Annotated in this window: 103 protein-coding genes (2 of these 103 running past the window's edge); 58 read left to right on the top strand and 45 right to left on the bottom strand. The window is 69.3% G+C overall.

Translation table 11 applies throughout. The features are described 5' to 3' along the window. From pal to ftsH, 4 genes are all read left to right on the top strand, one after another. Positions 1-468, top strand: the 3' portion of a protein-coding gene (gene pal, locus BSY19_RS23950; RefSeq protein WP_069056353.1) for a peptidoglycan-associated lipoprotein Pal. The gene continues 39 nt to the left of window position 1, outside the view; only the last 468 of its 507 coding nucleotides appear in the window; its start codon lies beyond the left edge, outside the window; the stop codon is at positions 466-468. Between the two features lie 131 nt (positions 469-599). Next, positions 600-1,526 (top strand): tol-pal system protein YbgF, encoded by a 927-nt coding sequence (ybgF, locus tag BSY19_RS23945; protein ID WP_069056352.1) that lies wholly within the window; start codon positions 600-602, stop codon positions 1,524-1,526. Further along, positions 1,523-2,578 carry a tRNA lysidine(34) synthetase TilS gene (tilS, locus tag BSY19_RS23940; protein WP_069056351.1) on the top strand — a complete coding sequence of 352 codons (1,056 nt, stop codon included), beginning with the start codon at positions 1,523-1,525 and terminating at the stop codon, positions 2,576-2,578. The genes ybgF and tilS overlap by 4 nt, the downstream gene beginning before the upstream one ends. A gap of 111 nt (positions 2,579-2,689) precedes the next feature. After that, positions 2,690-4,615 carry an ATP-dependent zinc metalloprotease FtsH gene (gene ftsH / locus BSY19_RS23935; protein ID WP_069057352.1) on the top strand — a complete coding sequence of 642 codons (1,926 nt, stop codon included), beginning with the start codon at positions 2,690-2,692 and terminating at the stop codon, positions 4,613-4,615. A gap of 94 nt (positions 4,616-4,709) precedes the next feature. On the opposite strand, the gene BSY19_RS23930 is transcribed toward ftsH, so the two are convergent. Beyond that, positions 4,710-6,383 carry a formate--tetrahydrofolate ligase gene (locus BSY19_RS23930; protein WP_069056350.1) on the bottom strand — a complete coding sequence of 558 codons (1,674 nt, stop codon included), beginning with the start codon at positions 6,381-6,383 and terminating at the stop codon, positions 4,710-4,712. Between the two features lie 264 nt (positions 6,384-6,647). Here BSY19_RS23930 and BSY19_RS23925 point away from each other — a divergent pair, with 264 nt between their 5' ends. Next, positions 6,648-8,174 (top strand): sensor histidine kinase, encoded by a 1,527-nt coding sequence (locus BSY19_RS23925; RefSeq protein ID WP_069056349.1) that lies wholly within the window; start codon positions 6,648-6,650, stop codon positions 8,172-8,174. A gap of 9 nt (positions 8,175-8,183) precedes the next feature. Here BSY19_RS23925 and BSY19_RS23920 read toward each other — a convergent pair whose 3' ends face one another. Beyond that, positions 8,184-8,867, bottom strand: a complete 684-nt coding sequence (locus BSY19_RS23920) for a glutathione S-transferase family protein (RefSeq protein ID WP_069056348.1) — start codon at positions 8,865-8,867, stop codon at positions 8,184-8,186. A 174-nt stretch (positions 8,868-9,041) separates the two neighbouring features. Between BSY19_RS23920 and BSY19_RS23915 the strand changes: the two genes are divergently transcribed. Then, entirely contained in the window at positions 9,042-9,641 is a 600-nt protein-coding gene (locus BSY19_RS23915; RefSeq protein ID WP_069056347.1) for a dioxygenase family protein, read from the top strand. A gap of 24 nt (positions 9,642-9,665) precedes the next feature. Here BSY19_RS23915 and BSY19_RS23910 read toward each other — a convergent pair whose 3' ends face one another. Continuing rightward, a complete protein-coding gene (locus tag BSY19_RS23910; protein WP_069056346.1) occupies positions 9,666-10,424 on the bottom strand; it encodes a haloacid dehalogenase type II in 759 nt (252 codons plus the stop codon). 104 nt (positions 10,425-10,528) lie between these two features. Between BSY19_RS23910 and gpmI the strand changes: the two genes are divergently transcribed. Continuing rightward, a complete protein-coding gene (gene gpmI, locus BSY19_RS23905; RefSeq protein ID WP_069056345.1) occupies positions 10,529-12,055 on the top strand; it encodes a 2,3-bisphosphoglycerate-independent phosphoglycerate mutase in 1,527 nt (508 codons plus the stop codon). Between the two features lie 71 nt (positions 12,056-12,126). Here the strand turns inward: gpmI and BSY19_RS23900 are convergent, their stop codons facing one another. The 3 genes from BSY19_RS23900 to BSY19_RS23890 all read right to left on the bottom strand — a co-directional run bounded on the left by BSY19_RS23900 (position 12,127) and on the right by BSY19_RS23890 (position 16,001). Further along, entirely contained in the window at positions 12,127-13,029 is a 903-nt protein-coding gene (locus BSY19_RS23900) for an outer membrane protein (protein WP_069056344.1), read from the bottom strand. Between the two features lie 345 nt (positions 13,030-13,374). Continuing rightward, positions 13,375-14,718, bottom strand: a complete 1,344-nt coding sequence (gene glmM, locus BSY19_RS23895; protein WP_069056343.1) for a phosphoglucosamine mutase — start codon at positions 14,716-14,718, stop codon at positions 13,375-13,377. A 245-nt stretch (positions 14,719-14,963) separates the two neighbouring features. Then, positions 14,964-16,001 carry an L-idonate 5-dehydrogenase gene (locus BSY19_RS23890; protein ID WP_069056342.1) on the bottom strand — a complete coding sequence of 346 codons (1,038 nt, stop codon included), beginning with the start codon at positions 15,999-16,001 and terminating at the stop codon, positions 14,964-14,966. Positions 16,002-16,201: 200 nt separating this feature from the next. Here BSY19_RS23890 and BSY19_RS23885 point away from each other — a divergent pair, with 200 nt between their 5' ends. Next, positions 16,202-16,969: an SDR family NAD(P)-dependent oxidoreductase gene (locus BSY19_RS23885; protein ID WP_069056341.1), complete on the top strand. Its 768-nt coding sequence runs from the start codon at positions 16,202-16,204 to the stop codon at positions 16,967-16,969. A gap of 31 nt (positions 16,970-17,000) precedes the next feature. On the opposite strand, the gene BSY19_RS23880 is transcribed toward BSY19_RS23885, so the two are convergent. The 8 genes from BSY19_RS23880 to aceB form a co-directional block, all read right to left on the bottom strand. Then, complete coding sequence (locus BSY19_RS23880) at positions 17,001-18,212, bottom strand: RNA polymerase sigma factor (RefSeq protein ID WP_236840441.1); 1,212 nt, start codon at positions 18,210-18,212, stop codon at positions 17,001-17,003. 32 nt (positions 18,213-18,244) lie between these two features. Next, positions 18,245-18,613, bottom strand: coding sequence for a YciI family protein (locus BSY19_RS23875; RefSeq protein WP_069056339.1), 369 nt, complete (start codon positions 18,611-18,613; stop codon positions 18,245-18,247). A 110-nt stretch (positions 18,614-18,723) separates the two neighbouring features. Continuing rightward, entirely contained in the window at positions 18,724-19,563 is an 840-nt protein-coding gene (gene fghA, locus BSY19_RS23870) for an S-formylglutathione hydrolase (protein WP_069056338.1), read from the bottom strand. A gap of 200 nt (positions 19,564-19,763) precedes the next feature. Further along, complete coding sequence (locus BSY19_RS23865) at positions 19,764-20,876, bottom strand: S-(hydroxymethyl)glutathione dehydrogenase/class III alcohol dehydrogenase (RefSeq protein ID WP_069056337.1); 1,113 nt, start codon at positions 20,874-20,876, stop codon at positions 19,764-19,766. A 28-nt stretch (positions 20,877-20,904) separates the two neighbouring features. After that, the gene (locus tag BSY19_RS23860) at positions 20,905-21,204 is read right to left on the bottom strand and encodes a metal-sensing transcriptional repressor (RefSeq protein ID WP_069056336.1); all 300 of its coding nucleotides are present in this window, start codon (positions 21,202-21,204) and stop codon (positions 20,905-20,907) included. A gap of 165 nt (positions 21,205-21,369) precedes the next feature. Continuing rightward, positions 21,370-22,275, bottom strand: a complete 906-nt coding sequence (locus BSY19_RS23855) for a hypothetical protein (RefSeq protein WP_069056335.1) — start codon at positions 22,273-22,275, stop codon at positions 21,370-21,372. Between the two features lie 192 nt (positions 22,276-22,467). Beyond that, entirely contained in the window at positions 22,468-23,043 is a 576-nt protein-coding gene (locus BSY19_RS23850) for an NUDIX hydrolase (RefSeq protein ID WP_069056334.1), read from the bottom strand. 149 nt (positions 23,044-23,192) lie between these two features. Continuing rightward, entirely contained in the window at positions 23,193-24,794 is a 1,602-nt protein-coding gene (aceB, locus tag BSY19_RS23845; protein ID WP_069056333.1) for a malate synthase A, read from the bottom strand. Between the two features lie 245 nt (positions 24,795-25,039). Between aceB and BSY19_RS23840 the strand changes: the two genes are divergently transcribed. Continuing rightward, a complete protein-coding gene (locus tag BSY19_RS23840; protein ID WP_069056332.1) occupies positions 25,040-26,311 on the top strand; it encodes a TadE/TadG family type IV pilus assembly protein in 1,272 nt (423 codons plus the stop codon). On the opposite strand, the gene BSY19_RS23835 is transcribed toward BSY19_RS23840, so the two are convergent. The 3 genes from BSY19_RS23835 to ygfZ all read right to left on the bottom strand — a co-directional run bounded on the left by BSY19_RS23835 (position 26,286) and on the right by ygfZ (position 28,535). Continuing rightward, complete coding sequence (locus BSY19_RS23835) at positions 26,286-26,900, bottom strand: YfbR-like 5'-deoxynucleotidase (protein WP_069056331.1); 615 nt, start codon at positions 26,898-26,900, stop codon at positions 26,286-26,288. The two genes, BSY19_RS23840 and BSY19_RS23835, sit on opposite strands and share 26 nt — an antisense overlap. 112 nt (positions 26,901-27,012) lie before the next feature. Next, positions 27,013-27,654: a DNA-3-methyladenine glycosylase I gene (locus BSY19_RS23830; protein ID WP_083247802.1), complete on the bottom strand. Its 642-nt coding sequence runs from the start codon at positions 27,652-27,654 to the stop codon at positions 27,013-27,015. Further along, complete coding sequence (ygfZ, locus tag BSY19_RS23825) at positions 27,651-28,535, bottom strand: CAF17-like 4Fe-4S cluster assembly/insertion protein YgfZ (RefSeq protein WP_069056330.1); 885 nt, start codon at positions 28,533-28,535, stop codon at positions 27,651-27,653. The genes BSY19_RS23830 and ygfZ overlap by 4 nt, the downstream gene beginning before the upstream one ends. A 118-nt stretch (positions 28,536-28,653) precedes the next feature. Here ygfZ and BSY19_RS23820 point away from each other — a divergent pair, with 118 nt between their 5' ends. Beyond that, positions 28,654-29,991, top strand: coding sequence for a dihydroorotase (locus BSY19_RS23820; protein ID WP_069056329.1), 1,338 nt, complete (start codon positions 28,654-28,656; stop codon positions 29,989-29,991). A 212-nt stretch (positions 29,992-30,203) separates the two neighbouring features. On the opposite strand, the gene BSY19_RS23815 is transcribed toward BSY19_RS23820, so the two are convergent. Continuing rightward, positions 30,204-30,713 carry a 2'-5' RNA ligase family protein gene (locus tag BSY19_RS23815; protein ID WP_069056328.1) on the bottom strand — a complete coding sequence of 170 codons (510 nt, stop codon included), beginning with the start codon at positions 30,711-30,713 and terminating at the stop codon, positions 30,204-30,206. Between the two features lie 124 nt (positions 30,714-30,837). Between BSY19_RS23815 and BSY19_RS23810 the strand changes: the two genes are divergently transcribed. The 6 genes from BSY19_RS23810 to BSY19_RS23785 all read left to right on the top strand — a co-directional run bounded on the left by BSY19_RS23810 (position 30,838) and on the right by BSY19_RS23785 (position 37,278). Next, positions 30,838-31,950: an ABC transporter ATP-binding protein gene (locus tag BSY19_RS23810; RefSeq protein WP_335622312.1), complete on the top strand. Its 1,113-nt coding sequence runs from the start codon at positions 30,838-30,840 to the stop codon at positions 31,948-31,950. A gap of 22 nt (positions 31,951-31,972) precedes the next feature. Beyond that, entirely contained in the window at positions 31,973-33,103 is a 1,131-nt protein-coding gene (locus BSY19_RS23805) for an ABC transporter substrate-binding protein (RefSeq protein WP_069056326.1), read from the top strand. A gap of 166 nt (positions 33,104-33,269) precedes the next feature. Next, the gene (locus BSY19_RS23800) at positions 33,270-34,103 is read left to right on the top strand and encodes an ABC transporter permease (protein WP_069056325.1); all 834 of its coding nucleotides are present in this window, start codon (positions 33,270-33,272) and stop codon (positions 34,101-34,103) included. Next, on the top strand, positions 34,100-34,915 hold the full coding sequence (locus BSY19_RS23795) for an ABC transporter permease (RefSeq protein ID WP_069056324.1): 816 nt from the start codon (positions 34,100-34,102) through the stop codon (positions 34,913-34,915). The genes BSY19_RS23800 and BSY19_RS23795 overlap by 4 nt, the downstream gene beginning before the upstream one ends. Positions 34,916-35,081: 166 nt before the next feature. After that, the gene (gene hydA, locus BSY19_RS23790) at positions 35,082-36,530 is read left to right on the top strand and encodes a dihydropyrimidinase (protein ID WP_069056323.1); all 1,449 of its coding nucleotides are present in this window, start codon (positions 35,082-35,084) and stop codon (positions 36,528-36,530) included. Between the two features lie 82 nt (positions 36,531-36,612). After that, a complete protein-coding gene (locus BSY19_RS23785) occupies positions 36,613-37,278 on the top strand; it encodes a GntR family transcriptional regulator (protein ID WP_069056322.1) in 666 nt (221 codons plus the stop codon). 13 nt (positions 37,279-37,291) lie between these two features. On the opposite strand, the gene BSY19_RS23780 is transcribed toward BSY19_RS23785, so the two are convergent. The 3 genes from BSY19_RS23780 to BSY19_RS23770 all read right to left on the bottom strand — a co-directional run bounded on the left by BSY19_RS23780 (position 37,292) and on the right by BSY19_RS23770 (position 40,194). Continuing rightward, positions 37,292-38,173 carry a DMT family transporter gene (locus BSY19_RS23780; protein ID WP_069056321.1) on the bottom strand — a complete coding sequence of 294 codons (882 nt, stop codon included), beginning with the start codon at positions 38,171-38,173 and terminating at the stop codon, positions 37,292-37,294. Beyond that, positions 38,166-39,209 (bottom strand): phosphotriesterase family protein, encoded by a 1,044-nt coding sequence (locus BSY19_RS23775; protein WP_069056320.1) that lies wholly within the window; start codon positions 39,207-39,209, stop codon positions 38,166-38,168. The genes BSY19_RS23780 and BSY19_RS23775 overlap by 8 nt, the downstream gene beginning before the upstream one ends. 172 nt (positions 39,210-39,381) lie before the next feature. After that, entirely contained in the window at positions 39,382-40,194 is an 813-nt protein-coding gene (locus tag BSY19_RS23770) for a transporter substrate-binding domain-containing protein (RefSeq protein WP_069056319.1), read from the bottom strand. Positions 40,195-40,342: 148 nt separating this feature from the next. On the opposite strand from BSY19_RS23770, the gene BSY19_RS23765 reads away from it, so the two are divergent. From BSY19_RS23765 to BSY19_RS23725, 9 genes are all read left to right on the top strand, one after another. Next, positions 40,343-40,630 (top strand): (2Fe-2S)-binding protein, encoded by a 288-nt coding sequence (locus tag BSY19_RS23765; protein WP_069056318.1) that lies wholly within the window; start codon positions 40,343-40,345, stop codon positions 40,628-40,630. 1 nt (position 40,631) lies between these two features. After that, the gene (locus tag BSY19_RS23760) at positions 40,632-42,059 is read left to right on the top strand and encodes an FAD/NAD(P)-dependent oxidoreductase (protein ID WP_069056317.1); all 1,428 of its coding nucleotides are present in this window, start codon (positions 40,632-40,634) and stop codon (positions 42,057-42,059) included. After that, complete coding sequence (locus BSY19_RS23755) at positions 42,056-43,225, top strand: NAD(P)/FAD-dependent oxidoreductase (RefSeq protein WP_069056316.1); 1,170 nt, start codon at positions 42,056-42,058, stop codon at positions 43,223-43,225. Before BSY19_RS23760 ends, BSY19_RS23755 begins: the two co-directional genes overlap by 4 nt. Next, the gene (locus BSY19_RS23750) at positions 43,218-44,192 is read left to right on the top strand and encodes a dihydrodipicolinate synthase family protein (protein ID WP_069056315.1); all 975 of its coding nucleotides are present in this window, start codon (positions 43,218-43,220) and stop codon (positions 44,190-44,192) included. Before BSY19_RS23755 ends, BSY19_RS23750 begins: the two co-directional genes overlap by 8 nt. 80 nt (positions 44,193-44,272) lie before the next feature. Then, positions 44,273-45,082 (top strand): transporter substrate-binding domain-containing protein, encoded by an 810-nt coding sequence (locus tag BSY19_RS23745; RefSeq protein ID WP_069056314.1) that lies wholly within the window; start codon positions 44,273-44,275, stop codon positions 45,080-45,082. A gap of 178 nt (positions 45,083-45,260) precedes the next feature. After that, positions 45,261-45,935, top strand: a complete 675-nt coding sequence (locus tag BSY19_RS23740) for an amino acid ABC transporter permease (protein ID WP_069056313.1) — start codon at positions 45,261-45,263, stop codon at positions 45,933-45,935. A 34-nt stretch (positions 45,936-45,969) separates the two neighbouring features. Continuing rightward, the gene (locus tag BSY19_RS23735) at positions 45,970-46,656 is read left to right on the top strand and encodes an amino acid ABC transporter permease (RefSeq protein ID WP_069056312.1); all 687 of its coding nucleotides are present in this window, start codon (positions 45,970-45,972) and stop codon (positions 46,654-46,656) included. Then, on the top strand, positions 46,634-47,371 hold the full coding sequence (locus BSY19_RS23730; protein WP_069056311.1) for an amino acid ABC transporter ATP-binding protein: 738 nt from the start codon (positions 46,634-46,636) through the stop codon (positions 47,369-47,371). The genes BSY19_RS23735 and BSY19_RS23730 overlap by 23 nt, the downstream gene beginning before the upstream one ends. Positions 47,372-47,384: 13 nt before the next feature. Further along, complete coding sequence (locus BSY19_RS23725) at positions 47,385-48,293, top strand: DUF6282 family protein (protein WP_069056310.1); 909 nt, start codon at positions 47,385-47,387, stop codon at positions 48,291-48,293. Positions 48,294-48,370: 77 nt separating this feature from the next. Here the strand turns inward: BSY19_RS23725 and BSY19_RS23720 are convergent, their stop codons facing one another. Beyond that, the gene (locus BSY19_RS23720) at positions 48,371-48,763 is read right to left on the bottom strand and encodes a c-type cytochrome (protein WP_069056309.1); all 393 of its coding nucleotides are present in this window, start codon (positions 48,761-48,763) and stop codon (positions 48,371-48,373) included. Between the two features lie 261 nt (positions 48,764-49,024). Between BSY19_RS23720 and dxs the strand changes: the two genes are divergently transcribed. The 8 genes from dxs to BSY19_RS28085 all read left to right on the top strand — a co-directional run bounded on the left by dxs (position 49,025) and on the right by BSY19_RS28085 (position 58,600). Further along, positions 49,025-51,007 (top strand): 1-deoxy-D-xylulose-5-phosphate synthase, encoded by a 1,983-nt coding sequence (dxs, locus tag BSY19_RS23715; RefSeq protein ID WP_083247801.1) that lies wholly within the window; start codon positions 49,025-49,027, stop codon positions 51,005-51,007. Beyond that, complete coding sequence (ispH, locus tag BSY19_RS23710; protein ID WP_069056308.1) at positions 51,004-51,969, top strand: 4-hydroxy-3-methylbut-2-enyl diphosphate reductase; 966 nt, start codon at positions 51,004-51,006, stop codon at positions 51,967-51,969. Before dxs ends, ispH begins: the two co-directional genes overlap by 4 nt. A gap of 227 nt (positions 51,970-52,196) precedes the next feature. Further along, positions 52,197-53,141 (top strand): magnesium chelatase ATPase subunit I, encoded by a 945-nt coding sequence (bchI, locus tag BSY19_RS23705; RefSeq protein ID WP_069057350.1) that lies wholly within the window; start codon positions 52,197-52,199, stop codon positions 53,139-53,141. Then, the gene (locus BSY19_RS23700) at positions 53,138-54,925 is read left to right on the top strand and encodes a magnesium chelatase subunit D (RefSeq protein ID WP_069056307.1); all 1,788 of its coding nucleotides are present in this window, start codon (positions 53,138-53,140) and stop codon (positions 54,923-54,925) included. The genes bchI and BSY19_RS23700 overlap by 4 nt, the downstream gene beginning before the upstream one ends. Continuing rightward, complete coding sequence (gene bchO / locus BSY19_RS23695) at positions 54,922-55,812, top strand: alpha/beta fold hydrolase BchO (protein ID WP_069056306.1); 891 nt, start codon at positions 54,922-54,924, stop codon at positions 55,810-55,812. The genes BSY19_RS23700 and bchO overlap by 4 nt, the downstream gene beginning before the upstream one ends. Beyond that, a complete protein-coding gene (locus BSY19_RS23690; protein WP_069056305.1) occupies positions 55,806-57,350 on the top strand; it encodes a phytoene desaturase in 1,545 nt (514 codons plus the stop codon). The genes bchO and BSY19_RS23690 overlap by 7 nt, the downstream gene beginning before the upstream one ends. Beyond that, complete coding sequence (locus tag BSY19_RS23685; protein WP_069056304.1) at positions 57,331-58,407, top strand: phytoene/squalene synthase family protein; 1,077 nt, start codon at positions 57,331-57,333, stop codon at positions 58,405-58,407. Before BSY19_RS23690 ends, BSY19_RS23685 begins: the two co-directional genes overlap by 20 nt. 16 nt (positions 58,408-58,423) lie before the next feature. Beyond that, on the top strand, positions 58,424-58,600 hold the full coding sequence (locus BSY19_RS28085) for a hypothetical protein (protein WP_171905199.1): 177 nt from the start codon (positions 58,424-58,426) through the stop codon (positions 58,598-58,600). Here BSY19_RS28085 and BSY19_RS23680 read toward each other — a convergent pair. Together BSY19_RS23680 and crtD are read right to left on the bottom strand one after the other, a co-directional pair. Continuing rightward, positions 58,578-59,327, bottom strand: coding sequence for a hydratase (locus BSY19_RS23680; protein WP_335622311.1), 750 nt, complete (start codon positions 59,325-59,327; stop codon positions 58,578-58,580). The genes BSY19_RS28085 and BSY19_RS23680 overlap by 23 nt on opposite strands. A 113-nt stretch (positions 59,328-59,440) precedes the next feature. After that, entirely contained in the window at positions 59,441-60,979 is a 1,539-nt protein-coding gene (gene crtD, locus BSY19_RS23675; RefSeq protein ID WP_069056303.1) for a 1-hydroxycarotenoid 3,4-desaturase CrtD, read from the bottom strand. 101 nt (positions 60,980-61,080) lie between these two features. Here crtD and BSY19_RS23670 point away from each other — a divergent pair, with 101 nt between their 5' ends. The 11 genes from BSY19_RS23670 (at position 61,081) to pufM (ending at position 70,991) form a co-directional block, all read left to right on the top strand. Next, positions 61,081-61,950, top strand: a complete 870-nt coding sequence (locus BSY19_RS23670) for a polyprenyl synthetase family protein (RefSeq protein ID WP_069056302.1) — start codon at positions 61,081-61,083, stop codon at positions 61,948-61,950. 35 nt (positions 61,951-61,985) lie between these two features. Beyond that, the gene (locus BSY19_RS23665) at positions 61,986-63,119 is read left to right on the top strand and encodes a methyltransferase (RefSeq protein WP_210184396.1); all 1,134 of its coding nucleotides are present in this window, start codon (positions 61,986-61,988) and stop codon (positions 63,117-63,119) included. A 108-nt stretch (positions 63,120-63,227) separates the two neighbouring features. Then, positions 63,228-64,160: a chlorophyll synthesis pathway protein BchC gene (bchC, locus tag BSY19_RS23660; protein WP_069056301.1), complete on the top strand. Its 933-nt coding sequence runs from the start codon at positions 63,228-63,230 to the stop codon at positions 64,158-64,160. A 41-nt stretch (positions 64,161-64,201) separates the two neighbouring features. Further along, positions 64,202-65,173 (top strand): chlorophyllide a reductase iron protein subunit X, encoded by a 972-nt coding sequence (locus tag BSY19_RS23655; RefSeq protein ID WP_069057347.1) that lies wholly within the window; start codon positions 64,202-64,204, stop codon positions 65,171-65,173. Positions 65,174-65,181: 8 nt separating this feature from the next. Further along, entirely contained in the window at positions 65,182-66,720 is a 1,539-nt protein-coding gene (gene bchY / locus BSY19_RS23650; protein ID WP_069056300.1) for a chlorophyllide a reductase subunit Y, read from the top strand. Further along, complete coding sequence (gene bchZ / locus BSY19_RS23645) at positions 66,720-68,171, top strand: chlorophyllide a reductase subunit Z (RefSeq protein ID WP_069056299.1); 1,452 nt, start codon at positions 66,720-66,722, stop codon at positions 68,169-68,171. Before bchY ends, bchZ begins: the two co-directional genes overlap by 1 nt. Next, positions 68,168-68,491, top strand: a complete 324-nt coding sequence (locus BSY19_RS23640; protein WP_210184395.1) for a hypothetical protein — start codon at positions 68,168-68,170, stop codon at positions 68,489-68,491. The genes bchZ and BSY19_RS23640 overlap by 4 nt, the downstream gene beginning before the upstream one ends. Positions 68,492-68,619: 128 nt before the next feature. Further along, a complete protein-coding gene (pufB, locus tag BSY19_RS23635; protein ID WP_069056297.1) occupies positions 68,620-68,763 on the top strand; it encodes a light-harvesting antenna LH1, beta subunit in 144 nt (47 codons plus the stop codon). Positions 68,764-68,791: 28 nt separating this feature from the next. Further along, a complete protein-coding gene (gene pufA, locus BSY19_RS23630; protein WP_069056296.1) occupies positions 68,792-68,953 on the top strand; it encodes a light-harvesting antenna LH1, alpha subunit in 162 nt (53 codons plus the stop codon). 125 nt (positions 68,954-69,078) lie between these two features. After that, the gene (gene pufL / locus BSY19_RS23625; RefSeq protein ID WP_069056295.1) at positions 69,079-69,903 is read left to right on the top strand and encodes a photosynthetic reaction center subunit L; all 825 of its coding nucleotides are present in this window, start codon (positions 69,079-69,081) and stop codon (positions 69,901-69,903) included. A 119-nt stretch (positions 69,904-70,022) separates the two neighbouring features. Next, complete coding sequence (gene pufM / locus BSY19_RS23620; RefSeq protein WP_069056294.1) at positions 70,023-70,991, top strand: photosynthetic reaction center subunit M; 969 nt, start codon at positions 70,023-70,025, stop codon at positions 70,989-70,991. Positions 70,992-71,200: 209 nt separating this feature from the next. Here pufM and hemA read toward each other — a convergent pair whose 3' ends face one another. The 14 genes from hemA to bchF form a co-directional block, all read right to left on the bottom strand. Continuing rightward, positions 71,201-72,412, bottom strand: a complete 1,212-nt coding sequence (hemA, locus tag BSY19_RS23615) for a 5-aminolevulinate synthase (RefSeq protein WP_069056293.1) — start codon at positions 72,410-72,412, stop codon at positions 71,201-71,203. A 29-nt stretch (positions 72,413-72,441) separates the two neighbouring features. Beyond that, entirely contained in the window at positions 72,442-73,311 is an 870-nt protein-coding gene (gene puhE / locus BSY19_RS23610) for a putative photosynthetic complex assembly protein PuhE (RefSeq protein ID WP_069056292.1), read from the bottom strand. 12 nt (positions 73,312-73,323) lie between these two features. Continuing rightward, a complete protein-coding gene (gene acsF, locus BSY19_RS23605) occupies positions 73,324-74,403 on the bottom strand; it encodes a magnesium-protoporphyrin IX monomethyl ester (oxidative) cyclase (RefSeq protein ID WP_069056291.1) in 1,080 nt (359 codons plus the stop codon). Then, entirely contained in the window at positions 74,400-74,690 is a 291-nt protein-coding gene (locus BSY19_RS23600; RefSeq protein WP_150129711.1) for a hypothetical protein, read from the bottom strand. The genes acsF and BSY19_RS23600 overlap by 4 nt, the downstream gene beginning before the upstream one ends. 26 nt (positions 74,691-74,716) lie before the next feature. Then, positions 74,717-75,190 carry a photosynthetic complex assembly protein PuhC gene (puhC, locus tag BSY19_RS23595; RefSeq protein ID WP_069056289.1) on the bottom strand — a complete coding sequence of 158 codons (474 nt, stop codon included), beginning with the start codon at positions 75,188-75,190 and terminating at the stop codon, positions 74,717-74,719. Between the two features lie 13 nt (positions 75,191-75,203). Then, entirely contained in the window at positions 75,204-75,869 is a 666-nt protein-coding gene (gene puhB, locus BSY19_RS23590) for a photosynthetic complex putative assembly protein PuhB (RefSeq protein WP_069056288.1), read from the bottom strand. Further along, the gene (puhA, locus tag BSY19_RS23585; RefSeq protein ID WP_083247799.1) at positions 75,866-76,642 is read right to left on the bottom strand and encodes a photosynthetic reaction center subunit H; all 777 of its coding nucleotides are present in this window, start codon (positions 76,640-76,642) and stop codon (positions 75,866-75,868) included. Before puhA ends, puhB begins: the two co-directional genes overlap by 4 nt. Before the next feature lie 40 nt (positions 76,643-76,682). Further along, the gene (locus tag BSY19_RS23580) at positions 76,683-78,116 is read right to left on the bottom strand and encodes a BCD family MFS transporter (protein ID WP_069056287.1); all 1,434 of its coding nucleotides are present in this window, start codon (positions 78,114-78,116) and stop codon (positions 76,683-76,685) included. Then, positions 78,113-78,814 (bottom strand): magnesium protoporphyrin IX methyltransferase, encoded by a 702-nt coding sequence (gene bchM, locus BSY19_RS23575; RefSeq protein WP_069056286.1) that lies wholly within the window; start codon positions 78,812-78,814, stop codon positions 78,113-78,115. Before bchM ends, BSY19_RS23580 begins: the two co-directional genes overlap by 4 nt. Continuing rightward, positions 78,814-79,644 (bottom strand): ferredoxin:protochlorophyllide reductase (ATP-dependent) iron-sulfur ATP-binding protein, encoded by an 831-nt coding sequence (gene bchL / locus BSY19_RS23570; protein ID WP_210171827.1) that lies wholly within the window; start codon positions 79,642-79,644, stop codon positions 78,814-78,816. Before bchL ends, bchM begins: the two co-directional genes overlap by 1 nt. 95 nt (positions 79,645-79,739) lie before the next feature. Beyond that, a complete protein-coding gene (locus tag BSY19_RS23565) occupies positions 79,740-79,949 on the bottom strand; it encodes a hypothetical protein (protein WP_069056284.1) in 210 nt (69 codons plus the stop codon). Next, positions 79,924-81,549: a ferredoxin:protochlorophyllide reductase (ATP-dependent) subunit B gene (gene bchB / locus BSY19_RS23560; protein WP_069056283.1), complete on the bottom strand. Its 1,626-nt coding sequence runs from the start codon at positions 81,547-81,549 to the stop codon at positions 79,924-79,926. Before bchB ends, BSY19_RS23565 begins: the two co-directional genes overlap by 26 nt. A gap of 2 nt (positions 81,550-81,551) precedes the next feature. Continuing rightward, positions 81,552-82,841 (bottom strand): ferredoxin:protochlorophyllide reductase (ATP-dependent) subunit N, encoded by a 1,290-nt coding sequence (locus BSY19_RS23555; protein ID WP_069056282.1) that lies wholly within the window; start codon positions 82,839-82,841, stop codon positions 81,552-81,554. After that, positions 82,838-83,356 carry a 2-vinyl bacteriochlorophyllide hydratase gene (bchF, locus tag BSY19_RS23550; protein ID WP_069056281.1) on the bottom strand — a complete coding sequence of 173 codons (519 nt, stop codon included), beginning with the start codon at positions 83,354-83,356 and terminating at the stop codon, positions 82,838-82,840. Before bchF ends, BSY19_RS23555 begins: the two co-directional genes overlap by 4 nt. A gap of 454 nt (positions 83,357-83,810) precedes the next feature. On the opposite strand from bchF, the gene BSY19_RS23545 reads away from it, so the two are divergent. The 5 genes from BSY19_RS23545 (at position 83,811) to BSY19_RS23525 (ending at position 89,239) form a co-directional block, all read left to right on the top strand. Next, the gene (locus BSY19_RS23545) at positions 83,811-84,713 is read left to right on the top strand and encodes a cobalamin B12-binding domain-containing protein (RefSeq protein WP_083247798.1); all 903 of its coding nucleotides are present in this window, start codon (positions 83,811-83,813) and stop codon (positions 84,711-84,713) included. A gap of 73 nt (positions 84,714-84,786) precedes the next feature. After that, the gene (gene ppsR / locus BSY19_RS23540; protein WP_083247797.1) at positions 84,787-86,241 is read left to right on the top strand and encodes a transcriptional regulator PpsR; all 1,455 of its coding nucleotides are present in this window, start codon (positions 84,787-84,789) and stop codon (positions 86,239-86,241) included. 174 nt (positions 86,242-86,415) lie between these two features. Next, entirely contained in the window at positions 86,416-87,753 is a 1,338-nt protein-coding gene (locus BSY19_RS23535; protein ID WP_069056279.1) for a BCD family MFS transporter, read from the top strand. 5 nt (positions 87,754-87,758) lie between these two features. Continuing rightward, a complete protein-coding gene (locus BSY19_RS23530) occupies positions 87,759-88,973 on the top strand; it encodes a geranylgeranyl diphosphate reductase (RefSeq protein WP_236840439.1) in 1,215 nt (404 codons plus the stop codon). Further along, a complete protein-coding gene (locus tag BSY19_RS23525) occupies positions 88,973-89,239 on the top strand; it encodes a hypothetical protein (RefSeq protein ID WP_069056278.1) in 267 nt (88 codons plus the stop codon). The genes BSY19_RS23530 and BSY19_RS23525 overlap by 1 nt, the downstream gene beginning before the upstream one ends. 32 nt (positions 89,240-89,271) lie before the next feature. On the opposite strand, the gene ppsR (BSY19_RS23520) is transcribed toward BSY19_RS23525, so the two are convergent. Beyond that, positions 89,272-90,738, bottom strand: coding sequence for a transcriptional regulator PpsR (gene ppsR, locus BSY19_RS23520; protein WP_083247796.1), 1,467 nt, complete (start codon positions 90,736-90,738; stop codon positions 89,272-89,274). Between the two features lie 410 nt (positions 90,739-91,148). On the opposite strand from ppsR (BSY19_RS23520), the gene BSY19_RS23515 reads away from it, so the two are divergent. The 5 genes from BSY19_RS23515 to hemC all read left to right on the top strand — a co-directional run bounded on the left by BSY19_RS23515 (position 91,149) and on the right by hemC (position 98,712). Further along, positions 91,149-91,385, top strand: a complete 237-nt coding sequence (locus BSY19_RS23515; RefSeq protein ID WP_069056277.1) for a hypothetical protein — start codon at positions 91,149-91,151, stop codon at positions 91,383-91,385. 1 nt (position 91,386) lies between these two features. Further along, positions 91,387-95,154, top strand: a complete 3,768-nt coding sequence (locus BSY19_RS23510; RefSeq protein WP_069056276.1) for a magnesium chelatase subunit H — start codon at positions 91,387-91,389, stop codon at positions 95,152-95,154. After that, on the top strand, positions 95,151-96,077 hold the full coding sequence (gene chlG, locus BSY19_RS23505; protein WP_069056275.1) for a chlorophyll synthase ChlG: 927 nt from the start codon (positions 95,151-95,153) through the stop codon (positions 96,075-96,077). Before BSY19_RS23510 ends, chlG begins: the two co-directional genes overlap by 4 nt. Before the next feature lie 21 nt (positions 96,078-96,098). Beyond that, positions 96,099-97,652: an alpha/beta fold hydrolase gene (locus BSY19_RS23500; RefSeq protein WP_069056274.1), complete on the top strand. Its 1,554-nt coding sequence runs from the start codon at positions 96,099-96,101 to the stop codon at positions 97,650-97,652. Positions 97,653-97,767: 115 nt separating this feature from the next. Continuing rightward, positions 97,768-98,712, top strand: coding sequence for a hydroxymethylbilane synthase (gene hemC, locus BSY19_RS23495; protein ID WP_069056273.1), 945 nt, complete (start codon positions 97,768-97,770; stop codon positions 98,710-98,712). A 12-nt stretch (positions 98,713-98,724) separates the two neighbouring features. Here hemC and BSY19_RS23490 read toward each other — a convergent pair whose 3' ends face one another. The 6 genes from BSY19_RS23490 to BSY19_RS23465 form a co-directional block, all read right to left on the bottom strand. Further along, positions 98,725-99,204, bottom strand: coding sequence for a TspO/MBR family protein (locus BSY19_RS23490; RefSeq protein ID WP_069056272.1), 480 nt, complete (start codon positions 99,202-99,204; stop codon positions 98,725-98,727). An 84-nt stretch (positions 99,205-99,288) separates the two neighbouring features. Next, positions 99,289-99,663: a hypothetical protein gene (locus tag BSY19_RS23485; RefSeq protein ID WP_069056271.1), complete on the bottom strand. Its 375-nt coding sequence runs from the start codon at positions 99,661-99,663 to the stop codon at positions 99,289-99,291. Positions 99,664-99,683: 20 nt separating this feature from the next. Further along, complete coding sequence (locus BSY19_RS23480; RefSeq protein ID WP_069056270.1) at positions 99,684-102,809, bottom strand: efflux RND transporter permease subunit; 3,126 nt, start codon at positions 102,807-102,809, stop codon at positions 99,684-99,686. Positions 102,810-102,821: 12 nt separating this feature from the next. Continuing rightward, positions 102,822-104,528, bottom strand: a complete 1,707-nt coding sequence (locus tag BSY19_RS23475; RefSeq protein WP_069056269.1) for an efflux RND transporter periplasmic adaptor subunit — start codon at positions 104,526-104,528, stop codon at positions 102,822-102,824. Between the two features lie 62 nt (positions 104,529-104,590). Further along, positions 104,591-105,118 (bottom strand): hypothetical protein, encoded by a 528-nt coding sequence (locus tag BSY19_RS23470; RefSeq protein ID WP_150129710.1) that lies wholly within the window; start codon positions 105,116-105,118, stop codon positions 104,591-104,593. A gap of 166 nt (positions 105,119-105,284) precedes the next feature. Then, entirely contained in the window at positions 105,285-106,448 is a 1,164-nt protein-coding gene (locus BSY19_RS23465; protein ID WP_069056267.1) for a mandelate racemase/muconate lactonizing enzyme family protein, read from the bottom strand. A 148-nt stretch (positions 106,449-106,596) separates the two neighbouring features. On the opposite strand from BSY19_RS23465, the gene BSY19_RS23460 reads away from it, so the two are divergent. The 4 genes from BSY19_RS23460 to BSY19_RS23445 all read left to right on the top strand — a co-directional run. Further along, complete coding sequence (locus tag BSY19_RS23460; protein ID WP_069056266.1) at positions 106,597-107,508, top strand: LysR family transcriptional regulator; 912 nt, start codon at positions 106,597-106,599, stop codon at positions 107,506-107,508. A 348-nt stretch (positions 107,509-107,856) separates the two neighbouring features. Continuing rightward, positions 107,857-108,795: an ABC transporter permease gene (locus BSY19_RS23455; protein ID WP_069056265.1), complete on the top strand. Its 939-nt coding sequence runs from the start codon at positions 107,857-107,859 to the stop codon at positions 108,793-108,795. Further along, on the top strand, positions 108,792-109,685 hold the full coding sequence (locus tag BSY19_RS23450; RefSeq protein ID WP_236840438.1) for an ABC transporter permease: 894 nt from the start codon (positions 108,792-108,794) through the stop codon (positions 109,683-109,685). The genes BSY19_RS23455 and BSY19_RS23450 overlap by 4 nt, the downstream gene beginning before the upstream one ends. Positions 109,686-109,768: 83 nt before the next feature. Next, positions 109,769-110,803, top strand: partial view of an ABC transporter substrate-binding protein gene (locus tag BSY19_RS23445; RefSeq protein ID WP_069056264.1) — the 5' portion only. Its footprint extends 525 nt past the window's final position; only the first 1,035 of its 1,560 coding nucleotides appear in the window; its start codon is at positions 109,769-109,771; the stop codon falls past the right edge of the window.

The following is a 110,803-nucleotide window of genomic DNA, read 5'->3' as shown; positions in this document are numbered from 1 at the left end:
TTCGCCGCCGCCATCGCCGCCTCGCTCGCGCTCGGCGCCTGCGCCAACAACAACCAGAACGCCGACGGCTTCGGCGCCGGTGGCGCGGCGACCCCGGGCAGCGCCCAGGACTTCGTCGTCAATGTCGGCGACCGCGTCTTCTTCGAGACCGACTCCACCGACCTGACCCCCACCGCCGTCGCGACGCTCGACAAGCAGTCGGCCTGGCTGCAGCGCTATCCGCGCTACACCTTCGTCGTCGAGGGCCATGCCGACGAGCGCGGCACGCGCGAATACAACTTCTCGCTGTCGGCGCGCCGCGCCCAGACCGTGCGCGACTACCTCGCCTCGCGCGGCATCCAGGGCAACCGCATGCGCATCGTCTCCTATGGCAAGGAGCGCCCGGTCGCGGTCTGCAACGACATCTCCTGCTGGTCGCAGAACCGCCGCTCGGTGACGGTGCTCGACGGCGCCGGCGGCGGCGTCTGACGCCGCGATCCTGCCGGATCGGCACACAGGCCGGCGCCTTCCCGAGAGGAACGCGCCGGCCTTTTCATATTTTGGCCGCTGTCATGGCGTGTTATACGCGTCGCATCCCCCTCAAACCCGGTCCGTTCCCGATGTCGCGAATCCATGCTCCCGCCTGGAAGCTCCGCTCCTGCCTCGCCGCCCTGGCGCTGGGGACGGCGGTCTCCTGCCTGAGCCTGCCCGCCGCGGCGCAGGACGCCGCCGATCTGGTGGTGCGGACCTCGCGGATGGAGAACCAGATCCGCCAGCTCTCCGGCCAGATCGAGCAGCTGCAGTTCGAGAACCGGCGGCTCAGCGAGCAGCTGCGCAAGTTCCAGGAGGATGTCGAGTTTCGCCTGAACGAGAGGGGTGGGGCCCGTCCCTCGGGGGCCGCCGCGCCGGGCGGAGCCGCTCCGGCCGCCGGCGCGCCGCGCCCGCAACGTCGCGGCGACGCCTTCGACCCGAGCACGCAGGTCGGCTCCGCCGGGGCGCCGCGCCCGCTCAATGGCGGGATCGGCGGCATCATCGAGGAGGACGCGACCATTGCCGGCCAGGGACCGCTCGATCTGCAGGGCGTCGGGCGCGGCGTGCCGGCCGGCGCGCTGCCGCAACCGGCGCCGCGCGGCCCCAGCGTCGCCGCTGCCAGCGGCCCGGCCACGGCCAAGGAGGCCTACGACGTCGCCTATGCCGCGATCCTGCGCAAGGAATACGAGCAGGCCGAGATGGGCTTCCGCCAGTTCCTGCAGAGCTATCCGCGCGACCGGCTCGCCATCGACGCGACCTACTGGCTGGGCGAGAGCTATCTCCAGCGCAAGCGCTACCGCGAGGCGGCCGAACAGTTCCTGAAGGTCAGCAGCGATGCGCCGAAATCGGCCAAGGCGCCCGAAAGCCTGCTGCGGCTCGGCATCGCGCTGAACGGCCTCGGCGCGCGCGACCAGGCCTGCGCGACCTATGCCAAGGTCGGCGTCGACTATCCCGCCGCGCCCAACTCCGTCCGCCAGGGCGTCGAGCGCGAGCGGCGTCGCTCGGGCTGCGCTTGAGCGCCGTCGAGCCGCTTTCCAGCGATCATCCGCCTCTCGGGGCGCGCGAGGCGAGCGAGCTGTTCGCCGACCTCGCCGCCGAGCGCAGCCTCCTCGTGGCCGTGTCCGGCGGGCCGGACTCGGTCGCGCTGCTCGCCCTGCTGGCGGACTGGTCGCGCGAGCCCGGGCGGCCACTCCTGGCGGCTGCGACCGTCGACCATGGCCTGCGCGCCGACTCCGCCGCCGAGGCCCAGGGCGTCGCCGCTCTCTGTGCGCGCCTGGGCGTCGCGCATCGCATCCTGCGTTGGGAGGGTGACAAGCCGCGCAGCCGGCTGCAGGAGCGGGCGCGCGCGGCGCGCTATGCCCTGCTCGCAGCTGAAGCGGAGAATGTCGGCGGGGCCATCCTGGTGACGGCCCATACGCTCGACGATCAGGCCGAGACGCTGCTGATGCGGATGGCGCGGGGCTCGGGACCGTCGGGCCTTGCGGGCATGCGCGGGCGGGTTGTGCGGGACGGAACGGTTCTGGCGCGGCCACTGCTGGGCGTGTCCAAGGCCCGGCTGATCGCGACCGCGCAGGCGCGCGGGCTGTCCTTCGTCGAGGATCCCAGCAATGGCGACCCCCGGTTCGCGCGGGCGCGATGGCGGGCCTTGATGCCGCTGCTGGCGGCGGAGGGGCTGGATGCCGAGCGCCTGTCGCTGCTGGCGGGGCGCCTGGCGCGGCTCGACGAGGCCGCGACCGCGCGCTGCGAGGCCGTGCTGGCGGCGGTGCTGCTGCCGGCGACGGGGGCGCCGCACCTGCGGCTGAATTTCGAGGCGCTGCTGCGGGAGCCTGACGAGATCGTGCTGCGCGTCGTGGCGGCCTCGCTCGAGAGGCTTGGAGCCGAGGCGGAGAGCCCGGTCCGGCTCGAGCGCCTCGAGGCCTGTGTCGCGGCGCTGGGCGAGGCGGCTCGGGCGGGCCGGCCGGTGACGCGCACGCTGGCTGGGGCCGTGCTGGTGCTCGCCGGCGACGGCACCCTGGCGCTGCGGCGGGAGCGCCCGCGCCGGCGCGGCATTCACCCTGCGGCAACATAGGCGAAAGGGCGCAAATGTCTTTCCCTTGGCAATGGGCTCGCCCGCACCTAGATTGATGAAGCAAACTCTCGGCCTCTTCCGGTTGGTCCGGCAGGCCTGATCGGACAGATGATGAATCCGAACTTCCGCAATTTCGCCCTCTGGGTGGTGATCTTCCTTCTGGTGCTGGCGCTCGTGACGCTGTTCCAGAGCCCGAGCCAGCGCGCCAACATCAACGAGATCCCCTACAGCCAGCTCATCAACGAGTCGGAGGCCGGGCGGATCACGAATGTCGTCGTCGCCGGCCAGGAGATCTCCGGGACTTTCTCGGATGGTCGCAGCTTCGTGACCTACGCGCCCTATGGCGATCCGGCCCTGCTGAAGACGCTGGCGCAGAAGGGCGTTCAGGTTTCGGCCCGCGCTCCCTCCGAGGGCACGCCCTGGTTCATGGCGCTGCTGGTCAATTCGCTGCCGTTCGTCATCTTTATCGGGCTGTGGATCTTCATGTCCCGCCAGATGCAGAACGGGGCCGGCCGGGCGATGGGCTTCGGCAAGTCCAAGGCCAAGCTCCTGACCGAGGCGCATGGCCGCGTCACCTTCGACGATGTCGCGGGCATCGACGAGGCCAAGGAAGACCTGACCGAGATCGTCGAGTTCCTGCGCGATCCGCAGAAGTTCCAGCGGCTGGGCGGGCGTATCCCGCGAGGCGTGCTGCTGGTCGGCCCTCCCGGCACCGGCAAGACGCTGACGGCGCGCGCCGTGGCGGGTGAAGCCAATGTGCCGTTCTTCACGATCTCCGGCTCGGACTTCGTCGAGATGTTCGTCGGCGTCGGTGCCAGCCGCGTGCGCGACATGTTCGAGCAGGCGAAGAAGAACTCGCCCTGCATTATCTTCATCGACGAAATCGACGCCGTCGGACGCCATCGCGGCGCCGGCCTCGGCGGTGGCAATGACGAGCGCGAGCAGACGCTGAACCAGCTCCTCGTCGAGATGGACGGCTTCGAGCCGAACGAGGGCGTGATCATCATCGCCGCCACCAACCGGCCCGACGTGCTCGACCCCGCGCTGCTGCGCCCGGGCCGCTTCGACCGCCAGATCGTCGTGCCGAATCCCGATGTCGCCGGCCGCGAGAAGATCCTGCGCGTCCATGTCCGCAAGGTGCCGATGGCGCCGGATGTCGACCTCAAGATTCTCGCCCGCGGCACGCCCGGCTTCTCCGGCGCGGACCTGATGAACCTCGTCAACGAGGCGGCACTGCTGGCGGCGCGCCGCGGCAAGCGCATGGTCACACATGCCGAGTTCGAGGACGCCAAGGACAAGGTCATGATGGGCGCCGAGCGCAAATCCATGGCGATGTCCGAGGAGGAGAAGAAGCTCACCGCCTATCACGAGGCCGGCCACGCCATCGTCGGCCTCTATGTCCCGGCCGGCATCCCGGTGCACAAGGCCACGATCATCCCGCGCGGCCGCGCGCTCGGCATGGTCAAGTTCCTGCCCGAGGGCGACCGCTATTCGATGAAGTACAAGGAGTTCACCTCGCAGCTCGCGGTCGCCATGGGCGGGCGCGTGGCGGAAGAGATGACCTTCGGCCGCGAGAACGTGACCTCGGGCGCCACGGGCGACATCCAGCAGGCGACCAAGATGGCCAAGGCCATGGTCACCCAGATGGGATACTCGGACGAACTCGGTATGGTCGCCTATGGCGACAACCAGGAAGAGGTGTTCCTGGGCATGTCGATGGGCCGCAGCCAGAACATCTCGGAATCGACCGCCCAGAAGATCGACGCCGAGGTGAAGAAGCTGGTCGACACCGGCTACCAGGACGCCAAGAAGATCCTCACCGACCACCACGAGCAGTTCGTGGCGGTGGCCGAGGCGCTGCTCGAGTTCGAGACGCTGACCGGTGAGGAAATCCGCGACCTGATCGCCGGCAAGCGCCCGACGCGCGATCTCGACGACACCCCGCAGCCGCCGCGCGGCTCGGCCGTCCCGAGCGCCGGCAAGGGCCGCAAGCGCGACGAGCCCGATGCCGGGCTGGAGCCGCAGCCGCAGGTCTGACCGGCCGCTTCCTTCGGCCATCCAGCAAAAAGGGCGCCTCGCGGCGCCCTTTTTCATTGTGGAGGCTGTCGCGGCCGGCGTGCCCGCTGTCGCCTCAGAACAGGCCCTCGATCCGGCCCTGGGCGTCGATGTGGATGCGCTCTGCGGCGGGCACGCGCGGCAGGCCCGGCATGGTCATGATGTCCCCGCAGATGGCGACGACGAAGCCGGCGCCGGCCGATAGCCTGACCTCGCGCACCGGGACGGTGTGGCCGCTGGGCGCGCCGCGCAGCGTGGGATCCGCCGAGAAGGAGTATTGCGTCTTGGCGACGCAGACGGGCAGGTGGCCATAGCCGTCGGCCTCGAGCTCGGCGAAGCGGGCGCGCACCTTCGCGTCGCCGGCAATGCCGGCGGCGCCGTAGATCTCGCGCGCCACGGTCTCGAGCTTCTGCCAGAGCGGCATCTCGTCGGGGTAGAGCGGGGCGAAATCGGCCTCGCCGCCCTCGGCCAGCGCCACGACCTTGTGGGCGAGTTCCTCGGTGCCGGCACCGCCTTCCGCCCAATGGCGGCAGATCACCGCCTCGACGCCGAGGTGCTCGCGGCAATGGCTCGCGATGAGCGCGTGCTCGGCCTCGGTGTCGCTGACGAAATGGTTGATCGCGACGATCGGCGGCACGCCGAACTTCCGGATGTTGCCGACATGGCGGGCGAGGTTGGCGAGCCCGGCCTGCAGCGCGCCGAGATCCTCGGTTCCGAGAGCCTCCTTGGCCGCGCCGCCATGCATCTTGAGTGCCCGCACGGTGGCGACGATCACGGCCGCGGCGGGCTTCAGCCCGGTCTTGCGGCATTTGATGTCGAAGAACTTCTCGGCGCCGAGATCGGCGCCGAAGCCGGCCTCGGTGACGGTGTAGTCCGCCAGCTTCAGCGCGGCGCGGGTGGCGATGGCGGAGTTGCAGCCATGGGCGATGTTGGCGAAGGGGCCGCCATGGACGAAGGCGGGCGTGCCCTCCAGCGTCTGCACCAGGTTCGGCATCAGCGCGTCCTTGAGCAGGACGCTCATGGCGCCGGTCGCCTTGAGGTCGGCGGCGGTGACGGGGCGCTTGTCGCGGGTGCGGCCGACGACGATCCGGCCGAGCCTGGCCTCGAGGTCGTCGAGATCGGTGGCGAGGCAGAAGATCGCCATGATCTCGGAGGCGACGGTGATGTCGAAGCCGTCCTCGCGGGGGAAGCCGTTGCTGGCGCCGCCCAGCGAGGAGACGGTCTGGCGCAGGGCGCGGTCGTTCATGTCCATCACGCGCCGCCAGGCGATGTGACGCGTGTCAAGGCCGAGTGCGTTGCCCCAGTAGACATGGTTGTCGATCATCGCCGCGAGCAGGTTGTGCGCGCTGGTGATGGCGTGGAAATCGCCGGTGAAGTGCAGGTTGATCTGCTCCATCGGCACGATCTGGGCGTGGCCGCCGCCCGCCGCGCCACCCTTGACGCCGAAGCAGGGGCCGAGCGAGGGCTCGCGCAGCGCGATCATGCAGCGCTTGCCGATGCGGCTGAGGCCGTCGCCGAGGCCCACCGTCGTCGTGGTCTTGCCCTCGCCGGCCGGGGTCGGGTTGATGGCGGTGACGAGGATGAGCTTGCCGTCCGGCTTGCCCGCGAAATCGGGGATGGCCTGCGTATCGACCTTGGCGATGAACTTGCCGTGGGGCTCGAGGGCGGCTTCGGGAATGCCGGCACGCGCGGCGATGTCCGCGATCGGCCGGAGTGTGGCCGCGCGGGCGATCTCGATGTCAGTCGGCATTCCTGCCCCTCTTCCAGGCTCTCGTCCGCCGGTTCGTCCGGTCGGAATCGTTCCGGCGACACTGCCGCGAAACCCCGCCGCCTGCCACTGCTTTCGCAGGGGGCGGGCCGTCGCTGGACGCCCATGTCATTTGACGCAGGGGCGGCACTGCGGGCCTGCTAGTTCTGCGCGCGCCATGCGGGCTTGCCGGTGCCAGCGGCGGCTGGCATCACCATGGACGGCATGGATTGGCCGCGGCCCTGCCGCTCGGCCCGGGGGAGACGGATGAACGAGCGATCCTGGCCGGTCGGCGGCGGTGAGGTCGGTGCGATGCTGCGCCGCTGGACCGGCGCGGAAACGCCGCTGGGGCCTGTCCCGGCCTGGCCGGCGCGGCTGCGCTCGGCCGTGCAGGTGGTGCTGGCGACGCCGACGCCGATGGTGATGTTCTGGGGCCCGTCCGGGCTCCTGTTCTACAACGACGCCTATGCCGTCATCGCGGGCGCAAAGCATCCCGACATCCTGGGCTGCGCGCTGCACGAGGCCTGGCCCGAGGTCCGGGAGCTTCACGACCAGGTGATGGGGACCGTGTTCGAAGGCGGCCAGCCCCTGTCCTTCCGCGACCTGCCGCTCGTGCTCCATCGCAACGGCGCCGCCGAGGATGTCTGGCTGAACGTCGACTACAGCCCGATCTTCGATGATGACGGCGGCGGGCTCGGTGTGCTCGCCGTCGTCACCGAGACGACCAAGCTGATCCAGGCGCAGCGCGAGCGCGACGCCGCCGAGCAGGCGCTGCGCCGGCGCGAGCAGGAACTCGCCCAGGTCCAGAAGATCGGAAAGGTCGGCGGGCTCGAGGTCGATCTGCGGGATGGTTTCCGCAACACGCGCTCGCCCGAATATCTGCTCGTCCACGGTCTGCCGCCGGAGGCCGCGCACGAGACCCATGAGGACTGGGTCCGGCGCATCCATCCGCAGGAGCGGGCGATGGTCGAAAGCCATTTCCGCGAGAGCGTCGCCGGCTCGGCGACCGACTACCAGATGGAGTACCGGATCATCCGACCCTCCGACGGGGCGGTGCGCTGGATCTCGGCGGTGGCGCAGATCGAGCGCGACGGGGAGGGGCGGCCGCAGCGGCTCATCGGCGCGCATATCGACGTCACCGAGCGCAAGGAGACCGAGGCGCAACTGCGCCTGCTGATGCAGGAACTGGCGCATCGCGTGAAGAACACGCTCGCCATGATCCAGGCGATCGCCTCCCAGACGCTGCGGGGCGCGACCTCGCTGGAGGCCGCCAACGAGGCCTTCACGGCGAGGCTCTCGGCCCTGGCGCGGGCGCATGATCTGCTGGTCGGCGGTGCACGGGCGCATGCGGCGATGGCCGATATCGCGGCGAGCGTCATCGGCATCCAGGGCGATCCGACGCGATTCGAGATCGGCGGGCCCGACGTCGTGCTCGGGCCGCGCGCGGCGCTGGCGCTCACCCTCGTCCTGCACGAGCTGGCGACGAATGCGGTCAAGTACGGCGCGCTGTCGAACGAGAGCGGCCGCGTCGCCTTGTCCTGGCGCATCGACGAGATCGACGGCGTGCCGCAGTTCCGCCTGCGCTGGCAGGAAAGCGGGGGGCCGCCGGTCGTGCCGCCCACGCGTCGAGGCTTCGGATCGCGTCTGATCCAGCGCACCTTCACGGCTGCCCAGGGGCGGGCGGACAGTGCCTATCTGCCCGCCGGCCTCGTCTTCACGCTGGATGCGCCGCTCGAGGCGCTGAAGGACGGGGAGGGCGAGGAGCCGGCGCGCGCCCGAGGCAGCGCCGGCTGAAGGCCCTGCTCAGGCGAGATGGGCGTTCTGCGGGAACAGGATCCTGCGGGCTTCCTCGTCGACCTCCATCTTGAAGGCGAAGGCGTCCTTCAGCGCGGTCGCGCGCTGGGCCGCGGGCCGCGCCGAGATCTCGTCGAGATGGCGCTTCACATGCGGGAACAGCTCGGCCCAGTGATCGCCGACGGCGAAGCCGAGACGCGTCGCCCAGCCCCAGACCGACATGTCGATCAGGGTGTAGCGCTCGCCCAGCATGTATCGGCCCTTGGCGAGCTGCGCGTCGATGAGGCCCCAATGGCGCTCCGCCTCGCGGGCGTAGCGGTTGATCGCATAGGGGATCTTCTCCGGCGCGAAGCGGCTGAAATGCACCGCCTGGCCGCAATAGGGGCCGATGCCGGTGGCGACGAACATGAGCCAGGACAGCATCTCGCCGCGGGCCTTGGGCGTGTCCTCGGGGAGGAACTGACCGGTCTTCTCGGCGAGATAGAGTAGAATCGCGTTGCTGTCGAAGATCGTGGCGTCGCCGTCGGTCAGCGCCGGCGTCTTGGCGTTGGGGTTGATGGCGAGGAATTCGGGCTTGAACTGGTCGCCCCGGCGGGTGTCGACCGGCACCATCTCGTAGGGGAGGCCGGCTTCCTCGAGGAAGAGCGCGATCTTCGCCGGGTTGGGCGAGGGGTGGTAGTAGAACTTGATCATGAGCGGCCTCCGGCTGTCGGGCTTCCTGCTTATCCGCCGCCGGGGGCTCCGGCCACGGCGGCGCGGTCATGGGGGATCACGTCCCTGTGAGGGGCGGCTTGTCGCAGGCGCGGCGCTCGCCACCTGTGACAGATGCGGCGCCCGCCGCGTCGGGATCAACAGAGGATCTGCCGGATGACGCCCCCGTCAAGCCTGCTCACCCGCCGGCATCTCACAGCCCGCCTCTCGGCCTTCGGCTTCGCCAGCCTGACCTTGCCGGGACTGGCGGAGGCGCAGGCGCTGCCGGCGACGCCGGCCTGCGAGGCGCCGGCCTCCGGGGCCCGGCGCCAGACGGAGGGGCCCTATTTCACGCCGTCCTCGCCGCTGAAGCGCGACCTGCGCGGCGACGGCCCTGGCGAGACGCTGGTGCTCTCCGGCTTCGTGCTGACCCGGCAATGCCAGCCGCTGCCGGGCGCGCTGGTCGATCTCTGGCACGCCGACACGCAGGGGCAATACGACAATGCCGGCTATCGCTTTCGCGGCCACCAGCTCAGCGATGCCCAGGGGCGCTACCAGTTCATCACCCGCATTCCCGGGTTCTATCCCGGCCGGACCCGGCATTTCCACGTGAAGGTGCAGGCCGGCAACCGGCCCCTGCTGACGACGCAGCTCTATTTTCCCGAGGAGCGGGCGGCCAACCAGCGCGACCGCATCTTCCATGACAGCCTGCTGATGCAGGTCACGGCGGCGGCCGGAGGGCAGATCGGCCGCTTCGACTTCGTGCTCGCCGACTGAGGCCGCCCGGCGGGGCCGACGGCGTCAGCCACCCCAGGCGTCTTGCCTCCGCGCCACGAGGGCGGCGAGATCGGTCAGGGCGGCGATGGTGACGTCGGCCTCGAAGCCGAGGCGCTCGGGGCGCAGCCGCAGCGCCTTGAACATCAGCGCCGGGCCGATCGTCGTGGCACCCGCGAGATCGCGGCGCAGCGCCTCCTCCGGGACGCGGGCGATCCGCGCGACGCGGAAACCATGCGCCCGGGCGCCGGCGATGTCGAAGCCGTTGGAGGAGACGAAGAGAATCTCGTCGCGCGCGAGGCTCAGGCGCGCCTCGACATGGGCGTAGCCGCGGGGATCGGGCTTGTAGACGCCGATCTCGTCGACGCTGATCACCGTCTCCAGGAGATCGCCGATGCCGGCCTGCGCGACGAGGCGCCCGAGCATCGCCGGGCTTCCATTCGAGAAGATGGCGAGCCGCAGCGGAGACAGCGCCTCGAGCGCCTCGCGGGCCTCGGGATAGAGCGCCAGCGCGTCATAGGCCTCCGCGACGGTCGCGACGAAGTCCGGCGTCGCGGACAGGCCGAGCGTCTCCAGCGTGTAGGTCAGCGAATCCTGCGTCACGGACCAGAAGTCGGCATAGGCGCCCATCAGGCCGCGCAGCCAGGTGTATTCGAGCTGCTTCAGCCGCCAGAGCTGGGTGATGGTCTCGCCATGGCCGGGAAAGGCGGCCTCGGTGATGCCGGCCACCGACTGCACGTCGAAGAGCGTGCCATAGGCGTCGAAGACCACGGCCCTGATCGTCATGACACCTCTCCCCGGCGGCCTTTGTCCGATCTTCTTAGCACTCGCAAAGGCGCTGCGGCGCATGGTATCCGCACAGCGGTCTTCACAGATGTTCACAGGTCGCCATGTCCGCCGCCCCCGCCAAGCGCCCCGTCATGCTGATGATCCTCGACGGCTGGGGCTGGCGCGAGGAGACCGAGAACAATGCGGTGCGCCTCGCCCGCACGCCGCATTTCGACCGGCTCTGGGCGGCCTCGCCCCATGCCTTCCTGAAGACCTCGGGGCTCGATGTCGGCTTGCCGCCCGGCCAGATGGGCAATTCCGAGGTCGGCCATCTCAATCTCGGCGCCGGCCGCGTCGTGATGCAGGACCTGCCGCGGATCAACCAGGCGATCGCGGACGGCTCGCTGGCGCAGGCGCTGGCGGCGAGCGGGCTGGTCGACGCGCTCCAGGCGAGCGGCGGGGCCTGCCACCTGCTCGGCCTCGTCTCGCCCGGCGGCGTGCATGCGCATCAGGACCATGCGGTGGCGCTGGCGCATCTGCTGGTCGAGCAGGGCATCCCGGTCAGGATCCACATCTTCACCGACGGGCGCGACACGCCGCCGCGTTCGGCTGCCGGATACATTCGCGAGTTCGCCGCCGCGCTGCCGCCGCAGGCGGTCATCGCGAGCCTGTCCGGCCGCTACTACGCCATGGACCGCGACAACCGCTGGGAGCGCGTCGAGCGCGCCTGGCGGGCGATGGTGCTGGGCGAGGGGCCGGAGTTCGTCGGGCCGGAGGCGGTCATCGCGGCGGCCCATGCCGCCGGCATCACCGACGAGTTCATCGAGCCCACCGTGATCGGCGGCTATGCCGGCATGGAAGACGGCGATGGGCTCATGAGCTTCAACTTCCGCTCCGACCGCATCCGCGAGATCCTCGATGCCGTGCTGCTGCCCGGCTTCGCCGGCTTCGCACGGTCGCGCCGGCCGATCCTGGCGAAGGCGGTCAGCATGACCTCCTACAGCGCCGAACTCGACGCGGTGATGCCGCCGCTGTTTGCGCCGCAGACGCTTGCCAACGGGCTCGGCGAAACCGTGTCGAAGGCGGGCCTCACTCAGATCCACATGGCGGAGACCGAAAAGTACCCGCACGTCACCTATTTCTTCAACGGCGGCGAGGAGACGGCGCTGGCCGGCGAGGACCGGGTGATGGTGCCCTCGCCGAAGGTCGCGACCTATGACCTCCAGCCGGAGATGTCGGCCCCCGAGCTGACAGACCGAGTCGTCGAGGCGATCGAATCGGGCCGCTACGATCTCCTGGTGCTGAACTTCGCCAATCCGGACATGGTCGGCCATACGGGCGTGCTGGCTGCTGCGATCAAGGCGGTGGAGACCGTCGATACCGGGCTCGGGCGCATCGCCGATGCAATCGCGGCCGCGGGCGGTGCGCTGCTCGTGACGGCCGACCACGGCAATTGCGAGCTGATGGTCGATCCCGAGACGGGGGCGCCGCATACCGCCCACACCACCTTCCCGGTGCCGGTGATGGCGATCGGCAGCGGCGCGGCCGCGCTCGCGGACGGGCGCCTGGCCGATGTCGCGCCGACGCTGCTGGCACTGCTCGGCCTGCCCCAGCCGGCCGAGATGACGGGCGCGTCGCTGCTGCGCTGAGCGCTACCCTCTTTCCGAACGAAAACGGCGCGGACCGGAGTCCGCGCCGTCTGGATGGAATGCCGTGCGTCTCAGTACTTGCGGACGGTCGGGGCCGGCGCGTAGGCGATCGGCTTCTCGACCGGGCCGCAGCAGTTCGGGTCGCTGAAGTTCCAGCGCATGCCGATGCGGATGTCGTGGCTGTCGATGCCCTTGAAGCGGACCGAGGAGCTCGGGTTGGCGAGCAGGCCGTTGGCGCCGCGCAGGCCGATCGTCGGACCGTCGCCCATGTTCAGGTAGCGGTAGCCGATGTCGAGCTTGAGGTTGGAGGTGACGTCGTAGGAGACGCCGGCCATCAGGGCCCAGGCGAAGTTGGTCTTGTCGGCCGAGTCGCCATAGGCATAGGAGGTGTTGGCGAAGGCCGCCCCCACCGCCTGGTTGATGCCCTGGTCGGAGAGGCCGCTGACCGAGTGGTTGGCCATGCCGATGCCGAAGCCGAGGTAAGGCGTCAGGCAGTTCCAGGTCCCGAGATCGATATAGGCGTTGGCGAGCGCGACGAAGGTCGCGACATCGGCGCGGTAGACGTTGGTCTGGTTGGTCGGGACGCCGAAATTGAAGGAGATCTGGTCGCGGCCGTTGAACGAGCCACCGCGGTATTCGCCGGTCACGTCGAAGCGCAGATAGCTGTTGAATTGATAGCCGATGCCGACGCCGGCGAAGGCGGCGAAGCCGCGATCGGGCTTGATGGTGGTGAAGGAGGTGACGCCCGCGGTCGCGATGACCGGGCCGTTGTTCAGCTTCACGTCCAGCTCGTCATAGGACTGCGAGCCGACGCCGATGTCGCCGCGGAGATAGAAGCCGCTGCTGATCGTGCCCTTGAGGCCGAGCGGCGCGTGAGGCGGCGGGGGCGGCGCGTAGGCGAGATCGGCGGCAGCGGCGGCGGACGCCCCGAGCGCCATGGCGCTGGCCAGCGCAAAAGTTTTCAGGCTGCCCATGGCAGTGTCCCTCGAGTTTGCGCGGCGCCCAATACACAGCCCACGCTTGTTACCGACGAGGGCAGGATGCCGGTAATTCCTTAAACGAGACTTAACCTTAGGAATTAACCTCAAAAAAGTCTGAAGGAGGCCCGAATACTTGCCGAGGGGTTAACGGGCGGGTGGCGTCGGCGCGCACGGCATCGGACGCGGGGGTAGCGTCACGCGCTATCCCTGCGCCCTCTCCGTCATTCTGGACGGCCGCAGGTCGGCCGGGATCCATTACAGGACGCGGCGACGCCCCATGATGGATCCCGGCCTGCGCGGCTGTGCCGCTTGTCCGGGATGACGGGTAGGCAGAGGGTACTAAGCCGCGGCCTTCGTCACGGCCTCGACGATGTCGTCGACGGCGCGCATCACGAGGGCCGCATCGTCGCCTTCGGCCATCACGCGGATCACCGGCTCGGTGCCGGAGGGGCGGATGACGAGGCGGCCGCTCTCGCCCAGCATCTGCCGCGCCGCCTCGATGGCGCTGACGACGGGTTTCTTCTCGAGCGGCTTGCCGTTGGCGTAGCGGACGTTCTTGAGGATCTGCGGCAGCGGCTCGAAGGCGTGGCAGACCTCGGAGACCGGCTTGTCCTGCCGCTTGACCGCCGCCAGCAGTTGCAGCGCCGCGACCAGGCCGTCACCGGTGGTGCCGAAATCCGACAGGATGATGTGGCCGGACTGCTCGCCGCCGAGATTGAAGCCGTGGCTGCGCATATGCTCCAGCACATAGCGGTCGCCGACCGCGGTGCGTGCGAGGCTGAGGCCCAGCCCCGCCAGATAGCGCTCGAGCCCGAGATTGGACATCACGGTGGCGACCACGCCGGGCTGCGACAGGCGGCCATCCTCCTGCCAGGTCCGTGCAATCACCGCCATGAGCTGGTCGCCATCGACGACCTGGCCGCGCTCGTCGACGATCAGCACGCGGTCGGCGTCGCCATCGAGCGCGATGCCGATATCGGCGCGCAGCTCGCGGACCTTGGCGATCAGCGCCTCGGGCGCGGTCGAGCCGACATCCTTGTTGATGTTGAAGCCGTCGGGCTCGACGCCGATGGCGATGACTTCGGCTCCCAGCTCCCAGAGCGCCTCGGGCGCGACCTTGTAGCCGGCGCCGTTGGCGCAATCGATGACGATGCGCAGGCCCTCGAGGCTCATGTTGCGCGGCAGGGTGCGCTTGGCGAATTCGATATAGCGCGCATGGGCGCTCTCGATGCGCTTGGCGCGACCCAGCGTCGGCGAGGACGACAGGCGCGGCGAGAGATCGGAATCGATCAGCGCCGAGATCTCGCTCTCGACCTCGTCGCTCAGCTTGTAGCCGTCGGGACCAAACAGCTTGATGCCGTTATCCTCATAGGCGTTGTGCGAGGCGGAGATCATCACGCCGAGATCGGCGCGCATCGAGCGCGTCAGCATGGCCACCGCCGGCGTCGGCATCGGGCCGAGCAGCATCACGTCCATGCCCACCGAGGTGAAGCCCGCGACCATCGCGTATTCGATCATGTAGCCGGAGAGGCGCGTGTCCTTGCCGATCACGACGCGGTGGCGGTGCGTGCCGCGGTGAAAGGCGAGGCCGGTCGCCTGCCCGACCTTGAGGGCGAGGTCCGGCGTGATCACGCCATTGGCGCGTCCGCGAATGCCGTCGGTGCCGAAATACTTGCGTGTCATGTCGTGTCCGTCCAACCGGGCGAGGAGCCCGCTCGGCTGCGTTTTATAGCTGGAATAGGTTTCCGCCTTCTCACGATTTGTGACGGATCGTAGACGGGAGGCCAATTTCTCAGACCTCATCCTGAGGAGCCGCGTCAGCGGCGTCTCGAGGGATGCTTCAGGAGGCTCCGGCGCAGGCTGGAACATCCTTCGAGACGCGCTCCTGCGGAGCGCTCCTCAGGATGAGGGCCGAGAGAAAGCTCACTTCACCCGAAGGCGAGCTGGACCTTCATCGCCTTCGACTTGTCGGCGGCGAGGTCGAAGGCTTCGATCGCGCGCTCGACGGGGATGGTGGCGGTCAAGAGCGGCGAGAGGTCGATGGTCTTCGAGCCGATCATCGCCACCGCCCAGTCGAACTCCTCGTGGAAGCGGAAGGAGCCGCGCAGGTCGAACTCCTTAGCGACGACGACGTTCATCGGCAGGGTGAAGTTGCCGCCGACGCCGATCTGCACGATCACGCCGCCCGAGCGCACCACGTCGAAGGCGCCGGTCAGCGCGTGCTGGTTGCCCGAGGCCTCGAACATGACGTCGAAGGCGCCCTTTTCCGCGCCGTACTCGGCCTTCAGGCGGTCTGGCTCGGCCATGACGTTGATGGCGCGGCTGGCGCCCATCTTCAGCGCCGTCGGCAGGGGGCCGTCGACCACATCGGTCGCGACGATCTCGGCCGCGCCGGCGGCCTTGGCGGCGATGATGGTGAGGATGCCGATCGGCCCCGAGCCGGTGACGAGGACGCGCTTGCCGAGCAGCGGGCCGGCCCGCTTGACGGCATGGAGGCAGACCGCGAGCGGTTCGGCGAAGGCGGCTTCAGCAGCGGTCACGTGATCGGCAACCTTCACCGCCTGGCGCTCCTCGATCACCAGCATCTCGCGGAAGCCGCCCTGGACATGGGGGAAGCGCATGGCGCTGCCGTAGAACAGCATGTCCGTGCAGTGCTGCTGCTGGCCCATCTGGCAGTAGCGGCACTGCCCGCAGGCGCGGCTGGGATTGACGGCGACGCGATCCCCGACCTTGACGCGCGTGACCTCGGCGCCGACGCATTCGATCCGGCCCGCGATCTCATGGCCGAGGATCAGCGGCTCGCGCACGCGGATCGTGCCGAAGCCGCCATGCAGGTAGTAATGCAGGTCCGAGCCGCAGATGCCGCCGGCCTCGATCTTGACGCGGACCTGGCGCGGACCGGGTTCGCCGACGGTGACCTCGTCGACGCGGAGGTCCTTTTCGGCATGGATGACGACGGCGCGCATAGCTTCTTCCCTGATGTTGGCGGTCTTCTCAGCCCTCATCCTGAGGAGCGGTCCGCCGGAGCGCGGCTCCTCAGGATGAGGGCTGAGGGAGGCATGAAAGCCTCGCCGATATTGTCTAATCGATTGAAAGCTGCTTACCCACTTTCGCCGAGCCGGCGCAATTCGAAAGATGCCGGTGATCCCGTTCGCGAGGTTCCGCCATGTCACTCTCTCTGTTCAGTCTGGAGGGCAAGATCGCCCTCGTCACCGGGTCGGGGCAGGGGATCGGCCTCGCGCTGGCGGAAGGGCTGTCGGAAGCCGGCGCGCATGTCGTGCTGAACGGGCGCGACCGCGCCAAGCTGGAGCGCGCCGCGCAGGCGATCTCGGCCGCCGGCCGCAAGGTCTCGGTCGCGCCCTTCGACGTCACCGACCAGGCGGCCGTCGAGGCCGGCGTCGCGGGAATCGAGGCCGAGATCGGGCCCATCGACATCCTCATCAACAATGCCGGCATGCAGAAGCGCGCGCCGATTCACGAATTCCCGGTCGAGGGCTGGCACGAGGTGATGGCGACGAACCTGCACTCGGTGTTCTATGTCACCCAGGCCGTGACCAAGCGGATGCTGCCGCGCAAGCGCGGCAAGATCATCAGCATCGGATCCGTCATGAGCGAGCTCGGGCGGGCGACGATCATCCCCTACACGGCCTCGAAGGGCGCGGTGAAGATGATGACGCGCGGGCTCGCCGCCGAGCTCGGCAAGCACAACATCCAGGCCAATGCGATCGGCCCGGGCTATTTCACCACCGAGATCAACAAGGCGCTGATCGCCGACGAGGCCTTCACCGCCTGGGTCTGCAACCGGACGCCGGCCGGGCGCTGGGGCGAGACCAAGGAACTGGTCGGTGCGGCGATCTTCCTCTCCTCGGCGGCGTCCGACTACGTCAACGGCCATCTGCTGATGGTCGATGGCGGGCTGACCGCGGTGGTGTGAGGGCCGCCGCCCGCGTCTCGAAAGCCCGGGCTCAGTCCGGCGGGCGCCGAGACGCCTGCATCAGGAAGTCGCGCACGGCCGGGTCGCTGCTGAGGCCGATGGCGCGGTCATAGGCGTCCCGGGCGGCCTCGCCCTGTCCGGACCGGCGCAGCAGATGGGCCTTGAGGGCCCAGTAGGGCTGATAGGACAGGACGTCGCCTGAGGGCAGTTCGGCCAGGGCCGCGAGCCCGGCCTGCGGGTGGGATGCCTCGGCCAGTGCCGCGGCCCGGCTGACGAGCACGCCGGTCGTCGGTGCGAGCCGGGCCAGCCCCTCATAGAGCCGGGCCAGCGCGGTGGTGTCGGTGCGCCCCGTCACGGCCCGGGCGGCATGGACGGACTGGATCGCCGCCTCGAGCTGGAACGGCCCCAGCGCCGCGTGCCGGGCGGCCTGCGCCAGTTCGGCTTCCGCCTCCTCGATCAGCGGTGCCGACCAGCGCGCCGTGTCCTGCTCGGCGAGGGGCACGAAGGCGCCGTCGGCCGCCCTGCGGGCCTCGCGTCTGGCCTCGCCATGCAGCATCAGCGCGAGCAGGCCACGCGCCTCGGGCTCCTCGGGCAGGAGCTGGATGACGAGCCGCGCCAGCCAGATCGCTTCGTCCGCGAGGCCGCGGCGCCGGGGATCGGCGCCGGCGATATCCTCCCAGCCGCTGCCATAGGCGGCGTAAATCGCCTGCAGCACGGCATCGAGCCGCCCGGGCAACTCGGCCTGTTCGGGAATGACGAAGGCGATGCGGGCATCGCGGATCTTGGCCTTGGCGCGCACCAGGCGCTGGCCGAGTGCCGCGGGCGAGGTCAGGAAGGCCTGGGCGATGCGGGCGGCATCGAGACCCAGCACGGCCTGCAGCATCAGCGGTGCGCGGGCGGCGGCGTCGATCGCCGGATGGGCACAGACGAAGAGCAGCTTGAGCCGCTCATCGGGAAAGGCGGCGCCGTCGGCGCTGGCATCCTGCTCCGCCAGCAGGGTCAGGGTCGGCTCGGCGGCTGCGCGGATGCTCTGGCGGCGCCGTCCGTCGATCAGCTGGCGACGCGCGGTCGTCAGCAGCCAGGCTTCCGGACGGGCCGGGACTCCGTCCGAGGGCCAGCGATCGAGCGCCAGCCGGAAGGCTTCCGCAAGCGCATCCTCGGCGGCTGCCAGATCGCGCCAGTCGCGGGCCAGCAGCGAGAGCAGGCGGCCATAGGAGGCGCGGGCGGCGAGATCGGCCGCCATCCGCGCCTCATGTGCACCGGCCTCGCCGGCCATCAGCCGGCCGGCTGCGGCGGGGGCGGCAGCACCGGGCGCACCTCGGTCGAGCCATAGGCCGAGGCCGGGCTGCGCGCCGCCCAGTCGAGCGCGGCGTCGAGGTCGGGCACGTCGATGACGAAATAGCCGCCGAGCTGCTCCTTGGTGTCGGGATGCGGGCCGTCCTGCACCTGGCGCCGGCCGTCGCGCATGCGGACCATGGTGGCCGTGTGGGGCGGCTGCAGGCCCGCGCCGCTGACCACGAGCCCGGCCTGGTTGAGCGCGCCGACATAGGCCATCCAGGAGGCCCAGTAGGCCGGTCCCTTGGCGGGGTCGTCGCGCAGGCCGAATTCGGTGTCCGTCTCGCGGAAGATGAGCATGTACTGCATGGGGCGAACTCCTCGTCACCTGACGCCGGAGAACCATCCCCCGGCTGCCATGATGACGTCCAGCCCCGGCCGGTTTCGACAGGCGGTCGAAAAAAATACGCCGCCGCCTCTCAGGCCTTCGTCAGCCGCTGCGCATGCCAGGCGATGTGCTGGGCCATGAAGGTCGAGATGAAGTTGTAGGAGTGGTCGTAGCCCTCGCGCATCTGCAGCTCGAAGGGGATGCCGGCCGCCGCGCAGGCGACCTCGAGCAGCTGCGGCCGCAGGCCCTCGTCGAGAAAGCCGTCGGCGGTGCCCTGGTCGACCAGCAGGTCCTTCACCCGGTGGCCGTCGGCGATCAGCAGCGTTGCATCATAGGCGCGCCAGCGGCCCTCGTCGGGGCCGAGAAACTTCTCGAAGGCCGGGCGCGACCAGCCGGCGGTCGAGGGCTGGGCGATCGGCGCGAAGGCGGAGACGGAGGCGTAGCGCTCGGGATTCTTCAGCGCGAGCGTGATCGCGCCATGGCCGCCCATGGAATGGCCGAAGATGCCCTGGCGGGTCATGTCGACCGGGAAATGCCGCTCGACCAGCTCCGGCAGCTCGTCGCGGATGTAGCTCTCCATCCGGTAGTTTTTGTCGTAGGGCGCCTGCGTCGCATCGAGATAGAAGCCGGCGCCGGAGCCGAACTGCCAGTTGCCGGGTTCGTCGGGCACGTGCTCGCCGCGCGGGCTGGTATCGGGGCAGATGATGGCGATGCCGTTGGCGGCCGCGGCTGCGCGGTACTCGCCCTTGTCCATGACGTTCTGATGCGTGCAGGTCAGCCCCGAGAGATACCAGAGCAGCGGCACCGGCCCGTCCTCGATCTGCGGCGGCAGGAAGATCGCGAAGGTCATCGGGCAGGCGCAGGCCGCGCTGTCATGACGATAGACGCGCTGCGAGCCGCCGAAGGCCTTCGAGGACGAGACGAGTTCCATGGGGTGTTCCTTATGCTTGCGCGACCTTTGTCATTCCGGGGCTTCGCAAAGCGAAGAGCCCGGAACCCACGACCGGGCGATTGCGCCCGGTCGTTCTGTCAAAGGTCCCACCCAGTCGTGGGTTCCGGGTTCAGCGCCAGACGCTGCCCCGGAATGACACGGTGTCTTGCCCCGCCGATGCGGCGGGAAGACGGCGGCGCTCAGTAGACCACCACGCTGCGGATCGACTTGCCCTCGTGCATCAGGTCGAAGCCGACATTGATCTCGTCGAGGCTGAGCTTGTGGGTGATCAGGTCGTCGATGTTGATCTTGCCCTCCATGTACCAGTCGACGATCTTCGGCACGTCGGTGCGGCCACGCGCGCCGCCGAAGGCCGTGCCCTTCCAGACTCGGCCGGTGACGAGCTGGAACGGACGCGTCGCGATCTCCTTGCCGGCCTCGGCGACGCCGATGACGATCGACTCGCCCCAGCCGCGATGGCAGCATTCCAGCGCCTGGCGCATCACGTTGACGTTGCCGGTGGCGTCGAAGGAGAAGTCGGCGCCGCCGCCGGTGAGATCGACGATGGCCTGAACGACCTTGTCGTTGCCGACCTCCTTGGGGTTGACGAAGTCGGTCATGCCGAACTTGCGCGCCATCTCCTGCTTGGCCGGGTTGATGTCGACGCCGATGATCTTGTCGGCGCCGACCATGCGGGCGCCCTGGATCACGTTGAGGCCGATGCCGCCCAGCCCGAAGACCACGACATTCGCGCCCGGCCAGACCTTGGCGGTGTAGATCACCGCGCCGATGCCGGTCGTCACGCCGCAGCCGATGTAGCAGATCTTGTCGAAGGGCGCGTCCTCGCGGACCTTGGCCAGCGCGATCTCGGGCAGGACGGTGAAGTTCGCGAAGGTCGAGCAGCCCATGTAGTGGAACACCTCGCCGCCATCGCAGGAGAAGCGGCTCGTGCCGTCGGGCATCACGCCCTGGCCCTGCGTCGAGCGGATCGAGGTGCAGAGATTGGTCCGGCGCGACAGGCAGGACTTACAGCTGCGGCATTCGGGCGTGTAGAGCGGGATGACGTGGTCGCCCGGCTTCAGCGAGGTCACGCCGGCGCCGACCTCGCGGACGATGCCCGCGCCCTCATGGCCGAGGATCGCCGGGAATTTTCCTTCCGAATCCAGGCCCGACAGCGTGTAGGCGTCGGTGTGGCAGATGCCGGTCGCCATGACCTCGACCAGCACCTCGCCGGCCCTCGGGCCGCCGATCTCGATGGTCTCGATGGTGAGCGGCTTGCCGGCTTCCCAGGCGACGGCGGCGCGGGTCTTCATCGGGCGGTTCCTTCCTCGGTTTTGCGGGTCATTTCAGATAGGGGCGGATCACGCGCATGATCTCGCCGATCTCGGCCGGCTCGCTCGCCGGGGCATGGTCATGGGCGTTCTGATCTCCGCAGGCCTGGCCCAGCAGCGTCTCGCGCAGATGGCTTTCCAGCACCTCCGCCATCAGCCCGGTCGCGGCGCCGCGCAGCGCGGAAAGCTGCTGCAGCAGGGCGCCGCAGGGCTCGCCGCGCTCGACGGCGGCGATCAGCGCATCGGCCTGGCCGCGGATGCGCTTGAGCCGCGTCACCGCGCGCTTCTTCTCTTCAGGCGTATGCGGCATCGTCGCCCTGATACTGGGGTGGAGTATCGTTTCGCTTGTTCTAGAGGCGTCAACTGCGGGCGTCAACGCGCACGCTCGCGCCAACGAGAAAGGCGGCCGCATCGCTGCAGCCGCCTCGCTGGATTCATGTCGCGACGCGAGCGTGGCCCGCGCCGGTGGTCTTGGTCAGAAGCTGTAGGCCGCCTTCACCTTGACGAGGTGCTGGCTGAAATTGGTCAGGTCGAGATCGCCGGGCTGGCCCTTGGCCTTGCCCGCCACCTGGACGTTGTAGGCGGCCGAGATCGCGAGCTGCTTGCTCGCCTGCCAGTAGATGCCGGGGCCGGCGAAGGTGGCGTAGCCGGCTTCATTGCCGAAGCCGAGATCGGTGTAGCGGCGCTGATGGCGGACCTCGCCGCTGAGATAGACGCCGTCCAGCGCCTGCCAGGCGAGCGAGCCGCCGACCGTGAAGGTGGAGGAGCGGCCATAGGGGTCCGGGCCCGTCCAGGTCATGTCATGCGACAGGTTCAGCGCGGCGTAGAGCTTGCCTGGAACCAGCGTCTTGTCGGCAAAGAGCCGGATGCCGGTGTTGTAGGTGGTGAAGCGCCCGGCGCCGTCGGGATCGGTGCGGTTGACGCTGGGGTCGAGCACCACGGTGAGACCCAGGCCATGCAGGTCGCGGCCGAGCAGGCGGTACTTCATCTCGACGCCGGCGCCGTAGCTGGTGGAGTCGGCGCTGACGCCGCCCAGGGACGCATTCGTGTAGCCGCCGAGCAGATAGGGGCCGACCTCGAGGCAGGGCAGCAGGCCGTAGGAGCCCTGGAGCTGCAGGCCGTGGCCATTGGACGAGCCGGTGCGCGTGCCATAAGCGCCGCCATAGGTCAGGCTCGTGCCGAATGAGCCCTTGTCGGCGACGTCGGAACCGGTGGTGAAGCCGAAGGCGTCGGTCGGGATGCCCTCGCTTTCGCTGCAGGCCGACAACACCGGCGGCGCGACGGGGGCTCCCTTGCGCGACGGCAGGTCGGCGGCGGATGCGACGGTCGCCGAGGCCAGCAGGAGTGCGACGAATGAGAGGGCGGTGGCTTGCGACGTCATGGCGCGATTCCTGTTGCGGCGACGCGAAGACCTGCCGGCGCAGATCAGCTCCGAGCGTGGTCGATCATGACCAAAGATGGTTAACGCTTCGTCATTCTGGCTGTGACAGCCGGATGATGCGCGCCCCCGACCGGGCCCGTCCAGAGCCCTGGATGCTCATGAACTGTTATAATATTACATGTTGCCGGACTGCTACAGGGCGCCCGGCGGCGTCAGGCTGCAGATCCGCGCGAGGCCCAGCGGGGCGATGTCGGCGAGTTCGGCGAGAGGCTTCCAGGCGGCGGCGTGGACCTCCTCGATCTGGGCGACGAGCGGGGCGCCCGGATCGGCCAGGAAGAGATATTGCAGGTCGTGATGGACATGGGCCGGCTCGCCGCGGGACGGCTTGCCGGGCACATCGTGGCTGTCGATGACGAAGGGCCGGTCGCTGCCCTCGTGCCAGGGATGCAGCCGCAGCCCCTGCACGCCGGTCTCCTCCAGCGCCTCGCGCGCGGCCGAGGCGTGGAAGCTCTCGGCCTCCTCCCAGTGCCCGCCGGGCTGGAGCCAGCGGCCGATCACGACATGGTCGATCAGCAGGATGCGGCTGTGATCGGGCGAGAGCACATAGGCGCTGGTGGTGACATGGCCGGGAAAGGTGTCGCGCGAGTCGAGCGCGTGGCCCTGGTCGATCTGCCAGCGCAGCAGCGAGAGAAGCTCGCGCGGGCCGGCGATCTCGGCGCGGTAGCGCGCGACGGCTTCAGTGAGGCGGGCGGCGAAGGGCTTTGTCATGGGGCGGGTCTAGCCGATTCGAGGGCGGGTTGGCAGCGTGGTTCGTCCCTTCTCCCCTCGCCGATCGTCTGGCTCGGCTTCCGACTCCTCCCAGACGAAAAAGGCGCCGCCTCGCGGCGGCGCCCTCGCATCATCAGAGCCTCAGCCCCTCACAGCTTCCCGTAGGCTGGCAGGGTCAGGAAATCCTCGAACTGCGGTGCGAGCGAGAGTTCCGAGAACAGCGCGATCGCCTCGGGGAAGCGGCCCTTGTCATACGTCTCCGCGCCGAGTTCGGTCTTCACGCGGGCCATCTCCTCGGTGAGGCAGCGCTTGAACAGGTCGGGGGTGACCTTGGTGGTGCCGTCGACCTCGACGCCGTAGCTGACGAACTGCCAGATCTGGGCGCGGCTGATTTCGGCCGTCGCGGCGTCTTCCATCATGTTGTAGATCGGCACCGCGCCGCGGCCGCGCAGCCAGGCCTCGAGATACTGCACGCCGACGCGGATGTTCTCGCGGAAGCCTTCTTCGGTGCGCGTGCCCTGATGGACTTCCAGCAGGTCCTTGGCGGTGACGTTGACGTCCTCGCGCTTCTTGTCGAGCTGGTTGGCCTGCGGCATCAGCCGGTCGAAGACCTCCATGGCGACGGGGACGAGGTCGGGATGGGCGACCCAGGTGCCGTCATGGCCGTTGCCGGCCTCGCGCTCCTTGTCGGCCTTGACCTTGGCGAAGGCCGCCGCATTGGCCTCCGGGTTGTTCTTGACCGGGATCTGCGCGGCCATGCCGCCCATGGCGAAGGCGCCGCGGCGGTGGCAGGTCTTGATCAGCAGCAGCGAATAGGCGTTCAGGAAGGCCTTGGTCATCACGACCTGCGAGCGGTCGGGCAGGACGAAGGCCGGGTTACGGGCGAGCTTCTTGATGAAGGAGAAGATGTAGTCCCAGCGGCCGCAGTTGAGGCCGGCCATGTGGTCGCGCAGCTCGTAGAGGATCTCGTCCATCTCGAAGGCGGCCGGCAGCGTCTCGATCAGGACGGTCGCCTTGATCGTGCCGGTCTTCATGCCGAGCGCGCCTTGCGCGGCGACGAAGACGTCGTTCCAGAGCCGGGCTTCGAGATGGCTCTCGAGCTTGGGCAGGTAGAAATAGGGGCCGGAGCCGGCGGCGAGCGCGGCCTTGGCGTTGTGGAAGAGATAGAGCCCGAAATCGACCAGCGAGCCCGAGGCGATCTCGCCGTCGATCTCGATATGGGCTTCGGGCAGGTGCCAGCCGCGCGGGCGGATGATCAGCACGGCGGGCTGGGGCTTAAGCTTGTAGGCCTTGCCGGTGGTCGGGTCGGTGAAGTCGATCGCGTTGGCCCAGCGGTCCTTCAGATTGATCTGGCCCTCGACCATGTTGGCCCAGACCGGCGAGGAGGCGTCCTCGAAATCGGCCATGAAGACCTTGGCGCCGCAGTTCAGGGCGTTGACGATCATCTTGCGGTCGACCGGGCCGGTGATCTCGACGCGGCGGTCGAGCAGATCGGCGGGGATGGGCGCCACCGTCCAGTCGCCCTCGCGGATATGGCGGGTCTCGGCCAGGAAGTCCGGCGTCTCGCCGGCATCGAAGCGCTTCTGCCGCTCGGCGCGCAGCGCCAGCAGGCGCTTGCGCGTCTCGTTGAAGCGGCGGTGCAGGTCGGCGACGAAGGCGAGCGCGTCATGGCTCAGCACTTCGCCATAGCGCGCGGCGAGCGCGCCCTTGACGACGACGCCCTTGGGAAGGGTGAGGGAAGCTTCGGTCATCGCATGCACTCCGGCTGAGGGTCTCGTTGGTTCCTTATCGCCCGAGATGATCCTTCGCGAAACGACGAAAAGCGCCGAGGACCTTTGCCGATTTCGAAAAGGTGACAACATTCGTTAACGCTCGCGACCGTGAGGCGGCTGGGCCCGGCGCGAAAACCGACGATAGCGACAATTCGAACGATCGGATTCAGCCCCCCGCAACGGGGGCGGGGGTGTCCTGAGGGCTGATTGTCGGGGGATAGTCCATGAAGCTCGGTTCCATGATGCGGCGGCTGAAGCGGTTGAGCTCGGACGAGCGCGGCAATGTGATGGTGATGTTCAGCTTCGCCATGGTCCCGGTGATCGGCCTGACCGGCGCCACGATCGACTATTCCCGGGCCTCGGATGCCCGCCAGATGCTGAACGCGGCGGTGGATTCCGCGGCGCTGATGGCGGCCCGCGACGCGACCAAGCTCAGCGACAGCGAATTGCGCGACCGGATCAACAAGTGGATCGCCGCCAATCTGAGCGGTGACGCCGCCAGGACCTTCACCAGCGCCACCATCACGATCGACCGGACGGCCCGGACGATTTCCGTGGCGGCCAATCTCTCGATCGACACCAGCCTGACGCGGCTGATCGGGCACGACAGCGTGCAGGTCGGCAGCACCTCGCAATCGACCTGGGGCACGAACACGATCGAGCTCGCGCTGGCGCTCGACAACACCGGCTCCATGGCCTCCTCCGGCAAGATGACCGCGCTAAAGGCGGCCTCGCTCGACCTGATCAAGATCATGAAGGAGGCGACGCTGGTGGCCGACCAGATCAAGATCTCGGTCGTGCCGTTCGCGACGCAGATCAAGGTCGCGACCACGCTGAAGGACGAGCCCTGGCTGCGGTTCGACCAGGGCAAGACGACCTGCACGACGGATCGCTGGGGCAACCGCACCTGCAACACGGTGACCATCACCAAGTCGACCTGGACCGGCTGCATCAGCGACCGCGACCAGTCCAACGACGTCAAGGACAACGAGACCGTCTCGGCCTATGCCACGCTCTACCCGGCCGATTTCTGCGCGTATTCGACGCTGGCGCCGATCACGCCGCTGACCTCGGACTGGACGGCGCTGACCAACGCCATCAACGGCATGACCCCGGTGGGCAACACCAACGTCACGATCGGCGCGAACTGGGGCATGGCGACGCTGACGCCTGGCGTTCCCTTCACTGAGGCGAAGCCCTTCGCCACGCCGCGGCTGCAGAAGTACATGATCTTGCTGACCGACGGCGAGAACACGCAGAACCGCTTCACGACCAATGGCAGCGCGATCGACGCCCGCACGACGCTCGCCTGCCAGACGGCCAAGGACGCCGGCATCCGCATCTACACGGTGCGCGTGATCAATGGCGACCGCACGCTGCTGCAGAACTGTGCGACCACGCCGAGCATGTATTACGAGGTCAGCAGCGCCTCGCAGCTGACGCCGGTGTTCCAGCAGATCGCCCGCGAGATCAGCCAGATCCGCCTGACGCAGTGAGCGCGGCGAAGCGCGCCAGGAACAGCTCCTGCGCGGCTTGCGTGTCGAGCGGCTGCAGCAGGGCCGCCACCGCCCGCGGCAGCGCCTGCGGCCGGCCGAAATAGCGCAGCGCCTCGTCGCGCGAGAAGCCGGCGAGCTCGGTCGCCTCCAGGAAGGCGGCGATGGTGTCGGCCTCCTTGGTCTTGCGCTTGAGCAGGGCGGGAGGGGCCGCCGGCAGGCCGAAGCGCAGATGGATGGCGCCGAGCAGCCGCGTCTCCACCGCCTTGTAGGCGTCGCCCATCACGACCTTGAAGGGCGAGATCATGTCGCCGATGACGTATTCGGGCGCGTCATGCAGCAGCGCCATCAGCCGCCAGGATTGCGACCAGCCGGGGTTGAGATGATCGGCGATGGCCTCAACCAGCAGGCTGTGCTGCGCGACCGAGAAGGAGTGCGGTCCTTTGGTCTGGCCGTTCCAGCGCGCGACGCGGGCGAGCCCATGGGCGATGTCCTCGATCTCGACATCGAGCGGGGAGGGATCGAGCAGGTCGAGCCGGCGGCCCGACAGCATACGCTGCCAGGCGCGCGGCGGTGCGGGGGCGCGGGCCATGGTCAGGCGGCTTTCGTCATGGCGAGGAGCGCTCGCGACGAAGCCATCCAGGGGGACGTCGAACGAGCCCTCCTGGATTGCTTCGCTGCGCTCGCAATGACGGCGGAGGCGCTCATGCCGGCCTGATGTCGCGCGCCAGCGCCGCGCATTCGTCGCGGCGGAAGCAGCCGGTCAGGTGGTCGTTGACCAGCCCGCAGGCCTGCATGAAGGCGTAGACGATGGTCGGGCCGCAGAAGGTGAAGCCGGCCTTTTTCAACTCCTTCGCCATCGCTTCGGAGGTCGCCGTCTGCGTCGGCACTTCCCCTTGCGTGCGGACGCTGTTCTGCAGCACGCGGCCGTCGAGATGCTTCCAGAGGAAATCCGCAAAGGGCTCGCGCTCGCTGATCGCGAGATAGGCGCGCGCGCTCTTGATCGTGCCCTCGATCTTGCCGCGATGGCGGATGATGCCGGGGTCGGCGAGCAGGCGCTGGACGTCCGTTTCGCCGAAGCGCGCGACCTGTTCCGGATCGAAATTCGCGAAGCCGGCGCGGAAGGCGTCGCGCTTCCGCAGGATCGTGATCCAGGACAGTCCGGCCTGGAAGCCGTCGAGGATCAGCTTCTCCCAGAGCGCGCGGGAGTCGTACTCCGGCACGCCCCATTCGGTGTCGTGATAGGCGAGATATAGCGGGTCGGTGCCCGGCCAGCGACAGCGGAACTTGCCGTCAGGGCCCGCGATGGCGGTGCGTTCCTCGCCCGCGGTGGTCGTGTCGCTCATGCCGCGGCTCCGAAGCCCGCCTCGCCGGGGAAGGGGAAGCGGATGAAATCCGGCTTGGCCAGCGTGAAGGCCATGCCGCCGCCGAGCAGGGGTTCTCCGGCCGCCTGCGCATCGGCGACGCGGTCGAGCCTGAGCAGAGCGAGCGCACGGCCGTTGGCGGCCGAGCCGATCCGGCCCAGCGGCTTGCCGCCGGCCACGGCTTCCGCGCCGGTCTCGGCCGCGATGCCGCCGTCGAAGACGACCGGCACGACGCGGGTGCGGGCGGTGCCGCGATGCTGCATGCGGGAGACGACCTCCTGGCCGATATAGCAGCCCTTCTTGAAGGAGACGCCGCCGGTCTGGTCGAGCAGCGCCTCATGCGGGAAGGCGTCGCCATAGGCGAAGTCGCGGCCGCCCTCGGGGATGCCGAGCGCGACGCGCCGCGCGTGCCAGTCCTGCATGTCGGCGGTCGCGAACTCGGCGGCACCGTCGCGATCGATCAGGGCGCGCTGGCCCAGGCCCGGCAGGCGCGGATCGGCATAGACGAGGCCGCTGTCGGCCGGCAGCGCGCCGCCATCCGTCGCGGCGATCACGGCGGTCGCCTCGGTCAGGTCGTCGAGCGTCACCTTGGCGCGCAGCTTGTAGAGCTTGAGGCGTTTCATCAGGTCGGCGGTCTGGAGCAGGGGCGTGTCGAGCAGGAAGCCGCCGCCTTCCGCATCGGGGACCGCGACGACCAGAAAATCGCAGATGATCTTGCCCTGCGGTGTCAGCAGCGCGCCATAGCCGGCCTGATCCGGCGTCACCGCCTCCAGGTCGTTGGTGACGAGGTTCTGCAGGAAAGGGCGGGCGTCCTCGCCGGCGACGCGGATGACGCCGCGGTCGATCAGATGGGTGGCGGGCATGGCTTCGGCTCCTGCGGATAAAGGCGATAGGTAGGCGGCTTCGCGCGCGTTCTCAACTCGCCAGCGCCCGTCGTTTCGGCTAATCGCGGTTCATTGCAGACCGACCGGGAGACCCGCCATGCCGCAGACCTATGACGTGATCCTCAAGGGCGGCACGGTGGTGAACCATGACGGGCGCGTGCAGCGCGACCTCGGCATCACCGGCGGCAAGATCATGGCGCTCGGCGATCTCTCGCGCGCCTCGGCCGGCGAGGTGGTGGATTGCACGGGGCTGCACATCCTGCCCGGCGTGATCGACTCACAGGTGCACTTCCGCGAGCCGGGGCTCGACCACAAGGAGGATCTGGAGAGCGGCTCGCGCGCGGCGGTGATGGGCGGCGTCACCTGCGTCTTCGAGATGCCGAACACCAATCCCCTGACGACGAGCGAAGCGGCGCTGGCCGACAAGATCGCGCGCGGGCGGCACCGCATGCATTGCGACTTCGCCTTCTGGGTCGGCGGGACGCATGAGAACGTGAAGGACATCCCCGAGCTGGAGCGCCTGCCGGGCGCGGCCGGCATCAAGGTCTTCATGGGTTCGTCCACCGGCAACCTGCTGGTCGAGGACGATGCGGGCGTCGCCGCCATTCTGCGCCAGACGCGCCGGCGCGCCGCCTTCCATTCCGAGGACGAGGGCATGCTGCGCGAGCGGATGGGCCTGCGCGTCACGGGTGACCCGGCGAGCCATCCGGTCTGGCGTTCGCCCGAGGTGGCGCTGACCTGCACGCAGCGGCTGGTGCGGATCGCGCACGAGACGGGCGCGCGGGTGCATGTCCTGCACATCTCGACCGGCGAGGAGATGGTGTTCCTCAAGGACCACAAGGATGTCGCCACCGTCGAGGTGCTCCCGAACCATCTGACGCTGGTCGCGCCGGACTGCTACGAGCGGCTGGGCACCTATGCCCAGATGAACCCGCCGATCCGCGACGACAGCCACCGCCAGCGCATCTGGTGGGGTGTCGAGCAGGGCATCGTCGATGTGCTCGGCTCCGACCATGCGCCGCACACGCATGAGGAAAAGCACCACGCCTATCCCGCCAGCCATTCCGGCATGCCGGGCGTGCAGACGCTGGTGCCGATCATGCTCGACCATGTGAATGCCGGCAGGCTCACGCTCGAGCGCTTCGTCGATCTCTCCAGCCACGGGCCGCAGCGCATCTTCGGGATGGAGGGCAAGGGCCGCATCGCCGCCGGCTACGACGCCGACCTGACCATCGTCGATCTGAAGCGGCGCGAGACGATCACCAACGCCTGGGGTGCCTCGAAATGCGGCTGGACGCCCTATGACGGCGTCACCGTCACCGGCTGGCCGGTCGGCACCTATGTGCGCGGCCGCAAGGTGATGTGGGAGGCCGAGATCGTGACGCCCTCGCAGGGCGAGCCGGCGCGGTTCCTGGAGGCGCTGCCGAGGGGGTAGCGTAACGCGGCTGAACCCCTGCCGTCATTCCGGACGCAGCGAAGCGGAGCTCCGGGATCCATCCTAGGGCTCCGTCGCGTCCTATGATGGGTCCCGGAGCGGCGCCGCTGCGCGGCCGGTCCGGGATGACGCGGTGTTCCAGAGGCAGGATTGCGGGGGCGTCGCGATATCCGTCATTGCGAGCGCAGCGAAGCAATGACGGTTGAGGGGCGTCAGCCCAACTCCACCGTCCCGACGATGCGCCAGTCGGCGATCGGGACGTCCTGGCCCGACGTCACCACGCAGAGGCGGTCGAAGCGGATCGGGCGGCCGGTCAGCGCCGCCGAGACCTGGGCTGTGGCCTCCGCTTTCGGCCCGGCCGCGACCGGGCCGTAGAGCAGCGAGACATGGGGCAGGAAGGGCTCGCGCGCCTGCGGGTCGAGCCGCTGCTTGAGCGCCAACAGCGGGTCTGAGACCGCGAAACGCGCATAGAACGAGCGGAAGAAGCTTTCGCTCGTCTCGATCCCCGTCACAGCCTCGGAGAAAACCGCGACCTCGGCGGCGGCCGCTGCGATCTCGGCTGAGAGCTGCGTCACCGGCCTGTCGGTATCGCCGGCGATCGTCAGGTGCGGGGTGAAGAGCGGCGCGCCGAAGCGGGCGGAGAGATCGGCGAGGACGCCCGCGAGCAGGGCGCCGTCGTCGGCGGCGGGCATCAGCCAGAGGGAGTGGATCGGGCCTGTCATCAGAGCTTCATAAACCTATTGCACACGGTCCGACACAGACGTTATGTTTGCTCCAAGCGTATCGGAAATGGAAGATCCATTCCATTCCAACCGAGCAAAATGCGCGTTCTAGGGAGATGGCACCGTGCCAACCGATATGCCCAACGGGCCGCGCAGCGGCGCGTCGATCGCCGTGCGCGACCTGAAGGTCTCCTATGGCGGCACGCGCGTGCTGCATGGCGTCAGCCTCGATTTCGAGCCGGGCAGCTTCACCGCGCTGCTGGGCTCCTCGGGCTGCGGCAAGACCACGCTGCTGCGGGCGCTGTCGGGCTTCGTGCCGGTCGAGTCCGGGGCGATCCTGGTCGGAGGGCGCGACGTCGCCCCGCTGCCGCCGGAGAAGCGCGGCATGGCGATGGTGTTCCAGTCCTATGCGCTGTGGCCGCATATGAGCGTGCTGCAGAACATGGGCTACGGGCTGAAGCTGCGCGGCGTGCCCAAGGCGCAGATCGCGGCCAAGGTCGGCGCGCTGCTCTCCATGCTCGGCCTCTCCGGCTACGAGGACCGCAAGGTCACCGCGCTCTCGGGCGGGCAGCGCCAGCGCGTCGCGCTCGGCCGGGCGCTCGCCATCGACCCCGGCATCCTCCTGCTCGACGAGCCGCTCTCCAATCTCGACGCCAAGATCCGCATGGTGATGCGCCACGAGATCCGCGCCATCCAGCAGCGGCTCGGGCTGACCGCCGTCCATGTCACGCATGACCGCGAGGAGGCCATGACCATGGCGGACCGGCTGGTGATCATGCAGGCGGGCCGCGTCGCGCAGGTCGGCACGCCCGAGGAGGTCTATGACCGCCCGGCGAGCGCCTTCGTCGCGAATTTCATGGGTGCGGAGAACGTGCTGCCGCTGCATGTCGCCCGCGCCGAGGGCGGCGCCTCCGTCACGGCCGGCACGGCGATGGCGCGGCTCGCGCCGGAGGCGGCCCAGGCGCTGCCGGCCGGCGAGGCGGTCGCCTATTTCCGCGACGATGTCGCAAGGCTCGACGCCAGCGACGCGGCGGCGGGCGGGGATCTGCTGGTCCCCGGCACCATCGCCGCGCGCGCCTATCCGGGCGGGGTCTACCGCTACCGGATCGAGGCCGCCGGCCGCCAGATCACGGTCGACGACGCCGACCGCCACGAACTCGGAATCACGATCGGCCTGCGCATCCCGCTGCAGCGCCTGCACATCTTCCCGGCATCCGAGGCCGGGATTGCCGCCTGACGTCCCAACCCTGGAGTCTCCCATGCGCATCCTCACGATTGCCTGCTCGCTCGCGGCGCTGATGGCGGCATCCCCGCTCTCCGCCCAGACCCTCAATGTCGCCTCCGCCGGCGACCAGAACATGGTCGACTACGTCAAGGACTTCCTCGGGCCGATGTTCGAGAAGGCCAATCCCGGCGTGAAGGTCGTCTCGGTCGGAACCGGCGCGGGCGATTCCGGCTCGCAGAAGATCTTCGAGAAGCTCGACGCCCAGAAGGGTTCGGCGACGACCGATTTCGACGTCGTCGTGATCCACCAGAAGGCCGCCGGCCAGATGGTCAAGGACGGGCTGCTCGACAAGTACACCGCCAATGTTCCGACCGCCAAGCTCGCCACCGGCGAGGCGGCCAAGAACGCGCTCGGCACCGATGTCTCGGGCTATGTCATCCCGATGTTCCAGTCGCAGACGGCGCTCGCCTACAATGCCGACATGGTCAAGACGCCGCCCTCGACCTTCGCCGAACTGGCGGATTGGGCGAAGAAGAACCCCAAACAGTTCGGCTATAACGGCATCAAGGGCGGCATGTCGGGCGTCTCCTTCGTCGCCGGCTGGGTCTATGCCTTCGGCGGCGACGCCGAGAAGCTGATGAAGGGCCCCTATGACGCGGCCACCAAGACGACCTGGGACAAGGCCTTCGCCGACCTGAAGGAGTTCAACAAGAACGCCACGATCACGCCCGGCAATGCCGGCACGCTCGACATGCTCAACCGCGGCGAGATCGCGATCGGCCCGGTCTGGGTCGACATGTTCTATTCCTGGCAGGCCGACGGCAAGCTGCCGCCGAACATGAAGCTGAAGCTGATCTCGCCCGGCATGCCCGGCCAGCCGATGTATTACGCCGTGCCCGCCAAGGCCGGCCAGAAGAAGCTGGCCGAGGCCTTCATCGCGCTCGCCACCTCGCCGCAGGTGCAGGCCGACGGCATCGTCAAGAAGTTCAACTGGTATCCGGGCATCGACGCCAGCCATCTCGAGGGCAAGCTCGACAAGGCCGCCTGGGACAAGCTCTTCGTCGACGTCACCCCGGCCGACCTCGCCAAGAACGGCAAGGCCTTCCCGATCGCGCCCTACTTCAACGACATCCTCGAGGGCTACGAGAAGAAGGTCGCGAACTGAGATCGGCGTCCCAAGCCACGTCATTCTCGGGCGAAGCGCAGCGCAGACCCGAGAATCTCGGCCTCCAGCCCGCTGGTCGAGAGATGGTCGGGTCAAGCCCGACCATGACGCAAGCCTCCGGCCCGGCTCGATGCCGGGCCGCCCCTCCCTCGAAAAGCGCAGTGGAATGAGCCTCTCCCAACGCCATCTGGCGCTGATCCTGATCACGCCCGGCCTCGTGCTGGTCGCGGCGCTGTTCCTGTATCCGCTGTGCTTCTCGCTGATCTCCGCCTTCAGCAAGGACGGGTCGTTCACGCTCGAGTGGTTCGCCAAGGCGTTCGAACTCTACTCGACCGACATGGTCTTCACGGTGGTGATCGTGGTGACCTCCTGCGCGCTGACGGCGCTGGCCGCCATCGTCATCGCCGGCACGCTGACACTCGGTGAAAACCGCTACATCGTGGGCACGCTAAGGGCGCTCTATCGCTGGCCGCTCTTCATCCCCTTCATCGTCGCGGCGCAGTGCATGCGCACCTTCCTCGCCAAGAACGGCCTGATGAACAACAGCTTCGTCTCGCTGGGGCTGATCGAGCCCTTGCAGGCGGTGAGCTTCCTCGACTGGCGCGGCATCATCGCCACCTTTGTCTGGAAGCAGACGCCCTTCGTGGCGCTGCTGCTGGCGGGCGCGCTCGCCTCGATCGACCGGGCGACGCTGGAGGCCGGCCGCAATCTCGGCGCCTCGCGGCTGCGGGTGCTGATCGAGCTGGCGTTGCCGCAGGTCATGCAGACGCTGCTGGTGGCGCTCGTGCTCTCCTTCGTGACGATGCTCTCGGTGCTGTCGGTGCCGCTGATGGTCTCGGGCTCGCAGCCGACCATGCTGACCGTCGACATGGCCTTCCGCATCAACGCCTATGGCGACTACGCCACGGCCAATGCGCTCGGCGTCATCACCTATCTGATCAGCGCCGGTGCCGCGATCCTGTATCTGCGGCGCGGCCTCTCGCAGGAGGCGCCGCGATGATCCGGCTCGCTGCCTCCGCCCGGATGGTGCTGGCCGCGAGCCTGCTCGCCGCCTTCGCCTTCGTCCTGATCGGGCCGATCCTGAACCTCGCGCTGTGGTCCGTCGCCGAGCGCTGGTACACGCCCCACAAGCTGCCCGTGACCTATGGCACGCGCTATTGGGAGCAGGTCTTCCGGCCGACCGGCGACGCCATGGCCTCGCTAGGCACCAGCGTCTGGATCGCGGTGCTGACGGTGCTGTTTGCGCTGGCGCTGTCGATTCCCGCCGGCTACGCGCTGGCGCGGCTGAAGCTGCCGATGCGGGCGCTGTTCATGCTGATGTTCCTGCTGCCGCAGGCGTTTCCGTCGGTGGCGATCTACATCAACGTCGCCCGGATCTTCTACCAGCTCGGCATCAACGGCACGGTCCTGGCGGTGGTGCTGGTCCACACCGCGCATGGGCTGGTGTTCTCGGTCTGGATCGCGGCGGCGGCCTTTGCCGCGGTCGACAAGGATCTCGAGCTGGCGGCGCGCAACATGGGCGCCTCGCCGCTGCGGGCCTTCTTCACCGTGACGCTGCCGCTGGCCGCGCCGGGCATCATCGCCAGCGGCATCTTCGTGTTCCTCGAATCGCTCGACGAGTTCACCGGCACCTTCTTCGTCGGCGTGCCCCAGGTGACGACGCTGCCGCTGCTGCTCTACAATGCGGCGATGGGCGGCAACTACCAGGTCGCCTCGATCACGGCGCTGATCCTGCTGGTGCCCTCGGTGCTGTTCATGCTGTTCATCGAGCGCTTCCTGCGGGCCGACGTGCTCGCCAAGGTCGGGACGTGACGCCCTAGGCTTTGCCGCAGGCTGCGCCCTCCGCGCCGCGCTCGCGCGTGGCGCGATGTTCGCGCTTGCAGCGCGACGGCCGAGCCATCAAAATGCGGGCTGCATACACTCTGTATTCCGTCGGGGGCTTCGGCTCGTGGCAGGCGGGATCCGACAGGAACAGTCCATGAGCTACGATCTCGTCATCGCCGGCGGCACGGTCGCCACCGCCTCCGACACGTTCTCCTGCGATATCGGCGTGCGTGACGGGACGATCGTGGCGATGGGTCATGATCTCGGCCCGGCGAAGGAGACGATCGACGCCACCGGCCACCTCGTTCTGCCCGGTGGCATCGACAGCCATGTCCATATCGCCCAGCCCAGCGGCGACGGCATCGTCATGGCCGACGACTTTGCCTCCGGCACGCTCTCGGCGGCGTTCGGCGGCAACACCACGGTGATGCCGTTCTGCATGCAGGAGAAGGGCACGTCGCTGCGCGAGACGGTGAAGGATTATCACAAGCTGGCGGAGGGGCGCTGCTACACCGACGTCTCCTTCCACCTCGTCATCTCCGAGCCGACCGAGCAGGTGCTGGGGCAGGACCTGCCGGCGCTGATCGAGGACGGCTACACCTCCTTCAAGGTCTTCATGACCTATGACGGGCTGGCCCTGAACGACCGCGAGATGCTCGAGGTGATGTCGGTGGCGCGCGAGACCGGCGCGCTCGTCATGGTCCATGCCGAGAACTACGACGCGATTCGCTTCCTGACCGACCGACTGGAGCGCGGCGGGCATATCGCGCCGAAATTCCACGGCACCTCGCGGCCGATTCCCGTCGAGCGCGAGGCGACGCATCGCGCGATCTCGCTCGCCGAACTCGTCGATGTCCCCGTGATGATCGTCCATGTCTCGAACCGCGAGGCGATGGAGGAGATCGCGCGGGCCCGTTCGCGCGGCCTCAAGGTCTATGGCGAGACCTGCCCGCAATATCTCGTGCTGACCGAGAAGGACATGGACGGCCTCAACATGGAGGGCGCGAAATATGTCTGCTCGCCGCCGCCGCGCGACACCGCCAGCCAGCAGGCCTGCTGGGAGGGGCTGTCGAACGGCATCTTCAACGTCTTCTCCTCCGACCACTGCCCGTTCCGCTACGACGACCCGGCCGGCAAGTTGATCCCGAAGGGCAAGACCTCCTTCCGCTGGGTGCCCAACGGCATTCCCGGCGTCGAGACGCGGCTGCCGATCCTGTTCTCGGAAGGCGTCGGCAAGGGGCGGATCACGCTGAACCAGTTCGTCGCGCTGTCCTCGACCAACCATGCGAAGACCTACGGGCTGACGAAGAAGGGCTCGATCGCGATCGGCATGGATGCCGACATCGCGATCTGGGACCCGAAGCGCGAGGTCACGATCAGCCAGTCGCTGCTGCACCATGGCAGCGACTACACGCCCTATGAGGGCATTGCGGTGACGGGCTGGCCGGTGACCACGATCCTGCGCGGACAGGTGCTGGTGCGCGACGGCCAGCTCGTCGGCAAGCCGGGGCAGGGCGGGCATGTCGCGCGCGAGCGCTCGGCGCTGGCGGCCTCAGCGGGGCAGCTGCCGACCTCCTTCGAGCCGGCCGGGCGCCACCGGTGACGGCCGGCGCCGCTTCCGGACTTGATGGCCGGCGCCGGCTCGTCCAAAGACGGTTCTGCAACCTGAGGACGAAGACTCAAGCATGACCCTGACCGAGCCGGGCGAAACCCCCGAGCAGACCGGCGGCTACAACCTCTCCAACCTCGCCTACAAGGCGGTGTCGGACATGGTGCGCGGGCGCCGGCTCAAGGGCGGCGAGGTCATCGTCGAGGCGAAGCTCGCCGATGTGCTCGGCATCTCGCGGACGCCGCTGCGCGAGGCGCTGCAGCGCCTGGAGGGCGAGGGCCTGGTGGTGAAGGCCGCCAACCGCTCCTTCATGGTGCGCAATGTCGATCTCGGCGAATATCTGCAGAGCCTGAAGGTGCGCGAACTGCTCGAGGGCGAGGCGGCGGCGCTCGCCGCGGGGCGGCTGTCGCAGGCCAAGCTCGCCATGGTTCATCGAGAGATCGACGAGCTGATGGCGGCGACGACCTATCACACCGACGCCCACTGGCGCTCCGACGACAATGTCCACGGCCTCTATATCGACGGCTGCGGCAATGCCGTGATGGGGCAGATGATCCGCTCGCTGCGGGTGACGACGCGGCTGTTCGAGATCGCCCGCCTCGCCGACCGCGTCGGGCAGGATGCGGTCGAGCATCTCGAGATCGTGGTCGCGCTGGAGGCCGAGGACCCCAAGCGCGCCCGCAAGGCCGCCCAGGCGCATATCCGGAGCCTGTCGCGCTTCTCGCTCGACAACATCTCCTGAACGGAGCGGCGGCTCAACCCCGCGAGCGGATCAGCGCCACGCCGCTGGCGACGACGATCGCCGCGCCCAGCAGGGTGGCCAGCGTGGGAACCTCGCCGAAGGCGAAGTAGCCGATCAGGCAGGCAGCGATGATCTGCGAATAGATCATCGGCGAGATCACCGCGGTCGGCGCCCGCCGGAAGGCCTCGATCAGCAGGAGATGGGCGAGCGTGCCGAAGGCACCGCCGACCGCCAGCACGCCCCATTCCCAGGGTTCCATCCGCGACCAGGACCAGGGCAGGGCGAGCGAGGTCAGCAGGAAGGCGAAGAAGCCGACCTGGAACAGCATAGCCAGCGGGTCCTCATCGGCGGCGATGGCCCGCGTCAGGACGTGATAGCCGGCGTTCGCCAGCGCCATGGCGAGCGGAAAGACGAGAAAGCCGCCGGCGCCCGGCGCTGTCGGCTGCAGCGCGACCATGACGCCGCCGAATCCGATCAGGATCAGCGCCCAGCGCCTCAGCGAGGGGCGCTCCTTAAGGAAGACCATGGCGAGGATGGTCGCGATCAGCGGGGCCGAGAAGGTGATGGCGTAGGTCTGGGCCAGCGGCATGGATTTCAGCGCCAGCACGATGAAGACCGTGGTGCCGACCAGCGCCGCGCCGCGGCAGAGCTGGATGACGGGGTGGCGCGTCAACAGCATCCGGCGCGCGCCAAAGAGCGGCATGACGGCGACGAGATAGACGACCTGGAACAGGTTGCGGCCCCAGGCGAGGAAGAGCACGTCGTGCCGCGCCGCCAGCGCCTTGAGGATCGAATCGAGGCTGACGAAGCAGAAGGTCGACACCACCATCAGCGCGGCGCCGATGAGGATGTCGCGCCTCGCGCGTGCGGCCGCCTCGACGCCGGCCTCAGACAAGAGTGAGCAGCCGGCGCGGCGTTTCGATCAGGAACTGGTCGATCATGGCCTCGTCGAATCCCTTGCGGCGCATCATCGGCACCACATTCTCGATCAGATGACCATAGCCATGGCCGCCATGGCGGCACAGGCGCGTCTTCGTGCAGATGTCCTGCGAGAGCGTCACCTGCGCGCCATGGCCGCGCGCGACGAGCCCCGCGATCCCGTTCAGCCGCATGCCGTCATTGGGCAGGTCGATCGGGGCGAAGGGGTAGTGCGAGGATTCGATGCCGAAGAAATCCCATTCGGCGACGGCACCCGTCTCGACCAACGCCAGCGCCTGATCCAGCGTGGAGAAGGTGCGGTCGAGATGGCTGATGATCAGGCGCGTGACGTCGCCGCCGGCCGCCGCGACATGCGCGACGACCTGCAGGGGCGAGGCGGGGTCGCGTCCGGGATGGACGTTGATGCTGGCGCCGGTCTCGCGCTGGGCGATGGCTGCGGCGGTGAGGGCGCGCAACTCGCCCGGGGTGGGCGGGTCGCTGATGCCGATCTCGCCGATGATGCCGGCGCGGACATCGCTGCCGTGCAGGCCGTCGCGGACGCTGGCGATCATCAGCGCGGCCAAGTCGTCGGTCGAGCGCGTGGTCAGGGCCTCGCCGGCGAAGCTCTCGATATAGACGCCGCAGCCGGCGACGATGGCCACGCCGGTCGCCTGCGCAATCGCGCGCAGGCCGAGCGGATCGGGCTTGATGCCCTCGATGGTCAGCTCGACGATGGCGCGGCCGCCGCGCTCGCGGAAGAGCCGCACCTCCTGCGTCATCTCCGCGACGTCCGAGAGGATGTGGTTCCCGTAATGCCGGCACCAGTGGTAGCGAATCTCGGCGGCGTTCCAGGGCGTGATCTCGACTTCCGGGAGTCCCTGCGCGGCGAGTTCGGGCGGCGTGACATCGCAGAGCAGATGCTCGTGCATCAGCGTGGGTCCGAGATCGGCGGGCGCGATCGGGCCGCAGACGGTCTGGATCTCGCCGGGGGCGGCGGGGCGGTTCGGCGGCATGTCGAGGATGGCCCGGCTGTCTCGGACGCTGTTTCAGTCGCGCCGTCATCCCGGCCGCAGCGAAGCGGAGCGCCGGGATCCATCGTAGGGAACTGCACTCTACGATGGATCCCGGAGCAGCGCCGCTGACGCGGCTTGTCCGGGATGACGGCGTGTTTTGTTGAGGAAGGCCTCAGAAGTAGGGCGTGAAGCCGGTCGGGTTGAGCATCTTGATGCCGAACCACTTGATCCACATCTCGTCTGTCTTGCCGCGGCGATGCATCTCGAAGATCGCGACGTTGAGCCAGTCCTTCAGGCCGGTGGCGTTTTTGGCCAGGCCGAAGCTGCAGTAGTAGACGTCGACCGGCGTCTCGACGACCTTCCACTTCACGTCCTTGAAGCGGTTCATCTGCTCGCCGACGAAGTCGATGACGTCGATCATCGCGTCGCCGCGGCCCTGTGCCAGCGCGCGCACCGCGTCGGGGTAGTTGTCGAGCAGCGTGACCTTGGCCTGCTTGAGGTTATCCTCGATGAACTTGACCGGGGTGGTGCCGCGCACCTGGATCAGGGTGACGCTCGGGCTGTCGAGTTCCTTCCAGTCCTTGTAGGGCTTGGCCTCGGTCGTCAGCACGCCGAAGACCTCGGTGTGAACGGGCACGGTGAAGTCGATGACCTTGGCGCGCTCGGGATTGCGCGTCATCGCGCCCATGACGAGATCGATCTTGCCCGAGGCGACGAAGGGAATGCGGTCGGGCGAACCGGTCTGTACGATCTCCAGCTTCACGCCGAGCATCTTGGCGATCTCGGTCGCGAAATCGACGTCGAAGCCGACGATCTGGTTCTTCTCGTCGAACTTGGCCAGCGGCGGCAGCGTCGGGTTGACGCCGACCTTGAGCGTGCCGGACTTCAGGATCTCGTCGAGCGTGCGGGCGCTCGCATCAGTGGGCAGGGTGGCACTGGCGACGCCCAGGAGCGCGGCGAGGCCGAGTGCGATTTTCTTGAACATGGAGTCCCCTCAGACTGGTCGGTTGAACGCCTCGGCTGCGGCCACGGCCTGCTCTCGAAGGCTGGACATGTTGCACCGATTGTCTATGGAGTGTATACAATGGTTGGCCCGTGTAAAGCGGCTGCGAGCGGGGAATATGGGCTGACGGATGACGGCTCTGCGGATGAAGGACGCCTTCCGGCGGGGTGACGCCGTGACGCTGACGGTCGAAGGGCGCAGCGTCATGGCCCATTGCGGCGAGACCCTGGCGGCGGCGCTGCTGGCTGCCGGAATGGCCCGGCTGCGCCATAGTCCCCGCGAGTTTTCGCCACGCGGCGCCTACTGCTTCATGGGAGTCTGCCAGGAATGCGTGGTGCGGGTCGACGGCGTGCTGCGCCAGTCCTGCCAGGTGCCGGTCGAGGATGGGCTCATCGTCGAACTCAAGGGCTCGCTCTAGGATGACGCCGGCCGACCTCATCGTCGTGGGAGCCGGGCCGGCCGGCGCCGCAGCCGCGCTGGCCGCCAGCGAGGCCGGCCTTCAGGTCGTGCTGCTGGACGAGGCCTTCGCGCCCGGCGGGCAGGTCTACCGCGCGCCGCCGCCGCCCCTCTCCGTCGCAGCGGGGGCGCGGGGCGCCGACGATGCGGCCGGCGATGGCCTTCGCGCGGCGGTCGCCGCCTCGGCCGTGGTCTGGAAGGGTGGGGCGCGGGTCTGGTCGATCTCGGGCGCCTTCCGCGTCGACGCCGTGACGGCGGCGGGGAGCGAGAGCTTCACCGCTCCGCGGCTGGTCGCCGCCACCGGCGCGCATGAGCGGCTGGTGCCCTTTCCGGGCTGGACGACGCCGGGCGTGATCGGGCTCGCGGCGGCGACGATCCTCTTGAAATCGCAGGGCATGGTGCCGGGCCGGCGCACCGTGGTGGCGGGTTGCGGGCCGCTGCTGGCGGCGGTCGCGGCCAAGATCGTCGCCGGGGGCGGCGCGGTCGCGGCGGTGGTCGATCTCGCGGGGCCGGGCGACTGGCTGAAGGCGCTGCCGGCGATGGCGAGCCGGCCGGATCTGCTGCGGCAGGGGCTCGGCTGGGCGCTGAAGCTGGGCGCGGCGCGCGTGCCGGTGCTGTTTCGCCATATGGTCACGGGCGTCTCGGGCGGAGAGACCTGCGAGACGGTGACGGTCGCGCCGGTCGATGGGGAGGGCCGGCTGACGGGCGGCCGCTCGCGCGTGTTCGATGTGGATGCGCTCGCCATCGGCCATGGGCTGGTGCCGGGCTGCGAGATCCCGAAGCTGCTGCGCGCCGCGCATCGCTTCGCGCCCGACGCGGGCGGCTGGACGCCGGTGCGCGATGCGTTCGGGCGCTGCTCGGTCGCGGGGCTCTATGCCGTCGGCGACGGAGCGGCCGTGGCGGGGGCCGAGCCGGCGCGGCTCTCGGGGCGGCTCGCGGGGCTGGCGGTGGCGCAGGATGAGGGGCGGCTGCCGGCCGATGTCTTCGCACGCGAGGCGGGGGCGGCGCGGGCGGCGCTCGACAAGGCGCTGGTCTTCGCCGGCGCGATCAATCGGCTGATGCGGGCGCGGCCGGCGATGGTCGAGGCGATCGCGGCCGAGACGGTGATCTGCCGCTGCGAGGATGTCCGCCGCGGCGAAATCGAGGCCGCCATCGCGGCCGGCGCGCGCGAGATCAACCAGCTTAAGCATTTCACCCGCTGCGGCATGGGTCCCTGCCAGGGCCGGATGTGCGGCGAGACGGCGGCGACGCTGCTCGCCCGCCATGTCGGGTCGCGCGAGGCGGCGGGCTACTGGACCGGGCGGCCGCCGCTGCGTCCCGTGCCTCTGGCCGATCTGCTCGGCCAGTTCGACTATGCCGACATCCCCGTGCCGACTCCGGCCCCGCTATGAGCGCACCCTACGATCTCGCCATCGTCGGCGGCGGCATCCATGGCGCGACGGTGGCGCTGTTCTGCGCGCGGGCCGGCATGAGGACCGTGCTGTTCGAGCGCGGTGCGCTGTGCCGCGAGGCCTCCGGCGTGAACGCGGGCACGCTGACCATGCAGATGACGCGGGTGGCGCTGATCCCCTATGCGCTGCAGGCGCATGCGATGTGGGCCTCGGCGCGGGAGTGGCTCGGGCACGATGTCGGCGTTGTCGTCTGCGACGGGCTGTCGCTCGCCTTCACGCCGCGCGAGGCGGAACTGCTCAGCTTCCGGGCCGGCAAGCGCCGCGAGGCCGGTGCGCCGATCGAGCTGATCTCGGAAGCGGCCGCGCGCGCGGTCGAGCCGGGGCTGGGCGAAGGCGTCCTGCTCGCCGGGCACTGCAAGGTCGACGGCTACGCCAATGCCTATCTGACGGGGCAGGCCTATCGCGCCGCGCTGATCGAGGCCGGGGTCGATCTGCGCGAGGAGACGCCCGTCTCGGGCGTCGAGCGCGAGGAGGGCGGCTTTGCCGTTCAGACCGAGCGAGGTCCCGTCCGGGCCAGGCGGCTCGTGCTGGCGGGAGGGGTCTGGCTCGAGGAGATGGCGGCCTGGCTCGGCATCGACCTGCCCATCAAGGTGCTGGTGAACCAGCTCGCGGTGACCGAGCGCGTCGCGCCGGTCATGCGCACCGTCGTCGGCATCGCCAGCGGACTGTTGTCGCTGAAGCAGTATCCGCACGGCACGGTGGTGATCGGCGGCGGCTGGCAGGGCAAGGGCGACCGGCAGCGCGGCGGCGCCGAACTCGTGCCCGAGAGCCTGATCGGCAATATGCGCCTCGCCTGCCATGCCATTCCCGCGCTGCGGAATGCCAGGCTGGCCCGCGCCTGGGCGGGGCTGGAAGCCGAGACGGCCGACGCGCTGCCGGCGGCCGGGCCGATCCCGGGCATCCCCGACGCCTATGTCTGCGGCAGCGTCCACTCCGGCTACACCAGCGGCCCCTACATCGCCCGGCTGCTCGCCCAGCGCATCCTCGGGCAGGAGCCTGCCGACCCGCTCTTCCCGATCGACCGGCTGCTGGCTCCGCCAGCCGCCCCGACCACCCCATCCGCCGATGCAGGCCGAGCCACCGATGAACAGCCACAGCATGTCTGATCCCGCCATCGCACCCGATGCCCTTGTCACGGCGGCCATCGCGCGCCTGACCGGCATCCATGCGGCGACGATCTGCCCGATGACGCCAGCGTTCCGGATGGACGAGCAGGCGCTCGCCGACCATGTCGCGGCGGTCGCGGGGCATGACGGCATCGAGGGGCTGCTGATCAACGGCCATGCCGGCGAGAACTTCCTGCTGACGCGCGAGGAGAAGCGCCGCGTCGTCGCGATCTGCCGGGAGGTGCTGGGGCCGGGCGTCTTCCTGACAAGCGGGGTGAATGCGGAATCAAGCCTCGACGCCGCGCTGCACGCACGCGATGCGGAGGAGGCGGGCGCCGACGCCATCCTGCTGTTTCCGCCCAATGCCTGGGGGCTGTTCCGCGATCGCGATTCGGCGCTGCTGCATCACCGGCACGCCATGGCGGGCTGCGGCCTGCCCTTCCTGCTCTACCAGGCGCCGGTGGGGGCAGGGTCCATGCCCTATGACACGGCGACGCTGGCGGGGCTGGTGGCGCTGCCGCGCGTCTGCGGCATCAAGGAGGGCAGCTGGGAGGTCGCGACCTACGACGCCAACCGGCGGCTCGCCAAGGGATTGCGGCCGGACCTTGCGGTGCTCGGCTCCGGCGACGAGCATCTGCTGACGAGCTATCTGATCGGCTCCGAGGGCAGCCAGGTCAGCCTCGCGGCGGTGACGCCGGCGCCGCTGGTGGCGCTCTGGCGCGCGGCACAGGCCGGCGACTGGGAGCAGGCCCGGCACTGGCACGACGCGATCTATCCGCTCGCCTGCGCGGTCTATCGCGAGGCGCCGGGCGGGCGCGCCACCACCCGGCTCAAGGCCTGCCTGAAGATCCTCGGGCGGCTCGCCTGCGATGCCGTGCGCCCGCCCTTCGCGCCGCTGCCGCCCGAGGAGTACCGCCGCCTGGAGAAGGCGCTCGGCCATGTCGAAAAAGCCGGCGCCCCGCGTTGACAATCATCCCGGGCGATGGCCTCATTGCATGCTGAACGTATACAATGACAATGCTGTTATGCCCTTCTGAGGAGGCTTGAATGACGATCTCGCGCTTCGCCTGCCTGCTCGCCGCCTGCCTCGGACTGGGCGCGACCGCGCCGGCCTCGGCTCGCTCCCTCGACGACATCCTGAAGGCCGGCGAGCTGCGCGTCGGCGTCAACCCGACCCTGCCGCCGCGTGCCCTGTTCAACGAGAAGAACGAGATCGACGGCTTCGAGCCGGAGCTGGCGAAGGCGGTGGCCGACAAGCTCGGCGTGAAGCTGACCCTCGTGCAGGTCGGCTCGCCCGACCGCATTCCCTTCGTCGTGGCCGACAAGGTCGACATCGTGATGGGTGCGATGAGCCGCACCTCCGAGCGCGCCAAGGTGATCGACTTCACCGCGCCGATCCATTCGGAGAATTACGGCATCGTCACCACCGATGCGAAGCCCTTCGCGAAGCTCGCCGACCTCAACAGCGAGAACGTCACGCTGATCCAGGTGCGCGGCACGACCGCGATCCCCTTCATCCAGAAGAACCTGCCCAAGGCCAAGCTCGTCCTGCTCGACAACTACAACGACCGCGACCGGGCGCTGGCACAGGGGCGCGGTGACGCCTCCTTCGACGGGATCGACGCGGTGGCCTACCGGCTCAAGATCTTCCCGGCGATCAAGTGGAAGGTCGTGGCCACGCCGGAATACGGCGTCACCTATTCGAGCTTCGGCGTCGCCAAGGGCAACTACGGCTTGCGCGACTGGCTCAACATCGCGCTCTACGAGCTGCACACGGCCGGTACGGTCGAGGCGATCTGGGAGAAGTGGTTCCTCAAGCCGATGGACACGAAAGTGCCCGTCACGCCGTATTTCTGATGCGCGATCGGCCTTCCCCTTCGGCCCTCATCCTGAGGAGCGCTCCGCAGGAGCGCGTCTCGAAGGATGGTCCAGCCGGCACCGGAGCCTCCGGGAGCATCCTTCGAGACGCCGCTGCGCGGCTCCTCAGGATGAGGGCTGTGGGGGCTGATGGCTGGCTTCCAAGGCGCGGCAGCTGATGGCCTACACCCTCCAATACGGCCAGGTGACGCCCTATCTCGGCTATCTCGCCGGTGGCGCGTGGCTGGCGCTGCAGCTGGCGGCGATCGCTTTCGTGATCGGCTGGGCGATCGGGCTCGTCTGCGCCTCGGTGCTCGAATACGGGCCGCGGCCGCTGCGCTGGCTGGTGAAGGCCTATGTCGTGTTCTTCCTGAACACGCCTCTCCTGGTGCAGATCTTCTTCCTGTATTTCGCGTTGCCGGACTGGGGCATCGTGCTCGGCTCCTACCAGGCCGTGCTGCTGGGCATGGCGATCAATGCCGGCGCCTATCTCACCGAGATCCAGCGGGCGGGCTTCCGCTCCATCCGCAAGGCCGAGATCGAGGCGGCGGAGACGCTGGGCTTCTCGCGCATCCAGATCATCCGCTACGTGGTGCTGCCGCATATCGGCAAGGTGCTGTTTCCGCCCCTGTCGAACCAGTACATCATCCTGACGATGACGACCTCGATCGCCGCGATCTTCGGCGTCGAGGAGCTGACCGGGCGGACCTACAACATCAACGCCCAGACCTTCCGCTCCTTCGAGATCTTCTCGATCGCGGCGCTCTACTACATCGCGCTGACCCTGGTCGCGAGCGCCGCGCTCTACGCCGTCGGGCGCTATTTCTTCCGCATCAAGGGCAAGGTCTTCTGATGGAACGGCGTGGTCCGACGACGGAGGGCTGCCGATGGCCTCGCTGATCGAGGAGGCGCCGCGCTTCTTCGGCTACTACAACCTGATCTTCCTGGGGCAGGCCTTCGCCTATACCGCGCTTTTGTCGCTGGTCGGCTGCGGGCTCGGCTTCGTCGTCGGCTTCGGGCTGGCGGTGCTGCGCAACGAGCGGATCGTCGGCTTCGCGCCGCTGCGCTGGTTCGCCACGATCTATGTCGAGATCTTCCGGCGCATCCCCTTCCTGGTGAAGCTGATGGTGGTGTTCTTCGCCTTCCAGCTCGCCGGCTTCGACGCCAGCATGTTCGCGGTCGCTGCGACCACGGTCGCGCTCTCGGCCTCGGCCTTCTCGGCCGAGAACATCCGCGCCGGCCTGGAATCCGTGCACAAGAACCAATGGGACGCGGCCGAGACCATGAACATGGGCGGGCTCACCGCCTTGCGCCGGGTGATCCTGCCGCAGGCCTGGGCGATTATCATCCCGCCCTCGATGACCTATTCGGTCGGGCTGGTGAAGAGCACCTCGATCGCCTCCCAGATCGGCGTGGTCGAGCTGACCTATGCCGCCAAGATCCTGAACCAGAAGGGGTTCTCGGCGGCGATCTGCTTCGGCACGATCCTGATCCTGTATTTCGTCCTCTGCTATCCGCTGAACCTGTTCGCATCGCATCTGGAGCGCCGGCTTGCCCCATCTCGTCATCGATAGGCTCAGCGCCAATTACGGCACGGCGCCGGTCCTGCAGGATGTCTCGCTGTCGGTCGAGCGCGGCGAGATCGTCTCGATCATCGGCCCGTCGGGCTCCGGCAAGAGCACGCTGCTGCGCGTGCTGACCGGGCTGCTGAAGCCCCATGCCGGCGTCGTCCATGTCGCCGGGGCGCAGGTCGACTATGGCAGCGCAGCCGCGCTGAAGAAGGTGCGCGACCGCTTCGCGGTCGTGTTCCAGCAATACAACCTGTTCCAGAACATGACGGCGCTGCGCAACGTCACCATCGCGCCGACGATTGTGAAGAAGCGCGACGCCGCCGAGGTCGAGCGCGAGGCGCGCGCGCTGCTCGAGAAGGTCGGGCTGTCGCACCGGATCGAGGCCTATCCCGACGAACTCTCCGGCGGCCAGCAGCAGCGCGTCGCGATCGCCCGCGCGCTGGCGCTGAAGCCGGAGATCCTGCTGCTCGACGAGGTGACCTCGGCGCTCGACCCCGAGCTCGTCGCCGAGGTGCTCGACACCATCCGCGTGCTCGCCGCCGAGGGCATGACCATGCTGATCGTCAGCCACGAGATGGGCTTCGTCCGCGAGATCTCGAGCAAGGTCGTGTTCATGGCCGACGGAAAGGTCGTCGAGGTCGGGCCGCCCGAGCAGATCTTCGACGCGCCGCAGACCGAGCGCTGCGCCGATTTCGTCCGCCGCATCCTGCGGCACTGAAGGAAGAGCCCCGATGAGCTACGGCATGCACTATCTGAAGGGCGCGGTAGACTGCCATGTCCACACCTGCCCGCATCTCAACGGGCGCAGCGCCAACATCTTCGAATCAGTGCGCCAGGCGGCCGCGGCCGGCATGCGCGCCATCGGGCTCATGGACAATTTCATGAACTCGTCGGGCTATGCCGCGCTGGCCGCGGCCGAACTCGGCCATCTCGGCATCGAGATATTCGGGGGGCTGATCATGCAGCCCACCGCCGGCGGCGTGACCTATGAGGCGGCGCGCAATGCCGTCGATTACGGCTACGGGCCAGGCACCGGCGCGCGCTTCCTCTCGCTGCCGACACACCACACCAAGGCGGTGGCGCGGCGCGAGGGGCGCACGGGGCTCTATCTGGAGGCTGCCTTCGGCGTGCATGAGAGTGGCAAGGTGCCCGACCCGGTGCCGGCGATCATCGACCTCTGCGCCGAGCGCGACATCGTCTTCGATTGCGGCCATGTCGATGGCTGGGAGGCGGTGGCGCTGGCGGAAGAGGCGAAGAAGCGCGGAGCTGCGCGGGTGCGCACCCATGCCGGCGGCTACGATATCAAGACCATCGAGACGCTGGTGGCCCTCGGCGCCTATTGCGAGTTCTCGTTCTTCGTCCTGACCCACGCCACCCAGGTCGGCCTGACCCATGTCGACCAGGAGAAGCACCGCGCCCCGTCGAAGACGGTGCAGGACCTGACGCCGCGCATCCGCGCCGCCGGCGACCGCGCCATCGTCTCGGGCGATGCCGGCATCTATCTGCTGCCGCCGCCGGTCGAGGCGTTCCGGGAGTTCCTCGTCCTGCTCGAATCGGACGGGTTCGCCGAGGCCGAGCTGCGCCGGATGAGCAGCACGAATCCGGCGGATCTGTTCCGGATCGGCAGCTTCACCGCCTGAGTCCCCGGCACGAAAAAGCCCGCGTCCAGCCTGTGCCGGACGCGGGCCCGATGATTCCCGCGGGGTGCGGAGCGCGCTTACTTCTTCTTGCCGTCCGGCCCGAACTGCTTGAGATAGGCGATCAGGTTGGTGATCTGGGCGTCGTCCTTGAGGCCCGGATAGATCATCTTCGTCCCCGGCGTCACGCCGCGCGGGTCCTTGATGTAGACGCGGAAATTGTCCTCGCTCCAGACCTTGTCGAGCGACTTGTAGGCCGCCGAATAGCTATAGCCTGCGGCGGTACCGGCCTTGCGGTTGTCGAACAGGCCGTTGAGCGCCGGGCCGACGGCGTTCTTGGCGGTTTCGCCGACCTGGTGGCAGGTCCGGCATTGCAGAAAGACCTTCTCACCGGCGGCGAGATCCTGCGCCTGTGCCATGGCGGGGAGGAGGGTGACGACGGCGGCTGCGGCTGCGTAGGCAAGCTGTCTCATGGCGGTAACCTCTCCAGACTTATTCCAGTTATAATGGAAGTGCGATGCGTGGCGGGCAAGTCCGCTGCCGTCGCACCCCCCAGACCGTTTCACTTACTTCGCAGTCTGCGGGCCCAGAGCCTCTTGCGGGCTGTCGCCGGCCGATCGTGAGAAAGCACGTCCAAAGCGATTGCATGTCGTGCGAGTCCTTCGTAGTGTATCGACAGCTTGACAGCAATATGTAAATTCAAGCTGACACATCGGAACGCGAAGGGGATTGGAATGCCAGAGACCCCGCTTCTCGACGGCGTCACCTCGCCCGCCGATCTGCGCCGCCTGTCCCATCACCAGCTGCGGCAGCTCGCCGACGAGCTCCGGGCCGAGACGATCGACGCCGTCTCCGTCACCGGGGGGCATCTCGGAGCGGGGCTGGGCGTGGTCGAGCTCACGGTCGCGCTCCATCACCTCTTCGACACGCCGCGCGACACCCTGATCTGGGACGTCGGGCACCAGGCCTATCCGCACAAGATCCTGACCGGCCGACGCGACCGAATCCGGACGCTGCGGCAGGGCGGGGGCCTGTCCGGCTTCACCAAGCGCGAGGAAAGCGAATTCGATCCCTTCGGTGCCGCCCACACCTCGACCTCGATCTCGGCGGGGCTGGGTTTCGCCGTCGCCCGCGACCTCAAGGGCGAGGACGGGCATGTCGTGGCCGTGATCGGCGACGGGGCGATGTCGGCCGGCATGGCCTATGAGGCGATGAACAATGCCGGTGCGCTCGGCAAGCGGCTGATCGTCATCCTCAACGACAACGACATGTCGATCGCCCCGCCGGTGGGGGCGCTGTCGGCGCATCTGGCCAAGCTGCTCTCGGGGAAGACCTATCTCTCGCTGCGCGACCAGGGCCGCCAGCTCACCCGCCGGCTGGGCCGCGGGCTCGATTCCAAGATCACCCGCGCCGTCGAGCATGCGCGCGGCTATCTCACCGGCGGGACGCTGTTCGACCAGCTGGGGTTCTACTATGTCGGCCCGATCGACGGGCACAATCTCGACCATCTGGTGCCGGTGCTGCGCAATGTCCGCGATGCGCCCAACGGGCCGATCCTTGTCCATGTCGTGACGCAGAAGGGCAAGGGCTACGCGCCGGCCGAGGCGACGGCTGACAAGTACCATGCCGTGGTCAAGTTCGATGTCGCCAGCGGCGTGCAGGAGAAGACCGTCTCGAGCGCGCCCGCCTATACCAAGGTGTTTTCGCAGGCCCTTCTACGCGAGGCGGCGCAGGATGAGCGGATCGTCGCGATCACGGCGGCGATGCCCTCGGGCACCGGGCTCGATGCCTTCGCCAAGGCCCATCCCTCCCGCTTCTTCGATGTCGGCATCGCCGAGCAGCATGCGGTGACCTTCGCCGCCGGCCTCGCCTGCCAGGGGCTCAAGCCGGTCTGCGCGATCTACTCGACCTTCCTGCAGCGGGCCTATGACCAGATCGTCCACGATGTCGCGCTGCAGAAGCTGCCGGTGCGCTTCGCGATCGACCGGGCCGGCCTCGTCGGGGCCGATGGCGCGACCCATGCGGGGGCTTTCGACACCGCCTATCTCGGCTGCCTGCCCGGCTTCGTGCTGATGGCGGCGGCCGACGAGGCCGACCTCGTGCACATGGTCGCCACCGCCTGCGCCCATGACGAGGGGCCGATCGCGCTGCGCTATCCGCGCGGCGAGGGGCTCGGCGTGGCGCTGCCCGAGACCGGCACGCCGCTCGAGATCGGCCGCGGGCGGGTGCTGCGCGAGGGGACGCGCGTCGCCATCCTGTCCTACGGGACGCGGCTGGGCGAATGCCTGCTGGCGGCGCAGACGCTGGACGGGATGGGGCTGTCGACCACGGTCGCCGATGCCCGCTTTGCCAAGCCGCTCGACCGGGCGCTGATCCGGCGCCTGGCCCGCAATCACGAGGCGCTGATCACGGTCGAGGAGGGCTCGGTCGGCGGCTTCGGCTCCTTCGTCCTGCATGCGCTGGCCGATGACGGGCTCTTCGAGGCCGGCCTCAAGATCAAGACTCTGACGCTGCCGGACCGCTTCCAGGACCAGGATACGCAGGCCCGCATGTATGCGGCGGCGGGGCTCGACGCGGCGGCCATCGTGGCGGTGGCGACGGGGCTGTGCCGCCCGAGCCAGGCGGCCTGGCGCGCGGCTCAGGCGGGCTCGGCGGCGCTCAGGCTGGTGCCGGCGCATCCGCCCGCGGCGGGCCCGCTGCACGAGGCCTCGACATGAACGCCGTGACGCCCTTCAAGCGCCCGCTGACGGTGCTGCTGGCCAAGCCGCGCGGCTTCTGTGCCGGTGTGGTCCGGGCGGTGGAGATCGTCGAGCGCGCCATCGCGCAGGCGGGCGCGCCGGTCTATGTCCGCCACGAGATCGTCCACAACACTCATGTCGTCGAGGGCCTGCGCGCCCAGGGCGCCGTCTTCGTCGGCGAGGTCGACCAGATCCCGGCGGGCGCGACGACGATCTTCTCGGCCCATGGCGTGTCGCGCGGGGTCGAGGCGGCGGCGGCGGCGCGCGGGCTCGACGTGATCGACGCCACCTGCCCGCTCGTCCAGAAGGTCCACAACCAGGGCCGGCGCTATGCGCAGCTCGGCTACGACGTCGTGCTGATCGGCCATGAGGGCCATGCCGAGGTCGAGGGCACGCGCGGCCAGATCGACGGGCGCCTGCATGTCGTCGCCACGGCCGCCGAGGTGGCCTCGCTGGTCGTCGCCGATCCCGAGAAGGTCGCCTATATCAGCCAGACGACGCTGAGCGTGCAGGACACGCGCGAGGTCATCGCCGCGCTGACCGCGCGCTTCCCGGCGATCGTCGGCCCCGACATCCGCAACATCTGCTACGCGACCCAGAACCGGCAGGCGGCGGTGCAGGCGATGGCGCCGCATTGCGACCTCATCCTCGTCGTCGGCTCGCGCTCCTCCTCCAACACGACGCGGTTGCGCGAGGTCGGCGAGATCGCCGGCGTCGCGAGCCATCTGATCGAGGGGCCCGACGCGATCGACCCGGCCTGGTTCGAGGCGGTCGAGACGGTCGGCTTGACGGCCGGGGCCTCGGCGCCCGAGCGGCTGATCCAGGATGCGATCGATCGCCTGCGCGGCTTCCGTTCGGTCACGGTGCGGGAACTCGAGGGCGTCGACGAGGAGGTGGTGTTCCGCCTGCCGCCGCGCCTGGTCGAGGCGATGGCGTCCTGAAACGGGGAGAGACGGCGATGGACGGGCTCCTGGATCATGCGGATGTCGTCGGGCAGCGTCTGCGCCGCGAGGGCGAGGCGGAGTCCGGCGAGACCGGGGCCTCCCTCGCGATGCCGGCCGCCGCGATCGCCAAGCGGCCCCTGCGTGCGCCGAAGCGGGCCGCGGCCCTGCCGGCCGAGGGGCGGGCGCCGCCGTTTCCGTTTTCCGCCATCGTCGCCCAGGAGGAGATGAAGCGCGCCCTGCTGCTGGCGGCGATCGACCCGACCATCGGCGGTGTGCTGATCTTCGGCGATCGCGGCACGGGCAAGTCCACGGCGGTGCGGGCGCTCGCGGCCCTGCTGCCGCCGATGCGCGCCGTCGTCGGCGACCCCTACAACGGTGCTCCCCAGGCGGGCGCGCGCGGGCAGAAGACCCATCTCGTGCCGGTGCCGGTGGTCGACCTGCCGCTGGGGGCGACCGAGGACCGCGTCGTCGGCGCGCTCGATCTGGAGAAGGCGCTGGCCAGTGGCGAGAAGGCCTTCCAGCCCGGCCTGCTCGCGCGGGCCCATCGCGGGTTCTTGTATATCGACGAGGCCAATCTGCTGGAGGATCATCTCGTCGACGTGCTGCTCGATGTCGCTGCCTCCGGCGAGAACGTCGTCGAGCGCGAGGGGCTGAGCATCCGCCACCCGGCGCGCTTCGTCCTCGTCGGCAGCGGCAATCCCGAAGAGGGCGAACTGCGTCCGCAACTGCTCGACCGGTTCGGCCTTTCCGTCGAGGTCGCGACACCCGCCGACCTGCCGACCCGCATCGCGGTGGTGAAGCGCCGCGACGCCTATGACCGCGATCCGCGCGGGTTCTGCGCGCAATGGCAGGCGGCGGACCAGGCGATCGGGCGCAGGCTGATCGCCGGGCGCAAGCGGCTGGCGCAGATCGAGACCTCCGATGCCGCGCTGACGCGCGTGGCGGAACTCTGCCTGCATCTGGGCACCGACGGCCTGCGCGGCGAACTGACCCTGATGCGGGCGGCGCGGGCGCTCGCGGCGCTCGAAGGCGCGCAGGAGATCCTCGACAGCCATATCCGCACGGTCGCGCCGATGGCGCTGCGCCACCGGCTGCGCCGCAATCCGCTGGACGAGGCCGGCTCGACCGTGCGCGTCGAGCGGGCGCTGGCCGAGGTCTTCGGCCCATGACCGCGCCCGGCGCCAGCGCGACCGAGGTTCCGGCGCTGACGCCCTGGCGGATCGCCGACATCGCGGCCGCGCTGCTGGCGCTGGATGGTGCGTCGATCGGCGGCGTGTCCCTGCGTGCGCCGGCCGGGCCGGCCCGAGAGGCCTGGCTCGCCCACCTCTCGGCCTTGCGCGGCGGGGCGCCGTGCTTGCGCATGCCGGCCGGCATCGGCGATGCGCGCCTGCTCGGCGGGCTCGATCTGACCGCGACGCTGGCGATGGGGCGCCCGGTCGCGGAGCGCGGCCTGCTCGCGGAGGCCGATGGCGGCGTCCTGATCGTCGCCATGGCGGAGCGTGCCGGGGCCGCGACGGCGGCGAAGCTCTGCTCCGTGCTCGATGCCGGCGCGGTCACGGTCGAGCGCGACGGCATCGCCCTGACGATCCCGAGCCGGTTTGCCATCGTCGCCCTCGACGAGGGCATCGCCGCCGACGAGCGCCCCGCCGCGGCCCTGACAGACCGGCTGGCGCTGCGGCTCGACCTGACCGCGCTGTCGCATCGCGAGATCGAGCCTCCGGTTTTCGACGCCGAGAGCCTCGCCGCCGCGCGCGCCCGCGTCGCTGCGACGATCGATGACGAGACGATCGCTTGCCTTTGCACGGCGGCGCTGGCGCTCGGCATCGGCTCGACCCGCACCGCACTGCAGGCGGTGAAGGTGGCGCGGCTGGTGGCCGCGCTGGCGGGCCGCGAGGCGGTCGCGCCGGAGGATGCGGCGCTCGCCGCGGCGCTGGTGCTGGCCCCGCGCGCGACACAGTTGCCGGCGCCGAGCGAGGAGGCCGAGGCCCAGGAGCCGGGGCCCGAACCGGACTCGCAACCGCAGTCGCCGCCCTCCGAAAGCGACGAGCAGGCGGCGGCCCCGCCGCGCGATCTCGACGAGATGGTTCTCGACGCCGCGAAGGCCGCGATCCCCGCCGGTCTGCTGGCGCAATTGCTGGCGGCGGGAGGTCGGACGCGGGCGCGCGCCGCCGGCCGGGCCGGGCAGTTGCAGAAGGCGGCGCGGCGCGGCCGCGTCGTGGGCTCGAAGGCTGGCGATCTGCGCGGCGGCGCCAGGCTCGATGTGGTCGAGACGCTGCGCTCCGCGGCGCCCTGGCAGCGGCTGCGGCGCAGCGAAGCCGCGATGGCGGGCCGCAACGGCCTGATCGTCAGGCGCGAGGACTTCCGGATCGCGCGCTACAAGCAGCGCAGCGAGACCGCGACGCTGTTCGTCGTCGACGCCTCGGGGTCATCGGCATTGCAGCGGCTCGCCGAGGCGAAGGGAGCCGTCAGGCTTCTGCTGGCGGAGTGCTATGTCCGGCGCGACGAGGTCGCGCTGATCGCCTTTCGCAAGGCCCAGGCCGAGATCGTGCTGTCGCCGACGCGTTCGCTGGTCGCGGCCGAGCGGGCACTGGCCGGTCTGCCGGGCGGTGGTGCGACGCCACTCGCGACCGCGATCGAGGCCGCCTGCGCGCTGGCCGATGCCGTCAGGCGCAAGGGCCGGACGCCGGCGCTCGTCTTCATGACCGATGGCCGCGCCAATATCGATCGCGCCGGGCGGCAGGGGCGGGCTCAGGCCCAGACCGACGCACTGGCTGCGGCCCGGGGCCTGCGCGGCGAGGGTTTCAACGCGATCCTGATCGACACCTCGCCGCAGCCCCAGCCGCAGGCGGCCGACATCGCCGCGGCGATGGGCGGGCTCTACCTGCCGCTGCCGCAGGCCGATGCGGCGGGTGTCGGCCGGGCGGTCGGCCTCGCCCTGGCGGCGGGCCGATGAGCGGCGCCCTCTCCTGGGCGCGGGACGGGCGCGACTGGCCGCATCGCGCCGCGAGCCGCTTCGTCGAGGCGGGCGGACTGTCCTGGCACGTTCAGGAGATGGGGCAGGGGCCGACGCTGCTGCTCCTGCACGGCACGGGCGCCTCGACCCATTCCTGGCGGGACCTGCTGCCGCTGCTGGCGCGCGACTTCCATGTCGTCGCGCCCGATCTGCCGGGGCACGGCTTCACCGAGGCGCCCGAGCGCGACCGGCTCTCGCTGCCGGCGATGGCGCGCGGCCTCACCGCGCTGCTCGGCAAGCTCGGGGTGGAACCGGAGGGGATCGTCGGCCATTCCGCGGGCGCCGCCATCGCGATGCAGATGGTGCTGACCGGGGCGGTCGCGCCCTCCTGCCTGATCAGCCTGAACGGGGCGCTGCTGCCCTTCAAGGGCGTGGCCTCGCAGCTCTTTCCCTCGGTGGCCCGGCTGCTGGTGCTCAACCCGCTGGTGCCGCGCCTCTTCGCCTGGCGGGCGGGCAGCACCGAGGCGGTGACCCAGCTCCTGGAAGGCATGGGCTCGCGGCTCGATGCGCGCGGGCAGGATCTCTACCAGCGGCTGTTCTCGAACCGGGTCCATGTCGCCTCGACGCTCGGGATGATGGCGAACTGGGATCTCGAGGCCCTGGGCCGGAGCTTCGGCAGGCTCGATCTGCCCGTGCTGCTGGTTGTCGGGGCGGGCGATCGGGCGGTGCCGCCCGGCGATGCGCGCGCGGTGGCGCAGCGGCTGCCGGAAGCGCGGATCGAGACACTGCCGGGCGCGGGCCACCTCGTCCATGAGGAGAAGCCGGGCGACATCGCGGCGCTGATCGGCGCCGAGATGCTGCGCCACAGGGAGGTGATCGCATGCTGACCGAACTGCACCCGCCGAGCCTGGGTTCGGGGACGCGCGCGCCGGCCCCCGACCGCCGGCCGCATGCGGTGGTGATCGGCTCGGGCTTCGGCGGGCTCGCCGCCGCGATCCGGCTGGGCGCGCGGGGCTATCGCGTCACGGTGCTGGAGGCGCTCGATCAGCCCGGCGGGCGGGCGCGCGTCTTCCGGCAGGACGGCTTCACCTTCGATGCCGGGCCGACGATCGTCACCGCGCCGTTCCTGTTCGAGGAGCTCTGGGCGCTGTGCGGGCGGCGGATGGAGGACGATGTCAGGCTGACCTCGCTCGACCCGTTCTACCGTCTGGTCTTCGACGATGGCTCCACCCTCGATTGCTGTGGCGACGAGGAGGCGATGCAGGCCCGGATCGCGGCTTTCGCGCCGGACGATCTGAGCGGCTACCGCGCCATCCTGAAGGACGCCGAGGCGATCTACCGGGTCGCGTTCGAAAAGCTCGCCCATGTGCCCTTCAGCACGCTTTCCGCCATGCTCAAGGCCATGCCGGCGATGGCCTGGCTGCGGGCCGACCGCAGTGTCCATGGCTTCGCGTCTCGCCATGTCCGCGACGAGCGGCTGCGGACGGCGCTGAGCTTCCACCCGCTGTTCATCGGCGGCAATCCGTTTTCAGCCACCGCCATGTACGCCCTCGTGCTTCATCTGGAGCGCAAGTTCGGCGTGCATTTCGTCCATGGCGGCACGGGCGCGCTGGTGCAGGGTCTCGTGCGCCTGCTCGAAGGGCAGGGCGCGACGTTGCGCTACGGCGCGAAGGTCGCGGAGATCACCGTGGCAAAGGGAGCGGCCACCGGCGTGAGGCTCTCGGACGGCGAAGCCATCGCCGCCGACATCGTCGTGTCCAATGCCGATGCCACCTACACCTACGGCACCTTGCTGAAGGCGCAGCCGCGCCGGCGCTGGAGCGACGCCAAGCTCCAGCGGGCGCGCTATTCGATGAGCGTCGTGGTCTGGTATTTCGGCACGCGCCGTCGCTATGACGACATCGAGCACCACACGATCCTGTTCGGGCCGCGCTACCGCGGGCTCATCGACGACATCTTCGAACGCAAGGTTCTGGCGGAGGATTTCAGCCTCTACCTGCACCGCCCGACCGCGACCGATCCCGGGCTCGCACCGGAGGGCTGCGATGCGTTCTACGCGCTCGTGCCGGTGCCCAACCTCCAGGGCGACACCGACTGGGCGACGCAGGCCGAGCCGTTCCGGGCTCGCATCCAGGAGCGGCTCGAGGCGACGTTGCTGCCGGGCCTGAGCGAGACGCTCGTCACCTCCCGGCTGATGACGCCGCCCGATTTCCGCGATGATCTGCTCTCCGCCCATGGTGCGGCCTTCGGGATGGAGCCGCGGCTGCTGCAAAGCGCCTGGTTCCGGCCGCACAATCTCAGCGAAGAGCTCGACCGGCTCTATCTCGTCGGTGCGGGCACGCATCCCGGCGCCGGCCTGCCCGGCGTCCTGTCTTCGGCCAAAATTCTCGATATGGTGGTGCCTCATGCGACAGAACGGGTCTGATCTGCGTTCCCCTGCGCCGATGTCGGCGGATCTGGCGGCCTGCGATGCGATCCTGCGCGTCGGCTCCAAATCCTTTCGGGCCGCGGCGCTGCTGCTGCCGCGCGAGACGCGCCGGGCGGCCACCGCGCTCTACGCCTTCTGCCGGCTCGCCGACGATGCGATCGACGAGGGGCCGGGCGATGCCGCGACGATCGCGCTGCTGGAACAGCGCGTCATCGCCGCCCATGTCGGCCGGCCGCATGAGCACCCCGTCGACCGCGCCTTTTCGGAGACCGTGCTTGGCTTCGGCCTGCCTCCGGAGGTGACGCTGGCGCTGATCGAGGGGCTGGCCTGGGATGCCCAGGGGCGGCGGTACGAAACGTTCGACGACCTCTGCGGCTATGGCGCGCGCGTGGCGGGTTCCGTCGGCGTGATGATGGCGACGCTGATGGAGAGGCGCGCGCCGGAGGTGCTGGCGCGGGCGGCCGATCTCGGCGTGGCCATGCAGCTCAGCAACATCGCCCGCGATGTCGGGGCGGATGCGGCGATGGGGCGGGTCTATCTGCCGCTGTCCTGGCTGCGCGAGGCCGGCATCGACCCCGACGCGTTTCTGGCCAACCCGCGCTTCTCTCCGGCCCTGGGCGGCGTCGTGGCGCGGCTGCTGGCCGAGGCCGACAGGCTCTATGCCCGGGCCGACGCCGGGATCGAGGCTCTCCCCGCCTCGTGCCGGTCGGGGATCCGCGCGGCGCGCTCGATCTATGCCGAGATCGGCCGGGAGGTCGCGCGGCGCGGGCATGATGGTGTGTCGCAGCGGGCCGTGGTGCCGGCCTGGCGCAAGCTCGGGCTCCTCGCCCGCGCGCTGGCGGGGGGCAGCGGCGATGACGGACATCTCGGCCTGCCGGCCCTGCCGGCCACGGCCTATCTGGTCACGGCCGTGACCAGGATGTCGCAGGGACCCCGCATGCCCTTGCGGGCGGCGCCCGTGCCATGGTGGGATCCGATCGGACGCACCACGGCGGTGATCGAGATGTTCGAGCGCCTCGGCCGGGTCGAGCGTTCCGCCGTCAGGGGTCCGTGAGGGACGGGAGGCCGCGATGTCGTCCAGTACGCTGATCGTCGTCGAGATGGTGTTGATGTTCGGGCTTTGCTTCGGCTTCTGCTTCCACCAGCTCTGGGACCTGCGCCGCGAGAAGGCCAAGGATGCGGCCAAGGCCGCAGCCGAGAGCGCCGCGGGCCCGCCGCGCGACCCTAGCTCCGCCGCGGCATCCTGAAGGGCAGCATCGCCTGGACGACCGGGCTGGCGAAGCGGTCGAGCGACAGGCTCTCATGCATGGCCGTGACGCTTTCGCCGCCGAGCGAGGTCCGCACCACGGAGCGCGCATAGAAGGGCGTGTCCTCCAGCGTCTCGACCAGCGCGGCCGGCCGGCCGCGATCGCTGCGGGTCTCGCGCGCGATGCGCCAGCCGCTTTTCGGCAGGGGGGCGGTCGGGCCCGGCTGGATGGCGCTCGCCTGGCCGCCGCCGTCGAAGCGCCAGGCGAGATCGAAGCTCGAGCCGTCGCGGCGCGTGCCGCCATAGAGCACGGCCGCGCCGTCGGGCGTCGGCGCGCGCGACCAATGCCAGGAGCGAAAGCCGTCGGCGAGCGGCGCATCGCCCTGGTTCATGTCGAGATAGCCCGGGCCGCTCCAGCACAGATCGGGCTCGCTCAGCGCGACCTCGACGCTGGCCAGCGGCGCGATCGGCCACCAGCGGTGATGGCCCTCGGGGTTCAATGTCACGACATGGTCGGTGATCGCCTGCGGCGTGACGCGAACCGTCCCGCGCACCCGGCGCGGCAGGGGCGTGCCGATCTCGTCGATCGCGATCGTCAGGGTTCGTCCGTCCCATTGCAGCGCACTGGGCCCGATCGCGAAATGATCCGTCGCGGCTGAGACATGCCGCCGCCCGCGCTCGGTCATCGTCCAGCGCCGCACACCGGGGCCGTAGAGGCCGACGTTCAAGGCGCAATGGTCGAGCGGGTCGGCGATGCCGCGCCGCCGTGCCCATGCGTAATAGGGCGAGAAGACGCTGCCGATGAAGGCGATGATGCTCAGCCCGTAGCGGCCGTCAGCGCTCAGCGCGTCGACATACCACCAGACATAGCCGCCGGGCGCGACCGTGACGTCGAAGCGAGGTCCGCGACCACGCTCTGCGCCGCCAAAAGCCCCGAGAGCGCCACCATCGGCACGCCCGGGCCCGGATGGACGCTGCCCCCCGTCCCATAGAGCCCCGGCAGCCGGCTGCGCGAGCCCGGCCGGTTGAAGCTCGCCATCGCGCCGTGGGTCGAGCGGCCGTAGAGGCCGCCGCCCGTCGCCGGAAACAGGGCCTCCCAGTCGCTGGCCTGCGTCGTCAGCATCGCCTCGCGCTGCAGCGCGATCTCCAGGCCGCAATGCGCCATCCGGGCGAGGCTCCTGCGCAGGCATGTCTCGATCTCCTCGGGCGGAAAGGCGGGGCGGTCGCCGCAGGGCGGGGCGTTGACCAGGATGAGCAGTCGCTCGGGCCCGGCCGGGGCGGCGCCCGCCTCGTCGCGATCCTGTGCGCAGACATAGATCGTCGGCTCCTCGGGCAGGCGGCCCTGCCGGCAGATCGACTCGAACTCGGCGGCGTAGTCGCGCGAGAAGAAGACGTTGTGCCGGTGCAGCGGAAAGCCGTTCGTCTGCGCGACCGCGGCAAAGGTCAGGGCCGACAGCGAGCGCTCGGCGGGCTTGGTCGGTCTCGTGAAGCGGGAGGCGGCCTGGCCGAAACGGCCCGCGGCGATGGCGTTGACATCGGCATTGCTGACGACCGCGTCGGCGCGCAGCGTCTCGCCGCTGGCCAGACGCACGCCGGCCGCGCGACCGCCCTCGATCAGGATCTCGCTGACGGCCTCGCCGTAACGCAGCTTTGCGCCCTTCGCCGTGGCGAGGTCGGCCAGGGTTCGGGCGAGCCGGTGCATGCCGCCCTCGACCAGCCAGACCCCCTCCTGCTCGACATGGGCGACCAACATCAGCGTCGCGGGCGCGGCGAAGGGCGACGAGCCGCAATAGGTGGCGTAGCGGCCGAAGAGCTGGCGCAGGCGCTGATCCTGGAAGGCATGGCCCAACGCATCCCACAGCGTTCCGAACGGGCTCGCGCCCCAGAGCTGGCGCAGGCCGCCCAGCCCCATGTGCTGCACCAGCCCGAGCATGCTCGGCCGCTCGCGGGCCATGAAGCTGTCCTTCAGCGCATCGTGAATGCCGCGCGCCTGATCGCAGAAGGTGAGGTAGTTGCGGCCCTCGGCGGGCCCGGCGAAGGCGGCGACGGCCTGCGCCGAGGCGCTCCGGTCGGCGAAGAGATCGAGCCGCTCCGTCTCGCTCCAGGCGTGTCGGGCCAGCACCGTGGCCGGCGTCAAGGTGACATGGCGGTCGAGTGCCTCGCCGACCTCGTCAAAGATGCGGTCGAAGACCCAGCGCATCGTCATCACGGTCGGGCCGGCATCCAGCCTGCGGCCGCCGACCGCAACCTCGCGCATCTTGCCGCCGGGGGCGGCCGCCTTCTCGACCAGGGTGACGTCGCAGCCGCGCGCGGCCAGCAAGAGGGCGGAGACCAGGCCACCGATGCCGGCGCCGATGACGAGGATGCGGGGGGTGCCCAAGCGGCGGCCTCGTGCGGGTTGACTTCACAGTCACAACTGTCCAGTCTTATTGACACACAGACTGTCAATTTGGAAGAACGTTCATTCACAGGGGGATCGTGATGGATACCGGGACACGGATCGAACAGACCCTCGACGCCGCCATCGCCGCCGCCCATCTGCAGAACTGTCCGCCGCTGCTCGCCCAGGCGATGCGCCACGCGGTGTTCCCCGGTGGGGCGCGGATCAGGCCGCGCCTGACGCTGGCCGTCGCGAGGGCCTGCGGTGATCCGGACCCCGGCATCGCGAATGCGGCGGCGGCCGCCATCGAGTTCCTGCATTGCGCCTCGCTGGTGCATGACGATCTGCCCTGCTTCGACGACGCCGCGATGCGGCGCGGCAAGGCCTCGGTCCACAAGGCCTACGGCGAGCCGCTGGCGGTGCTGGCCGGCGATGCGCTGATCGTGCTCGCCTTCGAGACGCTGGCCGAAGCCGCGGCCCGCCAGCCGCAGAGCCTGGCGACCCTGGTGCGGGTCGTCAGCGCCGCCGTCGGCAGCCGCGGCGGCATCGTCGCCGGGCAGGCCTGGGAATCGGAGGCTACGATCGACTGCGCGCTCTACCACCAGGCCAAGACGGGCGCGCTGTTTGCCGGCGCGACCATGGCGGGCGCCGCGGCGGCCGGCGTCGCGCATCAGGACTGGCGCTGGCTCGGGGAAAAGCTCGGCGAGGCCTTCCAGGTCGCCGACGACATCCGCGACGTCGCCGCGACGCCCCAGGAGCTCGGCAAGCCCTGCGGCCAGGACGCGGCGCATCTGCGCCCCAACTACGCCTCGGCCTATGGGCTCGGCCCCGCGATCGCGCATCTCGACGCGCTCGTGCTGGAGGCGATCGCCGCGATCCCGGCCTGCCCCGGCCGCCAGGATCTGGGAACGCTGATCGGCCTCACGGCCAAGAGCTTCCTGCCCGAGAGCCTGCAGCGCCGCGCGGCCTGACCGTGCGCCCGGCCTCGGTCCCAGCCGCCGGCCCCGTGGTGGAACCGGCCCGGCCGGTCTCGCTGGCCGACCGGCTGGCGGGATGGCGCAACCGGCTGGTGGCGAGCCCGCGCTTCCAGCGCTTCGCCGCCTCCTTTCCGCTCACCAAGCCGATCGCGCAGCGCCAGTCGCAGGCGCTGTTCGATCTCTGCGCCGGCTTCGTCTATGCGCAGGTACTGCAGGCCTGCGTCCAGCTCGACCTGTTCCGCATTCTCGAAGCGGGGCCGCGCAGCGTGGCCGAACTGGCGCCGCGCCTCGCGATGACCGAGAGCGCGACCGAGCGTCTGCTCGGGGCCGCGGCTGCGCTCGACCTGGTCGAGCGTCGCAGCGGCGGACGCTACGGGCTCGCCATGCTGGGCGCGGCGCTGCTCGGCAATCCCGGCGTCGGCGCCATGATCGCCCATCACCGACTGCTCTATGACGATCTCGCCGATCCGCTCGCTCTGCTGCGGGGCGAGAGCCGCCCCACTGCGCTGTCGGGCTACTGGGGCTATGCGACCGCCGACCAGCCTGCGGCGGCGCCTCCGGCCGAGGTCGCGGCCTATAGCGCCCTGATGGCGCAGTCCCAGCATTTCGTCGCCGATGACATCCTGGCGGCCTACGACTTCGCGCAGCATCGCCGCATCCTCGACGTCGGCGGCGGCGAGGGGGCCTTTCTGCTCCGCGTGGCCGCCCAGGCGAAAGCGCCGACGCTGACGCTGTTCGACCTGCCGGCCGTGGCGGCGCGGGCGCAGGTCCGCTTCGAGGCGGAAGGGCTCGGCCCGCGCGCCAGCACGTTCGGCGGCGACATGCATCGCGATGCCCTGCCCGGGGGCGCTGATCTGGTGACGCTGGTGCGGGTCCTGCACGATCACGACGACGCGGCCGTGCGCGCGTTGCTGGCGCGGATTCGCGCCTGCCTGCCACCCGGCGGAACGCTTCTGATCGCCGAGCCGATGGCGGGTTCGGCCGAGACCCGGCGAATGGCGGAAGCCTATTTCGCCTTCTACCTGCTCGCCATGGGCAGCGGCCGGGCGCGCAGCCCCGAGGAACTGACCGCTTTCCTTCGCGAGGCCGGCTTCACCGAGATCCGGACGCTGCGGACCCGGCGGCCGCTGCTGACCGGCGGCATGACCGCCCGCGTCGCCTGACAGGCGATGTGTAATTTAACATTGACACATCTCTTTGTTCCGATAGCTTGACACTCAGGCGATGGACCCTGGCCAGTGCGGCCGGCTCCCGACCTCGAAAGTGCTCCGATGCATGCGCTGGCAGTCCTCGTCGAAAGGCCCGAGCATCTGGTCCTGAGCCAGCTCGAGCTCGTCGCCGCCGGGCCTGAGGACGTCGTCGTCGCCACCCAGTGGAGCGGGATTTCGACGGGCACTGAGCGCCTGCTCTGGTCGGGCCGGATGCCGCCCTTTCCGGGCATGGGCTATCCGCTGGTGCCGGGCTACGAATCGGTCGGCCGGGTGATCCAGGCCGGCGACGCCTCGGGGCGCAGCGTCGGCGATCTCGTCTTCGTGCCTGGCTCCCGCGGTTTCAAGGCGGCGCGCGGCCTGTTCGGCGGCGCCTCCTCCCATCTCGTCGTGCCCGGGGCGAAGGCCGTCCCGATCCCCGAGGCGCTCGGCCCGTCCGGCGTGCTGCTGGCGCTCGCGGCCACGGCCCAGCATGCGCTGGCCGGCGGCGCGCTTCCCGAACTGATCATCGGCCATGGTGTGCTCGGGCGTCTGCTCGCCCGGCTCGTTCTCGCCCGTGGCGGCCAGCCGGTCGTCTGGGAAAGCAACTTGCTGCGGGCGACGCCGGCACAAGGCTACGCGGTCGTCTCCGCCGAGGCCGATGCCCGCAAGGACTACCGCGTCATCTGCGACGTCAGCGGCGACGCCTCGCTGCTGGACACGCTGATCGCAAGGCTGGCGCCCCAGGGCGAGATTGTGCTCGCGGGCTTCTACGACCAGCCGATCGCCTTTTCCTTCCCACCGGCCTTCATGCGCGAGGCGCGGCTGCGCGTCGCCGCCGAATGGCGCCAGGCCGACCTCGACATCGTCATGGCGCTGATCGCCGACGGGCGGCTCTCGCTGGATGGGCTCATCACCCACAGCGCACCCGCCAATGACGCGCCGGCCGCCTATCGCACCGCTTTCAGCGATCCGTCCTGCCTCAAAATGATCCTGGACTGGAGTGCCTGCTCGTGAACATCCAGATTCGCAATCCCGTCCCTTCGCCCGCCGCCGCCATGGCCGCACGCCTGCGCGACGAGGCCGCCCAGCCGCAGGACGCGGTCGTCACGACCGCCCCGACCAAGGAGACGCAGATCATCGCGATCTACGGCAAGGGCGGCATCGGCAAATCCTTCACGCTCGCCAATCTCAGCTACATGATGGCCCAGCAGGGCAAGAAGGTGCTGCTGATCGGCTGCGATCCGAAGTCCGACACCACCTCGCTGCTGTTCGGCGGCAAGGCCTGCCCGACGATCATCGAGACCTCCTCGCGCAAGAAGGCGGCGGGCGAGGACGTCAAGATCGGCGATGTCTGCTTCAAGCGCGACGGCGTCTACGCGATGGAGCTCGGCGGGCCGGAGGTCGGCCGCGGCTGCGGCGGGCGCGGCATCATCCACGGCTTCGAGTTGCTGGAGAAACTCGGCTTCCACGACTGGGGCTTCGACTTCGTCCTGCTCGACTTCCTCGGCGACGTGGTCTGCGGCGGCTTCGGCCTGCCGATCGCCCGCGACATGTGCCAGAAGGTCATCGTCGTCGGCTCCAACGATCTGCAGAGCCTCTACGTCGCCAACAATGTCTGCTCGGCGGTGGAGTATTTCCGCAAGCTCGGCGGCAATGTCGGCGTGGCCGGCATGGTCATCAACAAGGATGACGGCACGGGCGAGGCGCAGGCCTTCTGCGACAGGGTCGGGATCCCGGTTCTCGCCGCCATCCCCGCCAATGACGACATCCGCAAGAAGAGCGCCAATTACGAGATCATCGGCCGGCCGGGCGACGTCTGGGCGCCGCTGTTCGAGGAACTGGGGCTGAACGTCTCGGAGGCGCCGCCGGTGCGGCCGACGCCGCTGACGCAGGACGCGCTGCTCTCCCTGTTCTCGAGCGAAAGCACCGGCCGCGATGTCGTGCTGGTGCCCGCCACGCTGGAAGACATGTGCGGTCCCTCCGCCCTCAAGAAGGCGACCCTCGAAGTCGTCTACGACGCGGTCTGAGGCGCATCATGACCGTGCATCAGCCCCTGCCCGACGCCGCCTCCGCCCCTGCGATCAACGCGGCGGCGACGAAAGGTGACGGGCTCGGCTGCCATTCCGGCCAGGAAGCGATGCGCAGCGCGGCCACCGCGGCCGGCAATGCCGAGATGCTGGAGCGCTTCGCCAAGGACTACCCCGTCGGGCCCCACGACAAGCCGCAGAGCATGTGCCCGGCCTTCGGCTCTCTGCGGGTAGGCCTGCGGATGCGGCGCACCGCGACGGTGCTGTCGGGCTCGGCCTGCTGCGTCTACGGGCTGACCTTCACCTCGCATTTCTATGGCGCGCGGCGCTCGGTCGGCTATGTGCCGTTCAATTCCGAGACGCTGGTCACCGGCAAGCTGTTCGAGGACATCCGCGAGGCGGTGTTCAAGCTGGCCGACCCCGCGCTCTACGACACCATCGTCGTCACCAATCTCTGCGTGCCCTCGGCCTCCGGCGTGCCGCTGCGGCTCCTGCCCAAGGAGATCAACGGCGTCCGCATCATCGGGATCGACGTGCCGGGCTTCGGCGTGCCGACCCATGCCGAGGCCAAGGACGTGCTGGCGGGCGCCATGCTGGCTTATGCTCGCAAGGAGGCCGAGGCCGGCCCGGTCCAGGCACCGCGCGCCGGCAAGGCGGAGCGCCCGACGGTCACCCTGCTCGGCGAGATGTTCCCGGCCGACCCCGTCGGCATCGGCATGATGCTCGAGCCCCTGGGCCTGGCGGCCGGCCCGGTCGTGCCGACGCGGGAATGGCGCGAGCTCTATGCGGCGCTCGACTGCGCGGTCGTCGCGGCGATCCACCCCTTCTACACGGCCTCCATCCGCGAGTTCGAAGCGGCCGGGCGCAGCATCGTCGGCTCCGGCCCGGTCGGCGTCGAGGGCACGGTCGCCTGGCTGTCGGCGATCGGCGAGGCCTGCGGTGTGGCGAAGCCCCTGGTCGAGGCGGCGCAGAACCGGCTGGTCCCGGCGATCCGCGGCGCGCTCTCGGCGATGCCGATCACCGGCCGGATCACGCTCTCGGGCTATGAAGGCTCGGAGCTTCTGGTGGCGCGGCTGCTCGTCGAGAGCGGCGCCGATCTGCGCTATGTCGGCACCGCCTGCCCGCGCACGCCCTGGTCGGAGCCCGACCGCGAGTGGCTGGCGGCACGCGGCGTGATGGTCAATTTCCGCGCGACGCTCGAGCAGGATCTGGCGGCGATGGCCGAGTTCCAGCCCGATCTCGCGATCGGCACCACGCCGGTGGTGCAGAAGGCCAAGCAGCTCGGCATCCCCGCGCTCTACTTCACCAACCTGATCTCGGCGCGGCCGCTCTTCGGGCCCGCCGGCGCCGGCTCGCTCGCCCAGGTCGTCAACGCCGCCATCGGCAACAAGGGCCGCATGGACGCGATGAAGGCCTTCTTCGCCGGCGTCGGCGAGGGCGACACCGCCGGTACCTGGCAGGACACGCCGCAGCTGCATCCCGATTTCCGCGAGAAGTTCGCCCGCCGCGCCGCCAAGGCGAAGGCGGCGGCCGAGGAGATTCCGTGATGCTGATCCAGGATCACGACAGGGCCGGGGGCTATTGGGGGGCGGTCTACGTCTTCTGCGCCATCAAGGGCCTGCAGGTCGTCATCGACGGCCCGGTCGGCTGCGAGAACCTGCCGGTGACATCGGTGCTGCATTACACCGACGCGCTGCCGCCGCACGAGCTGCCGATCGTCGTGACCGGCCTCGCCGAGGAGGAACTCGGCCAGCACGGGACCGAAGGCGCTATGAAGCGCGCCAATGCCGTGCTCGATCCGCATCTGCCGAGCGTGGTCGTCACCGGTTCGATCGCCGAGATGATCGGCGGCGGCGTGACGCCGGAAGGCACCAACATCCAGCGCTTCCTGCCGCGCACGATCGACGAGGACCAGTGGCAATGCGCCGACCGCGCGCTGTTCTGGCTCTGGGGCGAATACGGCGCCAAGCGCGGCATCGTGCCCAAGGCCAAGCCCCGCAAGGAGGGCGCGAAGCCCAAGGTCAACATCATCGGCCCGGCCTATGGCATGTTCAACATGCCCTCCGACCTCGCCGAGGTGCGCCGCCTGATCGAGGGCATCGGCGCCGAGGTCCACATGACCTTCCCGCTCGGGTCGCATCTCGCGCAGGTGCAGCGCCTGGCCGATGCCGAGGTCAATGTCTGCCTTTATCGTGAATATGGCCGGCTGCTCTGCGAGGCGCTCGAGCGGCCCTATCTGCAGGCGCCGATCGGGCTGCATTCGACCACCGCCTTCCTGCGCTCGCTGGGCGAGCTGCTCGGGCTCGACCCCGAGCCCTTCATCGAGCGCGAGAAGCACACGACGATCAAGCCGCTCTGGGATCTCTGGCGCTCGGTGACGCAGGATTTCTTCGGCACGGCTTCCTTCGCCATCGTCGCCAACGAGACCTATGCGCGCGGCATCCGCCACTTCCTCGAGACCGAGATGGGGCTGCCCTGCACCTTCTCGGCCTCGCGCTGCGCGGGCCAGAAATCCGACAACGACGCGGTGCGCGCCTCGCTCAAGGAGAAGCCGCCGCTCGTGCTGTTCGGCTCGTTCAACGAGCGCATGTACATGGCCGAGGCCGGCGGGCGCGGGATCTACATTCCCGCCTCCTTCCCCGGCGCCGTGATCCGCCGGCACACCGGCACGCCGTTCATGGGCTATGCGGGCGCGACCTACCTGGTTCAGGAGGTCTGCAACGCGCTGTTCGACGCGCTCTTCCACATCCTGCCGCTGGGCACGCAGATGGACGCCGTCGAGGCGACGCCCGCGCGCCTGCATCGCGAGCTGCCCTGGTCGGAAGAGGCCAAGGTGCTGCTCGAGGACTGCCTGGAGCGCCAGCCGGTGCTGGTGCGGATTTCCGCCGCCAAGCGCCTGCGCGACGCCGCCGAGGCGCGCGCCCGCCGCGACGGCGCCGAGCGCGTCCAGCCCGACCATCTCGACAGCGTCGCCAGCCGGGAAGGAGCTCTCGCATGACGAGCCTCGCCCTGACTCGACGCCGCGAGGGGCCTTCGGCCGCCTCGCCAACCAGAACAGCCTTCCAAGGGGAGAACACGACCATGACCATGCAGTTCACGGCGCGCCACTCGGAGCAAGACCATGTTCGCCGGGCGAAATCCCTGGAATCCGACCGGCGGATGTGCCGGCGGCTGACCGCCCTGTCGATGCCCTTCTTCCTCGTCGTCGCGCTGGTTCAGAGGGTCGTTCGTCCGGCCGGCCGTGGGCCGCGCCTGTCGATCGTCGCCGAGGCGCGCGCCCAGGCCAACGCCACCATTCCCTTCATGTTCATGGGCTGAGCCCGGAACGTGAAGGTCACGCGCTTTCGCCCGGTTCGGGCGGGAGGAACTGCCGGGGGTCATAGCCCGACAGCCAGCCGCACGGCTTCGTGCGGTAACGGCCGCAAGGCCAAAGGAGAGGATTGATCATGGCAGAGAGAGACACGCTGTCAGGATTGACCGCAGCGGAAGCGAAAGAATTCCATTCCTTCTTCGTGCAAGGAACTCTGGGTTTCGTCGCTATCTCCGCGGTCGCGCACCTGCTGATCTGGATGTGGAGACCGTGGTTCTGACGGTCTGAACAATGAAGGAGAATGGACGATGTGGAGAATGTGGTTACTCTTCGATCCGCGGCGTACGCTGATCGCTGTCGCGACTTTCGCTTTTGGCATGGTGATGCTGAATCATCTGATTCAGCTTAGCACGCCGCGTTACGGAAGCTGGCTGAACGCGCCGCTGGCGTCGACGGCTGCTCCGAAATAGGCCTTTCTAGCTCTGAGGCGGACGGATGACCGACGCTACTCGGCAACGTCCGCCCGCCTCGCTCCGCATATCTTTGTCGATGATTCTAAATCGTTTTCGCTCGCTGCTGCGGGGAGGACCACGCGATGGCATTGCTCAATTTCGAGAGAAAATACCGGGTCAGGGGCGGGACGCTGATTGGCGGCGATCTGTTCGATTTCTGGGTCGGCCCCTTCTATGTCGGCTTCTTCGGCATCGCGACCGTCTTCTTCGCGGGGCTCGGCACGGCCCTGATCCTGTTTGGTGCCAGCCAGGGACCGACCTGGAATCCGTGGCTGATCAACATCGCGCCGCCGGACCCCAAATATGGCCTGTCCCTCGCCCCGATGCTCGAGGGCGGGCTCTGGCAGATCATCACGATCTGCGCCACGGCGTCCTTCATCTCCTGGGCCCTGCGCGAGGTCGAGATCTGCCGCAAGCTCGGCATGGGCTATCACGTGCCCGTCGCCTTCGGCTTCGCCATCCTGGCCTATGTGACGCTGGTGATCTTCCGGCCGTTCCTGCTCGGCGCCTGGGGCTATGGTTTCCCCTATGGCATCTTCAGCCATCTCGAGTGGGTCTCGAACGTCGGCTACCAGTATCTCCAGTTCCACTATAACCCCGCCCACATGATCGCGGTGACGTTCTTCTTCACCACGACGCTCGCGCTTTCGCTGCATGGCGCCCTGATCCTGTCGGCGACCAACCCGAAGCGGGGCGAGCCGGTCAAGACGCCCGAGCATGAGAACAGCTTCTTCCGCGACACGATCGGCTATTCGATCGGCACGCTCGGCATCCACCGGCTCGGTCTCTTCCTGGCGCTGTCGGCGGTGTTCTGGAGCGCGGTCTGCATCATCATCAGCGGCCCGTACTGGAGCGAGGGCTGGGCCGAGTGGTGGGACCTATCGCGCCATTTCTCGATCTGGCGCTGAGGCGCCGGCCCGAGGCCGACCAAGCGGCCTGACGCCGAGAGAAGGCGCCAGGCCCAAGACCAAACCGTCCAAGACCAAACCCGCCCCAGACGCAGCCCGGTTCTCCAAGGATCAAGGCGATGGCAACCTATCAGAACATCTTCACCCGGGTTCAGATCCACGGTGCGCCCGATCTCGGCGTCCCGCTTCCCGGGCGGGGCACGCGCCGCGGTACCGCCACGCGGGTGAGCCACCTGTTCGGCATGATCGGCGACGCCCAGATCGGCCCGATCTATCTCGGCTGGACCGGGGTGACCTCGCTCATCTGCGGCCTCATCGCGTTCGAGATCATCGGCTTCAACATGCTGGCCTCGGTGAACTGGGACCCGGTTCGCTTCGTCCGCGAGCTCTTCTGGCTGCAGCTGGCACCTCCCGGCCCGCAATACGGGTTCAGTCCATTCGTGCCCCTGAAGGAGGGCGGCTGGTTCATCATCGCCGGCTTCTTCTTCACCGTGTCTGTCCTGTTGTGGTGGGTGCGGACCTATAATCGCGCCCGGGCGCTCGGCATGGGCACGCATGTCGCCTGGGCCTTCGCCGGCGCCATCTGGCTGATGCTCGTTCTCGGTTTCATCCGGCCGATGCTGATGGGCTCATGGAGCGAGGCGGTCCCCTACGGAGTCTTCCCGCATCTCGACTGGACGCAGAACTTCTCGCTGCGCTACGGCAACCTCTTCTACAACCCCTTCCACGCGCTCTCGATCGTGTTCCTCTACGGTTCGGCGCTGCTCTTCGCCATGCACGGCGCGACGATCCTGGCCGTCTCGCGCTATGGCGGCGACCGCGAGATCGAGCAGATCGTCGACCGCGGCACGGCGTCCGAGCGCGCCGCCCTGTTCTGGCGCTGGACGATGGGCTTCAACGCGACGATGGAGTCGATCCATCGCTGGGCCTGGTGGTTCGCCGTGCTGACGACCGTGACCGGCGGCATCGGCATCCTGCTGACCGGAACAGCGGTCGACAACTGGTACGAATGGGCGATCAAGCACAAGTTCGCTCCGAGTGACCCGACCATGTGGCCGGCGACGCCGGTGCCCCCGCCGCGGCCCTGAGCCTGCCGCATCAATCAATCCTCGACCGCGACCGAGCGGACGATCCCTGGGAGGCCGGAAACGGCCTCCCTTTTTCGTGCCGGGCATACGGGTTCGGCCCGGAGCCATGCGCGCAGCGGGCCACAGCCGCACCAGGCTTCGGATGGAGCGGCAACGAAAAAGGCCGGGCGCTGGGCCCGGCCTTTTCCTGTCTGCGGTGGAGGATCGTCTCAGGCGGCGCGGCGCAGGCCGACCTGGCGCCAGATCGCGGTCAGCGCCCCGACCAGGGCGGCGATATCGGCGTCGCTGTGGAGCGGCGAGGGGGTGATCCGCAGCCGCTCGGTGCCGCGCGGCACGGTCGGGTAGTTGATCGGCTGGACATAGATGTCGAAGCGCTCGAGCAACTCGTCGCTGATCCGCTTGCAGAGGACGGGATCGCCGACCATCACCGGGACGATGTGGCTGGGATTGGGCAGATGGGGAATGCCCGCCGCATCCAGCCCGGCCCGGACGGCGGCGACCCGATCGCGCTGGCCGTCGCGCTCGGCCTGGCTCGCCTTGAGGTGGCGCACCGAGGCGAGCGCGCCAGCGGCCAGGGCCGGCGGCAGCGAGGTCGAGAAGATGAAGCCCGAGGCGAAGCTGCGGATGAAGTCGCAGGTGGCGGCGCTGGCGGCGATGTAGCCGCCCATGATGCCGAAGCCCTTGGCGAGCGTGCCCTCGATCACGTCGAGGCGGTGGCTGAGACCCTCGCGCTCGCTGACGCCGCCGCCGCGCGGCCCGTAGAGGCCGACCGCATGGACTTCGTCGATATAGGTCATGGCGCCGAACTCGTCGGCGAGATCGCAGAATTCCGCGATCGGCGCGATGTCACCATCCATCGAATAGACCGACTCGAAGGCGAGCAGCTTGGGCCGGCGCGGATCGATCGCCTGCAGCTTGCGGCGCAGATCGTCGGGGTCGTTGTGGGCGAAGACGACCTTGTCGGCGCGTGAATGGCGGATCCCCTCGATCATCGAGGCGTGGTTGAGACCGTCGGTCAGGACCACGCAGTCGGGAATGCGCGCCGCGAAGGTCGAGAGCGAGGCCCAGTTCGACATGTAGCCGGAGTTGAAGAGAAGCGCGGCTTCCTTGCCGTGCAGGTCGGCGAGCTCGCGCTCGAGCAGCACGTGGTAGTGATTGGTGCCGCCGATGTTGCGGGTACCGCCGGCACCCGCACCGCAGCCGTCGAGCGCGCCATGCATCGCGGCGAGCACGTCGGGATTCTGGCCCATGCCGAGATAGTCGTTGGAGCACCAGACCGTGACGTCACGCGGGCCGTCCGTGCCATGGAAGGTGGCGCGGGGAAACTGTCCGGCCTTGCGCTCCAGATCGGCGAAGACGCGATAGCGGCCTTCCTTGTGGAGCCCGTCGAGTTCCTTGCGGAAGAACATCTCGTAGTCCATCGGCGGCCTCCTGGGAGCGCGCTGTCGCGCTATGCGACGAGGGTTGGCGGGGGAACGGCGCGCGGGGTCGCGAGGCCGGGGGCGGAAGGGAGCGGCGCCGCGACCCGTGCGGGCGCGAGCGCGGGATCGGCATGGGCGGCCTCGTCACGCGAGCGCAGGCCCCAGGCCCAGAGCTCGGCGACCGGTAGCGGCAGCACCAGGAACCAGTGCTCGACGAGGCCGAGCACGGCGAAGGTCGCCAGCAGGACGAAGCCCGTGATCGCGAAGGGATCCCCGGCCCGGACGACGCTGTGCACGAGCCAGGCGCTGAGCAGCGTCGCGGCGGTCACCGAGAGCGGAAACAGCAGGTTCATCGGCCGCTGGCGGAAATAGCTCTTCAGATAGGCGAGGTGCTCGGGCAGGAACTCGACCGTGGTGTTGGGCACGCCGAGATAGATGTTGAGCTTGGTCGAGAGGCGCATGGCGAAGAGCAGCGCGAAGGTGGCGAGGCCGAACAGGTTCGCGCCGTCGGCGGTCAGGACGGCGATGATCGCCAGCGAGACCAGCAGCGCCAGCTCGTGATGCAGGATGGCGCGGGTCGCGGCCCCGAAACGGGCGAAGCCGCGCAGGCCGGGGGGGCAGGGCTCCCGCGTCGTGCCGGCGACATAGCCGAGCAGGAAGGCGAGCTCGTTCCAGCCCCAGACCACGAGCGCACAGAACACGGCGAGATAGGCGCCGGCGACGCTGGTGTCGCCGGCCGTGGCGGCCAGTCCCCAGAAGGCGGCGAGCACAGCGAGCGTGGCGCCCGCCAGGCTCCAGCGGAAGGTCGCCCGGGGCAGACCGTCGAGATAGAGGATCGCCCCGGTGGAGAACCACCAGGCGATCAGTGTCGCGACGATCGGGAGCCCGTAGATGACCAAGACGCCGCCTCCTCAATAGGCCGGCTGGAGCCGGCTGGTGCGGGGGATCTCGTTCTTGATCGTCGGCAGCAGATAGAGCTTCAACAGGGCATAGCCGACCTGGGCCTGGTAGGCGCGCATCCGGAGCTGCGCGGCCAAGCCGCCCTGCTCGGAGGCCTCGGCGATCTTGCCGGCGAGGATGCGGACGCGCTCGAGCCCGGCGCGGAACTTCGGATTGTCCGTGTCGAGGACGACCGGGAAGACCTGGCGCGAGATTTCCGAGGTGATGCGGTAGACCTCAAAATCATACTCCGTCGGGTCGATGTCGAGCGCCTTGTGGAATTCGGGCCGGACATGGTCGCGCACATACATCGTCGCGTAGACGGCGAGCAGGAAGAAGCGCACCCAGAGCTTGTTGCCGCCGGTGAGCAGATGCGGGTTGGCCCGCATCAGCAGCGAGAAGGCCTCGCCATGGCGGAACTCGTCGTTGCACCACTCGCGGAACCATTTGAAGATCGGGTGGAAGCACTTGTCGGGGTTGCGCTCCAGGTGCCGGAAGATGGTGATGTAGCGCGCATAGCCGATCTTCTCGGAGAGATAGGTCGCGTAGAAGATGAACTTGGGCTTGAAGAAGGTGTATTTCTTGGCCTTGGTCAGGAAGCCGAGATCGACGCCGATGCTGAATTCCTTGAGCGCGTCGTTGATGAAGCCGGCATGGCGGGCCTCGTCGCGGCTCATGTATTTGAACAGCTCGCAGATGTCGGGGTTGGTGCCGCGCTTGCGCATCTCGGCATAGAGGACGCAGCCGGAGAACTCCGCCGTCAGCGACGACACCAGGAAGTCGATGAACTCCTTGCGCAGCGGCTCGGGGATCTTCTCGAGTTCGAGCTTCCAGTCGGCGTTGCGGGTGAAGTGCCCCTTGTTGGGGTCGCTCTTCATCTCTGCGATCAGCACGTCCCACTCGTCGCGGACGGGCGTGACGTCGATCTTGTCGAGCTCGTCGAAATCGGTGGTGTAGAAGCGCGGCGTCAGCATGGTGTCCTGCTGGGCCATGCGGGTGGCTTCGTTGGGGGCCGCGCGCATGGCGCCGGCCGAAAGGGTTGCAGCGGTCATAGCTTGGTCCTTTCCGAGAAGCTGAATTCGAGCAGCTCCATGAATTCGGCGCGGCCGGTGATCCTGGTCCAGAGCTGCTCGAGCCAGCCGGCGCGCTTGACGGTCGCGACGCGGCGGAAGGTCTGGACCTCGCCATAGGGAACCTTGATCGGCTCGCCATGGACGATGACCTCGTCGCCTGGGCGGATCTTGACGTCGCCGTCGAGCGTCACATGGGCGTGCAGACTGTCGAAGGTGTGGGACACCTCGATGGTGCAGCCGACGTCGAACTGCTTCGGCTCGGCCATGGTTCTGTCCGTCAAAGTGAAATCGGTCATGAGCGGTTCTCCCGAGGGGGCAGGAAGCGCGCGAAGGTGGCGGCGTTGCCGCTTCCGAAGGCGTCGAGCTCGATCCGGGCGCCGGTCGAAGGATCGCTCAGGCTCAGGCGGCCATTCTCGCGACGCTCCAGGAGGAAGGGCAGGTCCCGCGGCAGGCCGGCCTGTTTGCGCTGGCGCGCCAGGCTGCGCATCGTGCCGCGGATGAAGCCGTCGGCGCCGACGGCGATCGTCGCGAGCGCCCGGCCGGAGCCGTCACGGACCAGGACGGAGCCGTCCTCGCGGTCCTCGAAGCGCAGATCGGCCCGGGCGACGGTCGGACTGTCCGGGATGCCGGTGGCGCCGATGCCGGTCTGGCGCGCGAAGCCGGCAATGGCGATCGTCGCGACCATCATCAGGGCCATGCCGACCAGCGTCCAGCGCGGTGGCGACAGGCTGGTCGATGGTTGCGGGGGAAGGGCGGTGTCGCTCATCGTCCCGGTCTCCTCAACCCGCCGCCGCCATGCCCTGGGGCAGGCGCTGGTCGTTGGCGGCGTCCGCAACCGGCAGGCGTGCGGGGACAGCGGCGCCGCAATGGACCGACAGGGCGCGGGCCAGGATGTCGGCGGCGCGCTCGGCCTCCGGCAGATCCCGCAGCATCGGCTCCGGCCGCCCCAGGCGCCAGGGCCGCGCATGCGGCCACATGACGATGTAGGAGACACGCTCCCCCGGGACGAGGGCGACCGGGATGTCTCCCAGGCCGCTGCGACGCAGCTTCAGGCCGGCTCCGGCCACGAGCGCGAAGGGCAGGTTGATCGTCATCGGCAGGGCGATGCCGAAGCGCATCACGAGCCGGCGGTTCGTGATCGTGTAGACGGTGCCGCGGGCGGCGAGCCAGGCGAGCGCGGCGAGCAGGCCGGCGGCGACGCTGCCCGCCAAAGCGATCCAGGTCATCGGCAGCAGCGTGGCGGCGAGCGGCGTGCCCTGGATCAGCGCGAGCACCGGCTGGGCGGCGACGAGGGCGCCGAAATAGAAGGCGACCTCGCGGACATGGAAGGCGCGCCAGGCGAGGCCGCGCCAGTCCGGCCCGCCCTGCCAGAGGATGGTTTCACCCTCCGGCGGACGGGCGGGCAGGCCGGGAATCGGCTCGAAGGCGAAATCGTCGTGGCTCATAGCAGCGGCTCCGCGCGGTCGGGTGTCGCGTAGAGCGTGCCGGCGCCGTAATAGGCGCAGATCCTCTCCTCCTCGAGCCGCGTGACGGAATCGGGCTGGCGGGTCGCGGGCACGTCGGCGAACTGTCTCGCCAGAAGCGCCTCGACCTTGATGCGGCCGATGCCGGGCCTCGCGCCGCGCGTGATGTCGGAGAAGGTCACCGGCAGCAGCACGCTGCGGCCGCTGGTCAGCGCGACCTCGAAGTAGCGGATCAGGGCCTCGGAGCGATCGACCCAGAGATCGACGACTTTGCCCGCGACCTTCATGTCGGCGCCGATCACGTCGTAGCCGCGCGGATCTTCCTTGGCCGAGCAGGCATAGCCCGTGGCGACACGGACAGGGACGATCTTGAGATGGTTGTCATAGGTCATCTCCGGGTTGTCGGCGCGCTCGGCCCAGGAGCCGGGGCCGACCGAATCGAGCATCGGATTGGCGCCGGTGGGCGCCAGCGGCGCGCCCGGGAACTTGGCCGTGGGCTGCGCGGCGACCGGACGGCTGTCGCGTTGTCCGCTGGGCGCCTTGACGCTGGTTCCGTCGGCGAGCCGGAAGGTCTTCGGAGACGGGTAGAAGATCAGGCTCGGCGCCAGCATCTTGCCGGGATGCGTGTCGGCTTCGAGCGGATAGCCCTCGCGTCGGTCCTCGCGGCGCAGGTAGATGACCAGCCCGGCGAAGAACAGCCAGAACAGCCAAATCGCGATCTGAGCGACGTCCATGTATCCCAAGATCTCACGCATCAGAGAGCCCTCCTTGCAAGGCCTTTGGCTTGGTGTGCGGTCAGCCTGGAAATTCCGCGAGGCCGAAACGGGTTGATGGGACCGGACGCACCGCTGCGGCACTGCGCACCAGGGGACCGATGGCGACGAGGGTGGCAAACAGGAGCGCGACCTCGAGATGGTAGACGGCACTGTAGGCGACCGAGGGATCTGACAGCCCGGGACCGAGCGCCCGGGCTCCGACCAGCGCCTCGACGCCGTCCTTGATGCCGCCGCCGAGCGCAATCGCGATCCCGGCGGAACTGGCCTGGACCGCGCCCCAGATGCCGACGGCGAGGCCATGGTCGACGCCCTCTTCGAGCTCCATCGCGATCGTCAGGGTGCTGACCGCAAACAGTCCGCCGCCGAAGCCGATCAGGACCGTGCCGCAGCGGAACAGGTCGGGTGCGTCGATCGCGCCGGCGAAGATCACGCTCGGGAAGGCGACGAGACCCGAGACGAGGCCAAGCCCGGCCAGGCGATAGGGGTCCACGCCCGCCGCCAGTGTCCGGGCGGCGAGCGCGAAGGCCGCCAGCGCGCCGGTGGCGAGCAGCGCGGTCAGCACCGTCGTGCCGCTGACGCTGAGCTTCAGCACCTGCGCGCCATAGGGTTCGAGGATGATGTCCTGCATGTTGAAGGCGGCCGTGCCGAGCGCGACCGCCACGAGGAAGCGCGCGGCGCGCGGCCGGGCGATGAACTGCCGGAACAGGGTGCGGAAGGCCGGGCGCTCGATATCGGCGGCGGTCCGGGCCGGGTTGCGGGCCTCCTGTTTCCACAGCGCGACGACGTTGAGCACCATGGTCACGACAGCGGCGCCCTGGATGACCTGGATCAGGCGCACCGGGGAAAAATCCGTGAGCAGCCACGCGAAGATCACCCCGCTCGCGACCATGCCGACCAGCAAGGTGACATAGAGCAGTGCGACGACGCGGGCCCGCGTCGCGGGCGTGGCGAGGTCGGTGGCGAGCGCGAGCCCCGCGGTCTGCGTGGTGTGGAGCCCGGCGCCGACGAGGAGGAAGGCCAGTGCCGCGCCGATCTGGCCGTAGATCACCGGGCCGACGCCGCCGCCGGACAGAACCAGAAGCGCGAAGGGCATGATCGCCAGCCCGCCGAACTGCAGCAGCGAGCCGAACCAGACATAGGGCACGCGCCGCCAGCCGAGCACCGAGCGGTGCGTGTCGGATTTGTAGCCGATCAGCGCGCGCAAAGGGGCAAACAGGAATGGCAGGCAGACCATCGCCGCTACCAGCGTCGCGGGCACGTTCAACTCGACGATCATGACCCGGTTGAGCGTGCCGACCAGCAGGACGGTCGCCATCCCCACCGAAACCTGGAAAAGCGAGAGGCGCAGGATCCGGCCGAGCGGAAGCTCCGGCGAGGCCGCATCGGCAAAGGGCAGCCAGCGCGGACCGATCCGCGTCAGACCCTTCACCAAGGCGGCCGAGACCGGGTTCATCGGGCGACGAGCTCCAGGGCCTGGGATTTGTAGAAGGCGCTGGACACGCGCTCGCTGCGGCCGATGCGCCAGGGCGAGAGGCTGCGCTCGCCGGCGATGGCCGAGGCGAGGTTGCGGGTGCTGACCGGCTCGATCGCGGGCGCCCGGTCCGCCCGCGGGAAGGCGAGGCCGGCCCAGTGCATCAGCGTCAGCGCGGGCGTGCGCGGCGCATGCGTGACCAGCATCGAGCCGCTGGTCCGTTCTGCCAGCCGCGCCAGCGCGGCCACGATGTCGGCGGCCTTGTAGTGGATCAGCGAATCCATCGCCACGACATGGTCGAAGCGGCCGAGCGCCGGGTCGAGCATGTCGCCGGTGCGGAAGCTGATCGAGCCGCCGCAGAGCTTGCGCGGGCTGCGGTCCTGCGCCAGCGCGACCAGTGTCGGCGACAGGTCGATGGCGGTGACATGGGCGCCGCGCAGCGCGCATTCGACGGCCAGCGCCCCGGTGCCGCAGCCGGCGTCGAGGATGCGGGCGCCGCGGATGTCCTGCGGCAGCCAGGCCAGGAGCTTGTTGCGCATGGCGTCGCGGCCGGCGCGCACGGTGGCGCGGATGCCGCTGACGGGAGCGTCCGTGGTCAGCCGCGCCCAGGCATCGACCGCCGTGCGGTCGAAATAGGTCTGCAGTTCACTGCGACGCCGGACGTAGTTCGCTTCGGACATCACTCGTACCCCAGGAAATCGAAGATCTCGCGATCCTTCATCGGGCGGGCATCGAGTGCCGGCCCGCCGGCCCAGAGCTGCTCGGCGAGGTTCATGTATTCGCGCTGGACAGCGAGCACCTCGGGCGCGTCGCCCATCTCGAACAGCGTCGCCTTCTTGAGCCGCGAGCGGCGGATGGCGTCGAGATCGGGGAAATGGGCGAGGCGCTTCAGGCCCGTGGCGGCGTTGAAGCGGTCGATCTCGTCGGTGCCGGCGGAGCGGTTGGCGATGACGCCGCCGACGCGGACCTCGTAGTTCTTCGACTTCGCCTTGATGGCGGCGACGATGCGGTTCATCGCGAAGATCGAGTCGAAGTCGTTGGCGGTGACGATGACCGCCCGCTCGGCGTGCTGGAGGGGCGCCGCGAAACCGCCGCAAACGACGTCGCCGAGCACGTCGAAGATCACCACGTCGGTGTCCTCGAGCAGGTGATGCTCCTTGAGCAGCTTCACGGTCTGGCCGACGACATAGCCGCCGCAGCCGGTGCCGGCCGGCGGCCCGCCGGCCTCGATGCACATGACGCCGTTGTAGCCCTCGAAGCAGAAATCCTCGACGCGCAGCTCCTCCGAATGGAAGTTCACCGTCTCGAGCACGTCGATGACCGTCGGCATCAGCTTCTTGGTCAGGGTGAAGGTGGAATCGTGCTTGGGGTCGCAGCCGATCTGCAGCACGCGCTTGCCCATGCGCGAGAAGGCGACGGAGAGGTTGGACGAGGTCGTCGACTTGCCGATGCCGCCCTTGCCGTAGACGGCGAAGACCTTGGCGCTCTCGCAGGCCATGAGCTGGTCCATCTGGATCTGGACCGAGCCCTCGCCGTCCTCGCCAGGAGGCGGGGGCGTCTTGGTGCGGTAGTCGGCCTTGAGGCCGGGATGCTGGAACAGGACGGTCATGGCGAGGCCTCGCTGCCGCATTCGGCGCGCCGGTCGCGCCGGCGCCGGCTGCCGGCGCGTCGGGGCGCGGGGCCCGCGGCGTCGGTTTCCGCGCGGTTGTCGCCGGCGGAGTCGCAGCCGTCGCCCATCAGGGCGCGGCGGCGGTCGAGCATGACCATCGCCAGCATGGTGGGAACGAAATCAGCGGCCGAAATGGGCTTTGGCATCGTAGAGTGTCTCCACCGTGATCGGGCTGATCCCGCGTTCGCCTGCGAATTTCTCGGTGTTCCGCCGAGCCTTGCCGCGCACGAAGAACGGGATCTTCTTCAGTTCGAGTTCGGCATCGGGCGCCCAGCTGAGGACGATCGGCCTGTCGGCGACCATCACCTCCACCGCGACCTCCGCGTCTGTCGCGGCGACGGCCGGTGCCGTCTCGACAGGTTCGGAGGGCGGTGCCGGACGACCGGCAGGGGGCTTGGCGCCATGTCCGAGATGCGAGGAGCCGGCGCCGTCGTTGAACTCGAAATCGTCGCGGAACATGCCGAGCAGGTGCTCCTCGAGGCCCATCATCAGCGGATGGACCCAGGAGTCGAAGATGACGTTGGCACCCTCGAAGCCCATCTGCGGCGAGTAGCGCGCCGGGAAATCCTGGACATGGACCGGCGCCGAGATCACCGCGCAGGGGATGCCGAGGCGCTTGGCGATGTGGCGTTCCATCTGCGTGCCGAGCACGAGCTCGGGCTGGAGCTCGGCACAGGCCGCCTCGACCTCGAGATAGTCCTCGGTGATCAGGGCCTCGAGGCCGAGCCGGCCGGCGGCCTCGCGGACGTCGCGGGCGCGCTCGCGGGAGTAGGTGCCGAGGCCGACGACCTTGAAGCCGAGCTCCTCGCTGGCGATGCGGGCGGCGGCGATGGCGTGAGTGGCGTCGCCGAAGACGAAGACGCGCTTGGCTGTGAGATAGGTCGAGTCGACCGAGCGCGAATACCAGGGCAGGCGCGAGGTCTCGTCGGCGAGGACCGCCGTGGCGTCGACGCCGGCGAGGCGGGCCACCTCGGTGATGAAGTCGCGGGTCGCGCCGACGCCGATCGGCACCGTGGCGATGGTCGGCTGGCCGAAGGCGCGCTTGAGCCATTGTGCGGCCAGGCCCGCGATCTCGGGATAGAGCACGACGTTGAAATCGGCCTGGCCGAGCCGGGCGATGTCGGCGGCCCCGGCCTGCCAGGGCGCGACGACGTTCACGGCCACGCCGAGCCGCGCCAGCAGGTCCTTGACGGCGCGGACATCGTCGCGATGACGGAAGCCGAGCGCAGTGGCGCCGAGGATGTTGCAGCGGGCCGGCTCGCCGGGCGCGCGGGCGGGGCGGACGGTGCCCGGAGGCAGCATGTGCGGGCCCGCCAGCGTGCGCACGAGCTGGTAGAAGGTCTCGGCCGCGCCCCAGTTCTCCTTGCGCTGATAGGAGGGCAGCTCGAGCGGGATCACCGGGATCGGCAGGCCGAGCGCGCGGGCGAGACCCGCCGGATCGTCCTGGATCAGCTCGCCGGTGCAGGAGGCCCCGACCAGCATGGCGGCCGGCTTGAAGCGCTCATAGGCGTCATGGGCGGCGCGCTGGAACAGATCGGCGGTGTCGCCGCCGAGATCGCGCGCCTGAAAGGTGGTGTAGGTCACGGGCGGGCGCTGGCCGCGCCGCTCGATCATGGTGAAGAGCAGGTCGGCATAGGTGTCGCCCTGGGGGGCGTGCAGGACGTAGTGCACGTCGGTCATCGCGGTCGCGATCCGCATCGCGCCGACATGCGGGGGGCCTTCATAGGTCCAGACGGTGAGCTGCATCGCTACACCTCCAGCGCCGCGCGCCGGTTCAGCGGCCGCGCGAACAGCTCGGCGAGATCGCCGGCCTGCTCGAAGCCCTGAATCGGAGTGAAGACGAGCTCGATCGCCCATTTCGTGGTCAGGCCACGCGCCTCCAGCGGATTGGCGAGGCCGAGCCCGCAGACCGTGATGTCGGGCGCCGCCGCCAGGCAGCGGTCGAGCTGGCGGTCGACGTCCTGGCCCTCGCTGAGCTGGACGCCGGCCGGCAGCAGGGCGAGGTCCGCCGCGAGATGCTCCTTGTGGAGGTAAGGCGTGCCGACCTCGACCAGCTCCATCTCGAGTTCGCGGGCGAGGAAGCGGGCGATCGGGATCTCGAGCTGGCTGTCGGGGAAGAAGAAGATGCGCCGGCCGCGCAAGGCCCGGCGCGAATGCTGCAGCGCCTTGTCTGCGCGCTCGCGCGGGGCGGCGACGGCCGCCTCGAAAACCGCGTCCGCGACGCCGAAGGCGTCGGCGGCGGCCCGCAGCCAGGCGGTGGTGCCTTCGGCACCGAGCGGGAAGGGGGCAGCAAGCCGCGTCGCGCCGCGGTTTTCCAGCTCACGCGCCGTCTCGCCGAGGAAGGGCTGGACCAGCAGGTAACGGGTCTGCGGCCCGACGGCCGGCATGTCGGCGGCGCGACGGGCCGGCAGGAAGGCGACGCGGGTGATGCCCATCGCGGCGAAGAGCCGGCGGAACTGGTCCTCGACCGCATCCGCCAGGACCCCGACGATGAGCAGCGAGGCCGCAGCGCCGGCGGGTTCGGCCGGCAGGGTCGGGACGAGCGCGGTCAGGCAGGCGTCCTCGCCCTGGGTGAAGGTCGTCTCGATCCCGCTGCCGGAATAGTTGAGCACCCTGACCTGCGGCGCGAAGCGCTGGCCGAGCCGCAGCGCGGCCCGCGAGAGGTCGAGCTTGATGACCTCGGAAGGGCAGGAGCCGACGAGGAACAGCATCCGGATCTCGGGCCGCCTCGCGAGCAGGCGCTCGACGACGGCGTCGAGCTCGGCATTGGCGTCGGCCAGCCCCGCGAGGTCCTTCTCCTCGATGATCGCCGTGGCGAAGCGCGGTTCGGCGAAGATCATCACGCCGGCCGCCGACTGCATCAGATGGGCGCAGGTGCGCGAGCCGACGATGAGGAAGAAGGCGTCCTGGATCTTGCGGTGGAGCCACATGATCCCGGTCAGGCCGCAGAAGACCTCGCGCTGGCCGCGCTCCCGCAGGATCGGGGGGGCCGCGCAGCCCGAGGCGGGCACGGGCGTGACGAGCAGGGGCGCGTTCATGACGCGAGCTCCAGCCGGTCGTCGAGTTCGGCGGGAGCGGCTGCTGCCTGCAGGCGGGCCGCGCGCAGCTTCAGCAGGAACTGGGCGGCGTTGACGACATAGGTGGCGTAGGCGGCGAGCGCGATCAGCATCTGCTCGGTCGGCGTCAGCCAGCCGGTGACGATCGCGACCAGATAGGCCGTGTGCAGCGCGATGACGATGAAGCTGACCGCGTCCTCCCAGAAGAAGGCGGGCGCGAAGAGATAGACGCCGAAGACGTCCCGCTCCCACAGGGCCCCGGTCACCATGATGGTGTAGAGCACCAGCGTCTTGAGGATGATCGACAGGTTCGCCGCGTCATAGCCCGCGCCGGTGGCGAGATAGCGCAGCACGAGCGCCAGGCTGACGAGAAAGACGAGGAACTGCAGGGGGGCGAGGATGCCCTGAACCAACGTCCAGGACGACGCGTCGCGGCGCATGCGCTGCTCGGGCGTGTAGAGCGGTGTGGCGCTGTGCTTCCTGCCCCGAACTGGCATCGGACGTCTCCGGTCCGCTGCGCCGCTGGCGGATCGCCGCGGCGTCGATGGCTGTGAGATTGGCGCCTGCTTCCACGAGTGTCAACTCTTCATGACACTTTATCGCGCGTCTCTGTCATTTCTATTGGACAGGCGCGGATGGCCGGGTTAGGGTTCAATCGCCGCCTCGTGAGTGGCGCCATGCGCGCCGTCGCGCTCATCTCGCAGTTGCGATGCGAGACCTCGATCAGCTTGGTTTTGCTGGTCCTTTTGTTGTTATTGCAATGTTATTCGCGCTCGTATTCATTCGAGCGATAGTAATTTCACGATTGCGGAGCGGCGGAGGTCGTGCTTCACTCTTTGACATAGGTCAAAGGAACTGCCCTCCAGACCGTCGGCTGCGGTGCGGCCACAACGTAACAGGACCATCAGAGTTCCTGGCTGGATCGGACGGTTGCCTGAGGGAGGTGACCTCATGCCTGACTCGGGACGCGGATTCCTGGCTGCGCGAAAGCCGTATGCCGAAGACAATATCGGATTGCCCGATCTGCCGGGCGTCGACTGGTGCCCCCTTGATGCGGTCGGGCCCGAGCCGGGGCTGCGCTCCGACCTCGCCCGCACGATCGAGACGGAGATCATCCCGCGCCTGATGCTCGCGCATCGCGGGCCGGGCGTGATGCGGCCGACGGTGGAGGCCGAGGGGCCGGTCTCGATCTCGGATGCCGATGTCGCGGCGTTCGCCGAGATGGTCGTGCACAAGCCGCTGAGCCTGGCCCGCGCGCATCTCGACGGGCTGCGCGACCGCGGTCTCTCGGCGGAGGCCGTGATCACGACCGTGCTGTCGGCGACGGCGCGCCACCTCGGCGTGCTGTGGGAACAGGACCGCTGCACCTTCGTCGACGTGACCGTCGGCCTCTCCCGGCTGCAGCAATTGCTGCGGGTCTATGGACCGGCCTTCGAGGTCAGTCCCACCCCGCTGGTGGAGCGTGGGCGGGTGCTGCTGGCCGTCGTGCCCGGCGAGCAGCACACCTTCGGACTCGCGGTGGTCGAGGAGTTCTTCCGGCGGGCCGGCTGGCATGTGCAGTCCGAATTCCTGCCGTCGAAGCCGATCCTGATCGAGCATGTCCGGACCGAATGGTTCGACCTGGTGGGATTGTCGGCCAGTGGCGAGGTGTCGGCGGCCGGGGTGGCCGCCGTGGTCAAGGCGGTTCGCGCGGCCTCGCTGAACCCGTCCGTCAAGGTCATGCTCGGCGGGAACCTGTTCGTGTCCGATCCGGATCTCGCCGTTTCGCTGGGGGCCGATTTCGGCGCGCGAGACGCAGCGGAAGCCGTCAATCGTGTCGATTGGATGCTCGAGACGAAAAAGATGTCTTGTTGAAGATCGGGTACACCATTATCTGCTCAAGGCCGTTCCACCGCCCCTCACAGGCAGGACCCGGGTACTCGTCGTGATGAACGTCTTCGCTCCCCAGGCTCCTACGCTCGGTTTCAAGGGTCAATCGGGATGGCTCGGGCGGCTTGCGCCCGAAGTGGCGGGGAGCCTGATCACCGCGGCTTGCGACATCGCCCTCGTCATGGACCGCGACGGCGTCATCCGCGACGTCTCGCTCGGGACGGAGGATCTGCGGCGCGAGGGGCATCGGGACTGGATCGGCCGCAACTGGACCGATATCGTCTCCCTCGAAAGCCGGCCGAAGGTCCTCGACCTGATCGAGAATGCCGGAAGCGAGACCACCATCCAGTTCCGCGAACTGAACCACCCGACGGAGGGTGGCGCCGACGTGCCTGTCCGCTATTCGGCGATGCAGGTCGGTGCGGACGGCACGATCGTCGCGCTGGGGCGCGACCTGCGCAACCTCGCCAATCTCCAGCAGCAGCTGGTCGAGGCGCAGCAGGCGATGGAGCGCGAATATGCGCGGCTCCGGATGGCGGAAACCCGCTATCGCATGCTGTTTCACCTCACCTCCGAGCCCGTCGTGATCGTCGAGGCGGCGCAGTACCGCGTGGTCGAGGCCAATCCCGCCGCGCAGCAGCAGCTCGAACTGCCGGTCGAAAAGCTCGCCAACACCTCGATTCTGGCCGGCCTCGCGCCACAGAGCGGCGAAGCCCTGCAGGGGATGCTGCGGGCCGTGCAGGCCACCGGGCGTGCCGACGAGACGGAGATCGCGCTCGCCTCGGGGGCGAAGCGCTTCCGGGCCATGGCCTCGTCCTTCCGCCAGGACAACGCCGCCTATCTGTTGATCCGGCTGACGCCGCTCACCGATGCGAGCACGGCCACTGCCGCCGCCGAGAGCCGCATCCTCGGCGTGCTGGAGCAGCTGCCCGACGGGTTCGTCGTGATCAGCCCCGAACTCAAGGTGCTGGAGGCCAACCGGGCCTTCCTCGACCTCGCCCAGCTCTCCAGCAAGCACCAGGCGCTCGGCGAGCCGTTGGATCGCTGGCTCGGCCGGCCCGGGATCGACCTGCAGCTCCTGATGGTGACGCTGACGGAGCACGGCGTCGTGCGCAACTTCAACACGATCATGCGCGGCCAGTTCGGGACGGTCGAGGAGGTCGAGCTCTCCGCGGTTCCTGCCCTGAGCGGCGGCACCCCGTCCTACGGCTTCGTCATCCGCAGCCTCGGCGTCCGTAACGCGATGGCCGGGCAGCGCGGTCGGCTGCTCCCCCGTTCCGTCGAGGATCTGACGGATCTGGTCGGGCGCGTGTCGCTGCGCGATCTGGTGCGCGAGACCACCGACGTCATCGAGAAGCTCTGCATCGAGGCGGCCCTGGAGCTGAGCAAGGACAACCGGGCGTCCGCCGCCAACATGCTCGGTCTCAGCCGGCAGAGCTTCTACGCGAAGCTGCGCCGCCACGGCCTCGGCGACCTCGACGATGGCGACGGCGACGGCAGCGACCTGAACTGACCGCTCGACTGTCCAAAACAACTGACACATATCGAGCTTCGAGCTGTCAGTTTTGATTGACGATCGGCGAGGCTGCGCCTAGCCTCCCGTCATGACACGGTTTCAGCCATCCTCCCCGGTTTCACGGCAGGGCAGCGGCCCTCGCCCGGCCGGTCGGCCGGACGGAGCAGGGCGATGACGGCGCCGCTGGGCTGGCTCGGCATCATGCGCCTCGGGCTGGTCCAGACCGCGATCGGTGCGATTGTCGTGCTGACCACATCGACCATCAACCGGGTCATGGTGGTGGAACTGGCGCTTCCCGCCATCCTTCCCGGCCTGCTCGTCGCGCTGCATTACGCGGTGCAGATCCTGCGGCCGCGCTGGGGCCATGGCTCCGATGTCGGCGGACGGCTGACCCCCTGGATCATCGGCGGCATGGCGGTGCTGGCGCTCGGCGGCTTCGGCGCCGCGGCGGCCACGGCGCTGATGGAGACCGCCTTCTGGCCCGGCGTCCTGCTCGCGGCGGCATCCTTCGCGGCGATCGGCATGGGCGTCGGCGCGAGCGGAACCTGCCTGCTGATCCTGCTCTCGCGCCGCGTTGCCGATGCGAGGCGCCCGGCGGCGGCGACCGTCGTCTGGGTGATGATGATCGCGGGCTTCATCGTGACCGCGGGCCTCGTCGGCCATGCGCTCGACCCGTTCTCGACGGGCCGTCTGGTGGCGGTGTCCGGCCTCGTCAGCGCGCTGGCGCTGGCGATCACGGTGCTCGCGGTCCGGGGCGTCGAGGGGGAGGGCGCAGCCGTCGTTTCCGACAGGGCCGCGCCCGTCGATACGAGCTTCCGGGTGGCGCTGCGCGAGGTCTGGGACGAGCCGCAGGCGCGGCTCTTCGCCATCTTCATCTTCGTCTCCATGATCGCCTACAGCGCGCAAGATCTCATCCTCGAGCCCTTCGCGGGCACGGTCTTCGGCTTCACGCCGGGCGAGAGCACGCGGCTCGCCGGGGTCCAGAACGGCGGCGTCCTCGCCGGCATGGTGCTGGTCGCCGTGGTGACGACACTGGGCGGCTCGCGCGCGGGCTCGCTGCGCCTCTGGGCGGTCGGCGGCTGCCTCGCCTCGGCGCTGGCGCTGGCCGGCCTCGCGATGTCCGCCTTCGCGGGACCGGGTTTCCCGCTGCGCGGGACGGTGTTCGCGCTCGGCCTCGCCAACGGTGCCTACGCGGTGGCCGCGATCGGCTCGATGATGCGTCTGGTCGGCCAGGGCAAGCCGGAGCGGCAGGGCGTCCGCATGGGCCTGTGGGGCGCGGCGCAGGGTGTCGCCTTCGGGCTCGGCGGGCTGTGCGGCGCGGCGGCGACCGACCTCGCGCGGCACCTCGCCGCAACGCCGGCAGCGGCCTATGCCGCCGTTTTCGCCGCCGAGGCGCTGCTCTTCGTCGTGGCGGCGGGGCTCGCGCTGGCCGTGGCGCGACAGGCGACCGAGCGCGACCGCCGCGCCCGCAAAGACACGGACGGACTCCTCCTTCCCAACCCAGGGTGACCGCAATGAACCAGACCCTGCCGACTCTGCGTGACGATCCGGAGATGACCTATGACGTCGCCGTCATCGGCGGCGGACCGGCGGGTGCGACCGCGGCCCATGATCTGGCCTGCGCGGGACACAGCGTCGTGCTGGTCGATCGGGCCGGGCGGATCAAGCCCTGCGGCGGCGCGATTCCGCCGCGCGCGATCCGCGACTTCGCCATCCCTCCGTCGCAGATCGTCGCGCGCATCGCCTGTGCCCGCATGGTCGCGCCGTCGCAGACCAGTGTCGATATGCCCATCGATGACGGCTATGTCGGCATGGTCGATCGCGAGCCCTTCGACGAGTGGCTGCGCGAGCGCGCCGCCCTCTCCGGCGCCCGGCGCATCACGGCGACCTTCGAACGCTTCGAGCGCGATCCCGACGGGACGGCGCGGCTGCATCTGCGGCCCCGCGAGGGCGAGGAGCCGCTCAGCCTGCGGGCGCGGATGGTGATCGGCGCGGACGGCGCCAACTCCCCCCTGGCCCGCGCCGCGATGCCCGGCAGCAAGCGGCCGCCCTTCGTCTTCGCCTATCACGAGATCGTCCGCGTCCCGGCCCAGGCCGGTACCGGCTATGACGCGAAGCGCTGCGACGTCGTCTATCAGGGGCGTATTTCGCCGGATTTCTATGGCTGGATCTTCCCGCATGGCGAAACGGCCAGCATCGGAACCGGCAGCGCGCACAAGGGCTTTTCGCTGAAGGATGCCGTCGGCGTGCTGCGGCGCGAAGCGGGCCTCGAGGGCGCCGAGACGATCCGGCGCGAGGGGGCGCCGATCCCGATGAAGCCGCTGCGGAAATGGGACAATGGCCGCGACGTGCTGCTGGCCGGGGATGCGGCCGGCGTCGTCGCGCCCGCCTCGGGCGAAGGCATCTACTACGCCATGCTGGGCGGGCGGCTGGCGGGCGAGGCCGTCCAGCTCGCGCTGAAGACCGGCGATGCGCGCGCGTTGTCCACGGCCCGCAAGCGCTTCATGGCCGATCACGGCCGGGTGTTCTGGATTCTCGGGCTGATGCAGCGGATCTGGTACCGCAGCGACCGGCGCCGCGAGCAGTTCGTCAAGCTCTGCCGCAATCCCGACGTCCAGAAGCTGACCTGGGAATCCTACATGAACAAGCAGCTCGTGCGCGGCAAGTTCATGGCCCACGTTCGCGTGTTCTTCAACGATCTCAGCCATTTGCTGGGCATGGCGCGCTGATGGCCGGCTTCCCGCTCGGAAGCGTCGTCGATCTGGCGCTGGCGGTGATCGCGGTCGAGCTGGTGCTGATCGCGCTCGCCCGGCGGCGGGGCGGGAGCCTGGCGCTGCTGCCGACCGTTCTGTCGGGGCTCGGCCTGCTGCTGGCGTTGCGCACCGGCCTCGCCGGAGCCGATCCGCGGCTGACGCTGGCGGCGCTGAGCTTCGGCGGCCTCGCCCATGTGGCCGATCTCGTGCTCAGGCTGCGGCGCGGTTCCGCGGCCGGCTGAGGGCTGGCGCGCGGCTCAGAGCCGTTCGTCGCTCAGAGCTGTTCGTCCTGGTCGGCGAGGTCGCCGAGGCCGTGGCGGCGCAGCTTGGCATAGAAGCTCTGGCGGCTGAGGCCGAGCATCTGCGCCGAGGCGGCGCGGTTGTTCCGGCTCAGATCCAGCACCGACTCGATGCAGAGCCGTTCGATGACGTCGCTGGTCTCGCGCACGATGTCCTTCAGCGGCACATTGCCGACCAGCTTCGCCAGCTGCTCGACCGACCGCGGCAGGGCTGGGCCGCGCTGCGGGGGCGAGGCGGCTTGCGCGCCCTTGCTGCGGATGATGAGCCCGATCGAGCCGGAATCGCCGGCCCAGGCCGTGACCGCCGACAGCTCGACCGCCTCGACGCCGCCGAAGGCGCCACGCACGACCGTGGGGAAGTTCCTGATGACGCCGTGGTCGGTCAGCGTGCCCTGGATCAGCGGCAGATCGATGCCGGGCCGCCCGAGCCAGCGGTCCAGCGGCTCGCCGATCGCCTGATGGCGCGAGGCCAGCTGCGCCAGCTCGAGAAAGGCCCGGTTGGCATGCAGGACGATGCGGTCGGGACTCATGATGACGCAGCCGTCGGGGGTCTGCTCGACCATGCCATGGACATGTCGCAGCGAGGCGTCCGCGCCGAGCGCGACCGCATCCGCCTCCGGCCGGCGCAGACGCACCAGCAGATGCACCGCCGATTCCTGGCGAAAGGCGATGGCGCGGATCGCCGTCTTGCGCGCGGTGCCGGTCCGCGACACCTCGACCTCTCCCGCCACGCCGGAATGGCGCGCCGAGGCGAGCATGGTTTCCAGCGCATCGCCGCTCATCGGGGAGAACAGGGAGGGGAGCGTGATTCGGCCGAGGCGATCGGGCTGCAGGTCGAGTTCGGCCAGCGCGGCGGGATTGGCCTCGATCAGCCTCAGGCTCGCGGCGTCTGCGATCAGGATCGGCTCGGGGGAGGAATGGAAGAGGACCCGGTAACGCGTCTCGGCGAGCCGCAGCCGCGCATATTCGCGCTCCATCGCCTGCTGGGCCTCCAGAAGGCGGTTCTGGAGGGCGGCGACGCGGAAGAGGTCGCGCCCGATCAGGCAGCGCAGGCCGCTGCCGCCGTCGTTCACGCGGTGGTAGCGAAACGACCGTTGCGTGCCGTCGGGTCCCGGGTGGTTGATCTCGCTGGCTGCAGGTTCGGAGGCCGGGTCGTCGCCGACCAGCCCCACCGCCTTGGCCCTGCTGTCGGGCGAGACCACATCGGGGAAGCTGCGCCCGATCCAGGCTTCGCCATCCCCGATCGCCGCGACGATCACGCCGGCGGGATCGAGCAGCAGCGCAACGTCGGCCGTCGACGCGATGATCTCGCGCACGAAGGCCGACATGCCGCCGGGCCAGGCGGCGGCCTGTGGTTTCGCAGTCTGGTCCCGGGGCGGAGCAGAAGACATGGCGACGAAGGCCCGTTCCGTGTTGAAGGCCTGCATGTGTGTGAGTTGCATCGGAACCGGATGAGACCGGCACCGCCGTCATCTTCAAGGTCCTGGACTGGAGCGCTGCAGGAGGCTTGCGAGGCACCCGCCCAGCCGCGACCGGCGCCCGGGACGGTCAGCACGATCCTGACACTCCATCCGAGACGGATACGGAACCGCAGCCGCGCGGTTCGGGTCGGATGGCTCGATCGTGACGAATGCCGGCGCGCGCCTTCCACGCGGTGCCGGAAACCTGTCATCCGCACGTCTGTTCCGTTTCCAGAACGGTAGCGCACATCGAAGCGATGTAAAGTGAAATATACAAATCATCGATCTCAAAGCGTCAATCAAACTTGACATGTCGCCTCAGTGGAGCGAGCCTTGGTTGGCCACGAGCGCAACCGCCACCCGGTTGACGGCGTCGGCAGGAGGCGTCGCCGATGACGTTTCACGCAGAACTGACCCAGCCCGCGTCGCGGCGCGGTGCGAATGCGAAGCTCTCCCCCTCCCGTCCGTCCGCCGCGGCGCGAGCCGCCCCGGCCCGGGAGCCACTCTACGACGCGCTCCATGCCTGTCCGACCCGCCGGATGCTGGGATGGCGCATGTCGGCGGCGGCCAGCGGGGCGCGTGGCCGCGACGGCGACGCGACCGAGGCCCTGCCGACAAAGGGGCTGTGACATGGCCGCACCTCCCCGGGCCGAGGTCCCTGGCGGCGCTGCGACGCGGATCCGCGTCGTCATCGTCACCATGGATACCCATGTCGCCAGCGCGACGGCCCGGGCGCATCTGGCGCTGAAGCGGGATCTGCCGGGCCTCGAGCTCAGCGTCCATGCGGCGTCCGAATGGTCCGCCGATCCGCGCACGCTCGCGCGCTGTCTCGAGGCGATCGCCGGCGCCGACATCGTGATCAACACGATGCTGTTCATGGAAGATCATTTCCTGCCGCTGATGCCGGCGCTGCAGGCGCGGCGGGATTCCTGCGACGCCATGGTCTGCATCATGTCGGCCGGCGAGGTCACCCGGATGACCCGGCTCGGCCGCTTCAAGATGGACGGCCCGTCGAGCGGCCCGATGGCGCTGCTCAAGCGGCTGCGCGGCAACAAGGGCAAGCCGGCCGGCGGCGGCGCCAGCCAGATGAAGATGCTGCGCCGGCTGCCGCAGATCCTGCGCTTCATTCCGGGCACGGCCCAGGATGTGCGCGCCTATTTCCTGACGCTGCAATACTGGCTGGCGGGGTCGGAGGAGAACATCGCCAATCTGGTGCGCTTCCTCATCGACCGCTATGCCGATGGCGAGAGGCGCGTGCTGCGCGGCACGCTCAAGGTCGGCAAGCCGGCCGAGTATCCCGAGACCGGCGTCTATCATCCGGCCATGCCGGGCCGTGTCAGCGCCGATGCGCAGGCCCTGCCGATGGGGGCCGGCGCCAAGGGCACGGTCGGGCTTCTGGTCCTGCGCTCCTATGTGCTGGCGGGCAATTCCGCCCATTATGATGGCGTGATCCGGGCGTTCGAGGCGCGCGGCCTCAACGTCCTGCCGGTCTTCGCGACCGGGCTCGATGCGCGCGAGGCGATCGACGCCTTCTTCTTCCGCAACGGCCGCCCGGTCATCGACGCGCTGGTCTCGCTGACCGGCTTCTCGCTGGTCGGCGGCCCCGCCTACAACGATTCCCAGGCGGCACAGGATGTCCTGGCGCGGCTCGACGTGCCCTATATTGCCGCGCATCCGGCCGAGTTCCAGACGCTCGACCAGTGGGGCCCGTCGGATCGCGGCCTGCTGCCGGTCGAATCGACCATCATGGTCGCGATTCCCGAGCTCGACGGCGCGACCGGGCCGATCATCTTCGGCGGGCGCACGGAACAGGCCGGGCACTGCACCGGCTGCAGCCGCGCCTGCCAGTTCCCGCCCAGCGAAGGCCAGCGCGACATGCATGTCTGCGCCGAGCGCGCCGAGGTGCTGGCGGCACGGACCGAGAAGCTGGTGGCGCTGCGGCGCTCGGCCCGGGCCGAACGCAAGGTCGGCATCGTGCTGTTCAACTTCCCGCCCAATGCCGGCAACACCGGCACGGCGGCCTATCTCTCGGTGTTCGAATCGCTGCACCGGACGCTGCTGGCGATGCGGGCCGAGGGCTACAGCGTCGCGGTTCCCGACAGCGTCGATGCACTGCGCCAGGCGATCATCGAGGGCAATGCCTCCCGTTATGGCGCGATGGCGAATGTCCATGTCCGGATCGGTGCGGGCGAGCATATCCGGCGCGAGCGCTGGCTCTCCGAGATCGAGGCCCAATGGGGCCCGGCTCCCGGCCGCCAGCAGAGCGACGGATCCTCGATCTTCGTGCTCGGCGAGCGCTTCGGCAATGTCTTCGTCGGCATCCAGCCGAGCTTCGGCTATGAGGGCGACCCGATGCGCCTGCTCTTCGAGAAGGGCTTTGCGCCGACGCATGCCTTCTCGGCCTTCTACCGCTGGATGCGCGAGGATTTCGGCGCCCATGCGGTGCTGCATTTCGGCACCCATGGCGCGCTCGAATTCATGCCGGGCAAGCAGAGCGGGCTCTCGGCCCAGTGCTGGCCCGACCGGCTGATCGGCGATCTGCCCAACATCTATCTCTACGCCTCGAACAACCCTTCCGAGGGCGCGATCGCCAAGCGGCGCGGGGCGGCGACGCTGATCAGCTACCTGACGCCGCCGGTGGCTTCGGCCGGGCTCTATCGCGGGCTGATTGAGCTCAAGGGCTCGCTCGACCGCTGGCGCGGCCTGGCGCCGGACGAGATGCGCGAACGGGACGAACTCGCCGTGCTGGTCCAGGCGCAGGCGGCCGCGCTCGATCTCGCGCCTGCCGAGCCGGCCTGGAGCCGCCAGGACCTTCAGCCGCGTATCGCGCGACTGACCGAAACGGTGCTGGAGCTGGAATACACGCTGATCCCGCATGGGCTGCACGTCGTCGGCGAGCCGCTGTCGACCGAAGAGCGCGTCGACATGCTGCTGGCGATGGCGGAATCCAGCCATGGCCAGCGGCCCGACCGGGCGCTGATCGGCGATCTCGTCTCAGGCCTGAGCCCCGAGCGGGCGCTGAAGGCGCAGGGTCTCGAGCCGCAGGGCCCGATGCTGGCGATGCTGACCGAACTGGCGGCCGCCGATGCGCTCCTGGCTGAGGATCATGAGATCCAAGGGCTGATGCGCGGGCTGGACGGCCGCTTCATCCGCCCGGCGCCCGGTGGCGACCTGCTGCGGACGCCGGCCGTGCTCCCGACCGGGCGCAATCTGCACGGGTTCGACCCGTTCCGCATCCCCAGCGCCTTTGCGGTTCAGGATGGCGCGAAGCAGGCCGCGCGTCTGCTCGACCGCCATCTGGCCGACGGGAACCCGTTGCCGGAGACCGTCGCGCTGGTGCTGTGGGGCACCGACAACCTCAAGACCGAAGGCGCGCCGATCGCCCAGGCGCTGGCGCTGATGGGCGCCGCGCCGCGCTTCGACGGCTATGGCCGGCTCGCCGGCGCGCAACTCATACCGCAGGACCAGCTCCAGCGTCCGCGCATCGACGTGGTGATGTCGCTGTCTGGCATCTTCCGCGATCTCCTGCCGCTGCAGATCCGGCTGCTGGCGGAGGCCGCCTTCCTCGCGGCATCAGCCGACGAGCCGCCGGAGCGGAACTTCGTGCGCAAGCATGCTCTGGCCTACCAGGCGCAGCATGGCTGCGATCTGGAGACGGCGGCGTTGCGGGTCTTCGGCAATGCCGAGGGCGCCTACGGCTCCAACGTCAACAATCTCGTCGAGAGCGGGCGCTGGCAGGACGAGGACGAACTGGCCGAGACCTATACGCGCCGCAAGGGCTTCGCCTATGGCCGGGGCGGGCGGGCGGTGCAGCAGCCCGACCTGCTGAAGAGCGTGCTCGGCGGCGTCGAACTCGCCTATCAGAACCTCGATTCGGTCGAGCTCGGCGTCACCACGGTCGATAACTACTTCGACACGCTGGGCGGCATCAGCCGGGCGGTGCGGCGGGCGCGGGGCGGGACCTCGACGCCGGTCTATATCGGCGACCAGACCCGCGGCGAGGGCACCGTGCGCACGCTCTCGGAGCAGGTCTCGCTGGAGACGCGCACCCGCATGCTCAATCCGAAATGGTATGAGGGCATGCTCAAGCACGGCTATGAGGGCGTGCGGCAGATCGAGACCCATGTCACCAACACGATGGGCTGGTCGGCGACGACGGGCCAGGTCGAGCCCTGGGTCTACCAGAAGCTGACCGAGACCTATCTGCTCGACCCCGCCATGCGCGAGCGCTTGGCCGCCCTGAACCCGACGGCCTCCGCCAAGCTCGCCAACCGGCTGATCGAGGCGCAGCAGCGCCAGTACTGGCAGCCCGATGCGGCGACGCTGGCCGCGCTGCAGCAGGCCGGCGATGAGCTGGAGGACCGGCTCGAGGGCATCGGCATGGAGGCGGCGGCATGAGCGGGACCGGCGCCACGATCAGGCCCGGCACCGGGCCCGTGGCCTATCCCGCGCCATCGGCCGTCCTCGAACTGCTCAAGCCGATCACCTGGTTCCCACCGATGTGGGCATTCGCCTGCGGGGTGGTGTCGTCAGGCGTTTCGATCGCCGACAATCCGGTCGTCGCGCTGTTGGGCATTGTTCTCGCAGGCCCGCTGGTTTGCGCGATGAGCCAGGCGATCAACGATTGGTATGACCGCGAGGTCGATGCGATCAACGAGCCGCACCGGCCGATTCCCTCCGGCCGGATACCCGGGCGATGGGGGCTCTATATCGCGATGATCTGGACCGGGCTGTCGCTCGCGGTCGCCTCGCTGCTCGGCTCCTGGGTGCTGATCGCAACCTGCCTCGGCCTGTTCCTGGCCTGGGCCTACAGCGCGCCGCCGCTGCGGCTGAAGCGCAATGGCTGGCTCGGCAACGCGGCCTGCGGCTTTTCCTATGAGGGGCTGGCCTGGGTGACGGGGGCCGCGGTGATGCTCGGCGGCGCGCTGCCGCCCTGGCCGGTGCTGACACTGGCGCTGCTCTACAGCCTCGGCGCCCACGGCATCATGACGCTCAACGACTTCAAGGCGATGGACGGCGACCGGCAGATGGGAATCCGCTCGCTGCCGGTCCAGCTCGGGGCGCAGGGCGCGGCGCGCGTCGCCTGCGCGATCATGGCCGCGCCGCAGTTCGTGGTGATCGCGCTGCTGCTGCAGTGGCAGCGGCCGGTCGAGGCTCTGGTGGTGGCGGCCTTTCTGACGGGGCAGCTCGTGCTGATGATCCGCTTCCTGCGCGATCCGGTCGGCAAGGCGCTGTTCTACAGCGGCTTCGGCGTGCCGCTCTTCGTCTTCGGCATGATGGCGAGCGCGGTCGCTGTGCGCAGCCTGCCCGCGGGCTTTTGAGGCGATGGGTTCGCGCGCGGCATGACGGGGCGCGAGCCGGGCCGGCCTGCCCTGGGATGGATCCGGCTTCTGCTCGGAGGCCTCGCCGTCGTCGCGATCGGTGTCGCCCTGTCGCAGTTGCAGGATGCGCGGCGCGGCGTCACCACCGAGACGATGACGGCGGAGGGCACGCCGATGACGGTGTTCCGCCCGGTCGAGCGCATGGCGACAGCCCCGGTCGTCGTGATCGCGCATGGTTTCGCCGGCTCGCAGCAGTTGATGCAGCCCTTCGCCGTCACGCTGGCGCGCGCCGGCTATATCGCCGTGACCTTCGACTTTGCCGGCCATGGCGCCAATCCGATGCCGCTTTCGGGCAGCATCTCCCGGGAAGACGGTGCGACGCGCCGGCTTGTGGACGAGACCGCGCGCGTCGTCGACAGGGCCAAAGGGCTGGGCGACGGGCGGCTCGCTCTGCTCGGCCATTCGATGGCGACCGACATCATCGTGCGCGTCGTCCAGAGCCGGGCCGATGTCGGGGCGACGGTGGCGGTCTCGATGTTCTCGCCCGCCCTCACGGCGACGAGCCCACGCAACCTGCTGGTCATTGCCGGGGAATGGGAGGGTGGCTTACGACGCGAGGCACTGCGCGCGGTCGCGCTGGTCTCGGCGCCGGCCTCGCCCGAGCCGGGCGTCACCTATGGCGATATCGCAGGGGGCACCGCCAGGCGCGCCGCCGTCAGCCCCCGGGCGGAGCATGTCGGCGTGCTCTACAACGAGGCGAGCCTGCGCGAGGCGCTGGCCTGGCTCGATGCCAGCTTCGGCCGGTCCGCGACGAGGGCCCCCGATCTCGACGGCCGCGGCGTCTGGATCCTGCTCCTGCTCGCCGGCGTCGTCCTGCTGGCCTGGCCGCTCTCGGCGCTGCTGCCGCGGGTGGCCTCGCCGCCAGTCGGGGCGGGGCTGGGCTGGCGGCGGATTGCGCTGCCGCTGGTTCTGCCGGCGCTGCTGACGCCGATCCTGCTGCGCTTCGTGCCGACGAATTTCCTGCCGGTCATCGTCGGCGACTATCTCGCCGTGCATTTCGCCGCCTATGGCGCCCTCACGGCGCTCTGCATCGCGTTTCGCCAGCGCGGGCGCGACCGCCCGCGTTCGACCGTGTCGCGCGGCCGGCTGGCGGCCGGGACGCTGGCGCTGATGCTGTTCGCTCTCGTCGCCCTGGTCTGGCCGGTCCACAGTTTCGTGACGGCGTTCGTGCCTGCAGGCCATCGCCTGCCGCTGTTTGCCGCGACACTGGCCGGCACGCTGATCTATTTCCTCGCCGATGAATGGCTGACGCGCGGGGAGGGGGCGGCGCGCGGCGCGTTCCTCGTCTCGAAGCTCGCCTTCCTGGTCTCGCTCGGCCTGGCGGTCGCGCTCGATTTCCAGCGGCTGTTCTTCCTGTTGATCATCGTCCCGGTGATCGTGCTGTTCTTTCTCGTCTACGGGCTGTTCAGCGCCTGGGCGTTCCGGCGCTCTGGCCATCCCTTCATGGCCGGCATCGCCAACGCCTTCGCCTTCGCCTGGGCGATCGCTGCGACCTTCCCGCTGGTGGCGCGATGACGGGGCTGTCCGGGACGGGAAAGCAGTTGACGTTGCCTCGGCGACTTGCTCGGCTGATAGAGACTTCGATCGTTCACGAGGGCGCCCTTCGGGCCCAGGCTTAGGTCATTCGTCCATGCTTCTGAAAATCGGTACGCGCCGCAGCCCCCTCGCCATCGCGCAGACGAACTACATCGCCTCGCTGATCAAGGCGAAGCATCCCGACACCGAGTTCTCGCTGCATCCGATCGCGACGATCGCCGACAAGGACCGCGTCTCCGAGTTCCACCAGTTCGGCATCATCGGCGTGTTCTCGACCGAGCACGAGGACCAGCTCACCTCGGGCGAGGTCGACATCGTCGTGCATTCGCTGAAGGACCTGCCGACGACGCTGCGCGAGGGGCTGGTGCTGGCGGCGGTGCCCGAGCGGGTCGATCCGCGCGACGTGCTCTGCGGCTCGACGCTGGCCGATCTGCGTGAAGGAGCGCGCGTCGGCACCGGCTCGCTGCGGCGGCGCTCGCAGATCCTGAGCCTGCGGCCGGATGTCGAGGTCGTGCCGATCCGCGGCAATGTCGGACCGCGTCTGGCCAAGATCAACGGCGATGACGGGTTGGACGCGGTCATCCTGGCGCAGGCCGGGCTGCAGCGGCTCGGCCTCGAAGGCGCGACCTCGGAGCTGCTCGACCCGATCCTGTTTCCCTACGCCATTGGGCAGGGCGCGCTCGGCGTGCAGGCGCGGGACGACAACCCGACGATCCTGGCCATGCTCAAGGACATCGAGGACCCTAAGGCGCGCGCGGAGGTCGATTGCGAGCGGGCGCTGCTGCATGCGCTCGGCGCTGGCTGCAGCCTGCCGGTGGGCGCGAGCGCGACCTGGCAGGGCGACCGGCTGTTCCTGCATGCGCAGATCACCGCCCATGACGGATCCCAGCGCATCACCGCCAGCGACGATCGCCCGGGCCGGGAGGCGGTCGCGCTCGGTCTGGTGACCGCCGAGGCGCTGCGGCTCGCCGGCGGCGTCGATGTGCTGGAAGCCTCCTACCGGAGCGTCGGCGCCCATTTCAAATATGTCGGCGCCTGACGAAGGGCGCCGTCAGGCCGGGGCGTTGGGGTTCATCCGCCAGACGGTGTAGTTCAGGAACGCCGCGAAGCTGACCCAGGCGAGATAGGGCACCAGCAGCCAGGCCGCGAGCGAATCGATCGGCGAAAACAGGGCGATCAGCGCCGCGATCGAGACCCATAGTGCCGACACGTTAACGAAGGCGAGGTCCATCCGGCGCAGGCCGAAGAACACGCCCGACCACATCGCGTTCAGGACGAGCTGGATGCCGTAGACGGCCAGCGGCAGGGCGGCGCCACTGAAGCCCGCCTTGCGCCAGACCAGCCAGCCGGATGCTGCGATCATGCAGTAGAGCAGCGTCCAGGCCGGCGGGAACAGCCAGTTCGGCGGCCGCCACCAGGGCTTCGCCAGCCCCTCATACCAGGCGCCGGGCTTGAAGATCGCACCCGAACTCGCCGCCACCACACAGGCGATGACGAAGCCCGCCAGGCCCAGGCCATCCATCAGCGTCATGAGTCTGCAACCCGTCGATCGTCGAGGACAAGGCGCACAGGCTAACACAGCCAGCGCATTGCGCTGCAGCGAATTGGGACCGGCTCAGTTGTTGGTGAAGCGCGCCTGCAGGGCCTGGCCATCCGCGAGCGTGGCGGAGATGACGATGCGCGCGCCCACGCCCAGCGGCTGCGCGAGCATTCCGACCAGCTTGTTGGGCTCGACGGGGCTCAGCGCCACCGTCGTGGTCTTGCCGGCGTCCTGGACGATGGCGCGCGCCGCCTTCGTGCCCGCCGAGGCCAGGGGCTTGTCGACGGCGTCCGTCAGGTAGAGGACGAGCTCGGTGCCTTTCGCGACCATCTCGACATGGCGCCCGGCGACGTCGACGAGCGGGCCGCCATTGGGGCCTTTCGCCAGTTCGTGCGCGGAGGCGGTCGTGACGAGGCCGAGGACAATGAGGGCGGTGATGCGGCTAAGCATGGCTGGTCTCCTATTGTGTTTCAGAACGCTTCCTGGGCCGATGGGCTGCCATCGCTCGCCATGCGGCTGGCGATGATGCGCTCGAGCGGCTTTCGGCCGAAGGTCAGGAACAGGACGGGCGTCAGCACCGTGTCGATGATCGTCGCCGAGATCAGACCGCCGAAGATCGTGACCGCGACCGGGTGCAGGATCTCGCGCCCGGGCTGGTCGGCGCCGTAGAGCAGCGGGATCAGCGCGAGCCCCGCCGAGAGCGCCGTCATCAGCACGGGCGTCAGCCGCTCCAGGCTGCCGCGGATGACGAGCTCGCGCCCGAAGCGCTCGCCCTCGTAGAGGGTCAGATTGATGTAGTGCGAGACCTTGAGGATGCCGTTGCGGGCCGAGATGCCGGCGAGCGTGATGAAGCCGACCATCGAGGCGACCGAGAGCGGCTGTCCCGCGAGGTGCAGCGCCACGACGCTGCCGATCAGCGCGAGCGGGATGTTGCCCATGATGATCAGCGCCAGCACCGCCGACTGGTAGCGGGTGAACAGCACCACGAAGATCAGCGCCAGCGACACCAGGCTGAGCAGCCCGATCCGCAGCGTCGCCTCCTCCTGCGCCTGGAAGGTGCCCTCCATGCGGGTGACATAGCCCTGCGGCAGCGGCGTCTGCGCGACGACCCCGCGGATGTCGGCGATGATCGCCGCCATGTCGCGCTGGCCGTCACCATTGCCGTAGACCGCGATGCGACGCTGGCCGTTCTCGCGCTGGATCTGGTTGGGGCCGTCCGTCTCGGAGACCGAGGCGATCAGGCGCAAGGGCAGGTGGCCACCGGGCGTCGCGATCAGCAGGTCCTCGAGCCCGGTCGTCGAGCGGTCCTGGTCCGACAGCCGCAGCACGACATCGTAGCGGCGGTTGCCGTCGACGATCTGCGAGACGGTGCGGCCGTTGGAGAGCGTCTCCAGCGCCTGGGTGACGCTGGCCGGCGTCAGGCCGTAGAGCGCGGCCTTGTCGTGGTCGACGTCGATGCGCAGCTGCGGGATGCGGACCTGCCGCTCGATCTGGAGATCGACGAGGCCAGGCACGGAGGCGAGGCGCTCGCGCAGCGTCTCGGCGAGGCTGCGGATGGTGTCGAGGTCCTCGCCATAGACCTTGAGCGCGATCTGGGCGCGCACGCCCGAGAGCATGTGGTCGAGCCGGTGGCTGATCGGCTGGCCGATGTTGACCGAGACCGGCAGGACGCTCAGCGCTGCGCGGATATCGGCGTGGACCGCCTCCTTGGGCCGCTCCGAACGGTGGAGATCGATGTCGACCTCCGAGGAATGGACGCCCTCGGCGTGCTCGTCGAGCTCGGCGCGGCCGGTGCGGCGGCCGATCGACTTCACCTCGGGGACCCTGAGGACGAGCTGTTCGGCGAGGAGCCCGAGGCGGTGGCTCTCGGCCAGCGAGATGCCCGGGTTGTATTGGAGCGAGACCACCAGCGTGCCCTCGTTGAAGGGCGGCAGGAAGGTCCGCGGCAAGAGCGTCGCGCCATAGACGGCCAGCGCCACGCCGATGCCGACGACGGTGACGAGCAGCGCGCGGGTTTCGAAGGCGAAGCGCAGCAGTGCCGCATTGCCCCGCTTGAGATGGCGCACGACGAAGGAGTCGCGCTCATGGCCGCTGGGAGCGCGCGACAACAGGTAATAGGCCATCACCGGGGTCAGCGTGATCGAGACGATCAGCGAGGCCAGGATCGAGACGATGTAGGCAATGCCGAGCGGCGCGAAGAGCCGCCCCTCGATGCCCGACAGCGCAAAGAGCGGGATGAAGACGAGGATGATGATCGCGGTGGCGTAGACGATGCCCGACCGGACCTCCTGCGAGGCCGCCGCGATGACCGCCAGCACGGGCCTGGGCGCGGCGCTCTCCCGGTTCTGCTTCAGCCGCCGCAGGATGTTCTCCACATCCACGACGGCATCGTCGACCAGTTCGCCGATCGCGATGGCGAGCCCGCCCAGCGTCATCGTGTTGATGGTCAGGCCGAAGGCCTGGAAGACCAGCACCGTCGTCAGGATCGAGACCGGGATCGCCGTCAGCGAGATCAGGGTCGCGCGGACATTCATCAGGAAGAGCAGCAGGATGACGGCGACGACGCCGGCCGCCTCCAGCAGCACGCGCTCGACATTGGCGATCGAGGTCTCGATGAAGCTCGCCTGCCGGAACTGGACATTCGTCGCGGAGATGCCGGCGGGCAGGGTCTTCTGGATCTCGGCCAGTGCGGTCTCGACCTGGCGCGTCAGCGCCACGGTGTCGGCTTCCGGCTGTTTCTGGATGCCGATGATCACGGCCGGCCGGCCCTGGTAGCCGGCGTCGCCGCGCTTGACCCGGGCCGCGAAATCGACGCCCGCGACCTGGTGCAGCAGGATCGGCTGGCCCTGTCGCTGCATCACGACGGTGTTGCGCAGATCCTCCAGCCGCTGCGTCAGCCCGACATTGCGGATCAGGTATTCGCGACCCTGCTGGTCGATGAAGCCGCCGCCGGTGTTGGTGCCGAAGCGGGTGACCGCCGCCTCGATCTGCTCGGGCGTGACGTCGAGTGCCTGCATGGCCGCGATATCGGGCGTGATCCGGTACTGGCGGACCTCGCCCCCCATCGGGATGACCTGCGAGACGCCGGCGATGTTCAGGATCTGCGGCCGGATGATGAAGTCGGCGATCTCGCGGACCTCCATCGGGGAGGCCCGGTCGGCCGTCACCGCGACCAGCATGATCTCGCCCATGATCGAGGAGACCGGGCCCATCTGCGGGTTGACGCCACGCGGCAACTGCTCGCGCACCAGCGACAGCCGCTCGGCGACGAGCTGGCGCGACCGGTAGATGTCGGTGCCCCAGTCGAACTCGACATAGGTGATCGAGAGTCCGACGCCCGAGACGGAGCGCACGCGCAGCACGCCGGGCATGCCGTTCATCGCCGTTTCCAGGGGATAGGTGACGAGCTGCTCGACCTCCTGCGGGGCGAGCCCCTCGGCTTCGGTCATCAGCGTGACGGTCGGGCGGTTGAGATCGGGGAAGACGTCCACGGGAACGCGCGGCAGCACATAGCTGCCATAGGCCATGAGCACGAGCGCGGCGGCGATGACGAAGAGCCGGTTGCGCAGGCTGGCCGAGACGAGGAGGTTGAACATCGCGCCCTCGTCTCAGCGGATCTGGTTGAGATGTTCGGCGCCGCGCACGACGATGCGTTCGCCCGGGGCGACGCCGGCGCGGATCACCAGCCTTGTCGCGTCGAACGGTTCGGTGCGGACTCGCCTGGGCTCGAAGCGCTCGGGATCGGTATGTCGCCAGACCAGGGCCTCGCCATTGCCGCCGCGCACGACGGCGTCGCGCGGCAGGATGATGCCGCTGACGCTGGCGCCGTTGCGAGCCGTCACCCGGACGGGCTGGCCGATCGCAACCGTGGCGGGCGGGTCCTCGACGGCGAAGTGCACCAGCGTCGCCTGCTGCTGCAGCGCCCGCCCGGTGCCCCGGAAGGACAGGTTGAGCGGCTTGCCGCCGGGCAGCAGCGCCGAGGCGCCGTCGAGCTGCGAGAGATCGACATCGCCATAGGACAGGGCCTCGATCCACAGGCCCGCGGGGTCGACGATCTGGAACAGGACGTCCTGCGAGCCGACGACCTGACCCGCCACGACCCGCACTGCGGAGACCACGCCGTCGAGCGGCGCGCGCAGCAGTTCGGGCTCGATCCGGATGCGCCCGACGATCTCGCGCCGCCGCATCAGCCCGGCGAGCTCGATCTCGAAATCGATGACCTGGCTTTGCGGCGCGATGGCGCGCTCGGCCAGGCTGCGCGAGCGCTTCAGCTTCGCCTCGACCATGGCGATCTGCTGCTCGATCTCGCCGACGCGCTCGGCGATGGTGGTGCGGTCGGCCTGCGGCACGGCCTGCTCGACGGTGGCCAGGATCTCGCCGCGCCGGACGATCTGGCCCAGCCGCGGCAGGCCGCTCTCGGGTGCGACGATCCGGCCGCCGGTGATGCTCTGGACCTGGCCTGAGCGGTTGGGATCGGCGATCACGCGGCCGACCAGGGCCAGGGTCTTGCGCGCTTCCTCGGTCTTGGTGACCTGGGTGCGGATCTCCAGCAGCCGCTGCGTCGGCTTCGGCGCGAAGACCGAGCCGTCCGCGAGACGGCGGGGGGTATCGCCGGCGGGCGGTGCCACCTTGGCCGCCTCACCATGATCATGGCCTTCATGGGCGCTCGCCAGGCCCGTTCCCCCGATCAGCAGCACGAGGACGAGGCCGGTCATGGACAGGGCCGGGCGCGAGCGGCGGAGTGTGGCGCCGAGCAGGAGCCCCACGGCCAGCGCCGCGCCCATCGCTAGGTACAGGACCGGCACCGGCCGGCCCGCGATGACGACGCTCGCAGCCCGCGCGGAGGCGTGGCCCGATGCCGCCGGAGCGCCGGCCGCCGGGGTGGTGGCGGCCGGGCGGTCCAGCGTTCCGATCAGGAGGTCGTCGCCGCCGGGATGGGTGATGGCGAAGACGAGTTCCAGCGGTCCTGCGCCGACGAGCCGGTCCGAGGCCACGACGTAGGTCCCCTCCGGCGTCGGTCTCGCCTCAACATCCGCCCCGGTGCCGATCGTCACGACGATGCCGGCATCGGTGACGGGGGCGTTGCCGGCATAGCGGTCCAGGAACAGCGTCAGCCGGTCGCCGCGCAGGATGCCGACGAGTTCATAGGCGTCGGAATGCAGCGCCACCCGCGGCGAGCCCGCCGTGGCGACAGGCGCGGGCGGGGCGCCATGGTCGTGGCCCTCATGGGCCGCGAGCGGGGCAACGGACAGGAGGGAAGCCAGCGCCACAGGCGCGACGAGGCAGCGTGCGAGGCTGCGGACGAACGAAAACATGAAACGAACCCATCACGATCGGCATGCCCATCCGGCGGCGCGGCTGGACAGCCGGCCAACGCTCAAGCGATGTCGATGGTTCGTGGAGGTCTCGCCTGCAGGCCCGGCTCCCGGACCGGAGAAGCGCGCTCGGGCGCCGTGTCGAGCCGGATCCGGTGAGGGGTCCGCAGCAGAAGCGACGCGACGTCGTGCTCGATTGCGGCGACGGTGCAGATCGTGCCGCAGCAGCTGCGGCCCTGCGAACCTTCATCCGGCGGACAGCCCGTCTGCACCGGCGTGCCGGTCGCCGCCGGGTCGCAATGGGTTGCCGCCTCGGCTGCGCGTGGAGCGGCGGCGATCGGTGCGCGCGCATCGTGCGGCCGGGGCTCGGCCGCCGGCGCAACGGTCCTGGGCGCCGCGCCGTGACCGGCATGCGCATTCGCCGGCACCGCCCAGGCGAGCGACAACAGGACGATCAGGGCGATCGCCTTCAGCAGCCTGGCCGGGATGTCCAATGCGTTCACGTCGTGGCGCCGATTCGGGAGGTGCGGGAAGAAATGAAGCTTCCCAAGGGGTAAGGTCAAGAGACGGCCCCGGTGCGTGCTCGGCATGGTTACCGGGGGTCGAGCGGCGCGGCCGCTATTGGCCAGCCGAGGACGAGACCCGGCCGAAGAGCGGACCATGCCGACGCCCCGCACCAGGCCCTTCATCGCGATGGAACCCGTGGTGCGGTTCGCCGCGCGTCGAAACCGCGCCAGCGCCTGGCGCTGGCGCGATCTATTCGGCGAGCTCGCGCATCACCTTGATCAGGTCGCCCTTGCCCTCGAAGCCGATGCCCGGCAGCTCGGGCATGACGATGTGGCCGTCTTCGACCCTGACACCGTCGGGAAACCCACCATAGGGCTGGAACAGGTCCGGATAGCTCTCGTTGCCGCCCAATCCGAGACCCGCCGCGATGTTGAGCGACATCTGGTGGCCGCCATGCGGGATGCAGCGCGCGGGCGACCAGCCGAACTGGGCGAGCACATCGAGCGTGCGCAGATATTCGACGAGCCCGTAGGACAGCGCGCAGTCGAACTGGAGATAGTCGCGGTCGGGCCGCATGCCCCCGTAGCGAAGCAGGTTCCGGGCATCCTGATGCGAGAACAGGTTTTCTCCCGTCGCCATCGGTGCCGGGTAGAACTCCGACAGCGCCGCCTGGAGCGCGTAGTCGAGGGGATCGCCGACCTCCTCGTACCAGAACAGCGGGTACTGGCGCAGCATCTCGGCATAGGCGATGCCGGTCTTCAGATCGAAGCGGCCATTGGCATCGACTGCGAGCCTCGCCTGGGAGCCGATCTCGTCGAGAACCGCCTCGATCCGGCGCTGGTCCTCGCCGATCGAGGCGCCGCCGATCTTCATCTTCACGACCGTGTAGCCGCGGTCGAGATAGCTGCGCATCTCGGCCCGCAGCTGGGCATCGTCCTTGCCGGGATAGTAATAGCCGCCGGCGGCATAGACGAAGACCCGTGGGTCCGCCTCGCGGCCCTTCTGCTGCGCCAGCATCCGGAACAGCGGCTTGCCGGCGATCTTCGCCGTCGCGTCCCAGATCGCCATGTCCAGCGTTCCGACCGCCACGGAGCGTTCGCCATGGCCGCCCGGCTTCTCGTTGACCATCATCGCCGCCCAGAGCTTGTGCGGGCAGAGATTGTCGCCAGCTTCGTTGAGGACGCTCTTCGGCTCCGCCTGGAGCAGCCGGTCGCGGAAGCGCTCGCGGATCAGGCCGCCCTGTCCGTAGCGGCCATTGGAGTTGAAGCCGTAGCCGACGACCCGCCGGCCGTCCCTGACGACATCGGTGACGACGGCGACGAGGCTCGCCGTCATCTTCGAGAAGTCGATATAGGCGTTGCGGATGGGCGAGGCGATCGGCTTGGTGACCTCGCAGACATCGACGATCCGCATCGCTTTCCTCCCTGGTGTCGGCATGCCGTTTCGGCATCGCCCTGCGCTGTGCGACGGGTCTGTTCCCGCTAAGGTCCGTGCTTAGAGCTGGACGTGTTGCTTCGACCAATGCCAAGTTCGGTTTTGGCCATGCGCGAACGGCATCGGGATGGACTACGATTGGCTGTCGGATTTCCAGGCCTTGGCGGAGCACCGAAGCTTCTCGCGGGCCGCCGACGCCCGCAACATCACGCAACCCGCCTTCAGCCGCAGGATTCGCGCGCTGGAGGAATGGATCGGCACGGCCCTGTTCGAGCGGGGACCGCAGGGCGCGCGCCTGACGGCGGCCGGCGCGCATTTCCAGCCGCATGTCCGGGATCTGCTGGCCCTTCTCGATCGGGCGCGACGCGAAACGCGCGCTGTCGGCGACCGAAGGACCACCGCGCTCGCGATCGCCGCGACCCATGCCCTGTCCTTCACCTTTTTCCCGGGCTGGATCCGGCGGGTGATGCAGTCGCAGGCGCTCGGCACGATCAACCTGATCTCGGACAGCATGGCGGCGTGCGAGCAGCTGATGCTTTCGGGCGAGGTCCAGTTCCTGCTCTGCCATGTCCACGAGGCCATGGCCCCGCCGTTTGCGGCGGACCGTTTTCCCAGCCTGCGCGTCGGCGACGACGTGCTCGTGCCGCTCTGCGCGCCGACCGAAAGCGGGGGGCCGAGATGGACCCTGCCCGGCGCGGCCGCGCAGCCGACCCCCTATCTCGGCTATAGCCAGGCCTCGGGTCTGGGGCGGATCATCGCGGCCTGCGGCGGGCTTGAGATCGGCACCACCGTGACCGGCCTGACATCCCATCTCGCCGCGACGCTGGCGACGATGGCGCGCGACGGGCATGGCGTCGCGTGGTTGCCGCTGACGCTCGCGGCCGAGGATCTGGATCGTGGCCGCCTCGTCCGTGCCGGATCGGACCGCTACGACATCCCGGTCGAGATCCGGCTGTTCCGATCGGCTGGCAGACGCAGCGAAGCGGCCGACGATCTCTGGGCCGTCGCCGAGGGGCCCGTCCCGAGCGGGCCCGGCTGAGCGCCGACGGGGTCGCTCGACCCGGCCTGTGGCGGGCTCTGACGCCTCCAGGCGCTGGATACCTCACCGTGCTGAAGCGCGGCTTGCGGCGGGAGCGATGGTCGAGAGGCCGCTGACATCGCGCGTTGGGCGTGCCGGCCTGGCCAGGCCGACGATCCGCGTCACCGTCTGGGGCGCCTTCGCCATGGCCGCGCGTCCGGTCGGTCTCGGGCAAAGGCCCACCTGCTGTCACGCCGCTGACACCTGAGAGCAGTAGCAGACCCGCCTTCTTGCCGGCGCATCTCATGGCGGCGGCGAGACGGCGCCCCCCACTCCCGGGTGTTGGTGGCCTCTGGGAATGGCAACGGCATGCTGAACTTCATCGCCCGGCGCATGATGCGAGCGCTTCTGACGCTCGCGATCTGCGTCACCGCCGTGTTCGTCGTCCTGCGGCTGGCCGGCGACCCGACCGACATGCTGCTGCCCGACGACACGCCGCCCGAGGTCAAGGCGGATTATCGCGAGCGCTGGGGCATCGACCGGCCGATCGTCGAGCAGTACGCCCGCTTCCTGCTCGCCGTGACGCGCGGCGATCTCGGGGTGTCGTTCGCCGATGGCCGTGCGGCGGTCGTCGTCGTGGCCGAGGCCATTCCCAACACGCTCCTCCTGGCCGCAGCGGCGCTGTGCCTGGCGCTGATCATCGGCATTCCGCTGGGGATGCTGGCCGCGCTGAAACACAACTCGGCGCTGGACCGGATCGTCATGTCCATCGCCGTATTGGGCTTTTCGATCCCGACCTTCTTCTTCGGCATCCTGCTGATCCTGCTGTTTGCCCTGACGTTGCGCTGGCTGCCCTCCTCGGGCACGGACACCTGGTGGCATCTGGTCATGCCGACGCTGACGCTCGCGGCCGGGCTGCTCGGCAAGATCGCGCGCTTCACCCGCACGGCGATGCTCGAGGCGCTCGGCCAGAGCTTCGTGCGGACGGCGCGCGCCAAGGGCGTGCCCCGACTGCCGGTGCTGCTGCGCCACGTCTTTCCCAACGCGGCGGTGCCGCTGCTGATGTTCCTCGGGATCGAGACGGGGCTGCTGTTCGCGGGTGCGGCCGTGACCGAGACGATCTTCGCCTGGCCGGGCGTCGGCCGCCTGCTGGTCTCGTCGGCAGGCGCGCGCGATCTCGCAGTGATCCAGACTGCGATCCTGTTCGTCGCCGCCGTCATCATCGTCTCGAACCTGGCCGTCGATATCATCCACGCCCTGATCGACCCGCGGGTCGACGTGCTCGGCGCAGAGGGGCGCCCGTCGTGAGTGCCGCCGAGCCCCTGGCCGGCGGCGCCGTGTCGGGCGGTGCCCATGCGCGGTTCTCCGGCGGCATGCCGCTCAGCATCCGGCTCGCCCTCGGGTTCCTGCTGCTGATGGTCGTGGTGTCGCTGCTGGCGCCGGTGATCGCGCCCTATGATTTCGCTACGCAGAACCTCGCGCGCCGCCTGCGCCCGCCGGTGTTCTGGGGCGGTGAGTGGGCCTATGTGCTCGGCACGGACCATCTCGGGCGCGATATCCTCAGCCGCCTGATCTACGGCATCCGGACCTCGATCGCGATCGCCCTGGCGGGAACGCTGATCGGGGCGGCGATCGGCACGGTGCTCGGCTATGTCGCGGCCCGCCGCAGAGGCTGGCTCGACGACGTGATCATGATGATGGTGGATGTCCAGGCCGCCCTGCCGGCCTTCTTCATCGCCATCGCCTTCATCGCGCTCGTCGGGTCGAACCTGCTCATCTTCGTCGTGCTGGTCAGTCTCGAGGGCTGGGAGCGCTACACCCGACTCGTGCGCGGGCTCGTGATCTCGGAGCAGGCGGCCCTCTATGTGCGGGCGGTGAAGGCGCTGGGGGCGACGGCCAACCGCGTCAACCTCAAACACGTCCTTCCGAACATCGCCGCCTCGCTGGTGGTGCAGATGACGATCACCTTTCCCTGGGTGATCCTGCTGGAGACCACGCTGTCCTTCCTGGGTCTCGGCGTGCAGCCGCCCGGCACGTCTCTCGGGCAGATGCTGGGCGCGGGCCGGAACTACCTCCTGCAGGCCTGGTGGATCGCGGTCTGCCCCGGCCTCGTGATCTTCCTCACGACCCTGTCGGTCAGCCTGTTCGGGGACTGGCTGCGCGACCGGCTGGACCCGACGCTCGACGGAGCCGCCTGACCCGGCGCGCTGCCCCCGGCCTGTCACGGGCCTGTCGCGTGCGTCGCATAGCCCTCCGCCACCGCTCTCCGGGAACCCTTGCCATGTCGCTCAATCGCCGTCGTTTCGTTCAGGGCGCCGTTGCCGCACCGTTCGTCGTCACCACCCCCCATGCCTTCGCCCAGACCGACCGGCGCCCGGCGCTGACGGTCGCCGTCGCCGAGCTGCCCAAGGTTCTCGAGCCGGCGATGGAGCTGAACAATGTCGGCACGCGCGTCACCTATTCCGTCTTCGACACGGTGATCCGGCGCGACTTCAAGAGCCAGCCGGGGGGAGGCGGCTCCAAACTGGTGCCGCATCTCGCGCAGTCCTGGGAGCGGGAGAATCCGCGTTCGCTGGTCGTCAAGTTCCGGCCCGACGTGAAATTCCACAACGGCGACGAGATGACCGCCGAGGACGTCGCCTACACCTTCCGCAACGGGCGCCTGTGGGGCGACAAGGCCGAAATCCCGGGTGGCCGGCCGTTCTTCGGCACGCTCGAGGCGGTCGAGGCGATCGACCGGCACACCGTCCGTTTCAAGACTGCCGCGCCCGATGTGCTGATGGAGCAGCGGCTGGCCTCCTGGTGCTCCTGGATCGTCAACAAGCGCCATTATGAGCAGGTCGGCCTCGACGGCTTCGGCAAGAACCCTGTGGGGACCGGCCCCTTCCGCTTCTCGCGCATGCGGGCCAACGAGTTCATGGAGTTCGAGGCTTTCGACGGCTACTGGATGGGCCGGCCGAACGCGCGGCGCGTGACCTTCCGCGAAGTCCCGGAGCTGTCCGCGCGCATCGCCGGCCTCGTTTCGGGTGAATTCGACCTCATCACCAATGTGCCGCCGGACCAGATCCAGGTCATGTCGAGCTACAAGGATGTCGAGGCGCGCTCGGTCGTGCTGGCCAACAGCCATCTGCTGACCTTCGATGCGCGCAGCCCCGGCACCTCGGACAAGCGCATCCGGCAGGCGCTCGCGGTCGCCATCGACCGGCAGAAGCTGGTCGACGCGCTGTGGCTGGGCAAGGCGGTGATCCCGCCCTCCCACAACTATCCCGAATATGGCGACATGTTCCTCGAAGGGCGCGGTCTGCCCTTCAACCCC

It is taken from the genome of Bosea sp. RAC05, assembly GCF_001713455.1.
Taxonomy (GTDB): Bacteria; Pseudomonadota; Alphaproteobacteria; order Rhizobiales; family Beijerinckiaceae; genus Allobosea.
The sequence above is the reverse complement of the archived record's forward strand: the minus strand, read 5'-3'. Positions and strand labels throughout refer to the sequence as shown.

What these genes read in the sequence shown, in the direction of transcription:
- hemA (WP_069056293.1), bottom strand. Translation starts at nt 72,412, where the DNA reads ATGGACTACGAGATGTTCTTCCGCAAGGAACTCGACGGGCTCCACAAG.
- ispH (WP_069056308.1), top strand. Translation starts at nt 51,004, where the DNA reads ATGAACGCCGTGACGCCCTTCAAGCGCCCGCTGACGGTGCTGCTGGCC.
- BSY19_RS23820 (WP_069056329.1), top strand. Translation starts at nt 28,654, where the DNA reads ATGCCGCAGACCTATGACGTGATCCTCAAGGGCGGCACGGTGGTGAAC.
- bchC (WP_069056301.1), top strand. Translation starts at nt 63,228, where the DNA reads ATGCATGCGCTGGCAGTCCTCGTCGAAAGGCCCGAGCATCTGGTCCTG.
- BSY19_RS23545 (WP_083247798.1), top strand. Translation starts at nt 83,811, where the DNA reads ATGCCTGACTCGGGACGCGGATTCCTGGCTGCGCGAAAGCCGTATGCC.
- BSY19_RS23760 (WP_069056317.1), top strand. Translation starts at nt 40,632, where the DNA reads ATGACGCCGGCCGACCTCATCGTCGTGGGAGCCGGGCCGGCCGGCGCC.
- BSY19_RS23800 (WP_069056325.1), top strand. Translation starts at nt 33,270, where the DNA reads ATGAGCCTCTCCCAACGCCATCTGGCGCTGATCCTGATCACGCCCGGC.
- BSY19_RS23500 (WP_069056274.1), top strand. Translation starts at nt 96,099, where the DNA reads ATGACGGGGCGCGAGCCGGGCCGGCCTGCCCTGGGATGGATCCGGCTT.
- gpmI (WP_069056345.1), top strand. Translation starts at nt 10,529, where the DNA reads ATGTCCGCCGCCCCCGCCAAGCGCCCCGTCATGCTGATGATCCTCGAC.
- ftsH (WP_069057352.1), top strand. Translation starts at nt 2,690, where the DNA reads ATGAATCCGAACTTCCGCAATTTCGCCCTCTGGGTGGTGATCTTCCTT.
- BSY19_RS23475 (WP_069056269.1), bottom strand. Translation starts at nt 104,528, where the DNA reads ATGTTTTCGTTCGTCCGCAGCCTCGCACGCTGCCTCGTCGCGCCTGTG.
- BSY19_RS28085 (WP_171905199.1), top strand. Translation starts at nt 58,424, where the DNA reads ATGTCGTCCAGTACGCTGATCGTCGTCGAGATGGTGTTGATGTTCGGG.
- BSY19_RS23930 (WP_069056350.1), bottom strand. Translation starts at nt 6,383, where the DNA reads ATGCCGACTGACATCGAGATCGCCCGCGCGGCCACACTCCGGCCGATC.
- BSY19_RS23745 (WP_069056314.1), top strand. Translation starts at nt 44,273, where the DNA reads ATGACGATCTCGCGCTTCGCCTGCCTGCTCGCCGCCTGCCTCGGACTG.
- BSY19_RS23480 (WP_069056270.1), bottom strand. Translation starts at nt 102,809, where the DNA reads ATGTTCAACCTCCTCGTCTCGGCCAGCCTGCGCAACCGGCTCTTCGTC.
- bchZ (WP_069056299.1), top strand. Translation starts at nt 66,720, where the DNA reads ATGCTGATCCAGGATCACGACAGGGCCGGGGGCTATTGGGGGGCGGTC.
- ygfZ (WP_069056330.1), bottom strand. Translation starts at nt 28,535, where the DNA reads ATGCCCGCCACCCATCTGATCGACCGCGGCGTCATCCGCGTCGCCGGC.
- BSY19_RS23755 (WP_069056316.1), top strand. Translation starts at nt 42,056, where the DNA reads ATGAGCGCACCCTACGATCTCGCCATCGTCGGCGGCGGCATCCATGGC.
- hemC (WP_069056273.1), top strand. Translation starts at nt 97,768, where the DNA reads ATGCTTCTGAAAATCGGTACGCGCCGCAGCCCCCTCGCCATCGCGCAG.
- BSY19_RS23655 (WP_069057347.1), top strand. Translation starts at nt 64,202, where the DNA reads ATGGCCGCACGCCTGCGCGACGAGGCCGCCCAGCCGCAGGACGCGGTC.
- BSY19_RS23640 (WP_210184395.1), top strand. Translation starts at nt 68,168, where the DNA reads ATGACGAGCCTCGCCCTGACTCGACGCCGCGAGGGGCCTTCGGCCGCC.
- BSY19_RS23685 (WP_069056304.1), top strand. Translation starts at nt 57,331, where the DNA reads ATGCGACAGAACGGGTCTGATCTGCGTTCCCCTGCGCCGATGTCGGCG.
- aceB (WP_069056333.1), bottom strand. Translation starts at nt 24,794, where the DNA reads ATGACCGAAGCTTCCCTCACCCTTCCCAAGGGCGTCGTCGTCAAGGGC.
- BSY19_RS23485 (WP_069056271.1), bottom strand. Translation starts at nt 99,663, where the DNA reads ATGCTTAGCCGCATCACCGCCCTCATTGTCCTCGGCCTCGTCACGACC.
- BSY19_RS23600 (WP_150129711.1), bottom strand. Translation starts at nt 74,690, where the DNA reads ATGGCCGAGCCGAAGCAGTTCGACGTCGGCTGCACCATCGAGGTGTCC.
- BSY19_RS23460 (WP_069056266.1), top strand. Translation starts at nt 106,597, where the DNA reads ATGGACTACGATTGGCTGTCGGATTTCCAGGCCTTGGCGGAGCACCGA.
- BSY19_RS23700 (WP_069056307.1), top strand. Translation starts at nt 53,138, where the DNA reads ATGACCGCGCCCGGCGCCAGCGCGACCGAGGTTCCGGCGCTGACGCCC.
- dxs (WP_083247801.1), top strand. Translation starts at nt 49,025, where the DNA reads ATGCCAGAGACCCCGCTTCTCGACGGCGTCACCTCGCCCGCCGATCTG.
- bchO (WP_069056306.1), top strand. Translation starts at nt 54,922, where the DNA reads ATGAGCGGCGCCCTCTCCTGGGCGCGGGACGGGCGCGACTGGCCGCAT.
- ppsR (WP_083247796.1), bottom strand. Translation starts at nt 90,738, where the DNA reads ATGCAACTCACACACATGCAGGCCTTCAACACGGAACGGGCCTTCGTC.
- puhB (WP_069056288.1), bottom strand. Translation starts at nt 75,869, where the DNA reads ATGAGCCACGACGATTTCGCCTTCGAGCCGATTCCCGGCCTGCCCGCC.
- hydA (WP_069056323.1), top strand. Translation starts at nt 35,082, where the DNA reads ATGAGCTACGATCTCGTCATCGCCGGCGGCACGGTCGCCACCGCCTCC.
- bchI (WP_069057350.1), top strand. Translation starts at nt 52,197, where the DNA reads ATGAAGCGCGCCCTGCTGCTGGCGGCGATCGACCCGACCATCGGCGGT.
- pufB (WP_069056297.1), top strand. Translation starts at nt 68,620, where the DNA reads ATGGCAGAGAGAGACACGCTGTCAGGATTGACCGCAGCGGAAGCGAAA.
- bchB (WP_069056283.1), bottom strand. Translation starts at nt 81,549, where the DNA reads ATGCAGCTCACCGTCTGGACCTATGAAGGCCCCCCGCATGTCGGCGCG.
- BSY19_RS23785 (WP_069056322.1), top strand. Translation starts at nt 36,613, where the DNA reads ATGACCCTGACCGAGCCGGGCGAAACCCCCGAGCAGACCGGCGGCTAC.
- acsF (WP_069056291.1), bottom strand. Translation starts at nt 74,403, where the DNA reads ATGACCGCTGCAACCCTTTCGGCCGGCGCCATGCGCGCGGCCCCCAAC.
- BSY19_RS23915 (WP_069056347.1), top strand. Translation starts at nt 9,042, where the DNA reads ATGACGCCCCCGTCAAGCCTGCTCACCCGCCGGCATCTCACAGCCCGC.
- BSY19_RS23855 (WP_069056335.1), bottom strand. Translation starts at nt 22,275, where the DNA reads ATGACGTCGCAAGCCACCGCCCTCTCATTCGTCGCACTCCTGCTGGCC.
- BSY19_RS23725 (WP_069056310.1), top strand. Translation starts at nt 47,385, where the DNA reads ATGAGCTACGGCATGCACTATCTGAAGGGCGCGGTAGACTGCCATGTC.
- BSY19_RS23510 (WP_069056276.1), top strand. Translation starts at nt 91,387, where the DNA reads ATGGCCGCACCTCCCCGGGCCGAGGTCCCTGGCGGCGCTGCGACGCGG.
- fghA (WP_069056338.1), bottom strand. Translation starts at nt 19,563, where the DNA reads ATGGAACTCGTCTCGTCCTCGAAGGCCTTCGGCGGCTCGCAGCGCGTC.
- chlG (WP_069056275.1), top strand. Translation starts at nt 95,151, where the DNA reads ATGAGCGGGACCGGCGCCACGATCAGGCCCGGCACCGGGCCCGTGGCC.
- pufA (WP_069056296.1), top strand. Translation starts at nt 68,792, where the DNA reads ATGTGGAGAATGTGGTTACTCTTCGATCCGCGGCGTACGCTGATCGCT.
- BSY19_RS23880 (WP_236840441.1), bottom strand. Translation starts at nt 18,212, where the DNA reads ATGGCGGCCGATCTCGCCGCCCGCGCCTCCTATGGCCGCCTGCTCTCG.
- ppsR (WP_083247797.1), top strand. Translation starts at nt 84,787, where the DNA reads ATGAACGTCTTCGCTCCCCAGGCTCCTACGCTCGGTTTCAAGGGTCAA.
- BSY19_RS23840 (WP_069056332.1), top strand. Translation starts at nt 25,040, where the DNA reads ATGAAGCTCGGTTCCATGATGCGGCGGCTGAAGCGGTTGAGCTCGGAC.
- pufM (WP_069056294.1), top strand. Translation starts at nt 70,023, where the DNA reads ATGGCAACCTATCAGAACATCTTCACCCGGGTTCAGATCCACGGTGCG.
- BSY19_RS23910 (WP_069056346.1), bottom strand. Translation starts at nt 10,424, where the DNA reads ATGACGATCAGGGCCGTGGTCTTCGACGCCTATGGCACGCTCTTCGAC.
- BSY19_RS23850 (WP_069056334.1), bottom strand. Translation starts at nt 23,043, where the DNA reads ATGACAAAGCCCTTCGCCGCCCGCCTCACTGAAGCCGTCGCGCGCTAC.
- BSY19_RS23920 (WP_069056348.1), bottom strand. Translation starts at nt 8,867, where the DNA reads ATGATCAAGTTCTACTACCACCCCTCGCCCAACCCGGCGAAGATCGCG.
- puhC (WP_069056289.1), bottom strand. Translation starts at nt 75,190, where the DNA reads ATGAGCGACACCGCCCTTCCCCCGCAACCATCGACCAGCCTGTCGCCA.
- BSY19_RS23525 (WP_069056278.1), top strand. Translation starts at nt 88,973, where the DNA reads ATGGCCGGCTTCCCGCTCGGAAGCGTCGTCGATCTGGCGCTGGCGGTG.
- ybgF (WP_069056352.1), top strand. Translation starts at nt 600, where the DNA reads ATGTCGCGAATCCATGCTCCCGCCTGGAAGCTCCGCTCCTGCCTCGCC.
- BSY19_RS23735 (WP_069056312.1), top strand. Translation starts at nt 45,970, where the DNA reads ATGGCCTCGCTGATCGAGGAGGCGCCGCGCTTCTTCGGCTACTACAAC.
- BSY19_RS23455 (WP_069056265.1), top strand. Translation starts at nt 107,857, where the DNA reads ATGCTGAACTTCATCGCCCGGCGCATGATGCGAGCGCTTCTGACGCTC.
- BSY19_RS23565 (WP_069056284.1), bottom strand. Translation starts at nt 79,949, where the DNA reads ATGCCAAAGCCCATTTCGGCCGCTGATTTCGTTCCCACCATGCTGGCG.
- BSY19_RS23470 (WP_150129710.1), bottom strand. Translation starts at nt 105,118, where the DNA reads ATGCCGAGCACGCACCGGGGCCGTCTCTTGACCTTACCCCTTGGGAAG.
- BSY19_RS23815 (WP_069056328.1), bottom strand. Translation starts at nt 30,713, where the DNA reads ATGACAGGCCCGATCCACTCCCTCTGGCTGATGCCCGCCGCCGACGAC.
- BSY19_RS23740 (WP_069056313.1), top strand. Translation starts at nt 45,261, where the DNA reads ATGGCCTACACCCTCCAATACGGCCAGGTGACGCCCTATCTCGGCTAT.
- BSY19_RS23530 (WP_236840439.1), top strand. Translation starts at nt 87,759, where the DNA reads ATGAACCAGACCCTGCCGACTCTGCGTGACGATCCGGAGATGACCTAT.
- puhA (WP_083247799.1), bottom strand. Translation starts at nt 76,642, where the DNA reads ATGCGTGAGATCTTGGGATACATGGACGTCGCTCAGATCGCGATTTGG.
- BSY19_RS23770 (WP_069056319.1), bottom strand. Translation starts at nt 40,194, where the DNA reads ATGTTCAAGAAAATCGCACTCGGCCTCGCCGCGCTCCTGGGCGTCGCC.
- BSY19_RS23875 (WP_069056339.1), bottom strand. Translation starts at nt 18,613, where the DNA reads ATGCAGTACATGCTCATCTTCCGCGAGACGGACACCGAATTCGGCCTG.
- bchM (WP_069056286.1), bottom strand. Translation starts at nt 78,814, where the DNA reads ATGTCCGAAGCGAACTACGTCCGGCGTCGCAGTGAACTGCAGACCTAT.
- BSY19_RS23900 (WP_069056344.1), bottom strand. Translation starts at nt 13,029, where the DNA reads ATGGGCAGCCTGAAAACTTTTGCGCTGGCCAGCGCCATGGCGCTCGGG.
- BSY19_RS23580 (WP_069056287.1), bottom strand. Translation starts at nt 78,116, where the DNA reads ATGAACCCGGTCTCGGCCGCCTTGGTGAAGGGTCTGACGCGGATCGGT.
- BSY19_RS23925 (WP_069056349.1), top strand. Translation starts at nt 6,648, where the DNA reads ATGAACGAGCGATCCTGGCCGGTCGGCGGCGGTGAGGTCGGTGCGATG.
- bchL (WP_210171827.1), bottom strand. Translation starts at nt 79,644, where the DNA reads ATGGACCAGCTCATGGCCTGCGAGAGCGCCAAGGTCTTCGCCGTCTAC.
- BSY19_RS23860 (WP_069056336.1), bottom strand. Translation starts at nt 21,204, where the DNA reads ATGCCGCATACGCCTGAAGAGAAGAAGCGCGCGGTGACGCGGCTCAAG.
- bchY (WP_069056300.1), top strand. Translation starts at nt 65,182, where the DNA reads ATGACCGTGCATCAGCCCCTGCCCGACGCCGCCTCCGCCCCTGCGATC.
- BSY19_RS23890 (WP_069056342.1), bottom strand. Translation starts at nt 16,001, where the DNA reads ATGCGCGCCGTCGTCATCCATGCCGAAAAGGACCTCCGCGTCGACGAG.
- BSY19_RS23515 (WP_069056277.1), top strand. Translation starts at nt 91,149, where the DNA reads ATGACGTTTCACGCAGAACTGACCCAGCCCGCGTCGCGGCGCGGTGCG.
- BSY19_RS23865 (WP_069056337.1), bottom strand. Translation starts at nt 20,876, where the DNA reads ATGAAGACCCGCGCCGCCGTCGCCTGGGAAGCCGGCAAGCCGCTCACC.
- bchF (WP_069056281.1), bottom strand. Translation starts at nt 83,356, where the DNA reads ATGCCAGTTCGGGGCAGGAAGCACAGCGCCACACCGCTCTACACGCCC.
- BSY19_RS23885 (WP_069056341.1), top strand. Translation starts at nt 16,202, where the DNA reads ATGTCACTCTCTCTGTTCAGTCTGGAGGGCAAGATCGCCCTCGTCACC.
- glmM (WP_069056343.1), bottom strand. Translation starts at nt 14,718, where the DNA reads ATGACACGCAAGTATTTCGGCACCGACGGCATTCGCGGACGCGCCAAT.
- BSY19_RS23490 (WP_069056272.1), bottom strand. Translation starts at nt 99,204, where the DNA reads ATGACGCTGATGGATGGCCTGGGCCTGGCGGGCTTCGTCATCGCCTGT.
- BSY19_RS23555 (WP_069056282.1), bottom strand. Translation starts at nt 82,841, where the DNA reads ATGAACGCGCCCCTGCTCGTCACGCCCGTGCCCGCCTCGGGCTGCGCG.
- BSY19_RS23535 (WP_069056279.1), top strand. Translation starts at nt 86,416, where the DNA reads ATGACGGCGCCGCTGGGCTGGCTCGGCATCATGCGCCTCGGGCTGGTC.
- BSY19_RS23830 (WP_083247802.1), bottom strand. Translation starts at nt 27,654, where the DNA reads ATGAGCGACACGACCACCGCGGGCGAGGAACGCACCGCCATCGCGGGC.
- BSY19_RS23670 (WP_069056302.1), top strand. Translation starts at nt 61,081, where the DNA reads ATGGATACCGGGACACGGATCGAACAGACCCTCGACGCCGCCATCGCC.
- BSY19_RS23720 (WP_069056309.1), bottom strand. Translation starts at nt 48,763, where the DNA reads ATGAGACAGCTTGCCTACGCAGCCGCAGCCGCCGTCGTCACCCTCCTC.
- BSY19_RS23795 (WP_069056324.1), top strand. Translation starts at nt 34,100, where the DNA reads ATGATCCGGCTCGCTGCCTCCGCCCGGATGGTGCTGGCCGCGAGCCTG.
- BSY19_RS23465 (WP_069056267.1), bottom strand. Translation starts at nt 106,448, where the DNA reads ATGCGGATCGTCGATGTCTGCGAGGTCACCAAGCCGATCGCCTCGCCC.
- BSY19_RS23805 (WP_069056326.1), top strand. Translation starts at nt 31,973, where the DNA reads ATGCGCATCCTCACGATTGCCTGCTCGCTCGCGGCGCTGATGGCGGCA.
- BSY19_RS23835 (WP_069056331.1), bottom strand. Translation starts at nt 26,900, where the DNA reads ATGGCCCGCGCCCCCGCACCGCCGCGCGCCTGGCAGCGTATGCTGTCG.
- pufL (WP_069056295.1), top strand. Translation starts at nt 69,079, where the DNA reads ATGGCATTGCTCAATTTCGAGAGAAAATACCGGGTCAGGGGCGGGACG.
- BSY19_RS23690 (WP_069056305.1), top strand. Translation starts at nt 55,806, where the DNA reads ATGCTGACCGAACTGCACCCGCCGAGCCTGGGTTCGGGGACGCGCGCG.
- BSY19_RS23775 (WP_069056320.1), bottom strand. Translation starts at nt 39,209, where the DNA reads ATGCCGCCGAACCGCCCCGCCGCCCCCGGCGAGATCCAGACCGTCTGC.
- BSY19_RS23765 (WP_069056318.1), top strand. Translation starts at nt 40,343, where the DNA reads ATGACGGCTCTGCGGATGAAGGACGCCTTCCGGCGGGGTGACGCCGTG.
- BSY19_RS23750 (WP_069056315.1), top strand. Translation starts at nt 43,218, where the DNA reads ATGTCTGATCCCGCCATCGCACCCGATGCCCTTGTCACGGCGGCCATC.